Source organism: Tsukamurella ocularis (assembly GCF_024807615.1).
In the GTDB taxonomy this organism is placed as follows: Bacteria; Actinomycetota; Actinomycetes; order Mycobacteriales; family Mycobacteriaceae; genus Tsukamurella; species Tsukamurella ocularis.
This window is the reverse complement of sequence record NZ_JANUCJ010000002.1, coordinates 281143-393417: the sequence shown is the minus strand read 5'-3', so window position 1 is coordinate 393417 and position 112275 is coordinate 281143. Positions and strand designations below refer to the sequence as shown.

Here is a 112275-nt window from a genome sequence, read left to right as displayed (position 1 = left end):
GACCTGCCCACCCGTGCCGCGCGCTCCTTCGGCGATCGCGTCGCGCTCGTCGACGGTGGCTCGGCGGTGACCTACCGCGAGTTGGAGAGTCGCTCGAACGCCCTCGCCCGGGGCCTGCAGACGCGCGGGTACGGCCGCGGCGACGCGATCGCCCTGCAGCTGCAGAACCGGTGGGAGTTCGTGGTCTCCCTGTTCGCGTGCGCCAAGCTCGGCGTCGTGGCGATGCCACTGAACCTTCTGCTCGCCCCGGGCGACGTGGCGTACCAGCTCGGCGACAGCGGGGTTCGCGCCGTCATCACGGAGGACGTCTTCGCGCCGGCCCTCACCGCGGCGCTGGGTGCCGCCGACCACCGGGTCGAGGCCGTCTACATCGTGGCCAACGGCGGCGGTGTACTTCCCGCCGAGGTGGGCGGCGTCCCGTCGACCGCCTTCGCCGATCTGCCCGCCGCGGACGACTCCGTCGTGGAGACCATTGTCGAGGATCGCGACATCCTGCATTGCCTGTACACCTCGGGGACCACGGCCCGGCCGAAGGGCGTGGTCACCAGCCATGTCGCGGTGCACATCTCGGCGCTGTCCTCCGCGGTCGCGCTCGGCGTGCGGCCCGATGTGGAGCCGGCGGTGCAGCCGATCGCGTTGCCGCTCTTCCACGTCACGGCTCTCGACGCCCTGCTCATGCCGATGCTCGTCACCGGCGGCACCGCGGTTCTCCTGCGCGGTTTCGACCCGGCAGCGCTCGCGGGCGCCTTCGTCGATCACCGGGTCACCCACCTGACGCTGCTGCCGATGATGTGGGCGGCCCTGCTCACCCGCCCCGAGCTCACCGATGAGAACACCGCGTCGCTCCTCACGGGCCTGTACGCAATGGCGCCGATGCCGGCCGAGCTGCTGACGGCATTGCGGGCCCGGTTCCCCGGCGCCGCCATCATCCTCGGCTCCGGGCAGACGGAGACGACCCCGGCGTCCGAGGTGCAGTGGACCGGCCACCAGGGCGTCAAGGACGACTCCTGGGGCCCTGCCACCGTCTCCACCGACGTCGCGATCATGGGCGACGACGGTGCGCTGCTCCCGCCCGGCGAGGTCGGCGAGATCGTGTATCGCGCACCGCAGCTCATGGAGGGCTACTGGAACAACGCCGCCGCGAACACGGAGGCCTTCGCGCACGGCTGGTTCCACGGCGGCGACATCGGCTACCTGGACGACGAGGGCGTCGTCTACTTCACCGACCGCGCCAAGGACATCATCAAGTCGGGCGGCGAGAACGTCTCCTCGGTGGAGGTCGAGCGCGTTCTTCTCGGCCACGACGCCGTCGCCGAGGTCGCCGTCGTCGGCACCCCGCACGAGCGCTGGGGCGAGGCCGTCACCGCCTTCGTCGTGACGTCACCGTCGGGCGAGGCCGACGGTGACGCCCTGCTGGAGTACGCACGGCAGAACCTCGCGGGCTTCAAGGCGCCCAAGGAGATCGTCTTCGTCGACGCCCTGCCGAAGACGGCGACCGGGAAGATCCAGAAGAACCTCGTCCGGACCCTGCGCGAGACCCGGACCTAGACCGCCTAGGCCGCCGACGACAGGGCGGGCAGCAGTCCGCGTGCGTCGGTGAGGATCTGCTCGTAGTCGCGCACGTCGAACTCGTACGGAAGCTCCAGGCGGAACTCGGTGACCGGTCCGGATTCCGGGGAGAACGCGGGGTCGGCGGCGAGCCGCTCGGCGATCTCTGCGATCGGCCCCACGAGATCCTCGGCGAAAAGCGTGCGCTTGTCGCCGTGCGGCGTCAGCGTACGGTCGTAGCGCGACCGCGCGTACTCCCGGTAGCGCGCGACGGTGGCCCGGTCGGCGCTGTCCGTCGGCACGATCACCCGCCCGACGGCGACCCGCCTACCGGCCCCGCCGGCGGCACGGTAGGCGTCGATGAGGGTGGCCTGGACCGTGCCGAAGTCGTCGGACTCGATGCCCGCGGCCGAGACGATGTTGCCGGTCAGCAGGTGCAGGCCGGCCTCGCCGGTCCACCGGGACGAGCCGAGCGAGGTTCCGCCGTACCAGGAGCGGTCCGCCAGGCCGGGGGTGTGCGGCTGCAGCCGGGGCCGCTGCACGTTGCCAGGGGACTCGATCCGTGCGGTCTCGTCGCCGAGGTACGCGCCGCGCAGGTGCTCGACGGTGCGCGCCACCCGCGCGTGCCCGAACTCGAAGGTGCGCCAGTCGCCCTCGAAGACGACGTCAGCGAGCAGGTCCGCATGCGGCATCCCGGTGGAGAAGCCGGGCTGCAGCCTGCCCCGGGACAGGGCGTCCGCGAGCGACAGGTCCTCCGCCAGCCGGAACGGGTTCTCGTAGCCGATCGGGATCACCGCGGTGCCCAGCTCGATCGTCGACGTGCGCTGCGAGGCCGCCCCGAGGAAGACCGCCGCGGAGGAGATGCCGTGCTCGAGGTGGCGCTGGCGCACCCAGGCGCCGCGGTAGCCCAGGCGCTCGCCGAATTCGATGAGGCGCAGCGTGTCTTCGAGACCGGAGGCGGGATCGTCGTCGACGTAGTTGCCCGGCGTGAGGAAGGCCAGCGACTCGATCGCCATCGGTCAGAACCCCGCGGTCGGGTTGATCTCGGACTTCGGCAGTGCCGAGGTCGGGACCTTCCACTTCTCGAAGAGCCGCTGGTACTCGCCGCGCGCGATGAGCGTGTTGATCGCCTGCGAGATCGCGGGCGCGATGGGGGAGCCCTTGGCCGTCACGAAACCGACCACGGTGGTGGAGTACTCACCGAGGAACTTCGTGCCGGGCACCTTGTCCACCAGGTAGCGCAGCGAGAGCGTCGGCCCGAAGTAGGCGTCCACCTTGTTGTTCTGCAGGCTGAGGATCACGGCGCCCTGGTCGTCGAGGTACTGCACGGTGTACGCGGGCTTGCCCTTCGACGTGCACTGGTCGACGCCCTTCTCCAGGATCTGCTGGAAGGTGGTGCCCGAGCCCGTGACGATCTTCTTGCCGCACAGGTCCTCCAGCGTCTTCACACTCGTCAGACCGGAATTCGACGAGCCGACGAAGGACTGGCCGTCGTTGAGGTAGGTCGCGAAGTCGACGACCTCGAGGCGCGGTTTGGTGACGCCGAAGTTGCCCTGGCCCACCTGGTACCGGCCGTTCTGGACGCCCGGGATGATGGTGGAGAAGGTCCCGATCTCCTGCTTCCAGGTCACGCCGAGGGCCTTGGCCACGGCGTTGCGGAGGTCCACGTCCAGGCCCACCGGGTTGCCGTCGGGGACCTCCCCGGCGTGCGGCAGGTTATTGATGCCCGGCTGCCGGGTGAGCCCCAGCGTCAGCTCCTTCGTGCCGGCCGGCAGCAGCGCCTGGGCGGCGGGGTCCACCGCGACGGACGACACGACGTCCTGCGTCGGGATCGGGTAGCTCGAGCTCTGTGCCGCCGGATCGGACGAGCCGCCGCACGCCGAGAGCAGGGTGGCGGCGGCGATCAGGGGTAGGGCGAGCAGAGCGCGGCTGCGCATGGGGTCTCCTTGGACTCGGATCTAGCGGGGGATCAGCGCACGGCCGCGAGGAATTCGCGGGTGCGGGGGTGTTCGGCGTCGGCGAAGATCGCGTCGGGCCGGCCGGTCTCGACGATGCGGCCGTCGTCCATGAAGATCACGGTGTCGGCGACGTCGCGGGCGAAGCCGATCTCGTGCGTCACCACGACGAGGGTCAGGCCCGACTCCGCGAGGTCCCGGATCACGGCCAGCACCTCGCCGACCAGCTCCGGGTCCAGCGCCGAGGTGGGCTCGTCGAAGAGCACGACGTCGGGGCGCATGGCCAGGGTGCGGGCGATCGCGACGCGCTGCTGCTGACCGCCCGAGAGCTGCGACGGGTACGCCTTCTCGCGGCCCGCGAGCCCGACCCGAGCGAGGAGCTCGCGCCCGCGTTCGGCGGCCTCGGCGGGGGAGACGCCGGTGGCGAGCTGCCCTTCCGTGAGGTTCTCCAGGACGGTGAAGTGCGGGAACAGGTTGAACTGCTGGAAGACCATGCCGATGCGGCGGCGCTGGCGCGCCACGTCCCGGGGATGCAGCTCGCGGAGCACGGTGGCATCGCCGCGGCGGCCGGCCTCGCGGTAGCCGATCAGGTCGCCGTTCACCCGGACGTACCCGGCGTCGGGGCGTTCCAGATGGTTGATGCAGCGGAGCAGCGTCGACTTACCGGATCCGGAGGGGCCGAGGATGATGGCGACCTCGCCCTGCGCGACGTCCAGGTCGACGCCGCGCAGCACCTCGGTGCCGCCGAAGGACTTCCGGAGCCCGCGGACCTCGATCGCGCTCATGCCCGATCTCCCGTCGTTCGCACGGGGCGGGGGAGCCGCGGGCGCAGGCGCGCCGCATCGGCGAGGACCGCGCGGAACGGCCGGGCGTCCCGTCGACCCCGGTTGAAGCGGCGCTCGATGAAGTACTGGCCCACGGCCAGCACGGAGGTGATCACGATGTACCAGATGGTCGCCACCAGCAGCAGCGGCATCACCTTGAAGTTCTGGTTGTAGACCAGCTGCACCGAGTACAGCAGGTCCGTCACCGCGATGACGCTGACCAGCGACGTGGACTTGAGCAGCCCGATCAGCAGGTTGCCGGACGCGGGGATGATCGCCGGCATCGCCTGCGGGAGCACGATGCGGCGGAAGATGCGGCGCGGGCTCAGGCCGAGCGACCGGGCGGCCTCCGTCTGGCCCGGATCCACCGAGACGAGGCCGCCGCGCACGATCTCGGCGGCGAACGCGGCCACGTCGATGGTCAGCGCGATGAACGCCGCGACCAGCCCGCCGATCAGGTGGGTGGTGTTGAACGTGACGAACTCGGGCCCGAAGGGGATGCCCAGCGACAGTTGCGGGTACAGCGAGGCGAGCTGGAACCAGAAGAGCAGCAGCACCAGCGGCGGGACGGACCGCACGAGCCAGACGAAGACGAAGGACACCGTCTGGAGCACCGGGCCGCCCCACAGCCGCATCGCCGCCAGCCCGATCCCGAGCACGAATCCGGCGGCGAAGGTGATCGCGGTGAGCCACAGCGTGAGCCACAGGCCCTTGAGAACGGCCTCCTGGGTGAAGTAGTGGGCGACCGTGGGCCATTCGAAGCGCTCATTGGTGACGAGCGTGTTCAGCAGCATCGCGCCGAGGACGGCCACGACGGCGGCCGCGATCCATCGTCCGGGGCGGCGCCGCGGCACGAGACGCACCGGTGCCGCGGAGGTATCCGCCGGCGGGCCCTGTGCGGCCCGCGACGGGGAGAGAATCGTTGTCGCCATGATGTCCGACCGTAAGTCGTTGGCGCGCAGAGAAGAAGGTTTTCAATCGCCCTGACCGGATGCGGCGATCCCGGAATCGAACGCGTAGCGGACGGCGTGCGCACGGTCCCGGAGCTGCGCCTTCGCGAACAGATTGTTGATGTGCGTCTTCACTGTTGACTCGCTCACGAACAGCCGCGCGGCGATGTCGCGGTTCGCGAGGCCGTCGGAGATGAGTCGCAGCACCTCGGTCTCCCGGGGCGTCAAGTCGATGGGCGGGACCGCCGGGGTCGACGGTGCCCGCCCGGTTCCGGAGCCCCCGGTCGCCGACGCCAGCAGGCGCTGTTGCACCTGCGGGTCGAGCACCGACTGTCCCGCGGCGGCAGCGGTGATCGCGGCGGCGATCTCCGCCCGCCCCGCGTTCTTGGTGAGGTATCCGCGCGCGCCCGCCTGGAGCCCGCGCAGGATCGACTCCTCGTCGTCGAACGTGGTGAGCAGTACGACGGCGGTGTCCGGTGCGTCGGCGAGGACGCGTTCGGTGGCGCCGGCGCCGTCGAGGTTCGGCATCCGCAGGTCGGTGAGCAGCACGTCGGGGCGGTGCTCGCGGACCAGCGCGACCGCCTCGACCCCGTCGGCGGCGGCCCCGACCACCGCGATCCCGGGCATCAGGTCGAGCATCGCGGCGAGCGCCTCGCGCACCGCGGCTTGATCGTCGGCGACCACCACTCGGATGTCGTTCACTCACAGCTCCTTGATCGGATCGGACGGGCGGGGCAGGACCAGGCGGACCGCCCAGCCGCCGTCGCCGGTCGGGCCGGCGTGCAGCGTGCCGCCGGCCTCGGCTGCGCGTTCGCGCATGCCGATCAGCCCCATGCCGGAGCCGTGGACGGCGGTCGCGGTCCCGGATTCGTTGGTGACGGTGAGCTCGGCACCGTCGGGCCCGGGGGAGAGGCGGAGGACGACGGGCGCGCCCGCGGCGTACCGTCGGGCGTTCGTGATCGCCTCCTGGGCGACCCGCAGGACCGCCCGGGCCTGCACGTCCGTCAGTTCGACCGTCTGCGTCTCCACGGTTTCCTCGGGTCCGTCCGCGAGCGCGGCGAGCGTCGTCGGCAGGTCCAGGGTGTCCTCCCGTAGCGCGTGGACGGCGCCGCGGGCCTCGGTGACGCCGTCCGCGATCGCGCCGCGGGCGCGCAGGACGGCGGCGCGGGCGTCGTCGGGCCGGTTCGCTTCCAGGAGGGCGTCGGCGAGCTCGAGCTGCATCCCCGCGCCGGAGAGGGTGTGGGCGAGGACGTCGTGCAGCTCGCGGGCGATCCGGGCGCGTTCGGCGAGCGCGCTGGTGCGCGATTCGGATTCCGCGGTCAGCTTCGTCTGCTCCACGAGCTGTTCGAGCGCCCGGGTGCGTTCGCGGCGGCTGCGACCGGCGATGCCGGCCCACACCGTCGCGGTGACCGAGACGCCGATCCAGATCGCGTTGAAGTCGGTCGGGCCGGTGAGCGACGCGGTCGCGGTGACGCTGGCCCCGGCCAGCACGGCGAGCGGGACCGAGATGCGCGCCGGGAACGCGGCGCCCAGGTGGACCGTCGAGATGTAGAGCAGGACGCCGAGCGCGCCGTTCGGTTGGAGCGCGAACAGGACGCCGGCGGCGACCACCGTCGCGGCCTCGGTCGCGACCCGCGCGGGCAGCGGGACCCGGTCCTCCGGAAGGCACCGGACGACGACGCCGGCCGCGGCGATCAGGAACAGGATGGCGGTCCACGGGCTGTCGCGGTGGAAGTCGAGGGTCGCGCCGGCGACTACGACGCCGGCCACCGCGATGACGAGCGTGATCCTCGTCCGCAAGCCGTCCAGCACCTCGTCATGATGGCACGCGATCGTGCGCCGTGCTTCCGACCCGCCCGTCGTTCAGCGGACCGGGAGATTCGCGATGGCTAATATCACGTGCATGCGCGTGATCCTGACCCTGGCGGCGCTCGCGGTCGTCTCTGCGGGTACGTGTCGCCTTCCTCGCGTGGGATCACGAGTACTACGAGGTCGACGGTGTCGCGCAGGGCCCGTACCGGCCGTGGCAGGTGATCGCCTGCGGTGCCGTGATCGTCCTCGCGTGCACCGCGGCGTTCGCGTATCTGCGGCGCGTCTGGCTGCTGGCGGTGATCCCCGTGGTCGCGGTCGTCGCCTTCGCCGTGCCGTGGGCAGCGTGGGCGTCGCAGGACGACACCGGCCTGTGGATGGTCGGGCTGCTGTTCCTGCTGGTGGGCGGCACGATGGGGCTGACCGCCTGGCTCGCCGTGGGGTACGCCGTCGCGGAGACGGTGCGCGCGATGCGTCGGCGGCGTGCGAAACCACGGCCCCCGTCGGGTCCTGGGCCGGGGTGGTGACGATGCGCCCCGGCCTGCGCGCGGTCCTCGTCGTGGTCGGCCTCGTCGCGGTCGTGACGGTGCTCGCGATCGGCGTGGTGGTTCTGCCCGACGGAGCCCTGCCGGTCGCATGCATGATTGCGATTCTCGGGGCGGCGGCTGGCGCGCAGGTCCTGCTCGGTCGGGCGTGGGGCGTTGCCGTGCTTCCGGTGCTGACGGTCGCCGCCATGCTCGTACCGATGACGATCGACGCGTCGGGCGAGCCCGCGGCCCACATGTGGCCGGTGGCGGTGGTGGGGGCGATCGTCTTCCTGATCCCGGCACTGATCTGCTTCCTCGCGGCCGTCCACGGGGTCGCCGGGGTGGCGCTCCGGAAGCGCGCGCGACGGGCGGGGTGAGCCGCGTTCCGGTCGAGTGGGAAAATGGCCCGCATGTCTACGTCATCGATGTCCAGTGCCGCCGCCGACCTGACGGTGCACTCGATTATCGATGCCCGCGCGCGGCTCGCCGGGGTGGTGTCGGCGAGCCCGCTGCAGCATTGCGAGCGGCTCTCCGCGCTGACTGGCGCTAAGGTCTACCTCAAGCGCGAGGACCTGCAGGTGGTGCGCTCGTACAAGATCCGCGGCGCGTATAACCTGATGGCACAGCTCACTGACGCGGAGAAGGCGGCCGGCGTCGTTGCGGCCTCGGCTGGCAACCACGCGCAGGGCGTGGCCTTCTCGTGCCGCGCTATGGAGGTGCACGGCCGCATCTACGTGCCGACTACCACGCCGAAGCAGAAGCGCGACCGCATCCGCGCGCACGGCGGCCGGTACGTCGAGCTGATCGCCACCGGCGAGACCTACGACGCCGCGGCGGCCGCCGCCCAGGAGGACGTCGCGTCCACGGGCGCCACCTGGGTCCATGCCTTCGACGACCCCCGCACCACCTCGGGGCAGGGCACGATCGGCGTCGAGCTCGTCGAGCAGCTGGGCGGCGTCGTGCCGGACGTGACCGTGATGCCCGTCGGCGGCGCCGGCTGCTTCGCCGGCGTCACGCGGTACCTGCGCTCGCAGTCCGCGTCCGCCACGATCGTCGGCGCCGAGCCCGCCGGCGCGCCGTCGCTCGCTCGCGCGATCGAGGCCGGGGGACCGATCGACCTGCCGACCATCGACCCGTTCGTCGACGGTGCCGCCGTCAAGAAGATCGGCTCCATCGGCTACGACGTCGCCGTGTCCGAGGGCGCCGCGGTGTGGCCTGCGCACGAGGTGCGTGACGTCGCGGCCGGCGAGCTCGGCATCATCGAGGTGGACGAGGGAGCTATCTGCACCGCGATGCTGGACTTGTACCAGAACGAGGGCGTCATCGCGGAGCCGGCGGGCGCGTTGTCGGTGGCCGCGCTGGCGCAGCTGCGGTTCGAGCCCGGTGCGACGGTCGTGTGCCTGCTGTCCGGAGGCAACAACGACGTCTCGCGCTACAACGAGGTGATCGAGCGGTCGCTGGTGCACCAGGGCCTCAAGCACTACTTCCTGGTCGCCTTCCCGCAGGAGCCCGGCGCGCTGCGCCGCTTCCTCGACGAGGTGCTCGGTCCCGACGACGACGTCACGCTGTTCGAGTACGTCAAGCGCAACAACCGTGACACCGGCGAGGCGCTCGTGGGTGTGGAGCTGGGACGGGCGACGGATCTCGGTGCGTTGCTGGAGCGGATGGACGAGTCGCGCCTGCACTGTGAGCGGCTGGAGCCGGGTTCGCCCGCGTACCGCTACCTGACGTAACAGGCTCCAACCGGGTGAGCCTGAGTCTCACGCCCGGGGGGCACGGTGAGGATCTGTATCTGACCGGGATCACGTCCGGCGGTAGTCAATCGATGTTCTTCAAGGTCAACCGCTTCGGCGAGGACGCCTTCTTGAAGAAGCTGCAGCAGGCGATCGCGCAGCTTTGACGAGGGGGCCGGTCAGCCGACCGGGACCACCTGCTGCGCGCGGTGCGCGGCGACGCGCTGCTGGAGGAACCAGTTCTGGGCGTAGAGGGTGACGCCGATGAAGAGCATCGTCGTGACGCCGGCGAAGCCGCGGCCGGTGTGGTCGCCCATCGCGAGGGGCACCAGGACGTCAACGCCGACGTGCAGGCCGATCGCGACGATCCACAGGCCGATGGTGGCGGCGGTGCCCTGGCGCAGGTAGCGGCCGTCGGGGCCGGGGAAGACCTTCGTGGTGAGCGCCCGCGGATACGCCAGCGCGACGGCGATGATCAGGCCAAGGATCGCGGCGACGACGTGGCCCGCGCCGACCTCGCCGCCGCCCGAGACGTACTGCACCGTCTGATAGAGGCCGACGGCGGCCAGGACGAGCGCGATGCGGGCGGTCTTGTCCTTGAGCGGACGGGCCTGCAACTGGCGGTAGAAGATCCAGCCGATGGCGAGGACGGCGATGACGGCGGTGGTCGCTGTGTTCATGCCGAGAATCCTGCCGCGAACCGGGCCGCGGCGGATCGACCGACGGGTGGAGATCCGGGTGGAGACGTAGCCTCGACCCCATGCAGATCAGCGAGACCCTGACGCCCGCCGTCGTCGACTTCCTCTCCGCCGGAACGCGGACCGGCCACCTCGCCTACCTCGCCGGGGACGGCCGCCCGCTCACGACGCCGGTCTGGTTCGTGATCAACGACGGGTCACTCGTCTTCGCGACAGGGCGGGACACCCCGAAGGGGCGTCTGTTGGCGAAGGACCCGCGGGTCGCGGTGTCCGTCGACCTGCAGGAGCCGCCCTACGCGTTCGCGCAGGTGCAGGGCATCGCCGAGCTCGTCGACGACCCCGACTACCTACTGACGGTCTGCACGGCCTGCGGTGTCCGGTACATGGGTGCCGAGCGCGGCGCGGAGTTCGGTCGCCGCAACGCAGTCCCCGAGGAGATCGTCGTGCGCGTCCGCCCGACCCGCGTCCTGTTCAACGGCGACGTGACGGCGTAGGCCCCAGCCGAGTCTGAGCCGAGACTCTCAGCCGAGCTGGTCGACGGCGCCCTTGATCAGCTCGAGGCTGCGCTTGCGCTCCGCGAGGCCGGGGATCATGCCGGAGATCATCAGCTCCTGCGGCTGCGTGCGGGTGAGCAGCTCGCGGAGCTGGTCGCGGACCGTCTCCTGCGAGCCGACGATCCACGCCGACGTCGTCGGGGCGATCGCGTGCTCCTGCTCGGGCGTGAGTGGCTGCGCGGCGGCCTGGTCGTAGGTCAGCATCCGGCCGGGGTTTCCGGTGCGTACCCGGTACATCGACGCCTTCGCGGGACCGGCGATGCGCTGCGCCTCCTCGTCGGTGTCCGCGGCGACGACGGTGACCGTCAGCATCGCGTTGGGGGCGTCCAGGTCGCCGGGACGGAAGGTCTCGCGGTACTCGGCGAGCGCGGGCAGCGTGGCTTGTGGCGCGAAGTGCCGGGCGAACGCGAAGGGCAGGCCCAATAGGCCGGCGAGCTTGGCGCTGAACGTCGACGAGCCGAGCAGCCACATCTGCGGATTCGAGCCGACGCCCGGCGTCGCGGTGATCGCCACGTACGGGTGGTCGGCGGGGAAGTCGTCGCGCAGGAACGCCCGGAGATGAGCGAGCGCCTGGGGGAAGTCGTCGACGGACTCGCTGACCTTGCCGCCGCGCAGCGCATGGGCAGTGAGCTGGTCGGTGCCCGGCGCGCGGCCGATGCCGAGGTCGATGCGATCGGGGAACAGCGCGTCAAGCGTGCCGAACTGCTCGGCCACGACGAGCGGCTGGTGGTTCGGCAGCATGACGCCGCCGGAGCCCACGCGGATCTTCTCGGTGGCCGCCGCGATCTGGCCGATCAGCACCGCGGGGGCGGAGCTGGCGATACCCGGCATCGAGTGGTGCTCGGCGACCCAGACCCGCTCGTAGCCGAGGCGTTCGGCCTCCTGCGCGGTCGCGATGGTGTCGCGGAGAGCGTCGCCGAAGGACGCACCGTCGACGACGGGGGCGAGCTCGAGCAGGGACAGGCGAGGGCGGGGGAATGGTGCTTCGGTCACAGAAGAGACAACCGGGGGCGGCCCGGAAATCATCCCGGACCGCCCCGTCGACGTCGCGGCGGTTGCTACACGAGCTCGCGCAGCGCCTCGATCTGCTTCACCCGGCCGGCCGCGTCCTCCGCGATCGGCACGACGTTGAGGACGGTCGCGCCGGCCTCCTCGAACGCGGCGACCCGCTCCTTCACGTAGCCCTTCGGGCCGATGAGGGAGACGCTGCGGGCCAGCTCGTCCGGCACGGCCTCAACCGCGGCCGCCTTGTCTCCGGCCAGGTACAGCTCCTGGATCCGGTCGGCCTCAGCGCCGTAGCCGTAGTTGGTGGCCAGCGTCTGATAGAAGTTCTTGCCCTTGGCGCCCATGCCGCCGATGTACAGCGCGAGGTGCGGCTTGACGAAGCCGAGCAGGTGGTCGACGTTCTCGCCGATCGCCAGCGCGGGCCCGGCGTAGACGTCGAGCTCGCCGAGCGAGGGGTCGCGCTTGGCCTTGCCCTCGGCGACCGCGTCGCCCCACACGTCCTTGGCCTTCTCCGGCAGGAAGAAGATCGGCTGCCAGCCCTCGGCGACCTCGGCGGCCAGCGCCACGTTCTTCTGGCCGAGCGCGGCGAGCAGCACCGGGATGCGCTCGCGCACCGGGTGATTGATCAGCTTGAGCGGCTTGCCCAGCCCGGTGCCGCCGTCCTCCTGGGTGAGCGGCATCGTGTAGAACTTGCCGCGGTGCTCGAGCCGCTCGCGGCGCCACACCTTGCGGCAGATCTCGATGATCTCGCGGGTGCGGCCGATCGGCGCGTCGTACTTCACGCCGTGGAAGCCCTCGATCACCTGCGGGCCCGAGGCGCCCAGGCCGAGGATGAACCGGCCGTCGGAGACGTTGTCCAGGCCCGCGGCGGTCATCGCCGTCAGGGTGGGTGTGCGGGTGTAGATCTGCAGGATGCCGGACGCCAACTGCACGCGCTCCGTCTTCGCGGCGAGGTAGCCCAGCGCGCTGACCGCGTCGAACGAGTACGCCTCGGGGACGAAGACGATGTCCAGCCCCGCCCGCTCCAGGTCGAGGACCTCGTCGGCCGTGGCCTTGAACCCGTCCGTGTAGTTGATGCCCAATCCGATTCGCATAAGCGTTAGGCTCTCACAAAGCAACCGCTTAGCGACAGGGTGCCCGCGGATTGTGGTCAGGTGCCGCGGCGGAGTACGACGAAGGAGTGGCCGGGCACCGTCGTCGCGCCGTCTCCGACCGACGGTGCCTCCCACGACAGCACCGGGGCGCCGCCGAACGGCGCCGTGACGGGCGCCGAGGTGAAGTTCACGACGAGCGTCAGGTCGCCCCGGTGTACGGCGAACCAGGTGGCCTCGCCTGGATGATCGCAGGCGACCGCTCGCAGGTCGTCGCCGGCGAGCGCCGGGTCGCGGCGCAGCGCGATGAGATCGCGGTACATGCCCAACAGCCGCGCGTGGCCGGGCCGCGCGGGCTCCGACCAGTCGAGATGCGAGGCGGCGAAGGTCGCCGGATCCTGCGGATCGGGCACGTCGCCCGGCGGCCACCCGTGCTCGGCGAACTCGGCCTTGCGGCCCTCCGCGGTGGCGCGGGCCAGCTCCGGTTCGGGGTGGCTGGTGAAGAAGCGGAAGGGAGTCCGGGCGCCCCACTCCTCGCCCATGAACAGCATCGGCGTGAACGGGGAGAAGAGCACCAGCGCGGCCTTGACCGCCAGTTGGCCGTCGGTCAGGTACTCCGACGGCCGGTCGCCCCGCGCGCGGTTGCCCACTTGGTCGTGCGTGCAGGTGTAGGCCAGGAGCTGTGACGGGGCCACCCGCGCGGGGTCGATCTTCGCGCCGTGGATCCTGTCGCGGAATGAGCTGTAGGTGCCGGCGTGGAAGAAGCCCTCGGTGAGCACCGTCGCGAGGCAGTCCGGGCTGCCGAAGTCGGCGTAGTAGCCCTGCCGCTCGCCGGAGACGATGGTGTGGATCGCGTGGTGCACGTCGTCGTCCCACTGCGCGGCGAGACCGTAGCCGCCCAGCTCGGCGGGCGTGACCAGGCGCGGATCGTTGAGATCGGACTCCGCGACGAGGGCCAGCGGTCGGCCGAGCTCCGCGGACAGCTCCTCGGCGAGCGCTGCGGCGTCCTGCAGGAGGTGTCGATCCGATTCGTCGACGAGGGCGTGCACCGCATCGAGGCGGAGCCCGTCGGCGCCGAAGCGGCGCAGCCACCACGCGATGTCGTCGAGGATGAGGCGCCGGACCTCCGCGCTGCCCTCGCCCGAGAGGTTCATGGTGCGGCCCCAGGTGTTCGCGCCGTTGGTCTCGTACGGGCCGAAGCGCCCGAGGTAGTTGCCCGACGGGCCGAGGTGGTTGTGCACCACGTCGAGCAGCACGCCGAGGCCGAGATCGTGTGCGGCCGCGACGAACCGCTCCAGGCCCGACGGTCCGCCGTACGGCTCGTGCACCGCGAACCAACCGACACCGTCGTAGCCCCAGCCGTGCTGGCCGTTGAAGGCGTTGACCGGCATGACCTGCACGAAGCCGATGCCCAGCTCCCGCAGGTGCGGCAGCCGCTCGATGGCCGAGTCGAACGTGCCCTCGGGGGTGAAGGTGCCGATGTGCAGCTCGTAGACGATGGCGCCGCGCAGCTCGCGGCCCGCCCACCGCGGGCCCTCCACCTCTGGGATCAGCGCCGACGGCCCGTGCACCCCGCTGGGCTGGCGGGGCGACCGCGGGTCGGGGAGCACCGTCTCGTCGTCATCGAGGAGGAAGCCGTACCGCGCGCCGGGCGCGGCCGGCGCGGTGGCCCGCCACCAGTCGTCCGCGTCGCGGCGCATCGCGTGCACGGCACCGTCGAGCCAGAGCCTTACCCGCCGTGGGCGCGGCGCCCACACCTCGAAGGCGTGGTCGGTTGCTGCGGCGGGCGAGGTGGACATCGGTTGGCAACGATAGCGTCAGTGCAGGCCCTCCCACTCCGTGGTGCGGGCGCGGTGCAGTTCCAGCGCCGCGAGCGCCGACTCCGCGGTCTCGTGCCGGCCGCCCGTGATGCAGCCGATGGCGCGGTAGTCGTGCTGGTCGAGCGAGCGGAATCGCCACACCTCGTCCAGCGAGTGCGTGCAGACGTGCGTCGTGAGGGTGACCAGCGCCGGTGCGCCGAGGCAGGCGCTCGCGTCCTCCGCGAAGATCTCAGCGAACGTGCGCTCGCCGAGGCGGACGTAGAGCGTGTCGCTCATCGGCACCTCGCTGAGCACCGTGCGGTCACCGGCGAGGATCAGTCGATCGTGGATGTCGGCGGTGAGTTCCCAGGCCGAGGCCATGCCGGCGCAGCGGATCAGCAGGTGTGCGACCTCCTCCGCGTCCTGGAGCAGGCCCAGGATGGAGTTGCGGCCCTCCCGTTGGGCCCGCACCTCGATGGCGCCGCCGGGCACCATCTGCGCGGTGAGGCGCGACGTGCCGGCGACCGTCACCAGGCGCCCGGTGGGCAGCAGATCGGCGGAGAGGCCGTGCTCGCGCAGCGATTCCGCGACGCGCGCCAGCGAGGAGGCGCGGATGCGGTTTCCGCTGACACCGGCGCGCGCGGTGGCGGACTGGGCGAGTGCCGTGGAGACCGGCCGCGGGGTTTCGCTGTTCATGGCCCGAGTGTGCGCGGACCCACTGACAAGTTTTCTACTCGCGCACCAGGAGGGCGACAGGGTGTTCGAGGAAGAGCTCGGCGAGCGGCACCTGACCTGTGACGATCTGCCCCGTCAACCTGTCTGTCCACGCCGACGCGCCGAGGTCCACCCGCGTGTCGTGCCAGCCGCCGGAGCGCTCCAGGCCCAGCGAGCGCCGCGTCGCGAGCGCGGCGACGTCGGGCCCGCCGCCGTACGGGCCACGACGGAAGCCGAGCAGGTGATCCGCGGCCGGCCCGGCGGCGAGGACGGGGGAGTAGGAGCCCCCGACGAAGCTGCTCGGCCGCTCGCGCCGCAGCCGCAGTGCGGTGCGGACGAGCCGCTGCTTGGGGTGGGCGTCGTCGGCGGCGTCCCAGTCGACGGGGCGCCGGTTGTCCGGGTCGACGAGCGAGTCCTCCCACCGCTCCGTGCCCTGGTAGACGTCCGGTACACCCGGGCCGGCGAGCTGCAGCAGCTTCTGGGTAAGCGCGTCCGATCGGCCGTGCGGCGCGAGCGCGCCGACGAGGTCCGTCATCGCCGCGGCGACGGCACCGTCGAACAGCGCGTCGAGGAAGGCGTGCCCGGCCGTTTCGAAGGCGCCGTCGGGCGCGGTCCACGACGTGCCGATCCGCCCCTCCCGCATCGCCTTCTCGGCGTACGCGTGCAGGCGCGCCCGCAGCTCGTCGGTGATCGCGCCGTCCTCCGGCCAGACCCCGAACGCGGTCTGCAGCAGGAACAGGCCCGTCATCGGATCGGGCGGTGAGGGAAGCAGGGGCATCGACCGGTCGACGAACGCCGCCCAGTCGTCCGGGCACTGGCTCAGCCCGCCGATCCGGGCGCGCACGTCCTCACCGCGTTTGGTGTCGTGGGTCGAGAGCGTCGTCATCGCCGCGGGCCAGTCGGAGGCACGGCGGGCGAACGCGGGGTGGGGATCGCTCCGCCCGAGGTCCGACGGTGCGCCGCCCACCTCCTGGAGGGAGATCAGGCGCGCGGAGCGGTAGAACGCCGTGTCCTCGAGCGATTTCGCTGTCAGCGCGCCGGTGAGCTGGGCGAAACGGACCGCACTCTCCGCGCCGCGGTCGATCGCCGCGGCCACCGCCTCGATCGCCCGATGCTCGGCCGAGGTGTCGGGCCCCGCGGCGTCGATGAGGCGCCGTCGGACGGCCTCCGCCTGCGCGCTGAGCACCGGGTAGTCGTCGCGGTAGTAGGGGATCTCGTTCATCCAGAACAGGGCGGCGTCGGCGAGGTCATCGATCGGGACGGCCGTCCCGATCTCGACGCGAATCGCGCGCGCCAGCCGCAGGAACTCCGGCCGCAGGTCCTGGGCCGCCAGCTCGTCCCGCAGGCGCAGCGTCGCCCCGGAGTTCCGGCGGACGGCACCGTCGTTCCCGGTCCAGCGTTCGTGCAGCGCGCTCAGTCCCGGTTCCCCGGCGGGGTCGAGCAGCGCATGACCCAGCTCGCGGAGCGCGTCGTAGCCCGTGGTCCCCGCGACCGGGAGGATCGGGTCCAGGGGTTCGTCCGACTCCAGGATCTTCTCGATCACGATCCACGCGCCGGGGCCGGCGAGCTCGCGCAGCCTCCGCAGGTAGCGGACCGGATCGGCCAGCCCGTCGGGGTGGTCGACGCGCAGGCCGTCGGCGATGCCGTCCGCGAACCAGGAGCCGATCTCGGCGTGCGTCGCGGCGAAGACCGCGGGGTCCTCGACGCGGACCGCGGCCAGGTCGTCGACCGTGAAGAAGCGACGGTAGGAGCGAATCGGGGCGTCCCACGGGACCAGCCGATAGGGCTGCGCGTAGTGGACGCGCTCGGCGTCGCCGCCGCCGACCTCGCGGCCGATCGGGAAGACCCGATCGTGATAGCGCAGCACCGGCTCGGCGCCCGACCGGTCGACGGTGAGCGCCGCGGCGTCGGCCTCGGAGCCGAGGACGGGGAGGGCGAGCTTGCCGCCGGCACCGTTGCGCGGGTCCCAGTCGATGTCGAAGTAGTGCGCGAAAGGCGACTTCCGGCCGTTCTTCAGCACGTCCCACCACCACGGGTTCTGCTCCGGACGTCCGACGCCGAGGTGGTTGGGGACGATGTCGATCACCAGCCCGAGGCCGTCGACGTGGGCGGAGTCGGCGAGCCGCTCGAGGCCCTTGCGGCCGCCCAGCTCAGCGCGCACCGTCGTCGGATCGGTGACGTCGTAGCCGTGCGTGGAGCCGCGGACGGCCTCGAGCACGGGGGAGAGGTACAGGTGCGTCACGCCGAGATCGGCCAGGTACGGCACCCGACGGGCGGCGTCGTCGAAGGTGAACGACGGGCCCAGCTGGAGGCGGTAGGTCGCGCCGACGGGGCGCGGGTCGCCGGATGCCATGTCGCCGATCATGCCATCCGCCGCAGCCGCTGCCGGGCCGCAACACCCGCCCGGCGGATGACGACACCGCGCGGGCCACCGCTAACGTGGCCCGACATGACGCCCGACGAGATCCTCGCCCTGGACACCCGGACGCTGTGGCACCCCTACAGCGCCGTCGGCGGCGCGGGGGCGCGTGTGGTCGCCTCCGCGGAGGGCGTGCACCTCACCCTCGGCGACGGGACACGGGTCGTCGACGGGATGAGCTCCTGGTGGGCCGCGATCCACGGCTACCGCAACCCCGTCCTCGACGCGGCGGCGAAGGCGCAGATCGACACGATGTCGCACGTCATGTTCGGCGGCCTCACCCACGAGAACGCCGCCCGCCTCGGCGAGCTGCTGGTGCGGATCACGCCCGACGGCCTCGATCGCGTCTTCCTCGCCGACAGCGGCTCCGTCTCCATCGAGGTCGCGGTGAAGACGGCGCTCCAGTACTGGCGCGCCCGCGGAGTCCACGGCCGGAACCGCCTGCTCACCTGGCGCGGCGGCTACCACGGCGACACCTTCACCCCGATGAGCGTCTGCGACCCCGACGGCGGCATGCACTCGCTGTGGAGCGACGTCCTCGCCACACAGGTCTTCGCTCCCGCGCCGCCCGCCGAGTACGACGAGGCCTACGTCGCCGAGCTGGATCGGCTGGTGGCCGAGCACGCCCACGAGCTGGCCGCCGTCATCATCGAGCCCGTCGTGCAGGGCGCCGGCGGCATGCGCTTCCACCCGCCCGCCTACGTGGCCGCGCTGCGCGAGATCACCCGGCGGCACGACGTCCTGCTCATCTGCGACGAGATCGCCACCGGCTTCGGCCGCACCGGCACCCTCTTCGCCTGCGACGCCGCCGGGATCACCCCCGACATCCTCTGCGTCGGCAAGGCCCTGACCGGCGGCTACCTCACCCTCGCCGCGATGCTCTGCACCGACGAAGTGGCGCTCACCATCTCGAACTCGGACCAGGGCGCGCTCATGCACGGCCCCACCTTCATGGGGAATCCGCTGGCCTGCGCCATCGCCGTCGCCAGCACCGAACTGCTGCTCGCTCAGGACTGGGCGGCTCGCGTCGCCGAGATCGAACAGGGGCTGCGGGAGGGACTCGCGCCGCTGCGCGAGCTGCCCGGCGTCGTGGACGTCCGGGTGCTCGGCGCGATCGGCGTCGTGCAGCTGGATCGGCCCGTCGACATGGCCGCCGCGACCGCCGCGACCGTCGCCGCGGGCGTGTGGCTGCGCCCCTTCCGGGACCTCGTCTACACGATGCCGCCGTTCATCAGTTCGCCCGCCGACGTCGCGGCGATCTGCGGAGGAGTCTCGGCCGCCGTGCGCGCGGCGCTACAGTGAGGACATGAACGGTGTTCAAGTAGACGCTCTCGGGTGGCTCGACGGCTACGCCGCCGACCGCGCGGAGGCGGGCCTCCGGCGGTCGCTACGGGCCCGACGACCCGGCGAGCCCGGCCTCGATCTGGCGTCCAACGACTACCTCGGGCTCAGTCGCCACCCCCGCGTGCTCGCCGCCGCCGCCGATGCGCTCCGCGTCTGGGGCGCCGGCGCCACCGGATCGCGGCTGGTCACCGGCACGACGGAGCTGCACGAGCAGTTCGAGCGCAACCTGGCGGACTTCCTCGGCGCGGAGGCGGCGCTCTGCTTCTCCTCCGGCTACCTCGCCAACCTCGGCGTCGTCACCGCCCTCGCCGGACGGGGTGCCCTCGTCGTCTCCGACGGCGGCTCGCACGCCTCCCTCGTCGACGCCTGTCGGCTCTCCCGCGCGCGCGTCGTCGTCACTCCGCGGGGCGACGTGAACGCCGTTCGAGAAGCCCTCGCGGGTCGCGGCGAGGAGCGGGCGATCGTCCTCACCGACTCGGTCTACAGCGCCGACGGAATGCTGGCGCCCGTCGCTGAGCTGCACGCCGCGACCCGCGCGCACGGCGCGGTCCTCGTCGTCGACGAGGCCCACGGCCTGGGCGTCCGCGGCGACGGCGGCCGCGGCCTGGTCCACGAGCTCGGCCTCGCCGGCGCGCCCGACCTGGTCATCACCGCGACCATGTCCAAGGCCCTCGGCTCCCAGGGCGGCGTGGTCGTCGGCCCCGAGCGGGTGCGGGCACACCTGATCGACGCCGCGCGGCCCTTCATCTTCGATACCGGCCTCGCCCCGGCGGCCGTCGCCGCAGCGGGCGCCGCCCTCGCGGAGTTGCGCGCCGAGCCCGCGCGGGCCGGCCGGGTCCTGGACCGCGCCCGCGCCGTGGCAGTCGGTATCGGCGCGCCCGAGCCCACCTCGGCGGTGGTCTCGCTCGTCCTCGGTGAGCCCGAGCGCGCCGTCGCCGCTCGGGACGCCTGCGCGGCGCAGGGGGTGCACGTCGGCTGTTTCCGGCCGCCGTCAGTCCCCGAGGGCACCTCCCGCCTGCGGATCACCGTGCGTGCCGATCTCACGGACGCCGAGGTGGCGACCGCCGTCGCCGCGATCCGTCGGGCCGTCGCATGATCCTCTGCGTCACCGGCACGTCGACCGGCGTCGGCAAGACCGTCGCGACGGCGGCGCTGGCCGCCGCGCTCCTGCTGGGCGGGCCGGTCACCGTCGTCAAGCCCGCTCAGACCGGCTTCGCAGACGGGGCCGAGCGCGACGAGGACGGCCAACTCTCCGACGCCGCCGAGGTCGCGCGCCTCGCGCCGGGCGCGGTCACCGTCGAGCACCTGCGGTACCCCGAGCCCCTCGCGCCGCTGACCGCCGCCCGTCGGGCGGGGCTGCCTCCACTCGGGCGCGACGAGGCGGCGGCCGTCGTCCGGAAGGCCGAGGGGGCGGTCCTGATCGAGGGCGCGGGCGGCGTCCTCGTGCGCCTCGGGGAGGACGACTCGCGAACGCCGTTCACCCTCGTCGACCTCGCCTCCGACCTCGCGGCGCCGGTCGTCGTGGTCGCCGACCCCGCGCTCGGCACCCTCAATCACACCGAGCTGACCGTCCGCGCCCTGGAGGCGGGCGGCGTCGCGTGTGCCGGAATCGTGCTCTCCCGCTGGCCCGACGAGCCGGGGCTCGCCGAGCGCTGCAACCTCACCGACCTCCCGGAGCTCACGGGCGTGCCGATCGTCGGGCGGATCCCCGACGGTGCCGCCGCGCTCCCGCCGGAGCGGTTCACCGCAGCGGCGCCGTCGTGGTTCGACGCGGCCTGGCTCAGCGCGCGATCCAGGCACTGAGCAGGTCGATCCGCTGCCATCCGCCCTGCACGTCGAGCGGATAGCCGGCGGGCCCCGCGGTGCGGGCGATCCGCTCGCGCAGCTGGGCATCCGTCAGGCCGGGGTGCGCGGCGCGGAGCAACGTGACCGCCCCCGCGGGGACCTGGGCCGGCGCGTCGCCCCCGACGCGCGGCAGGCCCCAGGTCAGGTCGCGACGGTACGCGGCGGCCGCGGCCCCGGTCTCGACGTAGTTCTGCTGGCAGGCGACGACCTGCGCGATCGAGCCCCCGGCCCGCGCGCTCAACGCGGCCCGCAGCTCGGAACGCGCGGCGGCGACGACCCCCGCGAATCGCGGGTCCACCAGCGCGTCCGCCACCGCGGCCTGCGCCAGGATCCGGCCGCCGATCACGTCGAGCGGGTAGTGCACGCCGAGCACCACGCGGTGCCGGCCGTAGTCGGCGCCGCGCGCCAGCAGCTGCGGGCCGAGCTCGGGGAGCAGGGTGGCGATGACTAGTGCCTCGGCGTAGCCCCACGCGGTGTGCCCGGACGGGTACGAGCCGGATCCCCGCACCGATTCGTACAGGTCGGCGCGGCCGTCGCCGTACTTCGTGATCCGCTCCGGGGCGACCTCGAAGGGCCGTTGGTACTGGAAATGCTTCTTCGCGGCGGAGGTGTCGACGTAGGAGTTGATCAGCGCCTTCTTGCCGACGAGGAGCGCGGTGGTGTTCGGGAGCTCGCCCGCCTTCTCGGCGGCACGGAACGCCTGGGCCAGGCGGCTGCCGAGGGCGTTGAAGATCGAATCGTCGAGGATGTCGTAGTTGTCGCTCACCGCGTAGCGCTGCTCCGCGGCGGTGGCGGCCCGGTTCGTCGCTACGGCCGTATTGAGGTTCGCCGTGAGGACGCTCTTCGGCAGGCTCGAGAACGCGGCCAGCTGATCGATGTACGAGTTCGGCGCGGCCTGCGTGGTGCTCGCAGCGGCGATCGAGGGACCCGCCGTCGGAGCCGCCTTCGGTGTGAGGTCGCAACCCGCGGTCGGCGTGGCCACGGCCGGGCCGGCCGCCCATCCGAGCGGGGTGATCAGGGAGGTCGCGGCGACCGTCGCGACCAGGATCTTCTTCGAGCGCAGCTTCATGGAGACACTGTCCCGTCGATATCTAGAAAAGGGAAGGAAATGATTCCGGTCGAGTCGGTGAACGTTTCCCGCTTCGCCCCGCGGACCTTTGAACACCGTTCATGAATTGAACGCTGTACAGTGCTCGGTAGCCGCGGCACCGTAGGTGTCGCAGACCGCAGCCGACCGACCACAGCCGACGAGGGAGATCACATGACCGGGGTCCTGGCCGACATCATCGAGGTCGCGCGCGAGCAGGTGCTCGAGCGCGGCGAAGGGCTCAGCCAGGAGCAGGTGCTGGCCGTGCTGCAGCTGCCCGACGAGAAGCTCGACGACGTGCTGCAGCTCGCGCATGAGGTGCGCATGAAGTGGTGCGGCCCCGAGGTCGAGGTCGAGGGCATCATCAGCCTCAAGACCGGCGGCTGCCCGGAGGACTGCCACTTCTGCAGCCAGTCGGGCCTGTTCGAGTCGCCGGTGCGCTCGGCGTGGATCGACATCCCGTCGCTGGTCGAGGCCGCGAAGCAGACCGCCAAGACCGGCGCGACGGAGTTCTGCATCGTCGCGGCCGTCCGCGGCCCGGACAAGCGCCTGATGAGCCAGGTCGCCGCCGGCATCGCCGCGATCCGCAACGAGGTCGACATCCAGATCGCGTGCAGCCTCGGCATGCTCACGCAGGAGCAGGTCGGCGAGCTCAAGGCGATGGGCGTGCACCGCTACAACCACAACCTCGAGACCTCGAAGTCGCACTTCCCGAACGTTGTGACCACGCACTCCTGGGAGGAGCGCTGGGGCACGCTCCAGATGGTCCGCGAGGCCGGCATGGAGGTCTGCTGCGGCGGCATCCTGGGCATGGGCGAGACGCTGGAGCAGCGCGCCGAGTTCGCCGCGAACCTCGCCGAACTCGAGCCCGACGAGGTGCCGCTCAACTTCCTCAACCCGCGCCCGGGCACGCCCTTCGGCGACCTCGACGTCCTGGAGCCGAACGAGGCGCTGCGGGCCATCGCCGCATTCCGCCTGGCGCTGCCGCGCACCATCCTCCGCTTCGCCGGCGGCCGCGAGATCACGCTCGGCGACCTCGGTGCCGAGAAGGGCATCCTCGGTGGCATCAACGCCGTGATCGTGGGCAACTACCTCACCACGCTCGGCCGCCCGGCCGAGACGGACCTCGACCTGCTCGGCGAGCTCAAGATGCCGATCAAGGCCCTGAACGACACCCTGTGACCGTGATGGCCGACAAGGAGCCGGTGTACGACGTGTACACCGGTAAGCCGCTCGCCGAGGGGGCGCCCGTCTTCGCGGCGGCGCTCCTCGGGCTCGAGCCGCCGCGCTACTGCGCGTACTGCGCGCGCCGGATGATCGTCCAGGTCAGCCCGCACGGCTGGACCGCGCGCTGCTCCCGACACGGCGAGTTCGATTCGTCGAGCGCCGAACGCTGACGCGCGCTCACAGCTCGTCTCGCTAGGCTGCGTGCCGATGACTACTGCAGCCCCGCCCCGGATCGCGTCGGACGTCGTGGTGCCGGGCGTGATCGCCGCCGTGCTCGGGGCCGCCGCCGGGTTGGTGTGGGGCCTCACCGTGCCGGGCATCCGCGGCGTGCTCACCCGGTCCGGCGTCATCTGGCGCGAGGGCCAGCTCGACAACATCTTCCATGCGACGGTCTTGTTCGTCGCGGTGTCGGCGGTCGGCGGGCTGCTCACCGGGGCGCTGGTGTTCGTCGGGCGCCGGCGCACTCCCCGCGGCGTCGCGGTCGCGCTGATCGCTGCGGCGTTCGCGGTGCTGGTCGCGACGCCGCTCGGTCAGGCCGTCGTCGACGCGCGGTTCGCCGGGCCGGGGGAGCCGGGCCTGGACTTCACCGCCGCGCCCTCGATCCGGCTCGACGGTGCGAACGTCTTCGCGCTCGCCGATCACTCGGGCGGACGGCTCGGCGACCTCGCCTCGTGGGTCCTGCTTCTCGTGTGGCCCGCGTGCGCCGCGCTGTGGTGCACCGTGTCCGCCCTGGTCGGCCGGCTCCCGGTGGAGTCAGTCGCCGGTGTGCCCGCGGAGCAGGTCCGCGAAGTCGGCGACGGGGCCCAGGTCGAGGGTCTTGCCGGAGCGCCGGGGGGCGCCGAGGCCCGACGGTCCGCCGAAGCCGGCCACGGCACCGTCGGCCTGGACGAGCGCGCCGGCGAGTTCCGCCCCGGCCCGTGAGATCCGGGTCGCGAGCTCGGCGGAGCCGAAGTCCTCGGTCGCGGCGAAGACGCCGGTCGGGAGGATCTGCGCGCGCAGGTAGCTGAACAGCGGCCGCAGCGCGTGATCGAGGACCAGCGAGTGCCGGGACGTGCCGGCGGTGGCTGCGACGAGCACCGGGACGCCGGTCAGGGCGTCGGGGTCGAGGGCGTCGAAGAACATCTTGAACAGTCCGCTGTAGCTCGCGGTGAACACCGGCGAGACCGCGATCAGGCCGTCCGCGGCCGCGATCGCGTCCTTCGCCGCGCTGAGGGCGGGCGTCGGGACGCCGGTGGTCATGACCGTCGCGAGGTCGCGGGCGAGCTCGCGCACCTCGATCACGGTCACGTTGATGGCCTCGCCGCGGGCCGACACCGCGGCCCGGGTGGCGTCGGCGAGCTGATCCGCCAGCAGGCGGGTCGACGACGGCTCGGACACGCCGGCCGCGACGACGACGAGGGAGCGGGGCATCGTCAGGCCTCCTTCGCGGCGACGAGGTCCTGGGCCGGCACCACGAGGCGGTGCGGCGACTCGGGACCGGCGGCGACGAGCGAGGCGTGGGTCGGCGGGTCCGACGGGACGTGCGCCGGCCGGCGCAGTTCGAACTCCTTGCGGAGCACGGGGACGACCTGCGTGCCGAGGATCTCGACCTGCTCCAGGACCTGCTCCAGCGGAAGGCCCGCGTGATCGATCAGGAACAGCTGGCGCTGGTAGTCGCCGGCGAAGTCCGCGAAGCCGAGCGTCTTCTCGATCACCTGCTCGGGCGTGCCGACGGTGAGCGGGGTCATCTGCTCGAAGTCCTCCAGCGACGGGCCGTGGCCGTACACGGGGGCGTTGTCGAAGTAGGGCCGGAAGCGGCGCTTCGCCTCGGCCTCGGTCCCGGCCATGAAGACCTGGCCGCCGAGGCCGACGATCGCCTGGTCGGCGGAGCCGTGGCCGTAGTGCTCGTAGCGCTGCCGGTACAGGCGCACCATCTGCTCGGTGTGCTCCTTGTTCCAGAAGATGTTGTTGTGGAGGAAGCCGTCGCCGTAGAACGCGGCCTGTTCGGCGATCTCGGGCGAGCGGATCGAGCCGTGCCACACGAAGGGCGGCGTGCCGTCCAGCGGAGCCGGCGTCGAGGTGTAGCCCTGCAGGGGCGTGCGGAACTCGCCCTCCCAGTCCACGACGGACTCGCGCCACAGGCGGCGCAGCAGGTGGTAGTTCTCGATGGCCAGCGGGATGCCCTGGCGGATGTCCTTGCCGAACCACGGGTACACCGGACCGGTGTTGCCGCGGCCCAGGGTGAGGTCGACGCGGCCCTCGGCGAGGTGCTGGAGCATCGCGTAGTCCTCCGCGAGCTTCACCGGGTCGTTCGTGGTGATGAGCGTCGTCGCGGTGCTGAGCGTGAGGTGCTGCGTCTTGGCCGCGATCCAGCCCAGAAGCGTGGTGGGGGAACTGGGGACGAACGGCGGGTTGTGGTGCTCGCCCGTCGCGAAGACGTCGAGGCCGACCTCCTCGGCCTTGAGCGCGATCTTCGTCATCGCCTCGATGCGCTCGTGCTCGCTGACGGTGGTGCCGGTGGTCGGATCCGTGGTCACGTCGCCGACGCTGAAGATTCCGAACTGCATGTCCATCCTTCCCGATCGGGCCCTGGTCGGGCCCTTCGAGAACTGTAACGGACTGTGGTCCGATTATGTTCCGCGGGGTCAGGTCGTGGGGCCAGGGGTCGATCGCGCACCTCCGGCGACGGCGACCTGCTCAGCCCGGTGGGCGGAGGGTCGCGAACTCGTCGGTGATCCGCAGGTACGAGTCAGTGAAGCGGTAGAGCGCCGGCGGACGGCCGCGGGTGGCCTGTCCGGTCTCGCCGGTGGCCGTGATCACCGACCGTCGGGACAGGATCCGCAGCAGGTTGGTCGCGTCGACGGGGTAGCCCAGTACGGCGACATAGATGTCGCGCAGCTGGGAGACGGGGAAGGCTCGCGGCGCGAGCGCGAAGCCGATGTTCGAGTAGGAGAGCCGCGCCGCGAGCCGGGCGCGGGCGCGATGCACCATCGCGGCGTGGTCGAAGGCCATCGTCGGGAGCGCCTCGACGGGGTGCCACGTCGTGTCATCGGGCAGGCGCGGGTCGGTGCCCGAGCGGACGAGGCCGAGGAAGGCGGAGGCCAGCGTGCGATCGGCATGCGCGCTCGCCGGCACGCGGTGCGGGTCGGAGAACTCGGCGAATTGCTCGAGGTGTGCGACCTCGGTGAGGTCGACCTTCTCCGCGAGTAGCCGGCGCGCGCTGGTCGGGAGGTCCTCGCGGGCGTCGAGGAGACCGCCCGGCAGCGACCATGCGCCCTGGTCGGGGGCCAGGGCGCGCTGCCACAGCAGGACCTCGACGGTGCCCTCGCTCACACGAAACACGACGGAAAGGACTTCGTGTGCGACGTGGTGCGCGGGAGCGGTGCTAGCATCGGCCATATATCGATCATAGGTCGATAAATCATCGGATCGAGAAAGGGAGGCGAGATGACCACAGCCACGTCCGCCACCACCACGGAATTCAGCTCGCCGCTCTTCGAGCGGATCGTCGAGGGCGGTGCCATGTACACGGGCGTCGACGGCGATCGGGAATGGGCCGCCGAGGTCAAGCGTCTCGCGAAGCTCCGCGACGCCACGATCCTCGCCCACAACTACGAGCTTCCCGCGATCCAGGACGTCGCGGACTTCGTCGGCGACTCGCTCGCCCTGTCCCGGATCGCTGCCGACGTCTCCACGTCGACAATCGTCTTCTGCGGCGTCCACTTCATGGCCGAGACCGCCAAGATCCTCAGCCCAGAGAAGACGGTGCTCATCCCGGATCAGCGCGCCGGCTGCTCGTTGGCCGACTCGATCAAGGCTGTCGAGCTGCAGGAGTGGAAGGACGAGCACCCCGGTGCCGTCGTCGTCTCCTACGTGAACACGACCGCCGAGGTGAAGGCCCTCACCGACATCTGCTGCACGTCGTCGAACGCCGTCGAGGTGGTGCAGTCGATCCCCGAGGACACCGAGATCCTGTTCCTGCCCGACCAGTTCCTCGGTGCGCATGTCAAGCGCGTCACGGGCCGGCAGAACATGCACATCTGGGCGGGCGAGTGCCACGTGCATGCCGGCATCAACGGCGACGAGCTCGCCGCGCAGGCCAAGGCGCATCCGGACGCCGATCTGTACGTGCACCCGGAGTGCGGCTGCGCCACCTCCGCGCTGTACCTGGCGGGCGAGGGTGCGGTCCCGGACTACCGGGTGAAGATCCTCTCGACTGGCGGCATGCTCGACGCCGCCCGTGAGACCGGCGCCAAGGAGGTGCTCGTGGCCACGGAGGTGGGCATGCTGCACCAGCTGCGGATGGCTGCTCCCGGCGTCGAGTTCCGGGCCGTCAACGACCGTGCCTCCTGCAAGTACATGAAGATGATCACCCCGGCGGCCCTGCTGCGCTGCCTGGTCGAGGGCAAGGACGAGGTCTTCGTCGACGCCGCGATGGCCGAGGCCGGTCGTAAGGCCGTCACGCGCATGATCGGGATCGGGCAGCCCGGCGGCGGAGAATGAGCACCACCGCCGTCGCCGACCTGCTCGTCGTCGGCGCGGGCGTCGCCGGCCTGACCGCCGCGGTCGCCGCGGCGGATGCGGGTCTGACGGTCACGGTGCTGTTCAAGCCCTCGACCGGCGGCGCACCGTCGACGTCGACGGCCTACGCGCAGGGCGGGATCGCCGTGGTCGACCCGTCCGACCCCGAGGACTCGATCGAGCGGCACGTCGCCGACACGATCGGGGCCGGCGGCCCGCTCGTTGACGTGGTCGCGACCCGGTCGATCCTGGCCGACGGCCCTGCCGCCGTGGACCGGCTGATCAACTGGGGCGCCGAGTTCGACCGACGCCCCGATGGCCGGCTCAAGCGGACCCGCGAGGGCGGGCACACCGTCTCGCGGATCATCCACGCCGGCGGCGATGCGACCGGCGCCGAAGTGCAGCGCGCCCTGACTGCAGCCGCGAAGACCCGGCCGACCCTCACCGCGCGCCCTGCCCAGGCCTACGCGCTGCTCGCCGACGGTGACCGGATCGTCGGGGTACGCACGGCGGAGGGCGATGTCTTCGGCCGCACCGTCCTGCTCGCTACCGGCGGTGCCGGACACCTGTTCTCGAGCACCACCAACCCGCTCGGAGCGACCGGCGACGGCATCGCCCTGGCCGCGGCGGCGGGCGCCGATGTCCGCGAGCTCGAGTTCGTGCAGTTCCACCCGACGATGCTCTACACCCCGGGTGCCCGCGGCCGGCGGCCGTTGATCTCCGAGGCGGTCCGCGGCGAGGGGGCGCACCTCGTCGACGCGAACGGCGACGCCGTCATGGACGGCGTGCACCCGATGGGCGACCTCGCGCCCCGCGACGTGGTGGCGCGCGCGGTCACCGACGCGATGGAGCGCACTTCCGCGCCGTGCGTCTACCTAGACGCGACCATGATCCCCGATGTGGCGCACCGTTTCCCGACAGTGACCGAGGCCGTCCGCGCCGCGGGTCTCGACCCGCAGACCGACCTCATCCCGGTGGTCCCCGGTGCGCACTACCTGTGCGGCGGTGTGGTCACCGACCTCCACGGCGCGACGGGCGTTCCCGGCCTCTACGCCGCGGGCGAGGTGGCCCGCACCGGCCTGCACGGCGCCAACCGGCTGGCGTCCAACAGCCTGCTCGAGGCGCTCGTGATGGGGCTGCGGGTCGCGACCGCCGCGCTGTCGGCGCCCGCGCCGTCGGGCGGCCCCGTCCGCGAGGTCGCGCCGCCGCACTCCCGAGCGGAGCGGGAGGCCCTGCAGGACGCCATGACCCGATCCTGCGGCGTGCGGCGCACCGTCGACGGCCTGACCGACCTGACCGCGCTGCTGGCCGATCCCGGCTTCGTCGCCGACGCCCCCGCAGTATCGTCCCGGGACCGGGAGGACGCCGTGCTCACCGCGGTCGCCCGACGCATGGCGGGGCAGGCCCTCGCCCGGCAGGAATCCGTGACCGGGCCCGCGCGCGGGCACCGTGCTGCAGTACTGGAGGTACAGCCGTGACCGAGCTGACGTTGGAGCCCGACCGCGCCGAGGTGGTCCGCCTCATCCGGACCGCGCTCGACGAGGACCTCCGCTACGGCCCGGACGTGACCAGCGAGGCCACCGTGCCCGCCGGCGCCACCACTCTCGCCAAGGTGATCAGTCGCGAGCACGGGGTGCTGGCCGGCATCCCCGTCGCGGAGTGGGTGCTAGACGAGGTGGTCGGCCCCGGAAACTACCGCGTGCCGGCCAAGATCGCCGACGGCACCGTCATCGCGCCCGGCGACGTCGCCATGGCCATCGAGGGACCGACGCTCGCGCTCCTCACCGCCGAGCGCACCCTGCTCAACATCGTCACCCACCTCTCCGGCATCGCGACCGCGACGGCCGCCTGGGTCGCCGAGGTCGAGGGCACCGGCGCGAAGATCCGCGACAGCCGCAAGACGCTGCCCGGCCTGCGCGCGCTGCAGAAGTACGCCGTCCGCGCCGGCGGGGGAGTGAACCACCGGATGGGGCTCGGCGACGAGGCGCTGATCAAGGACAATCACGTGGTCGCCGCGGGCTCCGTGACGGCCGCGATCGAGGCCGTCCGGCGCCGCGCCCCCGGCGTCCCGCTCGAGGTGGAGGTGGACTCGCTCGACCAGCTCGAGGAGGCCTTCGCGCTCGGCGTCGATCTCGTGCTGCTCGACAACATGCCGCTGTGGATGACGCAGTCCGCGGTGCAGCGTCGCAAGAAGCTCGCGCCGCGCACCAAGCTGGAGTCCTCGGGCGGGCTGTCCCTCGACGTCGCCGCCGACTACGCCCGGACCGGTGTTGACTACCTCGCCGTCGGCGCGCTCACGCACTCCGTGCGGGCGCTCGACCTCGGCCTCGACCTCTGAGCCGACTGCTGAGAGCCGCGGTCGGCGTCCAGCGTCGCGCGAGCTCGCCGCCGGCGAGGACCGTCGCCGCGAGCACGACCATGACCGGGTACTGCATGACCAATTGGTCCGCGGCCCAGTAGAAGCCGAGCAGACCCGTCGCGACGAAGGCCGTCGCCCGCGGCACGAGGCCGATCAGCGCTGCGACACCCAGCGCGACTTCGGTGAGCGGCACCAGGATCCCGAAGACCGCGGCGAACCGGCCCATGACCTCGGTCGCGAACCAGGCGAACGAGCCGGGGACCCGAGGATTGCCGGTCGCGCTGCCGACCACCAGGAGGATGTCGCTCCGGCCGAATCCCGCGTGGTACTTCACGTACCCCTCGTGCAGCCATGCCGCGCCGAGGGCGATCCGGGCGGCGACCACGGCCACCGTCGCCGCCCGAATCGCGAACGGGGTCATCGCCCCAGCTGCGCAGCGCCGAAGACGGCGAGCGCCTTGTCGCAGTGCACGACCAGGTGGGTGTACTCGGCGGACGCGACGCCCGCGGGGATCGTGAACCGCTGTGCCGCCTTGTCGTAGGTGACCGCGCCCAGGCGGACGCCGCCCTTCACATCGGCCTCGGTGGTGCCCTTGGTCAGGTACACGTGCAGGTCGGGACCCTCGTCGGAGGAGAAGTCGGCGAGCTCGACCGCATCGCCCGTGATCGTCGCGGTGCCGGCGACGTTCTTGCCGTTCAGGCCGGCGAACATCCCCGTGGTGGCCGCGGTCGACGGCGCGGACATGGGCATCGACATGGGCATCGGAGCCGCGGTGCTCGTCACCGGCTCGGCGGACATGTCCTTCGAACCGCCGCACGCGGTGAGGGCCAGGCCCAGGACGACGGCGGCGACGGCCCCGGTGAGGTGGGAAGCGCGCATGATGGGACTCCTTCTCGTGCAGTGGCCGACGGCTCGGGCGCCGGCTCGTCATCGAGTCAATCGCCGGTCGCGGGCCGGGAGAACGAGAGTGTCAGCGCCGTAAGGGCGTCTTTCAGTTCCGTAAGGAACGGCGCGCTCGCGGCCGCCGCGCCTACGCTCGGATCATGCATGAGGGAGCACGGGTGATGGTCGTCGAGGACGACCCGGCGGTCCGCACCGTCGTCGCCGACCATCTGCGGCTCGCGGGTTGCCTCGTCGCGCAGCACCGCGACGGGGCACAGGCGTGGGAGGCCTTCCAGGCCGACCGGCCCGACCTGTTGGTACTGGACCGCATGCTGCCGGGGCTCAGCGGCGACGAATTGTGCCGGCGGATCCGTGAGGTCTCCGCGGTGCCGATCATCATGCTCACCGCGCTCGACGGCGTGGACAACCGCATCGACGGGCTGGAGAGCGGCGCGGACGACTACCTGGCGAAGCCCTTCTCCCTCCGCGAACTGCAGTTGCGTGTCAACGCCCAACTGCGCCGCAGCGCCCCGTCGGAGGCCGGCCTGCTGTTCGAGGCGGGGCCGTTCCGCATCGACGCCGCGCACCGCCGGGTGTGGGTCTCCGGCCGGGAGATCCCGCTGACCACGCGGGAGTACGAGCTGCTGCTCTACCTGGCGCGGAACCCGGATCGCGTGATCAGCCGCGACGAGATCCTGCGCGAGGTGTGGCGCTGGGGCTTCGGCGACCCGTCGACCGTGACGGTGCACGTGCGCCGTCTGCGCGAGAAGATCGAGGAGGATCCGCGCAATCCCGCGTACCTGCGCACCGAGTGGGGCGCCGGCTACCGGTTCGGGTGGGGCCGGTGATGCTCGACGGTGCCGCGCTCGCGCAGATCGCGGCGACCGCACTGGTGGTCACAGTCGTCGTCACGCTCGTCACGCTCGGCGCCCTCCGGCTGACCCGCCGCGCGGGCATCGGTCTGCGGGCGGCCGTCGCCATCGCGGGCGCTCTGGTCTCGGTGGTGGCGTCCACCCTCGCGATCGCGCTGCAGATGTACCTGTCGCGCCACGACCTCACGGTGCTGCTGTGGGTGATCGGGACATCCGCGGCGTTCAGTGTGATCGCGATGCCCTTCGTCGTGGGCCGCGCGATCGGGTCCTCGATCGCCGCGCTGCGCACCGCGACCCGCCGGGTGGGAGACGGTGACGTGATCGAACCCACCCGCACGGGGCTCGCCGAGCTCGACGCGATCTCCGCGGAGCTCGCCGACACCTCGCGGCGCCTGGAGGAGTCGCGGGCCCGCGTGGCCGAACTGGACGCCGCCCGCCGCCAGTTCTTCGCATGGATCTCGCACGACCTGCGGACGCCGCTCGCGGGCGTGCGTGCCCTCGCCGAGGCGCTCGACGAGGGCACCGCGCCCGATCGCGCGGCTTACCTCGCCGCGCTCCGCGGCAAGGTCGAGACGCTCAACGCGATGATCGCGGACCTCTTCGAGCTCTCGAAGCTGCAGACCGACTCCCTGCGGATCCATCCCGAGCCGGTGGTCCTGCTCGACCTGATCAGCGATGCCGTCGCGGACTGCCGGGCCGAGGCCGAGCGGCGCGGCATCACCATCGCGCAGGGCGGCATCGGCGGGCATCTCGTGCTCGTAGACCCGCGCGAGCTGACCCGCGTGATCGGGAACCTGCTCACCAACAGTCTTCGGCACGCGCCCGAGAACAGCGAGATCGTCGTCCGCGCCGACCCGCTCGAAGGGCGGCTCGTGCTCAGCGTCATCGACCAGGGCCCCGGCGTCGCCGCCGAGGACCTCGGCCGGATGTTCGACGTGGGCTGGCGCGCCGACGCCGCGCGCTCCGCCGAGGCCGACGGTGCGCCGTCGGGTGCAGGCCTGGGGCTCGCGATCGTCCGCGGCATCGTCGAGGCGCACGGCGGCACCGTCGTAGCGCGCAGCACCGACACAGGGTTCCGGCTGGACCTGACCCTGCCGCTCGCAGCACAGTGACGGTTGGACGGGGTCGGCATCGACCATGTTGTGAGGGTCACGCGGCGCGGGATACTTCGGAGAGCGCACAATAGAAACCATGATCGTCAACGCATATGGAGCAACGTCCGCAACCGAACCGCTCGAGCCGATGACCATCGAGCGCCGCGATCCCGGACCGCACGACGTGCAGATCGCCGTCCGGTTCGCGGGAATCTGCCACAGCGACATCCACACCGTCCGCAGCGAGTGGGGGCCCGCCCGGTACCCCGTGGTGCCCGGCCACGAGATCGCGGGTGAGGTCACGGCCGTCGGCTCCGAGGTCACGAAGTTCGCGGTGGGCGACCGGGTGGGCGTCGGCTGCTTCGTCGATTCGTGTCGCGAGTGCGCGGCGTGCCTGCGCGGCGAGGAGCAGTACTGCGAGCGCGGCATGGTCGGCACATACAACGCCAAGGGCCGCGACGGGCTGCCCACGCAGGGCGGCTATTCGACGGGGATCGTCGTCGACGAGAACTATGTGCTCCGGGTACCCGAGAGCATCGACTACGCCGCGGCCGCGCCGCTGCTGTGCGCCGGCATCACGTTGTTCAGCCCGCTGCGGCACTGGAACGTCGGGCCCGGCAGCAAGGTCGCGATCATCGGCCTCGGCGGCCTCGGCCACATGGGCGTGAAGCTCGCCGCGGCGATGGGCGCCGAGGTCACCGTGCTCAGCCAGTCCCTCAAGAAGATGGAGGACGGGCTGCGCCTCGGCGCGCAGCACTACTACGCGACCTCCGACCCCGACACCTTCAAGGTGCTGCGCAATCGCTTCGACGTCATCATCAACACCGTCTCCGCCAATCTCGACATGCACCCGTACTTCGGGATGCTGGCCGTCGACGGCACGCTCGTCGAGGTGGGCCTGCCGGAGCACCCCGTCCCGGTCAACGTCTTCGACCTGACCCGCAACCGGCGCTCCTTCGCCGGCTCGATGATCGGCGGGATCGCCCAGACCCAGGAGATGCTCGACTTCTGCGCCGAGCACGGCATCGGCTCCGAGATCGAGCTGATCTCCGCCGACCAGATCAACGAGGCCTACGAGCGCGTGATCGCCTCGGACGTCCGGTACCGCTTCGTGATCGATACCGCGACGATCGAGGCTCCCGCCGCCGGCTGAGTCAGAGCTGGTTGATCCGGATCAGATTGCCCGCCGGGTCGCGGAAGGCGCAGTCCCGCACGCCGTAGTCCTGGTCCATCGGCTCCTGCACCACGTCCGCCCCCGCGCCGGCGACGCGCTCGAACAGGCCGTCCAGGTCGTCGGTGGAGAGGGTGACCGCGGTGTAGGCGCCCTTGGCGATGAGGTCGAGGACCGTCTGCCGCTCATCGTCAGTGACGCCGGGGTCCATGGCCGGCGGGTGCAGCAGGATCGACGTCTGCGGCTGGCCGGCGGGTCCGACGGTGAGCCACCGCAGGTCCTGGTAGCCGACGTCCTTCCGCACCTCGAATCCGAGGAGGTCGCGGTAGAAGCCGAGGGCCGCCTCGGCGTCGGTGTGGGGCAGGTAGGCGAGCGAGATCGTGAGGTTCATGCCGACCACGTTATGGGGGAGGCTCGTGCCGTGCTTCTCGATTCCTGACCGGTCGCATCACCTGCCGCGCCAGGCACGCGGGAATGCCCTCCGCGGCGGCGCTGTGGTCGCGCTGGTAGACGCTCGGCGGCACGCCCACGAGCTCGGTGAACCGCGTACTGAACGTACCGAGGGACGAGCAGCCCACCGCGAAACAGGCGTCCGTCACCGAGACGTCACCGCGGCGCAGCAGCATCATCGCCCGCTCGATCCGGCGGGTCATGAGATAGGAGTACGGCGCCTCGCCGTAGACGCGTTTGAACTCGCGGCTCAGGTGGCCCGCGGACAGGTGGGCGCCGCGGGCCAGTTCCTCGACGTTCAGCGGCTGCGCGAACTCGCGGTCGATGCGGTCGCGGACCCGGCGCAGGACCGCGAGGTCGCGCGCCCGCTGTGCCGGGTCAGGACTCCGGGCGCCACTTCTTGGCATACTCATCCACGTACTCCTGCCCGGTGAGGGCCTGGATCTCTTGCATCAGCCGGTCGGTCACCGAACGCTCGAGCTTGTGCCGCTCGTCGGGATCCGACGGGATGTCGTACTCGATCGGCTCGATCGGCTTGGCGAACTTCACCTGCACCCGCTCGGCGTGCCAGCTGAACGGTCCGGGGGGCGAGACCTTGTCGGTGCCGATGACGCCGACGGGGATGATCGGCACATTCGCCTCGAAGGCTATCCGGACCAGGCCTGTGCGCCCGCGGTAGAGCCGGCCGTCGGGGGAGCGGGTGCCCTCGGGGTACATGCCGACGAGGCGGCCCTCGGCGAGGAGCTTCTTCGCGGTGTTCAGCGCGGCGGTCGCCGCGTCGCCGCCGGCGCGGTCGACGGGCACCTGACCGGTCTGCGTGTAGAAGAACTTCTGCAGCTTGCCCGAGACGCCGGGCGCGGTGAAGTAGTCGCTCTTGGCCAGGTAGGAGATGCGGCGCGGCACCACCAGCGGCACGAACAGCCAGTCCGCGATGGACATGTGGTTGCCCGCGATGAGCGCCGGACCGTCGACGGGGATGTTCTCCAGGCCCTCGACGGTGGGCCGGTTCACCAGCCGGATCGTCGGTCCCACCGACACGTGCTTGATCAGCCAATAGAGGAGGCCCTGGTCGCCGTGGTTGGTCTCAGCCATGGCGGACAACTTACCGGACCGTCAGGTCTCGCCGGGACGCTAAGGCGTAGGGCACGATGGACCTGTGACGGCCTCCACACCGGCAGCCGACTACACGGCGCCCCACTGGGATCGGTCCGCGCTGGTCCTCATCGACGTCCAGAACGATTTCGTCTCGGGGCCTTCGCCGATCCCGGGCACCGCGGAGCTGGTGCCGGCTATGGCGCGGCTCGCCGCCGCCTTCCGCGCCGCGGGGCGCCCCGTCGTGCACGTGGTCCGCCTGTATGTGCCGGGCGGGTCCGACGTCGATCCCGTACGACGGTCCGCGGTGGAGGCGGGGGGCCGGATCGTGGCGCCGGGCAGCGCGGGGTCCGAGGTCCCCGCGGCACTGTTGGGCGTCCCGCTCGACCATGAGCTTCTGCTGTCGGGGGCGGTGCAGAAGGTCGGCGACGCGGAGGTGGTCCTGTTCAAGCCGCGGTGGTCGGCGTTCCACCGGACCGGGCTCGACGGGTACCTGCGCGGCCTCGGTGTCGACACCGTGATCGTGGCTGGGTGCAACCTCCCCAACTGCCCGCGTGCGACGCTGTTCGACGCCTCCGAACGCGACTACCGCGCGGCGGTGGTCGCCGACGCGACCTCGCAGGCCACGGACCAGCGACTTGACGACCTCCGCCTGATCGGCGTGGAGGTGCTGACGACCGCGAGCGTGGTCGATGCCCTGGCCGGAAACCCGGTGGCGCCGGACCCATAGAATGGGGCCATGTCTGATCTGCAGCTGAGCCGTCTCGACCTGCGCGGTCGCCGCCCGTCGCTCGCCGAGCTGCGCGCGGCGCTCCCGCGCGGTGGCACCGACGTCGACGCGGTGGTGCCGCAGGTGCGGCCCATCGTGGACGCGGTCGCCGAGCGCGGCGCCGAGGCGGCCCTCGAGTTCGGCGCGAAGTTCGACGGTGTCCGCCCGGCCACCGTCCGAGTTCCCGCTGTGGCGCTGGAGCGTTCACTCGCAGAGCTCAATTCCGCGATCCGCGAGGCGCTGGAGACCGCGATCCGCCGGGTCCGCACTGTGCACGCCGACCAGAAGCGCGTCGACACCGTCACCGACGTCGTTCCCGGCGGCACCGTCACCGAGCGGTGGATCCCCGTCGACCGCGTCGGCCTCTACGTGCCCGGCGGCAACGCGGTGTACCCCTCGTCCGTCGTGATGAACGTGGTCCCCGCGCAGATCGCCGGCGTCGGCTCGCTGGTGGTGCTCTCGCCCGCGCAGAAGGATTTCGACGGGCTGCCGCACCCCACCATCCTCGCGGCGTGCGCGCTGCTCGGGGTCGACGAGGTGTGGGCCGTCGGAGGTGCGCAGGGCATCGCCCTCGCCGCGCACGGCGGGACGGATCTCGACGGTGCCGAGCTCGCCCCCGTCGACCTCATCACGGGCCCCGGCAACATCTACGTCACCGCCGCGAAGAGGCTGTGCCGCGGCCTGGTCGGCATCGACGCGGAGGCCGGGCCCACGGAGATCGCGATCCTCGCCGATCACACCGCCGACCCGGTGCACGTCGCGGCCGACCTCATCAGCCAGGCCGAGCACGACGTCATGGCAGCGTCGGTGCTGGTCACCATCTCGCCCGAGCTCGCGGACCGCGTCGACGAGGCGCTGACGGCCCAGCTGGAGGTCACCCGGCACCGCGAGCGCGTGGACACGGCGCTGCGCGGCCAGCAGTCCGGCACCGTCCTGGTGGACGGGATCGACGAGGGCCTCGCGGTGGTCAACGCCTACGCCGCGGAGCACCTGGAGATCCAGACCGCCGACGCCCGCGAGGTCGCGGCCCGGGTGCGCGCGGCCGGCGCGATCTTCGTCGGCCCGCACTCGCCCGTGAGCCTCGGCGACTACGCCGCCGGCAGCAACCACGTGCTCCCCACCGCGGGCTGCGCGCGGCACAGCTCGGGCCTGTCGGTGCAGACCTTCCTGCGCGGCGTGCACGTCGTCGAGTACGACGAGGCCGCGCTCAAGGACATCGCCGGCACCGTCATCACCCTGGCCAACTCCGAAGACCTCCCGGCGCACGGCGAGGCGGTGCGGCTGCGGTTCGAGTCGCTGAAGGGCGGCCGCGCGTGAACCCGCTGCCCGGCGAGGCCGTGAGCCTCGATCAGCTGCCCATCCGGGACACGTTGCGCGGCAAGGAGCCCTACGGTGCGCCGCAGCTGCCCGTGGCCGCCGCCATGAACACCAACGAGAACCCGCACCCGCCGAGCCCGGCGCTCGTCGCCGACATCGCCAAGGCCGTCGGCGAGGCGGCCGCCGCGATGAACCGGTACCCGGACCGCGACCTGGCCGCGCTGCGGAACCGGCTGGCGGAGTACGTGACCGAGCGCACGGGCACCGTCGTCGGGCCGCAGAACGTGTGGGCGGCCAACGGTTCCAACGAGATCCTGCAGCAGGTGCTGCAGGTGTTCGGCGGGCCCGGGCGCACCGCGATGGGCTTCGTGCCCAGCTACTCGATGCACCCGATCATCTCGGACGGCACCGATACGCACTGGATCCCGGGGAAGCGCACCGCGGACTTCGCGCTCGACGTGGACTACGCCGTTGGCGCGATCGACGAGCTGCGTCCCGACGTGCTGTTCCTCACGAACCCGAACAACCCGACGGGGCACCTCATCGCCGAGGACCACCTGATCCGGCTGATCGAGGCGGCGCCGGGCATCGTCATCGTCGACGAGGCGTACGGCGAGTTCAGCGCCGGGCCGTCGGCGGTGCGGCTCCTGGACCGGTTCGCCGAGAAGCTGATCGTGAGCCGGACCATGAGTAAGGCCTTCGCCTTCGCGGGCGGGCGCGTGGGCTACCTGGTGGCCGCGCCGGCGATCGTCGGGGCGATCCAGCTCGTGCGTCTGCCGTACCACCTCTCGGTATTCACGCAGGCCGCGGCGATCGCCGCGATCGACCATCGCGCGGAGACCCTGGCGTCCGTCGCCCACCTGTCGGCCGAGCGGGACCGGATCTCCGCGCGGCTGCGGGAGCTCGGCTACGACGTGATCGAGTCGCACGCCAACTTCATCCTGTACGGCGGCTTCGCCGACGAGGCGGCCGCCTGGCGCGCCTACCTCGACGGCGGGGTTCTCGTGCGCGACATGCACATCCCCGGGCACCTGCGCGTGTCGGTGGGGCTGGACCACGAGAACGACGCCTTCCTCGCGATCAGCGAGAAGCTGGCGCCCGAGAAGAAGTGAGTGACATGACCGACCGCATCGCCCGCATCGAGCGCACCACGAGGGAGTCCTCGATCGTGGTGGAGCTGAACCTCGACGGCACCGGCGTCACCGACATCGCCACCGGCGTCCCGTTCTTCGACCACATGCTCACCGCGTTCGGCCAGCACGGCAGCTTCGACCTCACGGTGCAGGCCACGGGCGACATCGAGATCGACGCCCACCACACGGTCGAGGACACGGCGATCGTGCTCGGCCAGGCCATCAACGAGGCGCTGGGCGACAAGAAGGGCATCCGCCGCTTCGGCGACAGCTTCATCCCGATGGACGAGACTCTCGCGCACGCCTCCGTCGACGTCTCCGGCCGCCCCTACGCCGTGCACACGGGCGAGCCGGAGTACCTGGTGCACTCCGTGATCGGCGGCTACCCGGGCGTCCCGTACTCGACGGTGATCAACCGGCACGTCTTCGAGTCCCTGGCGATGAACGCCCGGATCGCGCTGCACGTGCGCGTCCTGTACGGCCGCGACCCGCACCACATCACGGAAGCGGAGTTCAAGGCCGTCGCCCGGGCCCTGCGCGCCGCCGTCGAGCCGGACCCGCGGGTCACCGGCGTTCCGTCGACCAAGGGCACGCTCTAGCGGTCCCCACGCGCCGGGCTCCGCGGCAATGGCGTCCGGACCCGCCGCGGCGACCCCGTCCTCTCGGAGGGCGAGGACGCGAACAATTTTGTAGGATCAACAAACTTGTTCGCGGGAAGTCGGGAGTGCGAGTGTCCAAGGTTCGAGGCGTCAGCGCCGTCGCCGTCGTGATCGTCCTCCTGGCGGGCCTGCTGGCCTGCGGGTCGCCGGACCGGAAGGGGGAGGGCGCAGGGGAGCAGAAGCCCGTCTCCGTGTCGGTGGACGTCACCAATCTGCCGCAGCGCCTCATCGGGGTGAAGCAGTCCATCCCCGTCAGCGCGGGCGAGGTGACCCTGCTCTACCCGCAGTGGCTCCCGGGAAATCACTCACCGTCCGGTCCGATCGACAAGATCGCCGGCATCTCGTTCTCCGGTGGCGGGAAGAAGTTGGACTGGAAGCGTGATCCACTCAACGTCTACGCGCTGAAGGTGACGGTTCCCGACGGCGTCGACACCCTGGACGCGGCGTTCTCGTACCTCACGCCCACAGACAGTACCCAGGGCCGCGTCGTGATGACGCCGAACATGCTCAACCTGCAGTGGAACGCGGTCGTCCTGTACCCCGCTGGGAAGCCCGCAAGCGAGATCCCGTTCACCGCGAGCGTCACCTACCCGCCGGGATTCGAGGCCGGCACGGCGCTGGACGTCTCCGGCCGGCGCGGAGACACCGTCGACTATCGGACGGTCCCGCTCGACGTCCTCGTCGATTCGCCCGTCTACGCGGGCCGCTTCCACAAGGAGATCGACCTGGCCCCCGGCGCCGAGGTTCCGGTGCGGCTCCAGGTCTTCGCCGACGCACCGGAGCAACTCGAGGCCAAGCCCGAACACATCGAACAGCACCGGGCGCTCGTCACACAGGCGGTCAAGCTGTACGGATCGCAGCACTACGACCACTACGACTTCCTGCTCTCGCTCTCCGATCAGCTCAGCTCCAACGGGCTCGAACACCAGCGTTCCAGCGAGAACGGCGAGCCGACCGACTACTTCACCGGGTGGAACCCCGAGGTGGGCAGCGACGATCTGCTCGGCCACGAGTACACGCACTCGTGGAACGGCAAGTTCCGGCGGCCGGCCGACCTGTGGACGCCCGACTTCAACACCCCGATGCAGGACAGCCTGATGTGGGTGTACGAGGGGCAGACCCAGTACTGGGGGAACGTGCTCACCGGCCGGGCGGGCCTGCGGCCGGCGGAGGTCTCCCGCGACGCATTGGCCTCGGTGGTCGCCACGTACACCGACGGCCGCCCGGGCCTGAGCTGGCGGAGCCTGCAGGACACCACGAACGACCCGATCATCGCGCAGCGTCGCACCAAGCCGTACCGGTCCTGGCAGCTCAGCGAGGACTATTACCAGGGCGGTCAGCTCGTGTGGCTCGGCGTGGACGCGCGCATCCGTGAACTGACGGGCGACACCAAGTCGCTCGACGACTTCGCCCGCACCTTCTTCGGCGTCGATGCCGGAACGTGGAAGACGCAGAACACCTACGACTTCGACAATGTCGTCGCGGCGCTCAACGGCGTGGTCGCCGACGACTGGGCGAAGTACCTGCGCGATCGTCTCGACGGCAAGGAGGCGTTCGCCTCCAGCGTCGAGAAGGCGGGATGGAAGTTGGTGTACGACAACAACCCCGGCCCCTTCCTGGCGGCGCAGATGAAGGCTGCGGAGGGAGCGGCCAACTACACCTACTCGATCGGCCTCAACGTGTCCGCGACGGGCAAGGTCACCGACGTGCGGTGGGACGGACCCGCGTTCACTGCGAAGGTCGGGACGGGAATGACGGTGCTGTCGGTCAACGACGCCGCGTACTCCCAGGCGACGATGCAGACCGCGATCGAGGCCGCCAAGGCGAACCCCGCCCCGATCCGGCTGCAGGTGAGGGACTTCGACCAGACGCGGACCGTCGAGATCGACTACCACGGTGGCCTCCGGTACCCGCATCTGCAACGGATCGAGGGCACCCCGGACTACCTCAGCCGGATCCTGGAGAGTCGCCCGTAGCAGCCGGAGGTCATGCCTCGCCGCGGCGGAGCAGGCGACCGTGCGGGGTCTCGAAGTCGATCTTCTCGCCGCGGAGCCAGGTTCCGTTGACCACGCCGGCGAGGGCGCGGCCGTCGTACGGCGAGATCGCGTTCTTGTGGTGCAGGTGGTGCACGTCGACGACCTGCGCGGCCTCGGGCTCGAAGATCGCGAAGTCGGCGTCGAAGCCGAGCGCGATCCGGCCCTTGCGGCTCATGCCGGCCAGCTTCGCCGGGTTCGCCGACATCCACTCGAGGACCTGCTCGAGGGAGATCCCGCGCTTCTTGGCCTCGGTCCAGATGAGCTGTAGTCCCAGCTGCAATGAGGCGACGCCGCCCCAGGCCACACCGAAGTCGCCGTTCTCGACGTCCTTGAGGTCGATCGTCGAAGGGGAGTGGTCGGAGACGATGCAGTCGATGGTTCCGTCCAGCAGGCCCTGCCATAGGAGTTCCCGGTTCGACGCCTCGCGGATCGGTGGGCAGCACTTGAAGGCGGTGCCGCCGTTGGGGATCTCCTCGGCGAGCAGCGTCAGGTAGTGCGGGCAGGTCTCGACCGTGAGCTTGACCCGGTCGCGGCGGGCGGTCGCGATCATCGGCAGCGCGTCGGACGAGGAGAGGTGCAGGATGTGCGCCCGCGCTCCGGTCCAGCGGGCGCGCTCGATGACGTCGGCGATGGCGACGTTCTCCGCGCCGCGGGGGCGGGAGGCGAGGAACTTCGCGTACTTGTCGCCCTCGGGCTCGGGTGCGTGGTCGATGGCGCGCGAGTCCTCGGCGTGCACGATCATCAGCGAGTCGAACTTGGCCAGCTCGGCCATGTCCTCCTCCATCTCGTCAGCGGTGAGGTGGGGGAACTCGTCGACACCCGAATGCAGCAGGAAGCACTTGAAGCCGAAGACGCCGTCGTCGTGCAGGCTGCGCAGCTCGCCCTTGTTGCCCGGGACGGCGCCTCCCCAGAAGCCGACGTCGATGTGGGCCTTGGGGCCGGCTACCTCGCGCTTGATGCGCAGGGCTTCCCGGTCGACGGTGGGCGGGATGGAGTTGAGGGGCATGTCGACGAGCGTGGTGACGCCACCTGCGGCCGCGGCCTTGGTGGCGGATTCGAAGCCCTCCCACTCGGTGCGCCCGGGCTCGTTGACGTGTACGTGGGTGTCGACGAGGCCAGGGATCATCACCTGATCGTCGGTCAGCTCGACGACCTCGCGGCCGGTCAGGTCGTTGCCGAGCGGTTCGATGGCGACCACCCGGCCGTCGCGGATGCCGACCTCTCGCGCCACCGTTCCGGCGGTGGTGACGATGCGGCGGCCGCGGACCACCAGGTCGTACTCGGCGGTGTCGGTGCTCATGCAGGTCTCCTTCGCTAGAAATTCCGAGTGGCGGAATTTCGTCTCGATCCCAGGCCACACTAGGTGTGACCTGCGCCACTCGTCAAGATCGCTGTTTCCGTCGTGTGACGATCATATTCCGACATGCGGCATGACTCTTGACACGTGAGCTGGGATAGGTCTTACTTATCGCTACAAGTGGAACAAACCTTCCGCACAACGGAAAAGATTCGAGCGGTCAGCCAGCAAGAACGAAGGCCCAGCATGACAGAAGAACTCACCCCCCGCGTCGCGGCGGAGGCGAATCCGATCCGGCTCGGTGACACCGGTGTCGCCGGTGTTCCCGACGTGGACGCCCTGAACCGGCTCAGTGCCGGCCTCTACAACCAGGACCTCGCGCCCACCAAGAGAGCCGGCCGCACGTGGGGCGGCTACAACATCTTCACCCTGTGGGCGAACGACGTGCACAGCCTCGGCAACTACGCCTTCGCGATCGGCCTGTTCGCGCTCGGGCTCGGCGGCTGGCAGATCCTGCTGGCCCTCGGTCTGGGCGGAGTCTTCCTGTTCCTGTTGCTCAACCTCTCCGGCTTCATGGGGGAGAAGACTGGTGTGCCCTTCCCCGTCATGAGCCGCATCTCCTTCGGCATTCGAGGGGCGCAGATCCCGGCGCTGATCCGCGGTGTGGTCGCGATCGCCTGGTTCGGCATCCAGACCTACCTCGCCTCGGTGGTCCTCCGGATCATGATCGTCGCGGTCGCTCCCGGCGCGGCGACGCTCGACGAGGACCGCTTCCTCGGCCTCTCGACCCTCGGCTGGATCTCCTTCCTGGTCCTCTGGGCGGTCCAACTCGTGATCGTGAGCTACGGGATGGAGATGATCCGCAAGTACGAGGCCTTCGCGGGCCCGGTCATCCTCATCACGATGGCGGCACTGGCGATCTGGATGCTCAGCAACGCGGACTGGTCGATCGCCTGGACCACCCCGGAGTCCACGACGGGCGTCGACATGTGGCTCCAGATCGTCGGTGGAGCCAGCCTCTGGGTGGCCATCTACGGCACTTTCGTCCTCAATTTCTGCGACTTCACGCGGAACGCGACGTCGAAGAAGTCGATCGTGCGCGGCAACTTCTTCGGTATCCCGCTCAACATGCTGCTCTTCGGCGCGATCGTGATCACGCTGGCCGGTGCGCAGTTCAAGATCAACGGCCAGGTCATCGAGTCGCCGGCCGACATCGTCAAGACGGTGCCCAACACGCTCTTGCTCGTCCTCGCGTGCCTGGCGCTGCTCGTGCTCACCGTGGCGGTGAACCTGATGGCCAATTTCATGGCGCCGATCTACGCGCTGAACAACCTGTTCCCGAAGCACCTGAACTTCCGCAGCGCCGGTCTCATCTCCGGCGTGATCGGTCTGGTCATCCTGCCGTGGAACCTCTACAACTCGCCCGCGGTCATCACCTACTTCTTGGGTGGTCTCGGCGCGCTGCTGGGCCCGCTGTTCGGCATCGTCATGGCCGACTACTGGCTGATCCGCAAGTCCAAGGTCAATGTGCCCGACCTCTACTGCGACCTGCCCGACGCGCCGTACTTCTATCAGGGTGGGGTGAATCCGAGGGCCGTGATCGCGCTCGTTCCCACCGCAGGCGCGGCGCTGCTCATGGCCTTCGTGCCCGCCTTCCACGTGGTCTCGAACTACTCGTGGTTCATCGGCGCCGGCCTCGGCGCGCTCGTCTACCTCGTGGTGGCCGACCGCAAGGGCCCGTTCGTCGATGTCTCCGGCGAGCCGATCGCCGTCCCCAGCAAGCACTAGGAGTTCCGCGATGCGCATCCTCGTCGCCAACGTCAACACCACGGAGTCCATGACCGCCGCGATCGCTGAATCGGCGCGCTCCGCGGCCTCGCCCGGCACCGAGATCATCGGGATCACGCCGCGGTTCGGCGCGGACTCGTGCGAGGGGAACTTCGAGTCCTATCTCGCCGCGATCGCCGTCATGGATGCGATCACGCGCTACGAAGGGCCGTACGACGCGGTGATCCAGGCGGGCTACGGCGAGCACGGTCGCGAGGGTCTGCAGGAACTGCTCGAGGTGCCCGTCGTGGACATCACGGAGGCCGCCGCGTCGACCGCGATGTATCTGGGCCACAAGTACTCCGTCGTCACCACCCTCGACCGCACGGTCCCGCTCATCGAGGACCGGCTCAAGCTGGCCGGGCTCGACGTCCGCTGCGCCTCGGTGCGCGCCTCGGGGCTCGGCGTCCTCGAACTCGAGTCCGAGCCCGAGCGTGCCGTCGAGGCGATCGTCGCCCAGGCGCGCGAGGCCGTCGAGCGCGACCACGCCGAGGTGATCTGCCTCGGCTGCGGCGGCATGGCGGAGCTGGAGGAGAAGGTCTCCGCAGCGACGGGCGTCCCGATCGTCGACGGGGTCCGGTCCGCCGTGACCATCGCCGAGGGGCTCGTGCGCATGGGCCTGAAGACCTCCAAAGTGCGCACCTACGCTCCGCCGCGGCCCAAGGTCGTGACGGGCTGGCCGTTCCAGAACTGAAGCTCCTATCGGGTGGTCGTTCGAGAAGCAGGATGGCCACATCACATTCCGGCGAAGGGACGGCACATGACGACGACTGAGGCGCCGAAGAAGAAGCGCTGGTACAGATCCCTGTTCGTCCAGGTGTTGATCGGCATCGCCGCCGGAATCGCCACGGGCATTTTCTTCCCGGGTTTCTCGGACCACCTCGCTCCGCTGGGGCAGGGCTTCATCAAGCTCATCAAGATGCTGGTGTCGCCGCTGATCTTCCTCGTGGTGGTGACGGGCATCGCCAAGGTCGGCAGTATGGCGGCACTCGGCAAGATCGGTGCGAAGGCCCTGCTGTGGTTCACCGTGTGCACCACGTTCGCGCTCGCTCTCGGACTGGTGGTCGGCAATGTCGTCCGCCCAGGCGAGGGACTGAACATCGACCCGTCGACCCTCGACGCGAGCGCGCTCGACGAGAAGACCCATGGGGAGCACCTGCCGGGCGGCGTCGACTTCGTCATGAACATCATCCCGACTTCCGTGGTGGACGCCTTCGCGAAGAACAACCTGCTCCAGGTGCTGCTGTTCGCGGTGCTCTTCGGCGTGGCGCTCGCGGCGATCAGTGAGAAGGTGCAGCCCGTCCTGCTCGAGGTCATCGACCAGGCGATGCATGTGATCTTCCGGATCGTCAGCTACATCATGTATCTGGCGCCGATCGGTGCGTTCGGCGCGATGGCTTTCACCGTGGGCAACTACGGCGCCGACTCGCTCAAGTCCTTCGGCATGCTGGTGCTCGCGTGTTACGGGGCCGCCGCCGTCTTCATCCTCATCCTCGCGGTCGCGGTGCGCCTCATCACCGGTGTGAGTACATGGAAGTTCCTCAAGTACTGCCGCGAGGAGTTCATGCTCGCGCTGGGCACCGGCTCGTCCGAGGCCGTGATGCCGTCGATCATCAAAAAGCTGGACGCGGCGGGCTGCGACCGCTCAGTGGTCGGTCTGGTGATCCCTACCGGCTACTCGTTCAACCTGGACGGCGCGGCGATCTACCTGTCGCTGTCGATGATGTTCCTCGCGCAGGCTGTCGGCGTGGACCTCAGTGTGGGGCAGCAGATCACGATCATGGGCATCCTTATCCTCAGTTCCAAGGGGATGGCCGGCGTCCCGGGCTCCGCGTTCGTTGCGCTGTCCGCCACGGCCGCTGCGGTCGGTGCCTTCCCGGTGGCCGCGGTCGCTCTCCTTCTCGGTGCCGACCGCCTCATGGATTCGATGCGTGTGGCGACCAACCTGCTGGGCAACTGCCTTGCCACCTTCGTCATCGCGCGGTGGGAGGGCCTGCTCGACACGGAGAAGATGAAGGCGGTCATGGAGGGCACGCTCGTCGTCGACGATCCCGACGACGTGCGCGCGCACCCGGGCCACGGCGCGGCCGAGTTCCCGCCGCGTGCCGATGCCCCATCGCGGGCCGAGGCCGACGACGGGATGACCACCAGTGCCGAAGGAGCGAAGAATGTCTGACGCCACCGCACCGTCCGGTGCCGATGCCACGGTCGCGATCCTCGGTAGCTGGGGCTACTACGGGCTGCTCGACGATGCCCGCGCGTACCCCGTGGACACGCCCTATGGCGCGCCGTCGGACGACGTGGTGATCGGGACCGCGCACGGCCGCAGAGTCGCCTACCTGACCCGGTCCGGACGCGAGCGGAACATCCCGCCGCACAGGATCAATCACCGTGCCAACATCTGGGCATTGCACCACCTCGGCGTGCGGCACATCCTCGCCGCCACGCCCGCCGGAGCCTTCGACCCCGCGGTGGGCGTGGGCACCGTCGTGGTACCGGACCAGCTCGTCGACCGGACTGGGCGGACCGACGACACCTTCCACGACGACGAGGACGTCCGCGTCTCCTTCGCACAGCCCTTCTCCGAGCCGGCCCGCGCCGCCGCGATCGGCGCGCTGCGCGAGCAGCGCTGGGTCGTGGCCGATGGCGGTGTGGTCGTGGCCATCCGCGGCCCGCGGTTCTCGACCGCGGCCGAGTCCCGCTGGTACGCGGCGCAGGGCTGGGACGTCGTGTCGACAGCGCCCTACCCGGAAGCGGCGCTGGCCCGCGAGCTCGGTATAGGGTACGCGTGCGTCGCGCTGGTCACCGATCACGACGTCATCGCCGAGACCCCGTGGCCCGTCAGCCAGGAGCGGGTCCAGGAGGAGCTCGACGCGAACACCCTGCGGCTGCGCGAGGCGCTCGTGCGCGCCGCCGCGACGCTGCCCTGACGCGTCCCGCCCGCGACGAGAACGACGGTGCCCCTCCCGGATCCGGGAGGGGCACCGTCGTATCGGCTCGCTACAGGACGATCTGGCGGTTGACGTCCTTGTAGAGAAGGTAGCGGAAGTTCGACGGTCCGCCGGCGTAGCAGGCCTGGGGGCAGAAGGCGCGTAGCGACATGTAGTCGCCCTCCTGCACCTCGACCCAGTCGCCGTTGAGGCGGTAGACGGCCTTGCCCTCGAGGACGTACAGGCCGTGCTCCATGACGTGGGTCTCGGCGAACGGGATCGACGCGCCCGGCTCGAAGGTCACGATGTTGCAGTGCATGTCGTACGCGAGGTCCTGCGGATCGAGGATCCGCGTGGTGCGCCACTTGTTGTCGGTGCCCGGCATCGGCGAGGGCTCGATGTCGCGCTCGTTGCCGACGGCGACCTTCGGCGTGTAGCCCGCGAGCGGCTCGTAACGCTTGCGGACCCATTGGAAGACGGCGGCACCGTCGGACGTGTTGGCGACCGACCAGGGCGTGCCCGCGGGGATGTACGCGTAGCCGCCCTCGGTGAGGGTGTGCGCCTCGTCGGCGATCGTCACCTGCACAGTGCCCTGCGTGACGAGGAGGAAGCTCTGGACCTCGGGCTGCGGCTCCGGCGTGTCCGAGCCGCCGCCGGGGGAGACCTCGACGATGGACTGGGCGAAGGTCGTCGACCCGCCCGCGACGGGGCGGTTGAGCACCCATGCGCGGGTGTTGGTCCAGCCCGGGAAGACCGAGGTCACGATGTCGCGCATGACGCCCCGCGGGATCACGGTGTAGGCCTCGGTGACGATGGCGCGGTCCGTGAGCAGGTCCGTCTGCGGCGGGTGGCCGCCCTGCGGCGAGTAGTAGACGGGTGCGGACGAGCTCATCGGGTCTCCTCGGGCTGGGTGATGGTGGGGCGGTTCAGGGCGAGGTCGCGGACCGTCTCGACGGTGACCTCGGCGGAGGACGCGACCTCGGCGGCGGTGACCGCCCCGCAGGTCACTCCGCGATGGATGAAGGATGCGAGCGCGCGGGCCGTCGCCGGCTCGTCGAGGATCGCGGAGTCGATGCGGTGCACGTAGTTCCGCAGCCGGGTCGCGGCGGCGGGGAAGCCGTCGCGGTAGAAGGCGTAGGTCGCGAGGAACCGCGTGACGAGCTGGGCCGGGTGCAGGTCCCAGCCCTGGTAGATGCCGCGCTCGAGGTGGCGGCGCACGAGCCGCGCGTGCAGGCGCCAGGCGTCGGCCACGTGGGCGGGATCGCCGATCGGCAGGATGTTCGTGGAGCCGTCCGAAAGGTGCACGCCCGTTCCGGCGACGGCCAGCTGCATCACGTTCTTGGCGTGGTCCGCGGCGGGGTGCTCCATCGACTGGTACTGCGCGGCGATGCCGAGCGAGGCGGAATAGTCGTAGGTGCCGTAGTGCAGCGAGGTGACCCGCCGGTCGGCGGCGTGCAGCAAGGTGGCGACGGGCGCGGTGCCGTCGGCCCCGAGGATCACCTGGGGCGTCTCCACCTGCACCTCGAAACGCAGCCGGCGCTCGTCGAGGCCCAGTGCGGTCTCGAGGCCGCGACTCGCGTCGACCATCGCCTCGACCTGGCCGACCGTGGTCACCTTCGGCAGCGTGATGGTGAGCCCCTCGGGGAGCGGACCCGCCGCGACGAGACCGCTGACGAACAGGTCGAGGGTCCGCAGTCCGCGGGCCCGCGTGGGGGCCTCGAAGCACTTGAAGCGGATGCCGATGAACGGGGCCGTCGAGCCGTTCGCCACGGCCCTCGTCACCGCGTCGACGGCGCGGGCCACGTCGTGGTCCTCGGCCTCGTCGCCGCGGTCGCCGTAGCCGTCCTCGAAATCGAGGCGAACGTCCTCGATGGGCTCCTCGGTCAGCTTGCGCCGCACGAGATCCGGGAGTTCTTTATCGTCGAGGCCCACGATACGGGCGACCTCGTCCAATCCTCCCGCGGCGGCCGCCGCGGCCAGGGCCCGCTCGCCCCACTCCCCGGTCGTCTCGAGTGTGAAGCGGTCGGCCGGCAGGTACACGGTGTGCACGGGTTGCCGTCGGCCGTCGTCGCCGGGGTAGTCGTGGGCCAGGAGCGCGTCGGTGTCGGCCAGGCGGCGGTCGATCGCGGCCAGGGCGTCGTCGGAGAGCGAGCGGCTGAGCATGGGGCCTCCGTCTGAGCTATGGAAAAGAAATTCCGTATGGTGGAGTCTACGCCGGTCCCGAGGCCCGCACAAGGATATTCGAGACGTCGTACGCCTGCTGCGACCTAGGTGGCGACCTCATCCCCACCGATCCACACGCGCGCGACATCCGCGGGGGTGGCCAGGGAGAAGATCTTCGCGAGGGCGTTCTCCGCCGAGGCCGCGTGCCGCAGACACACGTCGAGCGGTTGCCCGCTGCTCGGACGCACCAGGATCGCGTCGAACTGGTTCCCCGTCGAAAGGTCGCCCACATCGTCGAGGCCCAGCGCGGTCGCGCCCGCCCGGGTGGCGAGGTACAGCAGGTGGGCCGCGGTGAGCGGCACCCCGTCGGACATCAGGAGCTGTTGCATGAAGTACGCCTGCAGTCCCTCCTTGAACAGGGAGAAGCCGCTTCCGGCACCCACGTCCGAGCCCAGGGCCACCTGCACGCCGTGCTCGAGGTGCCGCCGGAGCGGGAACGATCCGCTGCCGAGCGCCGAGTTGGACGTCGGGCAGTGCGCCACCGCCGCGCCCGCGCTCGCCAACAGCGCGAGCTCGGGATCGGTCGGGTGCGCGTTGTGCGCCAGCACCGACCGCTCGTGGATGAGCCCGTGCCGGTGGTAGGTGTCGAGGTAGTTCGGCGACCCGGGGAACTGCTCGATCACGGCCGCGATCTCGGCGGGGTTCTCGTTGATGTGGGAGGTGAACCACAGGCCCGGAACGTCCTGCATGAGCGCGGCACCGCTGGCGAGCATGGCAGGTGTCGTCGAGTAGGAGAACCGGGGCGTGACCGCGTACCGCAGTCGACGGTGCCCGTGCCAGCGCTCCGCGAGCTTGCGGCCCTCGTCGTACGTCCGTTCCGGGGTGCTGAGCAGTGGCTCGGGGAGATTGTGGTCGCTGGTGACCAGTCCCGCGGTCACGCGCACTCCGACCCGATCGGCCTCGGCGAAGAGGGCGTCCACGGCGTCGGCGAAGTGGGAGCCGAAGACGAGGGCGGTGGTGGTTCCTGCGGCGGTGAGGCCCGCCAGGAACTCGCCCGCGATGGTCCGGGCGTACTCAGGATCCTCGAGCTTGCACTCCTCGGGGAGCGCGCACTGGTCGAGCCAGTCCAGGAGCGGCATCCCGAGGCCTCCGATGGCGCGGACCTGGGGGTAGTGGACGTGGGTGTCCACGAAGCCGGGGAGGAGGACGCCGTCCCGGAGGTCGACGACCTCCGCAGCGGGGTAGCGGTCGGTGATCGTCCTGAATTCTCCGCGATCGACGATCTTCCCATCCCGGACCACGAGTCCGGCATCGTCGGCGCAGCGGAGAACGCCTCCGGCGAAGGGGCTTTCGGGAGCGTCGAGCACCTGAGCGCGGTAGATGATCATGAGGGGTCTCCTGGAACGGCTGAGGGGAACCGGACGAGCAGGTCGGCGGCGACGCTCACGGCGATGGTCGCCGGATGTTTGCCGCCCAGGGCGCTCAGCCCGATGGGGGATTGGATGGTGTGGATGGTCGCGGCGTCGTGTCCGGCCTCGGCGAGCATGGCGCGGAAGCGCGTCCACTTCGAGGCGGAGCCGATGAGGCCGACGCTGCCCAGGCCGGGCGTCCGAAGGACCTGGTCGCACAGGCTGAAGTCCTCGGCGTGATCGTGGGTCATGATCAGCACGTGGCAGCCCGTGGGGAGGTCTTCGAGGACCTCCTCGGGCAGCATCGAGTGCCGCAAGTGCACGGTCGCCTCGCCGGGCTCCAGGGCACCGGCGGCCTCGATCTGCTCGGGGCGCGAATCCGTCAGGTACAGCTCGACGTCGTGGCGGGACAGGATCCGCGCGAGTTCGAGGCCGACGTGGCCCACCCCGAAGATCGCGACCGCCGGTACCACCGGGAGCGGCTCGAACAGGAGAACCACCTCGCCTCCACAGCATTGGCGCCCGTGTTGATTGCGGGCCTTGTCGTTGAGGCGCAGCGTGAGCGTCTCGGGTATCGCGACTGCGTCCCGGAGCATCTCCCGGGCCCGGTCGATCGCCGTCAGTTCGAGATTGCCGCCGCCGATCGTGCCGAATTCGCCGTCGGCGGTGGCGATCATCTTGGCGCCTGCCTCGCGCGGAGCGTGCCCGCGGACCCCGATCTGGGTGATCAGGACCGCGGGGACGCGTTGCCGACGCAGGCGGGCGGCGTCGCCCAGCCAGGTCATGGCGGGCTCAGCCGAGAGGCGCGGGAGCCGGCGCCGCGGAGGCGGTTCCGGCCGCCGGGACGGGGGTCCGACGATGACCGTTCCGTTCCGGACCGGCGGAGCGCGCGGCCTCGACCGCCCAGTACACCGCCTCCGGCGTCGCGGGTGAGGCCAGCTCGACCGTGATCCCGGGCGGTCCGAAGGCGGCCGCCGCCTGGCGCAGCGCCTCGCGGACCGAGAAGGCAAGCATGAGCGGGGGCTCGCCGACGGCCTTCGAGCCGTAGACGGCGCCGTCCTCGTGCGCCTTGTCCAGCAGCGAGACCCGGAAGTCCGGCGGCATCTCGGAGAAGCTCGGCAGCTTGTACGTGCTCGCCGACTGTGTGAGCAGGCGGCCGCGGGAGGGGCGATCGCTCTCATCCCAGCGCAGATCCTCCAGCGTGAGCCAGCCGGCGCCCTGCACGAATCCGCCCTCGATCTGGCCGATGTCGATCATCGGCGAGAGGGAGTCGCCCACGTCGTGGACGATGTCCACGCGGCGCAGGCGGTACGCGCCGGTGAACCCGTCCACCTCCACCTCGCTCGCCGCCACGCCGTAAGCGAAGTATTTGAAGGGCATGCCCTGCATCGCCTTGGCGTCCCAGTGCAGCCCCTCCGTCCGGTAGTAGCCGGAGGCGGAGAGCTGCACCCGCTGGAAGTACGCCGCGTGCACGACCTCCTCCCAGCTGAGCTCCTGCGCGGAGGCGCCGAGCCCGCTGATCGTCCCCTCGCTGAACCGCACGTCGGAGGGGTTCGTGCCGATGAGCGACGCTGCCACGCCGGCGAGGCGGTCGCGGATCTGCTCGCACGCGTTCTTCACCGCGCCGCCGTTGAGGTCGGCGCCGGAGCTCGCGGCGGTGGCGGAGGTGTTGGGCACCTTGTCCGTCCGCGTCGGTGCCAGGCGGACGCGCGACAGGGGGACGCCGAGCGTGGTCGCGGCGACCTGCAGCATCTTGGTATGCAGGCCCTGCCCCATCTCGGTGCCGCCGTGGTTGATCAGGACGGAGCCGTCCTTGTACACCAGGACGAGGGCACCCGCCTGGTTGAAGGCGGTGAGGTTGAAGGAGATCCCGAATTTGACCGGCGTCAGGGCGAGGGCGCGCTTGACGTTCGGGTGGGTCGCGTTGAACGCGGCGATCTCCGCCTCGCGGACCTCCACGTCGCCGGTGGTGACGACCTGCTCCCACGCGGTCCGGACGCGGTCGGCGTGCCGCACGGGCTGGCCGTACGGCGTGGTCTGATCGTCCCCGTAGAAGTTGCGGCGCCGCAGCTCCCGCGCGGACAGGCCGAGGCGTGGGGCGCAGGTGCCGAGGATGTCCTCGATGACGAGCATGCCCTGCGGCCCGCCGAAGCCGCGGAACGCGGTCTGCGAGGTCTTGTGGCACTTCGTGATCCGTCCGTGCACCGCGATGTTGGGGATCCAGTAGGCGTTGTCGATGTGGCACAGCGCGCGGGCCAGCACCGGTTCGGAGAGGTCGAGGCTCCAGCCGCCGTCTGCCGTGAGGGTGGATTCGAGTGCGGTGATGAGGCCGGCGGCGTCGAAGCCGACCCGCCAGGTGGCGTGGAAGCCGTGCCGTTTGCCGGACATGGTCATGTCCTGGGTGCGGTCCAGCCGCAGCCGCACCGGCCGGCCCGTGAGTATGGCACCGAGCGCGGCGATGGCCGCGAAGCCGTGCGGCTGCATCTCCTTACCGCCGAACGCGCCGCCCATCCGCAGGCACTGAACGGTCACTGCGTTGCTGGGCAGCCCCAGCACGTGCGCCACGATGTCCTGCGTCTCCGACGGATGCTGGGTACTGGACTGGATGAAGATCTGGCCGCTCTCGTCAACCTGGGCCAGGGAGGCGTGCGTCTCCAGGTAGAAGTGCTCCTGGCCCGCGAACTCGAACTCGCCGGTGTACACGTGCACCGCGTCGGCGAAGCCGGCGTCGAGGTCGCCGCGGCGCACCGTCGGACGGGCGCCGTGGAAGCTCTCCGCCCCGATGGCGTCGCCCAGCGAGATGAGCGAGGGCAGCGGCTCGAGCTCGAGTCTCACCGCAGCGGCGCCCAGCCGGGCGGCCTCCAGGGTCTCGCCGAGCACCCAACAGACCGCGTGCCCGAAGAACATGACCTCGTCCTCGGGGAACAGCGGCTCGTCGTGTTTGACGCCGGCGTCGTTCACGCCGGGGACGTCGGCGGCGGTCAGGACGCGGACGACGCCCGGTACCCGCAGCGCGGGAGCGGTGTCGATCGAGAGGATCCGGGCGTGGGCGCAGTCGGCCTGCACGGGGTGCGCGTGCAGTGCGCCGGGCGTGCGGCCGACGAGATCGTCCGTGTAGAGGGCGGCGCCGCTCACGTGCAGGGCCGCGCTCTCGTGCGGGACGTCGAGCCCCACGACGGGGTTCGCGGGGCGCTCGGACAGGTGGCTCATGACAGCTCCTCTCGGGCTGTGGTCTCGGCGTAGAGCTTCTCGAGCGAGCGCCCCAGCATGGCCACCCGGTAGCGCCCGGAGGCCCGGTGGTCGTCCATCGGGGTGCCCTCGGCGCGCAGCACCTCGGCAGCGGCGCGCACGGTGTCCTCGGACCACGGGCACCCGACGAGCGCCTGCTCGGTAGCCGTCGCGCGGAGCGGCGTCGCCGCGACGCCGCCGAGTCCGATCGCGGCGCGGGTGACCGTGCCGTCGTCCACGCTCAGCGAGAAGGCGACCGCGACGCTGGAGATGTCGTCGAAGCGGCGCTTGGCGATCTTGTGGAACGCGGTGAGCGGGCTCAGCGGCAGGGGGATCCGGACCGCCTTGATGAGCTCGTCGGGGCGGCGCACCGTCGCGCGGTAGCCGGTGAAGTAGTCCGCGAGGGGCACCGTGCGCTCGCCGTCGCGCGAGGCGAGGACGAGGTGCGCCTCGAGGGCGAGGAGTGCGGGCGGTGTGTCGCCGATCGGCGAGCCCGTCCCGAGGTTGCCGCCCAGCGTCGCGGCGTTGCGGATGAGCCGGGACGCGAACTGCGGGAAGACCTGGGCCAACAGCGGGACGCGCCCGCCGAGGCGGCGTTCGATCTCGGACAGCGTCAACGCCGTTCCGATCGTGAGTTCGTCATCCGCCCAGCGCAACTCGCGGAGTTCGGGCAGACGGTCGATGGCGACGACGAGCGGCTCGCGACGTCCCTTGAGGTTGACGTCGACGCCGAGATCGGTGGAGCCGGCGACGAGGACGGGGGAGTCCCCGCCGGCGAGCAGGTCGAGGACTTCGTCGAGACCGGCCGGACGGACGAAGCGGCCCTGCGGACCGTCGACCACGGTCGGTGCCGCGGCGGGAGCGGGTGCAGCGCGCCGGGCCGCGAGCGGATCGTCGGCCGCGGGCTCCTCGGGTAGGCCGTAGGCGGCGTCCCGGATGGGCCGGTAGCCCGTGCAGCGGCACAGGTTTCCGGAGAGGGAGTGCAGGTCGAAGCCGTTGGGGCCGTGCTCCTCGTCGTGGGCGGGGCACGCGCCGTCGTCGGCCTCCGGTGCATCGGCTGCGGCCCGATCGGGGCGGTAGAACTCGGCGGCCATGCTGCAGATGAAGCCGGGCGTGCAGTAGCCGCATTGGGATCCGCCGCGGAGCGCCATGGCGGTCTGGACCGGGTGCAGGTCGTCCGGTCCGCCGAGCCCCTCGGAGGTGATCACCTCCTGGTCGGCGAGGGCAGCCGCCGGCGTGAGACACGCGTTGATCGCGGTCCAGCGTGTGCGGTCGCTCGGAGAGTCGGAGTCACCGGGGCGGGCGACGAGGATGGAGCAGGCGCCGCACTCACCCTCGGCGCAGCCCTCTTTCGCGCCGGTGAAGCCCTGGCCGCGAAGCCAATCGAGGGCACTCGTGTGCGCCGGGCCGGTGAACGGTCGGGATCGACCGTTCACGGTCACATGACATCCGGTCAGCGTTTCGGTCACCGCTGCATCCCTACTGAACCGCGGCATGCGGTTCCGACAGGCATGGTTTGCGAGGCTGAGCTGGACCGCTGGTTTTCCATGCGAACACGATCCAGTGCTTTTCATGATAGGTGACGAGGGTCACATCGGGAAGGGATCTTCGGAATATTCTTTCCGCATCACGGAGTGTAATGCGGAGGCCGTTCCGGCTCGACGCTGCGTCGTTGCAGGTCAGCCGCCGATCAACGCGGTGATCGGTCCTCGGACGAAGTAGAGGATGAATCCGATCGAGACCGCCCACAGTAGCCAGTGCGCCTTCTGTCCGCGACCGCTGAGGACGCTCAGGAGCGCCCAGGTGATGAAGCCCACGCCGATGCCGTTCGCGATCGAGTAGGTCAGCGGCATGGTGACGATGGTGAGGAAGGCGGGCAGCGCCACCGAGAAATGGGTGAAGTCGATCTCCCGGATCTGCGCCACCATCATCGATCCGACCACGACCAGGGCAGCCGCTCCCACCTCCATCGGGATCACGCCGATGAGCGGCGCGAAGAACATCGATCCCAGGAACAGGACGCCGGTCACGCACGCGGCCAGGCCGGTGCGCGCGCCCTCCGCGATGCCCGACGCCGAGTCGACGAAGACGGTGTTCGACGAGCCGGACGTCGCGCCGCCGGCGACCGCGCCCATGCCCTCGATGACGAAGGCGGAGCGGATGCGGGGGAAGGTTCCGTCGGGCTGCCCGACGCCGGCCTGGCGGGCGAGGCCGGTCATCGAGCCCATCGCGTCGAAGAAGTTGGTGAAGACCAGCGTGAACACCAGCATCGTGGCCGCCAGCACGCCGACCCGCTCGAACGCCCCGAACAGGTCGAACTGTCCGATCAGGCTGAAGTCGGGGAGCGCGACGATCTGGCTGGGCAGCTCGGGGGCGCTGAGGTTCCAGCCCTTCGGGTCCGGATGCGCCGGGTCGCCGACGGTGCCGAGCTTGGCGAAGTGCTGGATGATGATGGCGGCGAGGGTCGCGACGATCATGCCGATCAGAATGGCGCCCGGCACCCGGCGCGACACCAGCACCGCGATGAGCAGCAGGGCGAAGATGAAGACGGCGGTGGGGATCGCGTCGATCGAGCCGTCGTGGCCGAGCTGGACCGGCGGGCCGGCCGGGGTGCGCGTGACGAAACCCGAATTCACGAACCCGATGAAGGCGATGAACAGGCCGATGCCCACCGTGATCGCGGTCTTGAGCTCGGCCGGGACCGCGCGGAAGATCGCCGTCCGGATGCCGGTCGCACCCAGCACGACGATGATCACGCCGTTGATGATTACCAGGCCCATCGCCTCCGGCCAGGTGACGTCCTTGACGACCGCGACCGCGAGGAAGGAGTTCATGCCGAGGCCGGCGGCGAGTGCGAACGGCAGGCGCGCGACCAGGCCGAAGAGGATCGTGATGACGCCCGCCGTCAGTCCGGTCACGGCCGTGACCTGGACGAATCCGAGCTTGCCCTCGAGGGTGTCGGACGAGCTGCTCAGGATTAGGGGGTTCAGCACGACGATGTAGGCCATCGCCACGAAGGTCACGAGGCCGCCCCGGATCTCGCGGGGGATCGTCGAGCCGCGGCGGGTGATCTCGAAGAAGCGGTCCAGGAACGGTGCGCCGGCACGCGCCGTGCCGTCGATCCGTTCGGTCGGAGTCGGGGGGTCGACGTGTTCGTCGGCCCCGTTCTGCTCCTGCTGACTGGTCATGGTGGTCCTCTCGGTCCGAAACGCCGGGTGGGCCCGTCGCGTTCAGGTGCTCCGGGGAGCGGTGGCGAAGTGGGGCTGATCGAAGGCGACGCGTGGTGGCGATCGCGTGGGGCTCCGCAGATTGCGTTCCGCCCATCGGAAATGTGATTCCGATCACGTTGAGTGAAGCATGCGGTCAGGGGACTGTCAAGGAGAAGTTCTGCGCGGTTCTCGGCGACTTCCGCCGGGCGACAACGCTTGCCGGACGACCCGGGTGGATCGAGAGGGCTTCTTCGCGAGCCGAGGCGTCGAATGCCGTTCCGTATCGTGGCGGATGACTTTCGGTCGGCAGGCGTGGTTCACCTGCCTCGTCGGCCGTGGATCGAAATCAATACCGCAATACGGAACGCAGGATGGAATTGTGAGCGTACCGTCGGGATTGGAACAGCAAACGATCAGACGTTCAGGGAGGCGATCATGGCGGGGAAGTCCACCTCCGGTGTGCAGTCGGTGGAGCGCGCCTTCGAGTTGCTCGAGCTCATGGGGCGCGCCGGCGGCGAGTGCTCGCTGAGCGAGCTGTCGGCGGGCACGCCTCTCCCTCCGCCTACGATCCACCGCTTGCTCCGTACCCTCGTGGGCATCGGCTACGTCCGGCAGCTGCCCAATCGGCGCTATGCACTCGGGCCCCGGCTGATCCGCCTCGGCGAGGTCGCGAACCGCCAGCTCGGTGCCGTGGCGGTGCCCGTGCTCCAGGCACTGGTCGACGAGCTCGAGGAGACCGCGAGCCTCGCGGTCCTCGACGGCGACATGGTCATCTACACCGGGCAGGTTCCCTCGCAACACAGCATGCGCACCAACAACGAGGCCGGTCGCCGCGTCAACCTGCATAACAGTGGCGTCGGCAAGGCGGTGCTCGCCGAGCTCGACGACGCGCGCATCGTCAAACTCGTCGGCCAGGCGGGGATCCCCGCACCGACCGCCAACAGTGTCAGCACGTTGTCCGGCGTCTTCGCCGAGGTGGAAAAGATCCGCGCGCGCGGCTATTCGATCGACGACGAGGAGCAGGAGGTGGGGGTTCGCTGCTACGCCATGGCGGTGCCCGGCGCCCCGACCCCGATGGCTGTCGGCATCTCGGGCCCGGTCTCGCGGCTCAGCGCCGACTTCGTCGACCGCGCGATCCCCGCCCTGCAGCGGGCCACCGGCATCATCTCCGACGCCCTGATCGGCGCCCGCGAGATCTGACGATCAGTTCGACCATGCGATGACGATGAGACGTCGGGCCGTCGTGGCCACGTGGAAGTCGCGGAGCGCGGCGGCGTATTGGCGTGCGACGAACAGGCGCTCGGCACCGAAGAGCGATGCGGCGGCATCGGACTTTTCTTCCCGGTGAGCCGAACCGGAATGGATCGTGGCTGCACGCGGTTGTCACCGGCATGGCGAAAGTAGTTGTGGCGAAAGAGTTCGGAGGACCAGAGGTCCTGACAGTGATCGAGCGGGAGCTACCCGCCCCGGGGCCGGGCGAGGTGATCGTCGAGTTCAAGGCGATCGGCGTCAACCCCATCGACTACAAGCTCTACAGCGGAGCGTTCGGCGACGATCCGTCGACGCTGCCGCAGACCGTCGGGAGCGAGGGTGCCGGGGTGGTGACCGCGGTCGGGCCCGACGCCGTCGGACCGAGGGGTGCGATCTCCGTCGGCGACGAGGTCGTCGTCTACCGGGGTGACGGCGTCTACGCCTCCGCGGCGATCCAGTCGGCCCAGGCGGTGCTGCCGAAGCCCGCAGGCCTGCGCTGGGAGGATGCCGCCGGGCTGCTGCTCACGGGTGCCACAGCGTGGGAAGCTGTCGAGCGCATCGGTGTCGCTGCCGGCGACACCGTGCTGATCCATGGCGCAGCCGGCGGAGTCGGACTGCTGGCGGTGCAACTCGCGCGGCTCCGCGGCGCCACGGTGATCGGCACCGCACGGCCTGCTAACCACGGGTACCTCAGCGGCCTCGGCGCGATCCCCGTCGAGTACGGCGACGGACTGTCGGAGCGCGTACGCGCGTTGGCGCCGGACGGGGTGACTGCGGCTATCGACACCGTCGGCACCGACGAAGCGGCGGACGTGTCCCTCGACCTCGTCGCCGATCGGAAGCGCATCGTCACGATCGCGGGATTCGGCCGCGCCGCGCAGGACGGATTCCTCGCGATCGGTGGGCCCGACCCCGACAGTGCTCGGATTCGCGACGAGGCCCGCGGTCCGCTGTTGGACCTCGCGGGTGCGGGAGAGCTGGTGAACGCGGTCGCCAAGACCTTCCCCCTCTCTGATGCTGCACAAGCCCATACCGAGCTGAAGGCCGCGCACCCGATCGGGAAGTTCATCCTGATCCCGTAGGGCTACGGCGCCCCGGCCAGGTGCGCGAGAAGGCGAGCGGCCCACTGGGCCTCGTCGTGTCCGCCGGCGTAGACGGTGTGCTCGACGTCGTGGCCCGCGCAGCGGGCGGTGGTCACGAGGTCGGCCACTCCGGGAGTGAGCTTCTCCTCGTAGGCCCCGGACGCCAATCGGATCGAGAACGCGCCGGCCGGGCAGGCAGCGATCCGGTCATGGATCCAGTTCTGTCGCGCTGCGACGTCCACGGGGCGGCTCATGAGGCCGGGGCGCCACCAGACGGAGGGGGAGTACGCGAGGACCTCGTCGACGAGACCGGGGTACCGGGCCGCGAATGCGAGCGCGGCGAGGCCGCCAAGGCTCTGTCCGGCGATCGTCACTCGGCCCGCGTCGCCGATCCGCTGGTGGACAACTGGGTGGACTTCGTCCGCGATCGCTGCGAACAAGTCGTCGTGGGCGCCGAGGAAACGGAGGCGCGCGGCAGGATCGGCGGGGGAGTCGATGCCGAGCACGGCGCACCGTCGGCCCGAGGCGGCGAGGACGTCGGGCAGGCGGAACCGGTCGAACCACGCGTCGGCGTCGAACGTGATGAGCAGGTCCATCGTCCGCGCGCCAGACGGCACGGACAGCCGGTACCGCAGGGGCGCAGGGCTCAGTTCGATGCTGCGGTCGAGCGCCGTCGACATCGCGGCCGCCGGCGCGGTCCAGGCGTCGAGCCGGGGTGCGTCCGGCCCGGCGAGAACCGATCCGAACGGTGAGCCGGCCACTGCCGCAGCGTTGTGCGGGTCGATGCGTGCGCGGCGGATCAGCTCGCGCGGAGCTGGGATCTCCTCGGTCCCTGCGGCGCGCAACGGGAGCATGCGGTAGGTGGCCAGCACGTCGCGCGGCACCGCGAGCTCGACGAACCACAGGTCGCCCGCGGCCCGGCGCCGCATCATTCCTCGAGCGACGTGGCTTTTGTCGGTCAGTCGGTTCACCCAGACGTACGCGCCCCCGGCCGTGTCCCCCGGAACGGGGCGCCATGTGAACAGCGCCCGTACCCGCGTCGGGTCGTCGGGGTCGTCGGTGAGAAGTGGGCTGCCGAGCGACTGCAGCGCAACGGCGGTCGCCTCCGACAGCGCTCCCGTTCCGTGCACGACGATCTGTCGCACCTCGTCCGGCGTGGGAACGGAGCGGCTCCGTGCTCCCTCACTATTGCCCCTCAATGCCCCCACGACGCCAGCGTAATACTGCGATGCAGCGCCACTGCGGGGCCGATTAGGCTGGGGAGCATGAAGAAGGTGGCGATCCTGGACTACGGCTCCGGCAACATCCGGTCGGCGCATCGCGCGATGGAGCGCGCCGGGGCCGAGGTCACCGTGACTGCGGATGCGAAGACCGCCCTCGCCGCCGACGGCCTGCTCGTGCCGGGCGTCGGCGCTTACGAGGCCTGTATGGCGGGCCTCAAGGCCGTGCAGGGCGACCGGATCATCGGCGAGCGGCTCGCGGGCGGCCGGCCGGTGATGGGCATCTGCGTGGGCATGCAGGTCCTCTTCGAGAAGGGCATCGAGTTCGGCGTCGAGACCGAGGGCTGCGGGGAGTGGCCAGGCACCGTCGAACGGCTGCAGGCGGAGGTCGTGCCGCACATGGGGTGGAACACCGTCGAGGCCGCCGCCGGGTCGAAGCTGTTCGCCGGCACCGACGCCGACACCCGCTATTACTTCGTGCACTCCTACGCCGCCCAGACGTGGGAGCTGGACATCGCCGACCACATCCGCGCCCCGAAGGTCACCTGGGCCGACCACGGCGGCCGGTTCGTCGCCGCCGTCGAGAACGGGCCGCTCTGGGCCACGCAGTTCCACCCGGAGAAGAGCGGCGATGCGGGCGCGGTGCTGCTGAAGAACTGGGTGGACACGCTGTGAGCGGCCGACGGGGCCTCTCGCTCGGGCGGCTCGCGCTGTTCTCCCTCGGTGCGGCTGTGGCGGTGCTCGGCCTGTCCGTGCTGCTGCTCAACGTGCTGCGCCCCAGCCCTGCGGTCGGGCTGCTCATCGTCGCCGTCGGGCTGGTGGGGGCGGTCGCCGCGATGGGGATCGTCTCGAACCGCATCGTCGGGCGCGCCGTCGAGGACCAGCAGGACCGGGAGCCCGGAAAGTCGGATGACACGACGCACTAGGCTGGTCGCGTGAGTCTGGTACTTCTTCCCGCAGTCGACGTCGCCGAGGGCCGGGCCGTGCGCCTGGTGCAGGGGGAGGCCGGCAGCGAGACGGCCTACGGTTCGCCGCGCGACGCCGCCCTCGCCTGGCAGAACGACGGGGCGGAGTGGGTCCACCTCGTCGACCTCGACGCCGCCTTCGGCAAGGGCAGCAATCGCGAGCTCCTCGCCGGCGTGATCGGCGAGCTGGACGTCAAGGTCGAGCTGTCGGGAGGCATCCGCGACGACGATTCCCTCGTGGCCGCACTCGCGACCGGCTGCGCCCGCGTGAACCTCGGCACCGCGGCCATCGAGAACCCGGAGTGGTGCGCCAGCGCGATCGCCCGCCACGGCGACAAGATCGCCGTCGGCCTCGACGTCAAACAGCTCGAGGGCCAGTGGCGGCTGCGCGGACGCGGCTGGGTCACCGACGGCGGCGACCTGTGGGAGGTGCTCGAGCGGCTGAACAACGACGGCTGCAGCCGCTACGTGGTCACCGACGTCTCGAAGGACGGCACCCTCACCGGACCTAACCTCGACCTCCTCGCCGCGGTCGCCGCGGCCACCGACGCGCCCGTCGTCGCCTCCGGCGGTATCTCGGCGCTCGAGGACCTGACGGCGATCGCCACCCTGGTCGACCAGGGCGTGGACTCCGCGATCATCGGCAAGGCGCTCTACGCCGGACGGTTCACCCTTCCCGAGGCGCTCGCCGCGGTGTCGCGCTAGTGGCCGCCCTGCCCGCCGGTTTCACGGCCGATCCCGACCGGCTCCTCGCCCTCGCGGGCGAGGCGCTCGACGCCGTCGCGCCCCGCTTCGTGGAGGGCGTCGGCGCGCCCGCGTCGGTCGCGAAGGGCCCGGCGGACTTCGCCACCGACCTCGACCTCGAGCTCGAGCGGCGCGTCACCGCGGCCGTCGCCGAGGCCACCGGCATCCCGGTGCACGGCGAGGAGTTCGGCGGCCCCGCGGTGGACGAGGGCACCGTCTGGGTCCTCGACCCCATCGACGGCACCTTCAACTACTCCGCCGGGTACCCGGCCACGGGGACGCTCCTCGGCCTACTGCACGACGGGAAGCCCGTGGCCGGGCTGGCCTGGTTCCCGCTCGTCGGCGACGCCTTCGCCGGCCACGTCGCGGGCCCTGTCCGGAACCGCGGAGAGGCGCTGGCGCCGCTCGGCCGTGCCGGCCTTGACGACGCCATGATCGCCGTCGGAAGCTTCAGCCGCGGCAGCAACGGGCACTTCCCCGGCGACTACCGCTACGCCATCCTCGGCGAGGTCTCGCGCCGGGTCGCCCGCGTGCGCCAGTTCGGGTCGACGGGCGTGGATCTCGCCTACACCGCCTCGGGCGCGCTGGGCGGTGCTGTCGTCTTCGGCCACCACGCCTGGGACAACGCCGCGGGTGCGGCGCTGGTCATCGCGGCCGGCGGCCGCGTCACCGACCTCGCGGGCGAGGACTGGCACGTCGGCTCCGACTCGGTGCTCGCCGGCGCACCCGGCGTCTACGACGAGCTGCTGTCGATCGTCCGGTCCGTGGGCGCACCGTCGGACTACCGCGGCGAACCCGGACACTCCGGAACCCTGAGCTACTAGAGACCTTCGAAGGAGGCCGAGCCGATGACGGTGGCCGTGCGCGTGATCCCGTGCCTGGACGTCGACGACGGGCGCGTCGTCAAGGGCGTCAACTTCCAGAACCTGCGCGACGCGGGCGATCCCGTCGAGCTGGCCGCGGCGTACGACGCGCAGGGCGCCGACGAGCTGACCTTCCTCGACGTCACCGCGTCGAGCTCGGGTCGCGGCACCATGCTGGAGGTGGTGCGCCGCACCGCTGAGCAGGTCTTCATCCCGCTCACCGTCGGCGGCGGCGTCCGCTCCGTCGAGGACGTCGACACGCTGCTGCGCGCCGGCGCCGACAAGGTCTCCGTGAACACCGCCGCGATCGTCCGGCCCGAGCTGTTGCGCGAGCTCTCCAACCGCTTCGGCAGCCAGTGCATCGTGCTCTCCGTCGACGCCCGTACCGTCCCCGACGGCGACGCGCCGACACCGTCGGGCTGGGAGGTCACGACGCACGGCGGCCGCAAGGGCACCGGCATCGACGCCATCGAATGGGCCCGCCGCGGTGAGGAACTGGGCGTGGGGGAGATCCTCCTCAACTCCATGGACGCCGACGGCACCAAGGCCGGTTTCGACCTCCGGATGATCGCCGCGGCCCGCGCGACGGTGCACATCCCGGTCATCGCCTCGGGCGGCGCGGGCGTCGTCGAACACTTCGCGCCCGCTGTGGAGGCGGGCGCCGACGCGGTGCTCGCCGCCAGCGTTTTCCACTTCGGGGACATGACGATCGGCCAGGTCAAGGAAGAGATGGCCGGTCACGGACTGGTGGTGCGACGGTGACGGGACTCGACGAGGGCATCGCGGCCAGGCTCAAGCGCAACGCCGACGGCCTCGTGGCCGCGATCGCCCAGGAGGAGGGCTCCGGCGACGTCCTCATGATGGCCTGGATGAACGATGAGGCCCTCGCGAGCACGCTCGCGACCCGTAAGGGCACGTACTACTCGCGCTCGCGGCAGGAGCTGTGGGTGAAGGGCGAGACCTCGGGGCACGTGCAGGAGGTGCTCGACGTGCGTCTCGACTGCGATGGCGATACCGTCCTGCTGACTGTCCGGCAGACCGGGCCCGCGTGCCACACGGGCACGCACACCTGCTTCGACGGCGACCTGCTGCTCGGCCGGGACTGATCGCGGCCGGGTTCCATCGGGAGGGTGATGGGCGTTACCTAGATCCCCTTGGGTAAATCCGGTATTCATGTTGTCTATGACTACCGCGACCCTTCTTCGCCGTTTCGCCGTGACCTCCGCGGCGGTGTCCGTCCTTGCCGCCGGCGTCGTGGCACCCGCTTCCGCCGCGCCCGAGCGTCTCAGCGCGGCGGCGCTGTCGTTCCCGACGTCGGCACTACCGGGGTGGATCATCAGTCCCGCCGCCGCACCCGGTGGGGTGGGGATCGCGAGGGCTCCGTTCGCGACGCCGGGAACTTGGGCGTCGCAGATCAGTATCGGCGACTTCGGCCGCGCCGGCCTCGACGTCAGGGCGCTCGCCAAGGCACTCGCCGGTGAGATCGCCAAGGACGGTGGCTACCAGGGGCACAACCCCAGGATCGAGGGCCTGCAGGTCACCGACACCAGGGTCTCCGGGGTCGTCGCTGCGCGGGCCACCGCGAACATCGTGCTCCAGAACGCTCCCACCCGCGGAGAGCGGCTGCGGATCACTGTCGTCGACACCAACCCGGAGACCTACTTCGTCTCGCAGGTGCCGTTCGAGGCGGCCGACCGCCAGGCGCAGGCGACAGCCGCCGAGTCCCGCCTGGTCGTCACCCGCTGACTCACGGTTTCGTGGCTAGCCGCTGAGCGTGCGGAGGAAGGCGAGCGTCTCCTCAACGTGCGCCACCGCCCGCAACTCGCCTACCACGATGTGCAGGATGGTCCCGTCGGAGTCGATGAGGAAGGTCTGTCGGCGCACCGGCGCGACCGCGAACTTGCCGCGTTTGACGTCGTACTCGGCGGCGGCCGCACCATCAGCGTCGGTGAGGAGTGGGAAGCCCGGTTCCATGACGTCAGCGAAGGCTTGAGTCCGCACCAGCGGATCCATGCTGATCCCGATCCTGGCCGTGCCGCGACGGTCGAACTCGTCGCCCGCGTCGCGGAACCGTCCGACCTCGGCCACGCACACCGGTAGGCCCGCAGTGAGGTAAAAGAAAACCGCCGCGCGTCCGTCGCCGCGGAGCTCGGAGAGGGTGCGGAGGGTGCCGGTGCGGTCGGGAAGTGCGAACTCGGGCGCCTGCTGGCCGATGCGCATGGCCACGAACCTACCGGCGCTGGGATACTGGCAGGCGATGAGTACCGCACAGCAGACGAACCTGCAGCCCGACGGCGCGACCACCAGCCTGGACGAGTTCCGCGCGCTCGCGGACCGGCACCGCGTGGTGCCAGTGATCCGGACTGTGCTCGCCGATGCCGAAACACCGCTGTCGGCGTACCGCAAGCTGGCCGGTGGGCGGCCGGGCACCTTCTTGCTGGAGTCCGCCGCCGCGGGCCAGTCGTGGAGTCGGTGGTCGTTCGTCGGTGCGCCCGCGCCCGCCGCGCTCACCGTCGTCGACGGTGCCGCCACTTGGATCGGGAAGGCGCCGGCCGGCGCACCGTCGGGCGGCGACCCGATCGAGGCCCTCGGCGAGGTGCTGCGGCTGCTGAGCTCCGAGCGGATCGAGGGATTGCCGCCGCTCAACGGCGGCATGGTCGGATACCTCGCCTACGACGCGGTGCGGCGCCTGGAGCGGCTGCCGGACACCACCGTCGACGACCTGCAGCTGCCGGAGATGGTGTGGCTGCTCGCGACGGACCTCGCTGCGATCGACCACCACGGGGGCACGATCACCCTCATCGCCAACGCCGTGAACTGGGACGGCTCCGCCGACCGCGTCGATGAGGCCCACGCAGACGCCGTCCGCCGGCTCGACGCGATGGAGGCTGCGCTGGCCGCGCCCCTCGCCTCGTCGGTGGCGTCCTTCACCCGTCCCGAGCCGGAGTACACCGCGCAGCGGACCGTCGAAGAGTACAGCGCGATCGTCGAGAAGCTGGTGGGCGAGATTGAGGCCGGCGAGGCCTTCCAGGTGGTGCCGAGCCAGCGCTTCTCGGTGCCCAGTGACGCCGACCCGATCGACGTCTACCGGGTGCTCCGCGCCTCGAACCCGAGCCCCTACATGTATCTCGTGCAGGTGCCCGCGCCGGACGGCTCGGTCGCCTTCTCCATTGTCGGCTCCAGCCCCGAGGCGCTGGTCACCGTCGCCGACGGGACCGCCACCACGCACCCGATCGCCGGCACCCGCTGGCGCGGCGCGTCCCCGGAGGAGGACGTGCTGCTGGAGAAGGACCTGCAGGCCGACGAGAAGGAGAACAGCGAGCACCTGATGCTCGTCGACCTGGGCCGCAACGATCTCGGCCGGGTGTGCACGCCGGGCACCGTCCGGGTCACGGACTACCGCCGCATCGAGCGCTACAGCCACGTGATGCACCTGGTCTCGACAGTCTCCGGCGATCTCGCCCCCGGCAAGCAGGCGCTCGACGCGGTGGCCGCGTGCTTCCCCGCCGGCACGCTCACCGGGGCCCCTAAGGTGCGTGCGATGGAGCTCATCGACGAGGCTGAGATCACCCGTCGTGGGCTCTACGGCGGCATCGTCGGCTACCTCGACTTCGCCGGCGACGCCGATACCGCGATCGCCATCCGCACCGCCGTGCTCAAGGATGGCACCGCCTATGTCCAGGCCGGCGGCGGCGTCGTCGCCGACTCGGTCGGGGAGTACGAGTTCAACGAGTCGCGCAACAAGGCGTTGGCCGCGCTGAAGGCCGTGGCCGCGGCGAACACCCTGCGTGGCGTGGCGGGGGAGGCACGATGAACGGCAAGCGGAACCTCGCGATCGCCGCGGTCCTCCTCGCCGCGGCGGCGGGCGCGGTGTGGGGCTCGGGACGGATGTCGTGGATGGGCGTGACCATCGCCGACGGGCTCTCGCCCGAGCGGACGATGGAGGTCGCGGGGAACACCTGGGCGCCCGCGCTCTCGACACTGTGGTTGGTCTTCCTCGCGGCGATCGCCGCGGCGCTCGCGCTGAAGAACTGGGCCCGCGGCGTCGTCGCCGTCATCGTCGCGGTCGCCGCGATCGGCGCCGCGTATCCGGCGGTCACGGTGCTGACGCAGGAACCCGACATCGGCTACCTCGAGAAGATCCTGCGCGACGCCCCGGGAGGCGGCGGCGCCGGCACCGCAGTCATGGGCAACAAGGACTACATCTCCCAGGTCGACCCGACGACGGCGGGGCCGTCGGTCGCGATCCTCGGCGCCCTCCTCGCGGTGGGCGCCGCGGTGCTGCTCATGCGTGGACTGCGGGGCGGAGGCATGGGATCGACGTACGTCTCGCCCGCCGCGCGCCGCGCGGAACTGGAGCAGCGCGTCTTCGATGAGACCGCCGCCGAGCAGACCTCCGAGCGTGACCTGTGGGACGCGCTGGACGGTGGGGACGACCCCACGGAGGTGGGCGGCGCCCGCCCCGGCCCGGGCGAGGGGGCCGGACCCGAGCGCCCCCGGGCCGAGGGCTAATGTTGGAGCACGCTCGACGACCCACGAAAGGCCTCCAGCCGTGACTTCACCCACTGCTCTCGACTCCATCATCGAGGGTGTGCGCGCGGACCTGGCGGCCCGTGAGGCCATCGTCGATCTGGCCACGGTCAAGGCCGCCGCCAAGGCGGCGCCGCCCGCCGTCGATGCGACCGCCGCGCTCCGCGCACCCGGAATCGCCGTGATCGCCGAGGTGAAGCGCGCCAGTCCGTCGAAGGGTGACCTCGCAGGCATCGCCGACCCCGCCGAGCTGGCAGCCGAGTACGAGGCCGGCGGCGCGCGGGCGATCAGTGTGCTCACGGAGGAGCGGCGCTTCAAGGGCTCTCTGGCGGATCTCGACGCGGTCCGTTCACAGGTGCGGATCCCGGTACTGCGCAAGGATTTCATCGTCACGCCGTACCAGATCCACGAGGCCCGCGCGCACGGCGCCGACATCGTGCTGTTGATCGTCGCGGCGCTGGAGCAGCCCGTCCTCGTCTCGCTGCTCGACCGCATCGAGTCGCTCGGCATGACCGCACTGGTCGAGGTGCATGCGGAGGACGAGGCGGATCGCGCGCTCGAGGCCGGCGCGACCGTCATCGGCGTGAACGCCCGCAACCTCAAGACTCTCGAGGTGGACCGCGATTCGTTCGCGCGGATCGCCCCCGGTCTGCCCTCCTCGGTGATCAAGATCGCCGAGTCGGGCGTGCGCGACAGCCGCGACCTGCTCACCTACGCCGGTCAGGGCGCGGACGGGGTGCTCGTCGGCGAGGGCCTGGTCACGGCCGGCGATCCGCGGACGGCGGTCGCCGACCTCGTGACCGCGGGCTCGCACCCCAGCTGCCCGCGCCCTGCGCGCTAGTCCCGCGCGCCTCGGCGCTCCGATTCACGCAGCGCGATCTGGATCGCACCGCGTACGGGATCGACGGTAAGCACCCGCAGGTCGGAGATGCCGCGCATCCCCAGGTGATGCCGCACCCGGCGCTGCAGGGCAGGTTGATGCACGGCCAGACCGCCCGCGAGCACGACGGGGCCCGCCGAGCCGATCCGTTCGGCGACCGAGATGGCGATGTGCGTGAGTGCGATCGCGGCCTGATCGACGATGTCGGTGCTCACCGGATCGCCCGACTGGGCGAGCTCGAAGACCACCCGGGCCCGGCCGGCCCAATACCGCCGTTCCTGCTGCGCGTAGAAGTGGTCCAGCAACTCGTCCGGGTCCTGCAGGCCGCAGTCGGCGGCCAGCTGCTGGCCGAGGTGATCGGCGGGCTCCTCGCGGTCCAGGCGGATCAGGGTGCGGCGCACCGCCTCCTTCGCGACCCAGTAGCCGCTGCCCTCGTCGCCAAGCAGGTAACCCCAGCCGCCCGCGCGGGCGTGCTTGTCGCCCGCCCTGCCCCACGCGACGGCGCCGGTGCCGGAGATGACCGCGACCCCGTCGCGCACGCCCGCCGCGGCGAGGATCAGCTGGCTGTCGTGCACCACCCGGATCCGGGCGCCCGGGATGCGCTCGGCGAGGAGCGCGGTGAGGGTGGCGGCGCCGGCCGGGGTCTCCACTCCGGCGGCGCCCGCGCACACCGCGCCCACGTCGTGCACGCCGAGCCGGCCGAGCGCGATGTCGAGCTGGCGACCGGCCTCGTCGCGGCCCACGGACGAGATGTTCGCGCTGCCGGCGAGCGCCTCCGCGACCACCACGCCGTTCTCGGCGCGGACGGCCTGCGTCTTGGAGCCTCCGATGTCGAGGCCGATCACCGCGGTGCTCACTGGGACACGGCCCCCGTCTTGTCGGCGTCGGTGGGCCAGGTGCCGTTGTTCTGCCAGTAGTGCTGGATGTCCTCGAGCTTGTGGCCCTTGGTCTCCGGCGCGAACTTGAGCACGAACAGGAAGGCGACCACGGTCAGGGCGCCGAAGACCGCGAAGGTGCCCGTGCCGCCGAGCAGCCGGCTGTTGAGCATCGTCAGCGTGACCTGCGCGACGATGGCGTTCGCCACGAGGTCCGAGGTCAGCATCGCCGACGAGCCGTAGGCGCGGAGCCGGGCGGGGAAGGCTTCACCGGCGTACACCCAGACCAGGGAGCCGAAGCCGAACGAGAACCCGATCACGACCAGCACCAGGCCGGCGAAGCCGACGACGCCGGCGGTCTCGTGGTTCGTGAAGTCGCCGTCGGCCATCTGGTACGCGAGGATCATCACGGCGAAGGCGAGGATCATGGTGCCGATGCCGCCGAGCAGAATGGGGCGGCGGCCGAACTTGTCGACGGTGAAGATCGAGACGACCACGGCCAGCAGGCCGAAGAGCTGCACGAAGGCGGGCAGCATGTACTTGCCGAAGTTCCCGTCGTAGCCCATCGACGCGAAGATGTCCGGGCTGTAGTAGATGATCGCGTTGATGCCGGTGATCTGGATGAAGAAGCCGAGGACGACGACGAAGAAGGTGGCGCGCAGGTAGGGCTGGCGGAAGAGCTGGCTGAGCTTGCCGCCCGCCTCGTCGGAGAGCTGGGTGCGCATCTCGTCGAGTTCGGCCTCGATGCCGGCGGCGGTGGAATCGGGCTCGACGGAGATGAGCGCGGCGCGGGCCTCGTCCTCCCGGCCGCGGGTCATGTACCAGCGGGCGGTATCGGGCAGGCGGACGAGCAGGAGGGTGACGATGATCGCGGGCACCGCGGCGACCCCGAGCATCCACTTCCAGGAGGTGGTACCGAGGCCTGCGAGGAGATATCCGAGCACGTAGCCCAGGATGATGCCCACGATCGTCGCGAACTGGTAGGCCACGAGCATTGCGCCGCGGCGCTTCGCGGGCGCGGATTCCGCAACGAAGACGGGGACCACCACCACGGAGACGCCGACGGTGAGGCCGAGCATGAACCTCGCGATCAGAAGGAGCGGCACCGTCGGGGCGAGGGCGCCGAACAGGGCGAAGACGGCGTAGCCGGAGGCGACGGCGATCATCGCCTTCTTCCGGCCGACTTTGTTGGCGAACCAACCGCCGACGATCGCGCCGAGGATCTCGCCCACGACGACGACCGTTGCCAGCGCCTGGGTCATCCCGTCCCCGAGGCCGAAGTCCTGCCGGATGAAGTCCTTCGCCGCGGCGATGTTCGACGTGTCGTAGCCGTAGATCACGCCGAGGCTCGCGGCGGCGACGCCGACGAGGACCGCGCTCGATCTCGCAGCCTGCGTACTGCTCATGTCATCTCCTTGAAGTCGACTCCAAGTGGTCTATACCAGTTGAAGTAGGCCAAGAGTGGCATAGACCACTTCAACCGTCAAGAGGTAAGGTGGGACACATGTCGTTCCCTCGTTCGTCGCACTCCGAGCCGCCGCGCTACTTCCGCGCCAAACTCGAGCTGCAACGCCGCATCGGCGACCTCGGGCACGGGGACACCCTGCCCGCGGAGCGTCGGCTCGCCGAACAGCTCGGCGTCTCGCGCACGACCCTGCGCAAGGCTCTGGCAGAGCTGTCCGCGGAGGGGGTGCTCCGTCGCGAGCATGGCAGCGGCACGTACGTTGCGCCGCCGAAGATCGTCCGGGTCCGACAGCTCACCTCGCTGAGCGAGGACTTCGGCGTCGACGGCAAGCAGGTGAGCTCGCGTCTGCTCTCGTGCGACCACATCACCGCGGACGCGGAGACGCAGGCGGCGCTGGAACTCCCGCGCGGCGCGCGCGTGTACCGCGTGACCCGGCTGCGGATCGTCGACGACGAGCCGCTGGCCATCGAGATGGCCCACCTGCGCGGTCCGCTGCGCGGTCTCGCCACGCGTCTGGCGGAGCAGGCGTCGCTGTACCGCGTGCTCCGCGAGCAGTACGGGCGGCCGATCACAGCGGTCGAGGACACGGTCGAGACGGCGCTGGCCTCGCCGTCCGAGGCGGAACTGCTCGGGGTCACCGCGGGTCACCCGCTGCTCATGGTGCACCGCCTGGGCCGGGACGCCGAGGGACTCGCCCTCGAGTGGACCCGCAGCATCTACCGCGGAGACCGATTCAAGTTCGTTGCGCGTGCGACGAGCCCGGCCGCGACGCAGGACGTCGCGGCCGGGCCGGCGGAACTCTGACGACGCCGCAGCGTCACTTGTCGGTGATCGGCAACCCCGGCGGGTTGATTTCCGACGCGGGCACGGCCTCGGCCTCGAGTCCCCACCGCTGCAGCACCTTGGCGTAATCACCGCTGCGGATCGTTGACTCCAGGGCCGCCTGCACGGCGCGGATGATGCCGCTGTCCTTCTTCGTCGTCGCGCCGATGAGCCCCTGCAGTGTCGAGCCGGCGCCGGACACCCGGCCGATGATCTTCGTCGCGTTCGGGGTGCCCTTGGTCTGCGCGACGTGGAAGGCCGAAATGGGGTTCGGGCCGAAGTAGGCGTCGATCTGGCCCGACGCGAGCGCGGCGTAGGTACCGGTGTTGTCCTGGTAGTTCTTGATCGAGATGCCCGGCTTGCCCGCGGCGCGCAGATCCGCGTCGTAGCGCTGCAGGATCCGCTCCTGGTTCGTACCGGACCCGACGGCCACGGTCTTCCCGGAGAAGGAATCCCCGCCCGCGAAGGTGAACGTGGAGGACTCCTGGACCTCGACGGCGAGGTCGTCCTTGCGGTACGTGGCGAAGTCGTACTTCTGCTTACGCGCCTCCGTGACGGTGATGTTCGAGACGCCCAGGTCGAACTGGCCGCTGTCGATGCCCAGGAACAGGCCCTCCCACGAGGTGTTGGACTCCTCGAGCTTGAGGCCGAGGGCGCCGGCGATGAGGTACGCGATGTCCGACTCGTCACCGATGAAGACGCGCTCGTCGTCGGTCGCGGGGAAGTAGAACGGCGCATTGCCGGCGCCTGAGCCGTGCGCGACTCGGAGCACGCCTCGATCGCGGACCGCCTGGGGGAGTAGGGCCGCCGCGGCCTCGTCCTTCGCCGGCACGATCCGGTTCTGTTTGCTGGTCAGGTTGAGCTGCTGCCCTGCTGCGCCGGTCACGCTCGCGGTCGTCGACTCGGTGGTCTGCCCGCCGCACCCCGCCAGCACCGAGCCCGCGAGAGCGAGGGCCGCGACGAGGGCGGGTAGACGACGTCGAGCGGAACGGGTGGTCATGCGGTCTCCTTGGTGGTCCAGTGGGCGAGGAAGGTGCGGGTGCGATCGGTGGCAGGGCGGTCGAGCACGGCGGTCGGCGTCCCGACGGCGACGACGCGACCCCGGTCGAGGAAGACGATCCGATCCGAGATGCGGCGGGCGAGGGCCAGTTCGTGGGTCACGACGACGAGGGTCCGGCCCTCGGCAGCGAGCTCGGCGATGACGGCGTTCACCTCGCCGACCAGCTCGGGGTCGAGCGCGGAGGTCGGCTCGTCGAACAGGATCAGATCCGGGTCCAGGGCGAGGGTGCGCGCGATCGCGACGCGTTGCTGCTGGCCGCCGGAGAGCTGACCGGGGTAGTGGCCGGCGTGCGCGCCGAGCCCGACCCGGTCGAGCAGATCGCGGGTCCGGGCATCGGCCTCGGTCCGGCTGCGGCCCAGCGTCAGGCGCTGCGGTCGCGCGACGTTCTCCGCGGCGGTGAGGTGCGGGAACAGGTTGAACTGCTGGAAGACGAAGCCGATGCGGGCGCGCTGACGGCGCAGCTCGCGCTCGGGCAGCGCGACGAGGTGATCGCCGCGCCGCCGGACGCCGATCAGGTCACCGTCGACCCGGACGACCCCGGAGCTCGGCTCCTCGAGATGGTTGAGCAGCCGGAGCAGCGTCGACTTGCCGGACCCGGACGGTCCGATGATCGAGACGACCTCGCCCGGCGCGACGGTGAGGTCCACGCCGCGGAGCACCTCGTCGTGGCCGAAGCGTTTCGACAGGCCGACGGCCTCCAGGCGCGGACGCCGAGCGGTGACGGTCATGTGGACTTCTCCTTCTTCGCGGGTTTCGTGGCCCCGTAGCCGCGCGCGAGGCGCTTCTCGAGGTAGTGCTGGCCGATCGACAGGACGGTGGTGAGCACGGCGTACCAGGCGACGGCGACGAGCAGCAGCGGAATGATCCGGCCGTTGCGGCCGTACACCACCTGAACCTGGTAGAACAGGTCTGGCAGCGCCAGGATGAAGACCGCTGTCGTGCCCTTGAGCAGGCCGATCACCTCGTTCGCGGCGGGCGGCACGATGGTGCGCAGCGCCTGCGGCAGCGTGATCCGCAGCAGGTGTGCGGCCGGAGGGATCCCGAGCGCGCGGGCCGCGTCGTGCTGGCCCTCCGAGACACTGAGGATCCCGGCCCGCACGATCTCCGAGCCGTACGCGGCCTGATTCAGGACGATGCCGATCACCGCTGCGGTGTACGGCGACAGCAGGTCCTTCGTCGGGGAGTCGACGAAGGTCGGCCCGAAGGGGATGCCGAGGCCGAGCGTTGGGTACAACGCCCCGAGATAGCCCCAGAACAGGATCTGCACGATGAGGGGGATCGACCGGAACAGCCAGATGAAACCGAAGCTGAAGGCTGCGAGCACCCGATTGCCGGACAGCCGGGCCAGGGCGAGCGCGCCACCGAGGAGGAAGCCCAGGACCGCACCGATCACGGTGAGCTGGATCGTGAACCAGAGCGCCTCGAGGATCGTCGGACTGAACAGGTAGGCGCCGAAGGTGGGCCAGTCGAAGCGGGGGTTGGTGACGGCCGAGACCGCGAGCTGCGCGAACAGGACGGCGGCGACCGCGACCGCGATCCAGCGGCCCCATTGCACGCGGTGCCGAACGGGCAGTCCGGCGAGCTCGGCGAGCTCGGGATCGGTGGCGGCCGGCTGCGGCCGGGTGAGGGCGAGGGTCATGACTCTCCGGTCGGTCGGGCGGGCGGCTGGACGAGGAGCAGTGGGATCGACGCGCGGAGCCGGAACCCGAGCCCCTCGTACACCGCTCGGGCGCCGGTGTTCTCGGCGGACGTGTGCAGGAACGGGACGTCGCCGCGGGCACGGATGTGGTGCCCGACGGCGCGGACGAGGCGGGTCGCAAGTCCCCTGCCGCGGTGGGCGGGGTCTGTACACACCGCGCTGATCTCGGTCCATCCGGGCGGGCGCAGGCGTTCCCCGGCGAGCGCGATCAGCCGACCGGAGTCGTCCCGCAGGCCCAGGTAGAGCCCCAGTTCGACGGTGCGCCGCTCGAACGGCCCCGGGCGGGTCCGGGCGACCAGGTCGAGGATCTCGTCGACGTTCCGGGGGCCGAGCACCTCGGCCTCGTCGTCGGGCGTCGTCTCGAGGGCGGCACCGTCGTACTGGACGAGCGGGATCTCGTCGACGATCCGCCACCCCTCCGGGAGCGGCCCCCGCACGCCCCGGAGCGACAGCGGGGTGCCCGGGACCGCGAGGCGGGCGAGCGCCGCGTAGTCCGCGGCCGCAGGCTGGGGTGGGTGGCCGACGAAGCGCGCGACATCGGGCCGGTACCGGACGACGGCCCCGTCGCCGAGGCGGAATCGGGCGTGCGCGCCTTGGAGGGAGGCCCGGACGGGGTCGTCGAGGACATGGCCGAGCGTGGTGGTCATGCCCGGAAACACTCGTCGCGGAGACGGTTTCGCGGAACGTTTGGCGTCGCTGTGATTCCTCTTTGACGGAGTAGGGATAATTGTTCCTGTGAGCCTTCCTGAAGCCAGTACCGGACTGTCCGAACGATCGGCCTTCGAGCCCGACGGGACCGGTCATTGGGGCGCATGGGGCGGCCGGCATGTGCCGGAGGCGCTGATGGCGGTGATCGAGGAGGTCACGGCCGAGTTCGAGAAGGTGCGGTCCGACCGCACCTTCCTCGACGAGCTGGATCGCCTGCAGCGCCACTACACCGGACGGCCGTCGCCGCTGTACCCGTGTGTGCGCCTGAACGAGCACGCGGGCGGCGCGAAGGTGTACCTCAAGCGCGAGGACCTCAACCACACCGGCAGCCACAAGATCAACAACGTGCTCGGCCAGGTGCTGCTCGCCAAGCGGATGGGCAAGCCGCGCGTCATCGCCGAGACGGGTGCCGGCCAGCACGGCGTCGCCACCGCGACCGCCTGCGCGCTGCTCGGCATCGAGTGCGTGATCTACATGGGCAAGGTCGATACGGACCGGCAGGCGCTCAACGTCGCCCGGATGCGTCTGCTCGGCGCCGAGGTGATCGCCGTCGCCTCGGGCTCGGCGTCGCTCAAGGACGCTATCAACGAGGCCCTGCGCGACTGGGTCAGCAATGCCGACACGACCTACTACTGCTTCGGCACCGCCGCTGGGCCGCATCCCTTCCCGCTGATGGTGCGCGATCTGCAGCGCATCGTCGGCATGGAGGCGCGTGAGCAGATCCTCGAGGCCGAGGGGCGACTGCCCGATGCGGTCGTCGCCTGCGTGGGCGGCGGCTCCAACGCGATCGGGATCTTCCACCCCTTCATCGCCGACGAGGGCGTCCGTCTCGTCGGGTGCGAGGCCGCGGGCGACGGCGTGGAGACCGGCCGGCACGCCGCGACCTTCACCGGCGGCAGCCCCGGCGCCTTCCAGGGCGCCTACTCCTACCTCTTGCAGGATGAGGACGGGCAGACGATCGAGTCGCACTCGATCTCGGCAGGGCTCGACTACCCCGGGGTCGGACCCGAGCACGCGCTGCTCAAGGAGTCGGGCCGCGCCGAGTACGTGCCGATCACCGACACGCAAGCGATGGACGCGTTCGCGCTGCTCTGCCGCACCGAGGGCATCATCCCCGCGATCGAATCGGCTCATGCGGTGGCGGGTGCGCTCGAGCTGGGCCGCGAGCTGGGGCCGGACGCCGTGATCGTGGTGAACCTGTCCGGCCGCGGCGACAAGGACGTCGACACCGCCGGGAAGTGGTTCGGGCTGCTCGACGATCACGGGGACGTGGTCGGGCAAAAGGTCGTCGGCGAGGATCTGAACACCGAGCTGCGGGACGCACAGGCGCGCGCGGCGACGAGCACGGGGGAGAGCAAGTGAGCGCACTGGCACCGGTCTTCGAACAGTGCCGCGCGGAGAACCGCGCCGCGCTGGTGACCTACCTACCCTGCGGGTACCCGTCCAAGCAGGGCGGCATCGACACGGTCGTCGCGATGGCCGAGTCGGGTGCCGACATCGTCGAACTGGGCGTGGCCTACAGCGATCCGGTGATGGACGGCCCCGTCATCCAGCGCGCCGCCGACGACGCCCTGCGTGGCGGCATCCGGGTGCGTGACATCTTCACCTACGCAGAGGCCGTCGCCGCCGCAGGCGCCGCGCCCGTCGTGATGGCGTACTGGAACCCTGTCCTCAAGTACGGTGTCGAAGCTTTCGCGCGCGATCTCGCCGCGGCCGGCGGCAAGGGCCTGATCACGCCGAACCTCATTCCCGAGGAGGCCGACGAGTGGGTCGCCGCGGCCGACCGGTACGGCCTCGACAAGATCTTCCTGGCCGCACCGTCGTCGACGCCGGAGCGGCTCGCGATGACGGCCACGGCCTCGTCGGGCTTCCTCTACGCGGCCTCGACGATGGGCGTCACGGGCGCGCGGGACGTGGTTGACAACGTCGCGCCCGAGCTGGTCGCGCGCATCCGCGAGGTCTCCGACATCCCGATCGGCGTCGGTCTGGGGGTTCGCTCGCGCGCCCAGGCTGCGGAGATCGCGACCTACGCCGACGCTGTGATCGTCGGTTCGGCGCTGGTCAGCGCCGCGGGAGAGTCCTTGGACGTGGTCCGCTCCCTGACCGCCGAGCTTGCCGCAGGCGTCCGCGGTATCTGAACCGGTCGGCGCCGCGGCGCCGATGCCGATCTGGACATGGGTTGGTCGAACCGTGCGGGTTAGTCTTCGCCAGTGTTCGCTCGGGCGGTGAAGGTGACCTGGCGCGCCTTGGTCGAGGACGGCCAGTGGCGTGACGCTGGTCGGCGCGAGTACGACCTGATCCTCGGCGGAATCCGCGCGCACGGGGGCATGCTTGCGATGCGGGTCGTCGTCGGGGCGCTGGGAATCATCGCCAGCACGGTGGGCGTGATCCTCATGCTGCACCCGGACGGACCCAAGACGCTCCTCGGCCGCACGCTCCTGCTCGGCGGCTCCGCGGGAGGATTCGTCCTCGGCGGATGGTGGATCTCGACCGAACGGCCGAGCGCACGCCAAGCTCTCGTCTTTCTGGCGGCGGCGGACGTGTCCATCGTGGTAGCGGTCGCAGGGTTCGCTCGGGCGGATACCCGCATCGTGCTCGCCGGGGCGCTCGCGATGCTCGGGACGTTCGCGGGGTTTTTTCTGGGCTGGCGGATCCTCCTCGTGCATTGTCTCTTCGCTGCGTTCGCGACGATCGGATTCACGATCGCCGCGGTGCTCCAAGGAAGCGCCCTCCTCGACGTGCTCCCGGCCTACCTGGTGATCACACTGCTCGTGGGCCTGATGCCGGCGTCTATCCAACTGCTCATCGAGCCAGGTCGGCGGTCGGTGTTCCTCGCAGTGGAGCAGCGCGATCGCGATCCGCTCACGGGGCTGTACAACCGCAGGGGTTTCGCGCGGGCGGCGCGGGCGATGATCCGTGACCGGACGGGCGCGACGTTCGTCGTCGCCACCATCGATCTCGACGACCTCAAAGGGCTCAACGATGCGAGCGGTCACGCCGCCGGCGATAGGATACTGGTCGGCACCGCCGATGCCCTGCGTGCCGGTCCCGGACGGTTCGGCACCGTCGGGCGCGCGGGCGGCGACGAGTTCCTGTTCTGCGCCGCGCCGTCGAGTTCCTCCGAGGTGCGCATGTGTCTCGTTGAGCTCCACCGGTTCGCAGCGGATGTTCCACATCGCCTCTGCGTCGGCATCAGCGTGGCCAACTTGTCGGACTCACAGGAGTTCGCCCGCGCGATGACCGACGCCGACGGCGCACTCTACGGGGCCAAGCGCAGTGCGTCCGACGCCGTCGTGATTCACGACCGGAGGGTTGACTGAGGGCCGGCCCGCACGCGGCGTGAGCCCCATCACCGCAACGATCGGCGAATAAGGATCCAGGGCGCGGAGCGGTAGGCTGGACCGTTGTGATCACCGCGACCGACCTTGAAGTGCGCGCCGGCGTCCGCACCCTGCTGACCGCGCCGGGCGACCAGTTGCGCGTGCAGGCGGGCGACCGGATCGGCCTCGTCGGCCGCAACGGTGCCGGCAAGACCACCACGATGCGCATCTTGGCCGGCGAGGGCGAGCCCTATGCGGGGAAGATCATCTCGAGCGGCGACGTCGGCTACCTCCCGCAGGATCCCCGCGAGGGCGACCTGAACGTGCTCGCGAAAGACCGTGTTCTCTCGGCCCGCGGCCTCGATCAGATCGTCGCCCAGATGGCCAAGCAGCAGGTGCGCATGGGCGAGCTGGTGGGCGACGAGCTGGACACCGCGGTCCGCAAGTACGGCAACCTCGAGGAGCGCTTCTCCTCCCTCGGTGGCTACGCCGCGGAGTCCGAGGCCGCCCGGATCTGCAACAGCCTGGCGCTCCCCGAGCGGGTGCTGGAACAGCCGCTGCGGACCCTCTCCGGCGGTCAGCGTCGCCGCGTCGAGCTGGCCCGCATCCTGTTCGCGGCGTCGGACGGCTCCGGCGGCAAGTCCGACACCACGCTGCTTCTCGACGAGCCGACCAACCACCTCGACGCCGACTCCATCGGCTGGCTGCGCACCTTCCTGCAGAACCACGACGGTGGGCTTATCGTGATCAGCCACGACGTGGACCTGCTCTCGGATGTCGTGAACCGCGTGTGGTTCCTCGACGCGGTCCGCGGCGAGGCCGACGTCTACAACATGGGGTGGAAGAAGTACATCGACGCCCGCGCCACCGACGAGCAGCGCCGGCGGCGCGAGCGTGCCAACGCCGAGAAGAAGGCGGGCGCGCTGCGCGTCCAGGCCGCGAAGATGGGAGCCAAGGCCACCAAGGCCGTCGCCGCCCAGAACATGCTCCGCCGCGCCGAGCGGATGATGAGCGAGCTCGACGACGTGCGGGTCGAGGACAAGACCGCGCGGATCAAGTTCCCCGCTCCGGCGCCGTGCAGCAAGACCCCGCTCATGGTCAAGAACCTCACCAAGACCTACGGCTCGCTGGAGATCTTCACCGGTGTCGACTTCGCCATCGACAAGGGTTCGCGCGTCGTCGTCCTCGGGCTCAACGGCGCGGGTAAGACGACCCTGCTCAAGCTGCTCGCGGGCGTCGAGACGCCCGATACGGGCGGCCTCGAGCCCGGCCGCGGCCTGAAGATCGGGTACTTCGCGCAGGAGCACGACACCCTCGACGACGAGGCGTCCGTCTGGGACAACATCCGGCACGCCTCCCCGGACGCGGGGGAGCAGGACCTGCGGAGCCTGCTGGGCGCGTTCATGTTCACGGGCCCGCAGCTCGAGCAGCCCGCCGGCACGCTGTCCGGCGGTGAGAAGACCCGCCTCGCCCTCGCTGGGCTGGTCTCCTCTGCCGCGAACGTGCTGCTGCTCGACGAGCCGACCAACAACCTCGACCCCGTGAGCCGCGAGCAGGTGCTCGAGGCGCTGCGCTCCTACGAGGGTGCCGTCGTCCTGGTGACGCACGACCCGGGCGCCGCCGAGGCGCTCAATCCGGAGCGCGTGATCCTGCTGCCCGACGGCACCGAGGACCACTGGAACGCCGAGTACCAGGAGCTCATCGAGCTCGCCTGATCACCCGCGCTCCGCGTAGACGAGATCATTGTTCTCGTAGCCCATCGGCGGGCCGATGAACTTCCCGCCGCAGGTGACGAGGATCAGCGTCTCCGGGCCGTCGAGGCGGTTGAGGTCGTCCGTCGGGAGAACGCCCTTGTGCACGGACGCGGTCCGGGTCACCCGGTAGCCGACCTGCACGCCGTCCTTGCCGGTGAGCGTGACCGAGTCGCCCCGCGCGAGTCCGGAGAAGCGCTTGGCGTAGCCAGCGCCCTGCCGGGCGTCGTCGACGTGCCCGGTGACGACGACCGAGCCGGCACCCGAACCGGGGAGCGCGGAGTCCACCCACCAGCCGAGCCGGTTCACGTCCGTCGGCGGGTACAGGGCTCCCTGGGAGTCGGTCGCGACGGCGACTATCGGGGCCTGCGCCCCGTCGACGCTGACGGCGACCGGTGTAGTCGGCTCTGCCGCCGTGGCGCTCACCGGGGGCCGCAGGTCGCTCTGCGCGCTCGGGTTGGACGACGGTGCCGCTGCCGTCCCCTCGACGGTGCTCCCGCAGCCGGCGAGCGAGAGCACCACCGCAGCGGCGACCACGAGCGACGACGTGCGGCGCGGCATCAGAGCGTTCGTCCGGACGGGATCGACGCGATCGGGACGCGGACGCCGGGGTTGCGGACCACCGGGCCGGCCCCGATCTTCGAGTTCGTCACGCGGACCTCGAAACGAGGCGTTAGGCGCACCTCGAACGAGACGGCGGCGGCGTCGCGGACGTAGCCCGCCGGCGCGGCGGTCTCGATGGCCCGGTAGCAGCCCGACGGCAGGGCGAAGGCGGCGACGCCGTTCTCGCCCGTCGTCACCGCCTGGACGGCCTCGTCGGAGCCGCAGCGGGTGATCACGAAGGACGCACCCGCGAGTGGGGCGCCGGTGATGCGGTCGGTCTTGACGAGCGTGCCCTCGGTCTCGACCTCGCCGGGCGGGATCGCGACGCCGCACCGGAACCGGAAGGCGAGGCGGTTCACGCCGTTGCCCTCCACTCGGGAGTACGCGTTCGGGCCGAGCAGGACGCACGAGGACGGCCACGCGGTGGGCACCACGCTGACGCAGTCGCGCGGGAAGGCGCCCCCGCCGTTGCCCGCGCTGTCCGTGCGCGCGCCGCCCAGCGGCCGCCAGGAGCCGCATTCAGCGACGGCGTACTCCGATGCGACGCCCCGGCCATCCTGGTCGCGGGCGGCGAGCGTGAAGCGGACGTTCCGGTTCGGCGGCGTGGTCGACGTCGGCGGGACGATCCCGCCGCGTTCCAGGCTGAAGAGGAAGTCGACGCGTCCCGAGGTCGACGTCTTCGTCTGTACCGACGGGGAGACGAGGTGCCAGTTGGTCGGCACGTTCGCCATGGTGGCGCGGACGCAGGGGCCGGTCACCGTCGTCGCGCCGCCGTGCGAGAGCGTCGCCGCCGGGCCGCCGGAGCAGCCCTGGACCCGGACCGTCGCGCCGGGGACGCCGATGCCCTGCGTCTTCGCGTCGATGATCTGGACCGCGCCCACGGTGAGCCGGCCGGGCGGGCCCTGCGGCGGCGTCGTGGTGATCGGCGCGGGTGTGGTGGGGAGCGTGGTGGGCGGTGTCGTGGTGGTCGCCGGTGTGCTCGGCTTCGGTGCCGGGGTTGTGGACGTCGGGGTCGGTGTGGGCGCCGGCGGTGTGGTCGTCGTGGTGGTCGGCGCCTGTGTCGTCACTGGCGCCGGCGCCGGCGCCGGTGTGGTCGGCTCGGCTCCCGCGACCGTGGGCACCAGGCCCAGCATCGGGACGAGCACCACCGGCAGCGCCAGCGCGCCTCGGATCCGGTTCCTCCGGGTCGTGTTCCGCATCGCGTCCTCCTCGTTGTGATTCCCCCTGCGGCGATGTCCGCCGACATGAGGGAATCGCGACGCGCCGCGGATTTCGTTAGCCGTGTTATGAGATTGTTATGGCCCGTTCCACCGCGGAGAGCACGGCGGCCGCCCCGTCCTCCTCCGTGATCGTGCTGGTCAGAGCCCCGGCGGCGGTGCGGTACGCAGCGTCGTCCGCGGCGACACGTATCGCGTCGGCGAGAGCGGAAACCGTGACCTTCGTCCGTGGGATCGGGGCGATCCCCGCGCCGAGGGCGTGAATCCGTGCGCCCAGAAGAATTGGTCCGCGCCGGGCGAGGGGAGCGGCACCGCCGGAACGCCGGCCCGGAGGGCGGACGCAGTCGTGCCCGCGCCGCACGAGTGCACGACGGCGGCGAGACGCGGGAACAGCCACGAGTACGGGGCGGCGCCGATGTTCAGGACGTCCGCGCGATCCGGGGCGCGCAATCCGGCCCCACCCGCCTGGACGATGCCGCGGACGCCGGCGCGGGAGAGCGCCTCGTCAAAGACCGCCGAGAGTCGATCGCGCTCGGCTGCGGGGACCATGAGCGAGCCGAGGCCGATGAGGACGGGCGGCGGACCGTCGGCGAGAAAGGACTCAAGCTCGCTCGACGGTGCCCAGCCCTCCGGCTCGGGGGACCACCAGTAGCCGGTCACGTCGATGCCGGGGCGCCAGTCGGCCGGCCGCGGCAACACCGCGGGGGACCAGCCGCAGAGGATGGGTTGCTGCGCCGCCGCGCGGTCGTGCCGGAGCCGGCGGGCTGAGCGTTTCGGGAGACCGAGGTCACGGCGCAAGTCGGCGATAACGCCGCCGTACAGCGTGTCGACGGTGCGCTCTGCGGCCCGGCCCGCCGCGAGGTTGAGTGCGCCGCCCATCGACCGGGCGCCGATGAGGCTCGGCGGGAACGCGCGGGTGGCGGAGATCGGCTGTAGCCGCAGCGGGATTCCCGGGATGCCCCCTGCCTCCGCGAGCGCTTGGCCCGCGGGTTCGGCGAACGGCGTCATCAGCACGACGTCGGCGGGGACGTCGTCGACGGCGGCCAGCAGGTTCCGGCTGAGTTGCCGGATCCCTGCGGGCTTGACCAGCGCCATCGCGTCCCTCAGGGAGGGCTCGGCGGACGGTTCGCCGAGGTCGATGTCGATCGCACGGGCGTCGAGGCCGAGCGCGGCCGTCTCGGCGGCGAGGTCGGTGTTGGTGGTGATGGTGACGCTGTGGCCCGCGCCCTGCAGGCGCAAGCCGAGCCCGGCGAGCGGCATGGTGTCGCCGCGGGAGCCGTAGGTGGCGATCAGGACGTGGGCCATGGTGTGCCTCGATTCGGTGGGGTCAGGGCGCGCACGCGCGGAGGAAGGCGTCGACGAGGTCGTCGGCGTAGCCGTCCACGTCGAAGTCGGGGTCGACGACCGCGGCGAACATGGCGTTCCCGATCGCGCCGCGGACGGCGGAGGCGATGGATGCGGGGTTGACCGGGCGGAACTCGCCGGCCTCGACGCCGTCGCGGAGGATCACGTCCAGCTCGACGCGGGCGCGGGCCGCGTCGTATTCGGGGGCGACCGGCAGGTCCCACAGTCGGACGCCGCCCTTGCCGCGGAAGCCGTTGCCGATCTCGGTGATCGCGACCTGGTGCGCGGGGTGGGTCCGCAGGTAGCCGAGGTGCGCGCGGATGTGCGCCTCGAGCCTGCCCGCGGCGCTCGGCGCGGCGTCAACGGCGGGGACCATGACCTCGAACAGGGTGCGGTAGCACTCGGAGACGACAGCGGCGATCAACGAGTCCTTGTCGCCGAAGTGGTAGAGCACCACGCTCATCGCGACGCCGGCGCGGTCGGCGATCTTCCGCACGGAGGCCTGCGCGTAGCCGAGCTCGGCGATGGCCTCGATGGCGCACGCCGTGATCTGGGCGCGCCGGGCGTGCTCGGTGAAGGTATCCGTAGATCGCATGATCTAACTATAGATCAAGCGATCTATGTGCGTGTCAGAGCAGCCGGTCTGCCGGGGTGCTGGGGCCGGAAGGCTCCACGTAGTACTCGGTGCCGACCAGCGGCGCGAGGACCCATGCGGGCAGGCGCAGCACCATCCGGAGGATCCGTGCGACGGTCCCCGACTTCGCGATCTCCGACCGGTGGGCGGCGAGCGCGCGCTGCTTGGCAGCGACGTGTCGGCGCACGTCGACGCGGTGCGTGATCTGCGCCCCCGGCGTGAACCAGGTGCGCGCCTGCTCGAGGTGTCCGGGTTGCAGGAACCGGAGACGCACCGCGATCGCCAGGATGCGCAGGATCGACTCGCGCGGCGCTGTCGCCTCGGCGAGCCGAACGCCGGTGAGTTCCGCTGCGCGGCGCGCGATGTGGTGCACGGCGAGGTGGTCGCGGTGCCGGTAGCCGCCGGCCTCGTCGGAGCCGAGCAGCAGGTCGGCGGAGACCTCGCGCAGGATCACCGCGAGCCGCTCGGCCGGCTCGTCCACGCCCGCACGGACGAGCCGCACCCGGCCGGGTGGGTCGGGGTACAGCTCCCCGCCGTGGCCGCTGTCCGCGTAGCCCAGCCAACGCACCTCGTGGACGCCCAGTTCCGCGGCCGCTGCGGACAACTCGTCGAGCCGTCGTCGGGGCTCGGGCTCGTCGTCGCCGTGCATCATCCCGTCGGTGGCGACGACGATCACCACCCGGTGCCCCTCCGCCGCGAAGCGGGCCAGCGTGCCGCCCGCGAGCAGCGTCTCGTCGTCCGGGTGGGCGTTGAGCGCGACGACCGAGGCCATGCGCTCTGTATAACAGTTCCTTGCCCAGCCCGCCGCAGCAGCCGCGGACGGGCCGATCAGCGGGCCGGGGCGAGCTCGCCGAAGGTGGCGTACCGGGCGTCCGAGCGGGCACCGTCGGGCGTGACCTGCTTGTCCACGAGGATCACCTGCCCGATGAAGGGCTCGACGATGCCGACCATCCGGATCGGGGCCGCGATCAGGAGCTGGAAGCCGAACTGCTCGAACGCTCGGAGCGACTGTGCGGAGAAGCGCTCGTCGGACTTGCTGAACGCCTCGTCTAGCATGAGCGGGGCGAACGCGGGTTCGTTCGAGCCGTCGATCCCGTGGCTGCCCAGGGCGAAGCTGAGCGCCGCCGCGAGGCAGAACGCGACCAGCTTCTCCTGCTCGCCGCCGGAGTTGGTGGCGGTGTTGCGGTAGGTGACCACCGCGGGTGCGTCCGGCTCGGCGCCGACCGCGTTCTCCTTGCCGTAGAAGGAGTAGCCGGTGCGCACGTCGAGGACGTTCTCCGTCCAGCGGCGCGACTCGGGGTCGTCGCCGGTGAGGCGCAGCACAAGCCCGCGGATCCGCTTGAACTGTGCGGCCATCGCCGCCGGCTCGGCGCGCTTCGCGGCAGGTGCGTCGCGCACCATCTCGTCGACCAACGTCGCGAACTCCGTGGCCTCCGGCGTGGGCCGGGCGGCGTAGGCGATCTGCAGGTAGGTGCCCTCGTTGAACTCCACCCGGCGCAGGCCAGCGTTGACGTCGGCGATGCCGCGAGTGATGGCCCGGTGCGTGTCGTCGACTTCCTTGAACAGGTTCGACACCGAGTGGCTGACGTCGGTCGTGATGAGCCGACGGAACTTCTCGGTGGCGGCGGCGAGGCCGTGCGCGACGAGGTTCTCGTGCACCGCGACGAGGTCAGGCGCCGAAGAGACATCGGAGGTGAGTTCTGTCGAGGCGTCGGGCCACTCGCGGAGGAACTGCTCGGCGGTGCGGACGATCCGCGCCTCGGCGGCATCCCGATCGGCCGTCGCCGCGGCCTGCTGGCGCTCCAGCTCGGCGCGGAGGTCGGCGCGGACCTCGCCGAAGGAGTCGAGGGTGAGCCGCCGGGGTTTCGCCTCGTCGGCGGTGAGCAGGTGCCACAGGGCGGTCGCGAGGAAGTCCTCGTCTTCACTCGTCAGCTTCGGGGCGCTCTCGGCGTCGATCTTCTCGAATTCGGCCAGCAGGTCGTCGAACTCGGTGCCGGCGCGGTTCATCGTCTCGGTGAGGGCGCCGATGCGGGTCTGCGCTTCGGCCAGTTCGCCGTAGGCGTTGTCGGCCTGCAGCTCCAGCTCCCCGAGATCGGCGTTGCCGGAGCGGGCGTCGGAGATCCGGTCGGCCAGTTCCTCGGCCTCGGCCTTCGCCGCCCAGTGGTCGAGCTCAGCCCAGGACGTGTAGCCCAGCACGCCGGCGGCGCTGTCGGTGACGGCCTTGTGCTCGGCGAGGTCGTCGCGCAGCGTCGCGGACGCCTCGGCGGCCTTGGCGTGCACAGCGGCCAATTCGTCGCGGCGGCGCTGCAGTGCCTCGCGCTTACTGCCGGTGTTGGTGCCCAGCACCCACTGCGAGCGGTCCGCGACGGCGCGACGGTCGTCCTTGCGGAACCGGCCGCCCGCGCCCTTGACCAAGCCCTCGGCGGTGACGGCCTGCTCGTGCTTCTCCAGCTCGGCGGGGGAGTCCACGCAGGTGTGTCGCGCGGCGCGCGCCACCGCGCCGGCCAGCCACCGTCCGGCCTCGGTCGAGGTGTCGACCGTCAGCTTGGCGGCCAGGGACCCGGGCTCCGGGCGGGTGGGGTCGGCACCGTCGACCACCTGGTACGTGAGCACGCCCTGCACGCGGTTGGCGTTCACGTAGTCGGCGACCGCGCGCTGGTGCTCGGCGGGGACCAACAGCGTCGTGGCCAGCGGACGCAGCACGCGCTCGGCGGCGCCGGCCCACGTCGCCTGCTCCGCGGGCGTGACGTCGATGAGCTCCGCCGCGTACGGAAGCTCCTCCGCGGGAACGCCGGTGGCGCGGGCGATCACGTCGCGCTGGTCCAGCAGCGCGGGCGGCAGCAGCGAGGCGCGGCGGTCCAGCACGGACAGCTCGTCGTCCACGGATTCGACGGCCCGGCGCGCGTCCGACTCGTCGGTGTACGCGGAGTGCACGCGCCCCGCGAGGGCCTCGGCGGCCTCGGTCGCGCGGTCGCGGATGCCGGGGACCTGCTCGCGCAGCGCGGCGAACTCCTCCGCCGACTCGGGCGCGCGCTCGCCGAGCTTCTCCACCGCGGCGGCGAAGCGCTCGTAGGCGCGCTGGCGGGCCTGGGTCTGCAGCTCGCGCGACTGGAGCTCCGCCTCGAGCACCCCGACCTCGCCCTGCTCCTGCCGGAGCCGGTGCAGCAGGTCGTTGTAGCGGATCTTGCGCTCCTCGGCGCGGTCCTCCCAGCGGGCGATCTGCGCGTCGGTGCCGGCCCGCTCGCCCTCGATCCGGTCCATCTGCTCCTGCAGCAGTCGCAGCTTGTGCCCGCGCAGGTAGGACCGCACGGGTGCGCCGAGCAGGTCGGCCGCGCGCGTCGTCCCGACGGTGGCGGAGCGGTACTTCTCGTACGCCTCCGGCATCGGCCGCAGGACCTTCTCCTGCGCCTCGGCGCGCGCGGCGGCCCGGTAGGCCTCGTCGAGCTGGGTGAAGTTCTCGACGAGGCGTTCGGCGCGCGCGTAGGTCTGCGGCCGGTCGAGCATGTAGGTCCGGATGAAGGCGTCGAGGTCGCCGACGTTCTTCATGGCCTTGGCCTTGCCCAGCAGCGCCAGCGCGGCGCTGGAAGTGCCGATGCCGACACGGCGGCGCAGCGCGTCCTGGTAGGCGGCCTGCGTGTCGAAGGATTCGACGCCGCTGTGCCGAGAGCGCCAGCCGCGGGTGTCGAAGCCGGCGGTGGCCCATTCCTGCAGGTCCAGCAGATCGAAGCCGCCCGAATGCAACTGGTACCAGGACTTGAGCGAGGCGCCGTCGGTGCCGCTGCCGGGGAACCACTTCACGGCGACGGCCGTGGTCACGTTGCCCGCGCCGTTGTCGTAGGTCGCGGCGACCGCCGACCAGGTGGCCGAGTCGCCGCGCAGGTACTGGACCTTGGACTGCTGGTGCTCGTCGTCGTTGACCGACCACGCACCGCGCACGTAGTCCGCCATCGAGCGGGCGGCGCGCTTGGCGCCCTTCGCCGTCATGTCCGCGGAGGCGTTGAAGGACTGGTCGTAGGTGGGCAGCAGCACCACCGAATGCGCGTCCATCAGCGAGCTCTTGCCCGAGCCTGACGGGCCGGTGAGGATCACGCCCCGCTCGTCGATCGGGAAGTCCTTGTAGCCGTCGAAGGTGCCCCAGTTGACCACCTGCAGGCGGGTGAGGCGGTACTGGCCGAGATGCTTGCGGGTCACTGCTGCTCCTGCGTCTCGTTCTCGGGCTCGGTGTCGTTCTCCGGCTCGACGGTGCCGTCCTCGCCGTCGTCGACGGGGGCCGCCGCCTCGCCCAGGTCCTGATCGGTACTGGCGAGGTCGCGGTACGCGGCGGTGTACAGGTCCACCTGCTCGGGGGTGAGCAGCGAGGCGATCACCGAGTGCACGGCGTACCGGTCGCTGGTGCCGACGCGGCGGATCAGGCGGCGGGTCTCGAGCTGGTTGATCGCGGCGTCGGCCTTCTTGACGAAGCCGGCCTCGTCGGTGTCGCGCGCGGGGCGGAACGTCAACAGATGGTCGATCATCTCCTGCCGCTCCACGACCGCCGTCTCGTCCGGGCTGGACAGGTGCTTGAGGCGCAGGAACAGCGCCAGCACCGACGCGGCGAGCGAGAGGCTCTGCGCGCGCAGCAGATTCCGCTGGCGCGGGTCGTTCTCGCTGACCTGCCGGGTGAAGGCGTGCTTGGTCTCGCGGTTGATCTCGAGCAGCAGGTTCAGCTCGGAGAGCCGGCTGCGCAGCAGCGTCTCCTCGGCCTCGATCACGGCCCAGTTCTTCGACCGCGACGAGACGTGCGGCGCCGCGATCAGCTCCTGCAGCGCGTAACAGACCGAGTTCGGCAGCGCGGAGGTGTCGCCGTCGAAGCGGGGCGCGGTGTCGGCGCCGCGCAGCGACGTGATCGCCTCGTCGTCGGCGATGCTGAAGTCGGCGAGGTCGATCTCGGGGAGCACGTCGTCCGCGATGTCCAGTGCGGCGTCGAGCGATTCGTCGGTCATGTCACTCCTGCTCGAACAGCGTGGTGGGCTCGGGCGCGGCCGAGGCGGGGGTCAGGGGCGGGAGCGCGGCGGCGAAGGCGACGTGCGGCACCGTCATCTCGCGGGGCCCGCGCTGGGTGTGCGCGACGACGGTGACCAGGCGGTCCTCGTCGACGGTGCCGTACCGCGCGCCGAGCGACCAGACGCCGACGACGTCGCCGGCTCGGGGAGCGTCGATCGCGGCGAGAACCTCGAGGAGGGTCGCACCGTCGGACGTGCTGACGGCTTGGTTGACGGCGGAGGCGAGCGCGTCCCAGTCGATCGCCTCGCGGCCGACGAGGCGCGCGGGGTCGATGGTGAACTCGCCGGAGGTCTCGCGCACCTCGGGCGGCAGGGTGACGACGCCGTCGTGGAAGCGCAGGGCGCCGACGGAGCTGGTGTCGACGGCCGACATGGGGACGGCGAGGCCGGTGTCGCGGCCGGCGGAGACGATGTCGAAGGCGTCGACGGCCGCGCGCTGCGCCTCGGTGATGCGGGCGCGCAGCGACTGGTACTGCAGGAAGTCGCCGTCCTTGACGAAGGTGTTGATGCGGCGATAGACCTGGCCGCGGATCTCGTCGACCCGCTGGACCTGCATCCACATGCGATCGAGGAAGCCGGTGAGGGAGTCTCTGAGGTCGTCCGGCAGCTCCACCTCATGCACGACGGAGGCGACGGACGTCTCGAGCTGGCGGCGCAGGCGGTGGTCGGAGAGCAGCGTGTAGAAGGCGTCGAAGGCCTTGCCCTCGGGTGTGTTCGCGAGCTCGTCGTGGCCGTCGAAGAGGCGCTGCAGGGTCTTGGCGTAGGCCTCGGCCTCGCTGGAGTCGGAGGCGTCGAGGCCGTGGGTGAGGAGGGCGCGCGTGTGTTCGCGGAGCTTCTCGCCGTAGCCCAGGATATCTGCGGGCATGCGCTCGGCGAGGGAGCTGACGATCTTGAGGTCGTCGACCACCTTGTCGCGGTCGTACTCGGGGATGAGGCCCTGGCGCAGGGCCTCGCGTCGCTGGGTGAGCTCGGCGATCTGCTGGTCCAGGGCGCGGAGGTGGTCGTCGGGATCGGCGCTGACGGTGACCGCCACCGCCGACAGTCGGGCCGTGACCAGCTCGAGCGCGGTCTCGGTGGCGACGTTGCGGTCCAGCGAGACGGCCTGCACCTGGCCGAGGGCCGTCGTCGCGCCGCGGGTGAGCTGGATGACCTCGCGGTCGTCCTCATCGAGGGTTCTCGATACGAAGCCGTGCTTGACCCACTGGTCCAGGACGTCGGGCCCGGCGGGGACCGGCCGCGCGCGCTCGGTGAAGTGGCTCTGGAGGGACTGCAGGTCGACGGTCAGCGCGTCGCCCAGCTCCTCCGCGTCGGCGGGGCCCGTGCCCAGCCTCGCCGCCATGAGGGCCAGGTAGGCGACGGCGTTGGGGGAGCGGAGTAGGCGGAGCGCGACGTCGTTGTCGGCGTTATCCGTGAACGCGGCGTACAGCTGCGCGGCCGACTGCGCCATCGTGTACCTCCCCTTGCGTATGCGACGGTCCAGTGTATCGGGGAGCCCTTCACGTCGCGGACAGGTCGGGTTCACCGTGGCGGCCTAGCGTGCGGTTCATGAACCTGCGGCGTCTGTCGATCATCGCTCTGTTCTTCGCGTTGCTGGTGGGAGCGGCTCCTGCCGGAGCGGCGCCGCGGACCGTCGACCTGCAGGCGCACCGGGGCGGGCTCGGCCTGCAGACCGAGTCCACGCTGGAGGGCTTCTCCGCGGCGATGCGGCTCGGCGTCACGACGCTGGAACTGGACACGCAGGTGACGAAGGACCGGAAGGTCGTGATCACCCACGACCGGAAGGTGGACTCGAAGAAGTGTGCCGACACCGCGCCGGCGACGCCCGGGGACCCGCAGTACCCGTACGTTGGCAAGTACGTCCGCGACCTGACCTACGCCCAGGTCCGCACTATGAACTGCGGATACGAGAAGGTCACCGCCTCGCAGCGCGTGGTGGCGGGAGCCCGCATCCCCGAGCTGCGCGAGCTCTTCGACCTCGTCCGCGCGCGTCGCTCGCCCGTGCGGATGAACATCGAGACCAAGGTGGAGGCGGGCACACCGTCGGAGACGGCGCCGCGCGGCGAGTTCGTGCGCGCGGTGGCGGGGGAGATCACGCGCTCCGGCCTCGCCCGGCAGGTCACGATCCAGAGCTTCGACTGGACCGCTCTACGGGAGATCGGGCCGCTACTCCCGGGCGTCGGGCTGATCGCGCTGACCAACGGCGAGCAGTTCCTGCAGACGGGGAAGCCGGGTGCGTCTCCGTGGCTGGGGCTGGACGTGGACGGCTACGGCGGCGACTGGGTGCGGGCGGCGAAGGCAACCATCCCCGGACTCACCGCGATCTCGCCGGTGCAGGGCGACCCGCAGGACGGCGGCGTCGGCGACGCGGAGTTCGTGCGCTTCACGACGGCTCCGCTGATCCGGCGCGCGCACGACCTGGGCCTGAAGGTCATCCCGTGGACGGTCAACGATCCCGCGACGATGCGGACGCTGCTGCGGGACGGCGCGGACGGGCTGATCACCGACTATCCGGACCGCGCCCGCGCGGTGTTCCGTGAGCTCGGGATCGCCCTGCCCGCCTCGTCGTAGAGGCGGACCACCAGTTTCGGTGCGTGTCGGCGACGACGCGCCGCTCGCCGACCGCAGGAATCCACCGAGGCTCTTGTGCGCTCTCAGCGTGCCCCGGGCGTGGCTTCGGGCACGAATCAACATTCACGTGTGCAACACACGACTCAGTAGTGTAGTTTTCCACCGATAGACTCATTTGTCACGGAGGGCTACATGCGTGTCTCTGGTTTCTTCCGCTCGATCGTTTCGCTGACGGCCGCCGTTGCGGTCGCCGCCACCCTGGCGACGGGGACGGCGGGGGCGGCACCGTCGACCTCGACGTCGTCGACGTCCCTCACCAACCAGGCGATCGACCGCCAGGCCGCGGGCGATACCGCGGGCGCGCAGGCCGCCATCAATCAGATGCCGATCGACCAGGCGCAGAAGGTCGTGGCGCTGATGACGAACGTCAACAAGGCGCTGACCTTCCCGCTCACCGACCAGGTGCCCGGCGGCGTCGCCCCCGGCTCCGCCATCGTCATCCTCGGCTTCGGCCTGGAGGACAACGGCGCGATGCGGCCGATCCTCGTCGAGCGCCTGACCAAGGGCCTCGCGGTCGCACAGGCCTACCCGGCCTTCCCGATCGTCGTGACCGGCGGCGCGCCCAAGGCGGGCAAGACCGAGGCCGCGGCGATGAAGGAGTGGCTGCTGGCGCAGGGCGTCTCCGGCACCCGCATCTACACCGAGGACAAGGCCGGTTCGACCCAGGGGAACGCCATCAACACGGCGGTCCTCATGCGCCAGAACGGCTTCGGCAACGGCGCGGTGCTCGTCACCTCCGCCGACCACACCCGACGCTCGGTCGCCGACTTCCTCGTCGCCGGCGTCACCTTGCAGGCCGTCGTCGCCTCGGACGCCAAGATCCAGTCCGGACCGATGTCCGCGAGCGGCGTGGCGGGCGTCTACCGGGACGCCCGGGGCGTCGCCAACCTGTAGTCCGACGGTGCCGTGGGCGGGTTCGTCACCCGCTCACTGTCATCGGAGCACCCTGTGCGTACTGCGATCGCAATCCGATGTGCGGGGAACGCTGGAACTTGTCGGCCCGGTGTGCCACCGTTATCGCCATGACCGCGTACCACGCCCCGCTGGGCGCACCCGTGTGGATCGACCTCATGAGCTCCGATGCCGATAGGGCGGCGGACTTCTACGGTGCCGTTTTCGGATGGGAGGCGGATCCGCCCAGCCCGGAGTTCGGTGGCTACCGCAACTTCCGGAACAACGGCCACCTCGTTGCCGGCCTCATGGGCGCGACTGACGGCGGCGAAGGCCCAGGCGACATGTGGTCGACGTACCTGCGCGCCGATGACGCGGAGGCGACCCTCGCGGCGGCCACCGAGGCCGGCGCGTCGATCATCGTCCCCGTCGCTGACGTCGGCGATCTCGGACGGTTCGGCTTCTTCGTCGACCCGGTGGGTGCGGCGATCGGCGTGTGGCAGCCCGGCACTCATCCCGGATTCGTCGAACGCGGGATCCCCGGCGCCCCGTACTGGTTCGACTGCATGAGCCGTAGTTACGACGCCTCGCTCGCCTTCTACCGCACTGTCTTCGGGTGGACTCTGCAGGAGATCGGCAGCGGAGGCAAAGAGGGCTCCTTCGGGCCGGACCGCTACAGCCAGGTGCTCGTCGGCCCCGAGGGCGGGAAGGACGGCGTCGCGGGGATCATGGACGCGGCGCCACTGTTCGAGTCGGGCGTCTTCGGGGAGGGCATGCCGTCGTTCTGGCAGGTGTATCTGACCGTCGAGGACACCGCTGCCGCCGAGCAGCGCATCGTCGCCGCGGGCGGCGAGATCCTCCGCACCGCGGAGGTGACTCCCTGGGGAACCATGGGCTCGGCCAAGGATCCGGGCGGTGCGGTCTTCCTCTACGCGACGCCGCCCGAAGGGCGCTGAGCCGCAACCGAGGATCACGTTTGGGCGTCGGCAACCGGATCGCAAGGCCGACGGGGCTACGCTCCCCGCATGACCTACAACCAGGGCGGATACCAGCAGGGCGGTCCCCATCCCCAGGGCGGCGGCCAGGTGCCGCCGCACCAGGGCCGGCCCCCGCAGCAGCCCGCGCAGCCGTGGGGCACCCCGCAGCCGTCGCTGGGGCATCCGCAGTACGGGCAGCCGGCATCGGCCTCTACCTGACCCTGCTCGCGGGCATTGCGATGCTGGGGCTGGGCATCGCGACGCTCGTCCCGGCCCTGACGAAGCGCTAGGGACGCCGCACGCTCTCCTCGACCAGGTCGAGCACCGCCTCGAGGCCCGCCGTCGGGCGGCCGGAGGCGAGGTGGGTGACCAGCCCGTCGAGTACGAGGTCGAGGTAGCTGAGGATCACGTCGGTCGGCAGGTCGTCGCGCAGCCGGCCGCGCTGCTTCTGCCGCTCCAGGCGACGCAGCGTGGCCTCGGTGAGTTCGGCGCTGCGCTCGGTCCACTCCGCGCGGAAGTCGCCGTCGTTCTTGAGCCGCCGGGCGATCTCCAGCCGGGTCCCCAGCCAGTCGAAGCGTTCCGGATGGCTGAGCATGTCGCGCATGACCTGCACGAGGCCCTCTTCCGCGGCGATGTCGGCCATCCGCTGGGCGTCCTCGCGGGCCAGCGCCAGAAACAGCGCGTCCTTGTCGCGGAAGTGGTGGAAGATCGCGCCGCGCGAGAGGTCGGTCGCGGCCTCGAGCCGGCGGACGGTGGCTCCGTCGTAGCCGTACTCGGCGAAGCAGGTCCGCGCGCCGTCGAGGATCTGGCGGCGCCGCGCGGCGAGGTGATCATCGCTCACCTTGGGCATGTGGGTGCTCCTGATCGAACGGGGACGGTTGTTCGTTGTCCACTACGCGGACGGCGGGCCCGGCCGCTGGGGCCGGACCCGCCGTCACTGGTCGAGACCGAAGCGATCAGCTGTTGACCATGTTCCGCAGCACGTACTGCAGGATGCCGCCGTTGCGGTAGTAGTCGGCCTCACCGGGGGTGTCGATGCGGACGTCCGCGTCGAACTCCACCTTCGTGCCGTCGGTCTTCGTCGCGGTCACGTGCACCGTCTTCGGCGTGACGCCGTTGTTCAGCTCCGTGATGCCCGCGATGTCGAAGGTCTCCGTGCCGTCGAGGCCCAGGGTCTTCCAGGACTCGCCCTTGGGGAACTGCAGCGGGACGACGCCCATGCCGATCAGGTTCGACCGGTGGATGCGCTCGAAGGACTCGACGATGACGGCCTTGACGCCCAGGAGGCTGGTGCCCTTGGCCGCCCAGTCGCGCGAGCTGCCGGAGCCGTACTCCTTGCCGCCCAGGACGACCAGCGGGACGCCGGCCGCCTGGTAGTTCTGGCAGGCGTCGTAGATGAACGACTGCGGGCCGCCCTCCTGCGTGAAGTCGCGGGTGTAGCCGCCCTGCGTGCCCTCGAGCCCGATGGTGTCGAGCACGCGGTTCTGCAGGCGGATGTTCGCGAACGTGCCGCGGATCATCACCTCGTGGTTACCGCGCCGCGAACCCAGCGAGTTGTAGTCCTTGCGGGCCACGCCGTGGGAGTCGAGGTACTGCGCGGCCGGGGTGCCGGGCTTGATCGGGCCGGCCGGGCTGATGTGGTCGGTGGTCACCGAATCGCCCAGCAGCGCCATGACGCGTGCGCCCGAGATGTCGGAGACGGGCGCCGGCTCCATCGTCATGCCGTCGAAGTACGGGGCCTTGCGGACGTACGTCGAGTTCTCGTCCCACTGGAAGGTGTCGCCCTCGGGGGTGTCGAGGTTCTGCCAGCGGTGATCGCCCGCGAAGACCGTCGAGTAGGACTTGCGGAACATGTCCTGGTTGATGGCGTTCTTGATCGTGTCGTCGATCTCCTGCGCCGACGGCCAGATGTCCTTGAGGAAGACGTCGTTGCCGTCGTGGTCCTTGCCCAGCGAATCGGTCTCGAAGTCGAAGTCCATCGTGCCCGCCAGGCCGTAGGCGATGACCAGCGGCGGCGAGGCCAGGTAGTTCATCTTCACGTCGGGGGAGATGCGGCCCTCGAAGTTGCGGTTGCCGGAGAGCACCGCGACCACGGTCAGGTCCTCGTCGTTGACGGCCTTGCTGATCTCGTCGGGCAGCGGGCCGGTGTTGCCGATGCACGTGGTGCAGCCGTAGCCGCCCAGGTAGTAGCCGAGCTTCTCGAGGTACGGCCACAGGCCGGCCTTCTCGTAGTAGTCGGTGACGACCTGCGAGCCGGGGGCCATGTTGGTCTTGACCCAGGGCTTGGTGGTCAGGCCCTTCTCGACGGCGTTGCGCGCGAGGAGCGCCGCGCCGAGCATGACCGACGGGTTCGAGGTGTTGGTGCAGGAGGTGATGCCCGCGACCGCGACGGCACCGTGGTCGAGGATGAACTCGCCGCGCTCGCCCTTGACGCGCACCGGCTTGCTCGGGCGGCCCTCGGCGCCGTTGGCGGCGGACTGGACGTTCACGGCACCGTCGTCGGCGAAGGACAGTGCGGCCGGATCGGAGGCGGGGAAGGACTCCTCGACGGCTTCGTCCAACTGCGTGTGCGCGGCCGGGTGCTGCTCCTCCACGTAGTTGTGGATGTCCTTGCGGAAGGCCGTCTTCGACTCCGACAGCAGGATGCGGTCCTGCGGGCGCTTCGGGCCGGCGATCGACGGCACGACGGTTCCGAGGTCCAGCTCGAGGTACTCGGAGTACGCGGGCTCGTGATCGGCGTCGTGCCACATGCCCTGCTCCTTGGCGTACGCCTCGACGAGCGCGAGCTGCTCGTCGGTGCGGCCGGTGAGGCGCAGGTAGTTGATGGTCTCGCCGTCGATCGGGAAGATCGCGGCCGTGGAGCCGAACTCGGGGCTCATGTTGCCCAGGGTCGCGCGGTTGGCGAGCGGCACCTCGGCGACGCCCTTGCCGTAGAACTCGACGAACTTGCCGACGACGCCGTGCTGACGCAGCATGTCGGTCACCGTGAGCACCACGTCGGTCGCGGTCACGCCCGGCTTGATCTCACCGGTGAGCTTGAAGCCCACGACGCGGGGGATGAGCATGGAGACCGGCTGGCCCAGCATGGCCGCCTCGGCCTCGATGCCGCCGACGCCCCAGCCCAGGACGCCCAGGCCGTTCTCCATGGTGGTGTGCGAGTCCGTGCCGACGCAGGTGTCGGGGTACGCCTGGCCGTTGCGGGTCATCACGACAGGCGCCAGGTACTCGATGTTGACCTGGTGCACGATGCCCATGCCCGGGGGGACGACCTTGAAGTCGTCGAACGCACCCTGGCCCCAGCGCAGGAACTGGTAGCGCTCGCCGTTGCGCTCGTACTCGAGATCGACGTTGCGCTCGAGGGCGTCGGCGGTGCCGAAGACGTCGAGGATGACCGAGTGGTCGATGACCATGTCGGCGGGGGAGAGCGGGTTGACCTTATTGGGGTCGCCGCCCAGGGCCGTGACGGCCTCGCGCATGGTGGCGAGGTCCACGATGCAGGGCACACCGGTGAAGTCCTGCATGATCACGCGCGCCGGCGTGAACTGGATCTCGACACTCGGCTCGGCCGAGGGGTCCCAGTTCGCCAGGGCGTTGATGTGATCGGTGGTGATGTTCGCGCCATCCTCGGTCCGCAGCAGGCTCTCTGCGAGGACCTTCAAGGCGTAGGGCAGCTTCTCGGTGCCGGGCACGGCGCTGAGGCGGAAGATCTCGTATGACTGATCGCCCACCTCGAGCGTGCCGCGCGACGAGAAGGAATCGATGCTCTTACTCACGTCAGCTCCACTCAACGTTTTGTGGTGTGCACCGACGGGCTGTGTCGGTGCCTGAAGTCGATAATACAGTACGCTTGTCCTGTGAGAGTCCGCAGGGCTGAAACTCGCCGGACGCAGCTCATTGTGCCTCGTTCCGGGCGCGCCCACGGGCGTGTCGTACTGTGAGGCCCATGGGGCCGCTGCCGATTCTCACCGAAGTGCCGACCGACGTGGATCTGTCCGCGCTGCAGGCGGACCTCGCGAAGGACGGCGTCGCCGTTCTCAACCCCGCGCACTCCGATTCGGTGCCCCAGCTGGTGCAGGTCGTCAAGCACGCGCGCGCCAACGGCATCGAGAACTTCCAGGTGGTCGTCCTCGCGCACGACTACAACCCGGACACCTCGCTGCGCGACCTCGGCACGGAGCTCGGACGGCAGATGAACGCCGACGCCGATCACCCTTTGACGGTGCTGGTGATGTCGCCCAGCCAGGTCGCAGGCTACTCGACGCAGCTCTCGCGCTTCCAGATCGAGAAGGGGCAGGACGGCTACACGGGGCGGCTCGCGCTCAACAACCCGCCGAAGGCCGCCGAGGACTTCGCGACCGTCGCGAACGACGCGACCTTCCCGTGGACGGGCTTCACCGTCGGGCTGGTGCTGGTCGTCGCAGCGCTCGCGGGCTGGGCGCGGGTAGTGACGCGGCGCCGCAGCCGGGCAGTGGACGCCGCTCGTCGTGCCAGGGCCACATCGGTGACCGCACCGGTCGGCGCGGAGACCTCCGACGCGACGGTACCCGCGACCGAAGAAAATGGCGGTTCGGCTGTTCGATCGAACGAATAGCGCACATTCATTCGAAATTCCAGCTGTGTAATTAGCGGCGCCGGTCCAGTTGGAATGCAATTCAGTAGATAATTATCTGCGCAGGTCAACCTCGATATTTTCCGACTCACAGCTGTGTAATTTGTGAATCCTGTTTTCTATTGTTGCGAAAGTGCCGTACGGTACGTCTGAAGCCAATGTTGTGCGTGTTGCCCATGCGCACTCATCGGGTCTGAACGAGTCTTGAGTTGAGGGAGACACCTTGAGGCGTACGGCACACCCCGCCACGAACTTCGCTGCGCGGTCGTTGCTCGCGGCAGTCGCCACCGGCTCGCTGGTGGCCGGCTCTGTCGCGGGTGCGGGATCGGTCTTCGCCGAGCCCAACGGCCCCGACGCGAACCCCGCCAACGTCGTCGCCGCGCTCGTCGACCGCATCGCACAGACCGACCAGCGCATCGCGGATCTGCGCGGCGACGTCGCCGCTAAGCGGCAGTCCGTCAACCGCGCCGTCGTCGACCTGCAGTCGGCCCGCGACGCCGCGACCGCCGCGACCGGCGCGATCACGGTCTCCGAGACCGCGGTCGCGGACTCCGATGCCAAGATCAAGACCGCGCAGGACTCCTTCGACAAGGTGGTTCGCGCCGCGTACGCGCAGGGCAACAGTGCCGGCGCGCTCGTCAACACCCTCGGCGGCAACGACCCTGGCGAGGCTGTCGACCGCGCGACCACGCTGCGGATCGTCGCCGATAAGCAGAAGACCGCCCTCGGCGACCTCCGGGCCGCCAAGACCCGCGCCGAGGCTTCCCGCACCGCCGCCCGCGCGGCCAAGGTCCAGGCCGACGCCGCCACCGCCGCCGCGGCCGAGCGCAAGACGACCGCTGAGGAATCCATCACGCAGACCGTCGCCGCGCTCACCACCCAGCAGCGGGAGCAGACCACGCTCAGCACCCAGCGCGAGCTGGCGCAGCGCGCGCTCGAGCAGGCCAAGCGCGCCGAGGACCGTGCGGCGCAGCAGAAGATCTATGCGCAGTACGTCGTCGACGAGCAGCAGACCCAGCAGATCGCCGCCCCGGCGGCGCCCGCCGCTCCCGCTGCGCAGGCGGCCGCTCCCGCGGCCCCAGCCGCGCAGGCCGGCACCGTCGACACCGCGGATCCGCTGGCGGCGGCCCGGTCCTTCGCCCAGGGCATCGTCGGCCAGGCGTCGTCGCTGTTCAGCAACCCGTTCGGCGCCATCACCGGCCAGTCCAGCGCGGCCCAGCAGCCCACAGCCCCGGCCTCGCAGGCTGTGCCGGGCGTCGGAAGCATGAGCGGCGCGCAGATGATCGAGACCGTGATTCAGCGCGGCATGTCGGTCATCGGTGTGCAGTATGCCTGGGGCGGCGGCAACGCCTGGGGCGCGACGAAGGGCGTCCGAGACGGAGGCGTCGCCGACAGCTACGGCGACTTCAACCGGATCGGCTTCGACTGCTCGGGCCTGATGGCGTACATGTACGCCGCGGTCGGGATCGCGCTCCCCAAGTACTCGGGCTACCAGTACACGACCGGCAACAAGGTGCCGATCAGCCAGCTCAAGCGCGGCGACATGGTCTTCCGCGGCCCCGGCGGCACGCAGCATGTGGCGATGTACCTCGGCAACAACCAGATCCTCGAGTCGCCCCAGTCGGGCGGCGCGGTGCGGATCGCCCCCTTCGACGCCTCGACGTTCCTGTCGCAGGGCGTCCGTGTGATCAACAGCTGACCGCGCGCGATTCAGTACGCTCGTGGGAACGGGCCCGCTGCGGCCCGGGATCGGACGGGCCCGCACGGGCCGGGGGAACGACGACGAAGGGGACTTTTGCGTGACGCACTCACAGGGGCAGGACATCGCGTCGAGCGATGAGGTCAAGCTGCTGGAGCGGGCGGTCTACGAGGTCAAGCGCGTGATCGTGGGCCAGGATCAGCTCGTCGAGCGGATCCTGGTGGGCATGCTCGCCAAGGGCCACGTACTCCTCGAGGGCGTCCCCGGCGTCGCCAAGACACTCGCGGTCGAGACCTTCGCCACCGTCGTGGGCGGCTCCTTCTCCCGCATCCAGTTCACGCCCGACCTGGTGCCCTCCGACCTCGTCGGTACCCGCATCTACCGGCAGGGCAAGGAGCAGTTCGATACCGAGATCGGCCCGGTCTCCGCGAACTTCCTGCTCGCCGACGAGATCAACCGTGCTCCGGCGAAGGTGCAGTCCGCGCTGCTCGAGGTCATGGCCGAGCGCAAGGTCTCCATCGGCGGCCAGACGTACGCGATGCCCGACCCCTTCCTCGTGCTCGCGACCCAGAACCCCATTGAGAACGAGGGCGTCTACCCGCTGCCCGAGGCCCAGCGCGACCGCTTCCTGTTCAAGGTCGTCGTCGGCTACCCCTCCATCGAGGAGGAGCGGGAGATCGTCTACCGCATGGGCACCGTCCCGCCCGTGCCCTCGCAGGTGCTCGACCCCGGCACCGTGCAGCGCCTGCAGCGTGCCGCGAGCGAGGTCTTCGTCCACCACGCCCTCGTCGATTACGTCGTCCGCGTCATCGCCGCGACCCGCACCCCGCGCGAGTTCGGTCTCGACGACGTGGCCTCGTGGATCACCTACGGCGCGTCGCCCCGCGCCACCCTCGGCATCGTCGCCGCCGCCCGGGCGCTCGCGCTGCTCCGCGGCCGCGACTACGTCGTCCCGCAGGACGTCGTCGAGATCATCCCGGACGTGCTGCGCCACCGCCTCGTGATGAGCTACGACGCCCTCGCCGACGAGGTGACCGCCGACCAGGCGATCAACCGCGTGCTGCAGACCGTCGCGCTGCCGCAGGTCGTCGGGCAGCCGGTCCCGCAGCCGGCCGCGCCCCCGGCGCCCGCCCCGCAGCAGTACGCCCCCGCGCAGCAGCCGCAGGGCTGACGATGCCGGCCACACCCCCCGGCACGCCTGCGCGCAACCCGAGCGGCCCCGGACCCGGGCGCAGCCCGCTCCCGAGCGTCGCCGCCGGCGAGGTCGACGAGACCCGCATGCAGGCGTCCCTGAAGATGCTCGAACTGCTGGTGCGCCGGCGGCTCGACGGCGTCCTCAAGGGCGATCACCAGGGCCTACTCCCCGGACCGGGCTCCGAGCCGGGGGAGTCGCGGCCCTACACGCCCGGCGACGACGTCCGCCTCATGGACTGGTCGGTCACCGCCCGCACGACGCACCCGCACGTGCGGCAGATGATCGCCGACCGCGAGCTGCAGACCTGGATCGTGGTGGACCTGTCCGCGTCGATGGACTTCGGCTCCACGGGCGGCACGAAGCGCGACCTCGCCGTCGCCGCGTCCGCCGCCGTCGTGCACCTGGTGAGCAGCGCCGCGAACCGCGTCGGCTGCCTCGTCACCAACGGCGCGCAGCTCGTGCGCGTGCAGCCCAAGTCCGGCCGCGCGCAGCGGCAGAAGGTGCTGGGGGCTATCGCCACCGCGCCCCGCGCCGTCGAGGGCACCCGCGGCGACCTGCGTGTCGCGCTCGACGCCCTGCGCCGGCCGGAACAGCCCCGCGGTCTCGTCGTGGTGATCAGCGATTTCCTCGGCGACGTGGACTACGTCCGCGAGCTCCGTGGCATCGCAGCGCGGCACGAGGTGCTCGCGGTCGAGGTCCTCGATCCCCGCGACGTCGAGCTCCCCGTGGTCGGCGAGATCGCGCTCCGCGACGCCGAGTCCGGCGCCGTGCGCGAACTGACCGTGACCCCCGAGCTGCAGCAGCGGTTCGCCGCGGCAGCACAGGAGCATCGCAAACAGGTGGCGCGCACCCTGCGCGGAGTCGGCGCGCCCGTCCTCGAACTGCGCACCGACCGCGACTGGCTCGCCGACATCGTGCGGTTCGTCGCCGCGCGTCGACGTGGATTGGCTGGTGCTTCCTGACATGGGCGGATTGACCTCGCTCGCCACCCCGATCTGGCTGCTCGGAATCCTCGTCGTGCTTGCCATCCTGGCGGGCTACGTCTACAACGAGCTACGGCGCAGCAAGCGCGCCCTGAAGTTCGCGAACATGTCGGTGCTCGACTCCGTGGCGCCGCCCGGGCCCAACCGGTGGCGGCACGTCCCCATTGCACTGCTCAGCATCGGGATGATCCTGCTCATGGTCGCGCTGTCCGGGCCGCAGGCCATGCGCAAGGTACCGCGGAGCAAGGCCACGGTCGTGCTCGTCATCGACACTTCGCTGTCGATGCAGGCCACCGACGTCAGCCCTAACCGACTGGACGCGGCCAAGGAGGCGGCGAAGAAATTCGTCGGCGAGCTCCCGCAGGGCATGAACCTCGGCATCGTCTCGTACGCCGGCACGGCGCAGCTGCTGGTCTCGCCGACCCCGGACCGGTCGCTCGCGACCAACGCGATCGACCACCTCGAACTCGCCCAGCGCACCGCCACCGGCGAGGGCATCTATGCCGCCATCCAGTCGATCACCAACATCCGGGACGTGCTCGGCGGCAAGGACAACGCGCCGCCCGCCCGGATCATTCTCGAGTCCGATGGCAAGCAGACGGTGCCCACCGACCTCGACGACCCGCGCGGCGGCTTCACCGCCGCCCGCAAGGCGAAGGAAGCGGGGATCCCCATCTCCACCATCTCCTTCGGCACGCCGAACGGCACGGTGAACATCGAAGGCCAGAACATCCCCGTCCCCGTCGACGACGAGTCGCTCAAGCAGATCGCCGACCTCTCCGGCGGCCAGTTCTTCTCCGCCTCGTCGTTGAACGACCTCAACGAGGCGTACGGCACCCTGCGGGACGAGATCGGTTGGGAGATGCAGAAAGGCGACAACTCGCGGATCTGGGTGCTCTGGGCCACCGGCCTGCTGGTGCTCGGCGCCGCCGGAGCGGTCGCCTTCAACCGGCGCCTCCCGTGATCGGTACCGGAGGCGTCGATCGTTGACGACGATGCGCGCCCAGCGCTGCCGACCGACGACTCGCGTGCCCGGAGATTTCCCGGGTCGCGAGCGCGATTGATACGTTGTCACCCATGTCGACTTCTGAATTCACGCCCCGGTCCGTCCTCGTCACGGGCGGCAACCGCGGTATCGGTCTCGCGATCGCGCAGCGCCTCGCCGCCGACGGGCACAAGGTCGCGGTGACGCACCGCGGCTCCGGCGCCCCCGAGGGCCTGTTCGGTGTGCAGTGCGACGTTACCGACACCGAGTCGGTCGACGCCGCCTTCAAGACGGTCGCCGAGCACCAGGGCCCCGTCGAGGTGGTCGTCTCCAATGCCGGCATCACCGACGACACGCTGGTCATGCGCATGAGCGTCGAGAGCTTCGAGAAGGTCATCAACGCCAACCTCACCGGCGCCTTCCGCGTCACCAAGGCCGCGACCCGCGACATGCTCAAGAACCGCTGGGGGCGGTTCATCTACCTCGGCTCCGTCGTCGGCCTCGCCGGCACCGGTGGCCAGGCCAACTACGCCTCGTCGAAGGCCGGTGTGGTCGGCCTCGCCCGCTCCGTCACCCGTGAGATGGGCTCCCGCAACATCACGGCCAACGTGATCGCGCCGGGCCTCATCGACACCGATATGACTCGCGAACTCCCGTCCGACATGACCGAGCCGCTGATCAAGCAGGGCATTCCCGCGAAGCGGATCGGCCAGCCGGAGGAGGTCGCCGCGGTGGTCTCGTTCCTCGCCTCGGACGACTCCTCCTATGTCACCGGCAACGTCATCAACGTCGACGGCGGCCTGGGCATGGGCCACTAGGCCCCAGACAACAGGCCACTAGGCGCCCCGCGCACCAGCCACATCACGAACACACTGAAGGAGGCACGTCCGTGACCGGACTGCTCGAAGGCAAGACCATCCTCATCACCGGCATCATCACCGATGCCTCCATCGCCTTCTCGGCCGCCAAGGTGGCCCAGGAGCAGGGCGCCAAGGTGATCATCACCGGCATCCCGGACCGGCTCCGCCTGATCGACCGCATCGCCAAGCGCCTCCCGCAGGAGGTGCCGCCGGCGATCCCGCTCGACATCACCGACGAGGAGTACCTGGGCACGCTGGCCGACAAGGTCCGCGAGCTCGCGCCCGAGGGCATCGACGGCGTGCTGCACTCCATCGCCTTCGCGCCCCGCACCCTGATGGGTCCGGACGCCGTGCCCTTCCTCGAGGGCCCCGGCCCCGACGTGGCGAAGTCCTTCGAGATCTCCGCGTGGAGCTATGCCTCGCTGGCACGCGCTGTGCTGCCCGTCATGAACGAGGGCGGCTCCATCGTGGGCATGGACTTCGATCCCCGCACCGCGATGCCCGACTACAACTGGATGGGCGTGCAGAAGGCCGCCCTGGAGTCGGTCAACCGCTACGTCGCGCGCGAGGTCGGCTACGCCAAGAAGATCCGCTCGAACCTGGTGGCCGCCGGTCCGATCAAGACCCTGGCCGCCAAGGCAATCTCGGGCACCGCGACGGACGACGCCAAGAAGCTCAACATGCTCAACCAGTACTGGGACGGCGCCTCGCCCATCGGCTGGAACGTCGACGACCCGGAGGTCGTGGGCAAGAGCATCTGCGCGCTGCTCTCCGACTGGCTGCCCGGCACGACCGGCTCCATCGTCTACGTCGACGGCGGCGCCAGCCACAACACCTGGTTCCCCGAGGAAATGATCAACGCGCAGTCGTGACCCACGATGCGCTGCTCGTGCTCTCCTTCGGTGGGCCCGAGCACCCCGACCACGTACGACCGTTTCTCGAGAACGTCGTGCGTGGTCGCGGCGTACCGCCCGAGCGCCTGGACGCCGTCGAACAGCACTACCTGCGGTTCGGCGGCGTCTCGCCGATCAATGAGCAGAACCGTGCGCTGATCGCGGCCATCGAGGCGGAGTTCGACCGGCGGGGCCGGGAGCTGCCGGTGTACTTCGGCAACCGGAACTGGCACCCGATGGTCGAGGACTCCGTGCAGACCATGAAGGACGACGGCGTGCGCGACGCGCTCGTCTTCGCCACCTCCGCGTGGGGCGGCTTCTCCGGGTGCCGCCAGTACGACGAGGACATCGCCCGCGCCCTCGCGGCCGTGGGTCCCGGCGCGCCGCGGCTGACCAAGCTGCCGCAGTTCCACGATCACGAGCTGTTCCTGGACTGCTTCGCCGACGCGGCGCAGGCCGCCCTGGCGACGGTGCCCTTCGGCTCGCGCCTGGTGTTCACGGCACACTCGATCCCGGAGGCGGCGGACGTGAACGCGGGCCCGCCCGGGGTGTCCAATTTGTACTCCCGGCAGGTCCGGGATGCGGCCGCGAACGTCGCCGCCCGGCTGGGGACGGATCACGACGTGGTCTGGCAGTCCCGGTCCGGCCCGCCGCAGGTGCCGTGGCTTGAGCCCGACATCTGCGACCACATCCAGGCCCTGTGGGACGACCGGGTGCCCGGCGTGGCGGTCGTGCCCATCGGGTTCATCTCCGACCATCTCGAGGTGATCTGGGACCTCGACACCGAGGCGCGCGATCTCGCGGCAGAGTTGGGCATGCCCTTCGCCCGCGCCGCCACGCCGATCCACGACCCGCGGTTCGCCGCGATGGTCGCCGACCTGGTCGACGACGCGGATGCGGGCCGGTCCAGCGGGCTCGGCGTCAGTGTCGACGGCGCCGCCTGCGTCGAGGGCTGCTGCCCGGCGGTCCGGCGTCCGGTTCGCACCTGAAATCCGCGCTCAGCTGATCCGCGGCGCAGTATTTCGAGCGTCCCTCATCTGAACGCCGGTTTCAGAATGCTCCGCGCAGTTCGTCGCGGCACACCGCATTGACGGCGGCCACCCGCGCGGCGCGGACGGTGCGCCACAGGTCGCGGTAGGCGGCGTCGCCGCCTTGCGCGGAGGCGAGGGTGAGCCCGGCGTACGGGTTCTCCGCACCCGCGACCAGCAGGATCGCCTCCACCATCCCGGCGCTGTCGAGCACGCGGTGGGCCCGCTCGGTGGCGCCCACTGGCAGCCGGTGCGCGCCCAGGTAGCGGGTCAACTCCATGACCACGCCGCGCGGATCCGACGCGGCGTCAGGCGCGGGCGGCAGGCTGGCCAGGGCCGACGGCGCTTCCCGGACGGCGTCCCGCAGGGCGTGCTCGGCCGCGCCGAGGGAAATTGGATCCGGATCGACGAGCGCAGGCTCGTGCAGGAACGCCTGCCAGCGCATCACGTCGCCGGCCTCAGGGGTCGGCACCAGCGCGATCGTGGACGTCGCGCCGTCGAAGAGCGCCACCTCGCCGCGGGCCATCGCAGCCTCCTCCAGGTCGCTACCCGCGTGCAGGCCCCGCGCATCACCCGGAGCGGGGAGCAGCAGCCGGACGGTGTGCGGCTCCAGCGCGCGGATCTCCGCGAGCAGGTCGGGGAGGTCGCCGTCGACCACCGACTGCACCGGCGCCCACTCCCCGAGCGCCTCCAGCAGTTCGTCTGTGCCGGCCGAGCCCGCCAGCCACGCCGCCGACCACATTGCGAAGCCCTGGGCGGGCCCCGCGGTGGCGCGGCGGGCGAGGGTGACGACGGGGGAGCTCATGGGCATCCACTCTAGTCGTGCCGCGCGGCCGCGGAGCTCGCGAGAACCCGCCGAGATTTCTGAAACATGTTCTAGCGAGGTCCGCGCGGATCTACCCTGACCTGCATGACCGAATCGGACACCTTCGCCGAGCAGGCCCGCCCGGCCTCCTCGCAGCGCACCCCGGACGAGGTGCGCGCCCAGTTGCAGCAGTGGTTCGCCGCGCGCGAGCTGGGCGCGGAGGTGTTCGACCTGCACCTGCCCGAGGGCAACGGCATGTCGAGCGAGACCCTGCTCGCGACCGTCCGCTTCGGCGACGACGAGCAGCGGCTCGTCATCCGCGTCGCGCCACGGCCGGAGTCCGACCCGGTGTTCCCGACCTACGACCTGCCCGCCCAGTTCGCGGTGATGCGCCACGTCGCGGCGTACGGGGTCGCGGCGCCGTCGTGCCTCTGGGTGGAGGAGGACCCGGCGGTGATCGGCGCCCCGTTCCTCGTCATGGATCGTGTCGACGGCGACGTCCCGCCCGACGTCATGCCCTACACCTTCGGCGCCTGGCGGCCCGACTCAACCGACGCGGATCTGTGCGAACTGTCCGACGCCTCTGTCGACGTGATCGCCATGATCCACTCCGTGCCCGTCCCCGTCGACGGCCTGATCCCCATGCCCGAACCGGGGGAGACCGCGCTCGAGGCGCACCTGCGCCGGCTCCGCGCGTTCTACGACTGGGCGGCGCAGAAGCACGGCGGCGCGCCCCTCCTGGATCGTGCGCTCGCCTGGGCTGAGGACAACCTCCCGCCGCACGCCGACCAGGTGCTCAACTGGGGCGACGCCCGCATCGGCAATCTCATGTACGCCGGCCCGGCCGGCAACACGCCTGTCGCGGTCCTCGACTGGGAGATGGCGACGGTCGGACCCTGCGAGCTGGACCTCGGCTGGTTCGTCTATCTGCACCGCTTCTTCCAGGATCTGGCCGAGCTCGCCGGGCTGCCCGGTCTCCCCGGCTTCCTGCGCCGGCAGCACGTCGAGAGACGGTACGCCGACCGCACTGGCCATCTGCCCCGCGACATGGACTTCTACACCGCCTACGCGGCGATCGTCCACGGCGTGATCATGTACCGGATCCAGACCCGCGCCATCGATTTCGGCGCGGCGGCGCCGCCGGAGAACCCCGACGACATGATCCTGCACCGTGCCAGCATCGAGAAGATGCTCGCCGGCACGTACTGGGAGTCCGTCGTATGACGCTGTCGCCCTTCGACGACTATCCGATCCATCAGGTCGCGGAGGTGATCCGGCACCCCGCGACGTCGGACCGCAACTTCTACGACCGCTACTACTTCAACGCCCACAACGGCACCGGCGACGAGCCCTTCCTCGTGCTGGGTCTCGGCGTCTACCCGAACCTGGGCGTCGTCGACTGTTTCGCCGTCGCCCGGCACGGCGACGACCAGATCGTCTTCCGCGCCTCCAAGGCACTCGGTGCCGATCGCGCCGACACCACCGTCGGGCCGATGCGCGTCGAGGTGCTCGACGGGCTGCAGCGCCTGCGCGTCGCCCTCGAGTCGGGCCCGGACTACGACGTCTCCTTCGACCTCACGTTCACCGGCACCGGCCCCGCGCACCTCGAGCCGCGGCACTTCCACCGTCAGCTCGAGCGCGTCACCTTCGACACCCAGCGGTTCGTCCAGGTCGGGACGTGGGCGGGCGCCCTCACCGTGGACGGGGTGACGTTCGACGCGAGCACCTGGCGCGGCAACCGCGACCGCTCCTGGGGCGTGCGCCCCGTCGGCGAGGCTGAGCCGCCCGGGCGCCGGGTCACCGAGGCCGGCAACTTCTTCTGGATCTACTCGGTCTTCACCACAGCCGACGCAGCGATCTGCGTCGTGCTGCAGGAGGACGTCCGGGGCCGCCCCGTCGTCGAGGACGCCACCTGGATCCCGCACGACGGCTCCGAACCGCGCTGGCTCGGCCACGTCGCGCACGACATCGACTTCGTGCCGGGCACCCGCCAGGCCCGCGCGGCCCGGCTCGTCTTCACGGGGTCCGACGGTGCCGCCACCACCGTCGACGTGCGCATCACCACTGCCAACCACTTCGGCTTCGGCACGGGCTACGGCCTCGATCAGGACTGGCGGCACGGCATGTGGCAGGGCGAGGAGAAGGTCGAGGGGCGGCGCTTCCGCGTGTCCGAACTCGACGTGAACCTCACCATGCTGGTCCCCGTCGAGTACCTCGCGACGTGCACCGTCCGGCACCCGAACGGGCGCACGGAGGAGGGCGAGGGCCTGTTCGAGTTCGGCGCGATCGGGCCGCACACGCGCTACGGCTTCCAGCACTACGTGGATCCCGCGCCGTAGAATCATCCGCCGTGGGACACGGCTATGGCGACATCTACGCGGGGCACGCGAGCAAGAAGGCGCGGGTGGTCCCCGAGGTTCCCGCCGACCGCGACCTCGTGGTCGAGGACGCGGCGACCGGCTTCTGCGGCGCCGTCGTCGGCTTCGACAAGAGTTACGATGGCGACCTCGTCAAGCTCGAGGACGGCCGCGGCGCCGTCCGCGTCTTCGCGATGCGCACGGCCGCCTTCCTCATCGACGGGAAGCCCGTCACCCTGGTGAAGCCGCGGGCGAAGGCACCGTCGGGCCCGCAGCGGAGCGCGTCGGGCTCGACTCGAGTGGAGGGCGTCAAGGCCCGTGTCGCGCTGCCCAGTCGGATCTGGGTCGAGGGCATCCACGACGCTGCGCTCGTCGAACGCGTCTGGGGACACGATCTGCGGGTCGAGGGCGTCGTCGTCGAGCAGCTCGAGGGCCTCGACCACCTGGGAGCCCGGCTCGCCGAGTTCCAGCCCGGGCCCGGCCGCAAGGTGGGCGTGCTCGCCGACCACCTCGTCGAGGGCTCGAAGGAGTCCCGGATGACGCAGTCTCTCGGCAAGTACGTCATGGTCACCGGCCACCCGTTCATTGACATCTGGGCGGCGGTGAGGCCCGCATCGGTCGGCATCGCGGCCTGGCCCGACGTGCCGCGCGGCGAGGACTGGAAGACCGGCACCTGCGAACGCCTCGGCTGGGGCACGCCGCAGGACGGCTGGCGCCGCGTGCAGGGCGCGGTCACCTCCTTCCGCGATCTCGACGCCTCGCTCATCGGTGCCGTCGAACGGCTCGTGGACTTCGTCACCGATCCCGCTTCCTGACCGCGGCAGTCCCCGCCCGGGGATAGAATCCGCAGGTGGCATCGACCCCGACGACGAAACCCGACACCCGGCAGCAGATCTTGCGCGCGGCTCTCGACTGGGTCGACGAGGCCGGCCTGACGCGGATCTCCATGGGCGCGCTGGCCAAGCGCGCTCGCCTGGCGCGGGCGACGCTCTACCAGCACTTCACCGGCAAGGACGCGCTGGTGGAGGCCCTCGTCGCGAGCGAGCTGGACAAGTTCTACCGGCGGATCCACGACTTCGCGGACGGGATCACCGACAACGACGAACGACTCGCGTCCGGATTCGGCTACGCGTACGCCTATCTGCGGGAGCACCGCGCGCTGCAGCATGTGCTGGCCTCGAACCCGGCGTTGCTGCTGCCGTACATCACAGGGGATTCGCCGCAGATCCAGCAGGGGCGGCGGTTCTTCCTGGGGGAGATCCGGCGCGGCGAGTACCGCGACGGCGCCGACGTGCATGCCTTTGCCGACTACTTCGTCCGGCAACTGCACTCGCTGCTGCTGACTCCGCTGCCTGCCGTCGAGGGCGTCATCGACGGTGCAGACCACAGGGGACCGAGCTCGGCGAACGTCGAAGCGGGCCGGCGGTACGCCCAGGCCTTCGTGCTTCCGGTGCGGGCGACGATCGCGCCCTGACACGCCCTGGACCTGCTGAGATAGACAGTTTATTGCGGACTGTCCGGTAGTGGTGTTACGTTCGCCACATGACCGATACGACTCTGCCCGAACGTACCCGCGATGCGGTTGCCGACCGGCTCCTCGGCGGCTCCGTCAAGCGCTCCTATGCGCCCGTCGTCGACATCGACTGGGACGCCCCGATCGACCCCGACAAGTTCTTCCTGCCGCCACACATGTGCACCCTGTACGGCACGGACATCTGGAACGGCATGACCCGCGAGCAGCAGATCGCCCTCTCCCGCCAGGAGATGGTCAATCTGCTGTCGATGGGAATCTGGTTCGAGAACCTCCTCAACCGCCTCCTGCTCCGTGACCTCCTGTCCAAGGACCCCACCTCGCGCGACGCCTTCTATTCGCTCACCGAGATGGGTGACGAGTGCCGCCATATGGTGATGTTCGGCAAGGTCATCGACCGTGTCGGGGAACGGCCCTTCCGACTGCGCGGCTGGCAGCTCGGCGTCGTGAAGTACGCCTTGGCTCCCATCATCCGTGGCCAGGCCGTGTGGATTGCCGCGCTCGTCGGTGAGGAGATCTTCGATGCCCAGCAGCGGCAGATCAAGGATGATCCAGAGCTGCAGCCCATCGTCGCGCGGCTCATGCAGATCCACGTGACAGAGGAGGCGCGGCACATCGGCTACGCCCGCGACGGCGCGCGCCGAGGTGTGGCCGACCGGAGCCGGTTGCAGACGCTGCTCGTCGGCAACCTTCATGCCGCTGCGGCGTTCGGATTCCGCATGCTGTTCGCCAATCCGCGCATGTACGCCCGCGTGGGCCTCGACCCGAAGGCGGCCTACCGCGCGGCGATCACCAACCCGCACCACATCAAGGCCAAGCAGGACGGTTTCCGCGACCTCGGCCGCTTCCTGGATTCCGTCGGCCTCATGGGCCCGCTCGCGCGGTGGTCGTGGAAGAAGGCGGGGTTCCTCGCGTGACGTCGGAGGAGCCGCCGCGGATCGTCGTCATCGGGACGCGTGTTCCCGGAGTCGACGGTGCCGTCGTGGCACCGTCGGACGTGGCGGGCCTGCGCTTCCGGCCCGACCGCGACGCCTGGACGCTGACGACCGCGGCCGGCGCGGTCGACTACGACCTCGTGGTGCTCGCGGGGACGACGGCCGCGATCGAGGTCCCGGCGGTGGACCCGCGCGTCGCGCCGCCCCGTACGGTCGGGCCCGCCGACGCTGAGCGCGCCTACCTGGGCATGCTCGTTAACGGAGTGCCGAACCTGGTGCTCACCGACGGCTCCCGGCT

Annotated in this window: 109 protein-coding genes (2 of these 109 cut by a window edge); 61 read left to right on the top strand and 48 right to left on the bottom strand. The window is 70.8% G+C overall.

Going from position 1 to position 112275, the window contains the following annotated elements:
- Positions 1–1548 carry the 3' portion of a class I adenylate-forming enzyme family protein gene (locus HNP44_RS07955; RefSeq protein WP_259143232.1) on the top strand. The gene continues 78 nt to the left of window position 1, outside the view, so 1548 of the gene's 1626 nt are visible here — the last part of the coding sequence; its start codon lies beyond the left edge, outside the window; the stop codon is at positions 1546–1548.
- A gap of 5 nt (positions 1549–1553) precedes the next feature.
- Here HNP44_RS07955 and HNP44_RS07950 read toward each other — a convergent pair whose 3' ends face one another.
- Genes HNP44_RS07950 through HNP44_RS07925 form a run of 6 tightly spaced genes read right to left on the bottom strand, consistent with a single transcriptional unit; the run spans position 1554 to position 7089 of the window.
- Positions 1554–2564: an LLM class flavin-dependent oxidoreductase gene (locus HNP44_RS07950; protein WP_259143233.1), complete on the bottom strand. Its 1011-nt coding sequence runs from the start codon at positions 2562–2564 to the stop codon at positions 1554–1556.
- 3 nt (positions 2565–2567) lie between these two features.
- Positions 2568–3485 carry an ABC transporter substrate-binding protein gene (locus tag HNP44_RS07945; RefSeq protein WP_259143234.1) on the bottom strand — a complete coding sequence of 306 codons (918 nt, stop codon included), beginning with the start codon at positions 3483–3485 and terminating at the stop codon, positions 2568–2570.
- A 32-nt stretch (positions 3486–3517) separates the two neighbouring features.
- Entirely contained in the window at positions 3518–4288 is a 771-nt protein-coding gene (locus HNP44_RS07940) for an amino acid ABC transporter ATP-binding protein (protein ID WP_259143235.1), read from the bottom strand.
- Positions 4285–5259, bottom strand: coding sequence for an amino acid ABC transporter permease (locus HNP44_RS07935; protein WP_259143236.1), 975 nt, complete (start codon positions 5257–5259; stop codon positions 4285–4287). The genes HNP44_RS07940 and HNP44_RS07935 overlap by 4 nt, the downstream gene beginning before the upstream one ends.
- Before the next feature lie 42 nt (positions 5260–5301).
- On the bottom strand, positions 5302–5979 hold the full coding sequence (locus HNP44_RS07930) for a response regulator transcription factor (RefSeq protein ID WP_259143237.1): 678 nt from the start codon (positions 5977–5979) through the stop codon (positions 5302–5304).
- Positions 5980–7089, bottom strand: coding sequence for a sensor histidine kinase (locus HNP44_RS07925; RefSeq protein WP_259143238.1), 1110 nt, complete (start codon positions 7087–7089; stop codon positions 5980–5982).
- Positions 7090–7325: 236 nt separating this feature from the next.
- On the opposite strand from HNP44_RS07925, the gene HNP44_RS07920 reads away from it, so the two are divergent.
- The 4 genes from HNP44_RS07920 to HNP44_RS07905 are packed head-to-tail and all read left to right on the top strand — an operon-like array spanning position 7326 to position 9513.
- Positions 7326–7613, top strand: a complete 288-nt coding sequence (locus HNP44_RS07920) for a hypothetical protein (RefSeq protein ID WP_259143239.1) — start codon at positions 7326–7328, stop codon at positions 7611–7613.
- Positions 7610–7990, top strand: coding sequence for a hypothetical protein (locus tag HNP44_RS07915; protein ID WP_259143242.1), 381 nt, complete (start codon positions 7610–7612; stop codon positions 7988–7990). The genes HNP44_RS07920 and HNP44_RS07915 overlap by 4 nt, the downstream gene beginning before the upstream one ends.
- Positions 7991–8023: 33 nt before the next feature.
- On the top strand, positions 8024–9346 hold the full coding sequence (ilvA, locus tag HNP44_RS07910; RefSeq protein ID WP_259143243.1) for a threonine ammonia-lyase IlvA: 1323 nt from the start codon (positions 8024–8026) through the stop codon (positions 9344–9346).
- Positions 9347–9360: 14 nt separating this feature from the next.
- Positions 9361–9513 carry a DUF6054 family protein gene (locus tag HNP44_RS07905; protein ID WP_259143244.1) on the top strand — a complete coding sequence of 51 codons (153 nt, stop codon included), beginning with the start codon at positions 9361–9363 and terminating at the stop codon, positions 9511–9513.
- 12 nt (positions 9514–9525) lie between these two features.
- Here the strand turns inward: HNP44_RS07905 and HNP44_RS07900 are convergent, their stop codons facing one another.
- Positions 9526–10026: a hypothetical protein gene (locus tag HNP44_RS07900; protein ID WP_259143245.1), complete on the bottom strand. Its 501-nt coding sequence runs from the start codon at positions 10024–10026 to the stop codon at positions 9526–9528.
- A gap of 80 nt (positions 10027–10106) precedes the next feature.
- Here HNP44_RS07900 and HNP44_RS07895 point away from each other — a divergent pair, with 80 nt between their 5' ends.
- Positions 10107–10538, top strand: coding sequence for a PPOX class F420-dependent oxidoreductase (locus tag HNP44_RS07895; RefSeq protein ID WP_259143246.1), 432 nt, complete (start codon positions 10107–10109; stop codon positions 10536–10538).
- Positions 10539–10565: 27 nt separating this feature from the next.
- Here HNP44_RS07895 and HNP44_RS07890 read toward each other — a convergent pair whose 3' ends face one another.
- From HNP44_RS07890 to treY, 5 genes are all read right to left on the bottom strand, one after another.
- Entirely contained in the window at positions 10566–11591 is a 1026-nt protein-coding gene (locus HNP44_RS07890) for an LLM class flavin-dependent oxidoreductase (RefSeq protein ID WP_259143249.1), read from the bottom strand.
- A gap of 65 nt (positions 11592–11656) precedes the next feature.
- Positions 11657–12697, bottom strand: coding sequence for an LLM class F420-dependent oxidoreductase (locus tag HNP44_RS07885; protein WP_259143250.1), 1041 nt, complete (start codon positions 12695–12697; stop codon positions 11657–11659).
- Positions 12698–12753: 56 nt separating this feature from the next.
- A complete protein-coding gene (gene treZ, locus HNP44_RS07880; RefSeq protein ID WP_259143252.1) occupies positions 12754–14493 on the bottom strand; it encodes a malto-oligosyltrehalose trehalohydrolase in 1740 nt (579 codons plus the stop codon).
- An 18-nt stretch (positions 14494–14511) separates the two neighbouring features.
- Positions 14512–15189 carry a hypothetical protein gene (locus tag HNP44_RS07875; RefSeq protein ID WP_224645040.1) on the bottom strand — a complete coding sequence of 226 codons (678 nt, stop codon included), beginning with the start codon at positions 15187–15189 and terminating at the stop codon, positions 14512–14514.
- Positions 15190–15223: 34 nt separating this feature from the next.
- On the bottom strand, positions 15224–17560 hold the full coding sequence (gene treY, locus HNP44_RS07870) for a malto-oligosyltrehalose synthase (protein ID WP_259143253.1): 2337 nt from the start codon (positions 17558–17560) through the stop codon (positions 15224–15226).
- 96 nt (positions 17561–17656) lie between these two features.
- On the opposite strand from treY, the gene HNP44_RS07865 reads away from it, so the two are divergent.
- The 3 genes from HNP44_RS07865 to bioD are packed head-to-tail and all read left to right on the top strand — an operon-like array spanning position 17657 to position 20773.
- Positions 17657–18928: an adenosylmethionine--8-amino-7-oxononanoate transaminase gene (locus HNP44_RS07865; protein ID WP_259143255.1), complete on the top strand. Its 1272-nt coding sequence runs from the start codon at positions 17657–17659 to the stop codon at positions 18926–18928.
- A 4-nt stretch (positions 18929–18932) separates the two neighbouring features.
- Positions 18933–20066, top strand: coding sequence for an 8-amino-7-oxononanoate synthase (locus HNP44_RS07860; RefSeq protein WP_259143257.1), 1134 nt, complete (start codon positions 18933–18935; stop codon positions 20064–20066).
- Entirely contained in the window at positions 20063–20773 is a 711-nt protein-coding gene (gene bioD / locus HNP44_RS07855) for a dethiobiotin synthase (RefSeq protein WP_259143258.1), read from the top strand. Before HNP44_RS07860 ends, bioD begins: the two co-directional genes overlap by 4 nt.
- Here the strand turns inward: bioD and HNP44_RS07850 are convergent.
- The gene (locus tag HNP44_RS07850) at positions 20751–21884 is read right to left on the bottom strand and encodes an acid phosphatase (protein ID WP_259143260.1); all 1134 of its coding nucleotides are present in this window, start codon (positions 21882–21884) and stop codon (positions 20751–20753) included. The genes bioD and HNP44_RS07850 overlap by 23 nt on opposite strands.
- Before the next feature lie 192 nt (positions 21885–22076).
- On the opposite strand from HNP44_RS07850, the gene bioB reads away from it, so the two are divergent.
- Positions 22077–23084, top strand: coding sequence for a biotin synthase BioB (gene bioB / locus HNP44_RS07845; protein WP_259143262.1), 1008 nt, complete (start codon positions 22077–22079; stop codon positions 23082–23084).
- Positions 23085–23089: 5 nt separating this feature from the next.
- Complete coding sequence (gene bsaP / locus HNP44_RS07840) at positions 23090–23299, top strand: biotin synthase auxiliary protein BsaP (protein WP_259143787.1); 210 nt, start codon at positions 23090–23092, stop codon at positions 23297–23299.
- Between the two features lie 583 nt (positions 23300–23882).
- Here bsaP and HNP44_RS07835 read toward each other — a convergent pair.
- The 3 genes from HNP44_RS07835 to HNP44_RS07825 all read right to left on the bottom strand — a co-directional run bounded on the left by HNP44_RS07835 (position 23883) and on the right by HNP44_RS07825 (position 26507).
- Positions 23883–24539 carry an FMN reductase gene (locus HNP44_RS07835; RefSeq protein WP_259143264.1) on the bottom strand — a complete coding sequence of 219 codons (657 nt, stop codon included), beginning with the start codon at positions 24537–24539 and terminating at the stop codon, positions 23883–23885.
- Positions 24540–24541: 2 nt separating this feature from the next.
- Positions 24542–25675 carry an LLM class flavin-dependent oxidoreductase gene (locus HNP44_RS07830; protein WP_259143265.1) on the bottom strand — a complete coding sequence of 378 codons (1134 nt, stop codon included), beginning with the start codon at positions 25673–25675 and terminating at the stop codon, positions 24542–24544.
- Positions 25676–25805: 130 nt separating this feature from the next.
- A complete protein-coding gene (locus HNP44_RS07825; RefSeq protein ID WP_259143267.1) occupies positions 25806–26507 on the bottom strand; it encodes an NUDIX hydrolase in 702 nt (233 codons plus the stop codon).
- A gap of 123 nt (positions 26508–26630) precedes the next feature.
- Between HNP44_RS07825 and nadA the strand changes: the two genes are divergently transcribed.
- The 3 genes from nadA to nadC are packed head-to-tail and all read left to right on the top strand — an operon-like array spanning position 26631 to position 29967.
- Complete coding sequence (nadA, locus tag HNP44_RS07820) at positions 26631–27611, top strand: quinolinate synthase NadA (protein ID WP_374758773.1); 981 nt, start codon at positions 26631–26633, stop codon at positions 27609–27611.
- Entirely contained in the window at positions 27608–29107 is a 1500-nt protein-coding gene (gene nadB / locus HNP44_RS07815; protein ID WP_259143272.1) for an L-aspartate oxidase, read from the top strand. Before nadA ends, nadB begins: the two co-directional genes overlap by 4 nt.
- Positions 29104–29967 (top strand): carboxylating nicotinate-nucleotide diphosphorylase, encoded by an 864-nt coding sequence (gene nadC / locus HNP44_RS07810; RefSeq protein WP_259143274.1) that lies wholly within the window; start codon positions 29104–29106, stop codon positions 29965–29967. Before nadB ends, nadC begins: the two co-directional genes overlap by 4 nt.
- Here nadC and HNP44_RS07805 read toward each other — a convergent pair.
- Entirely contained in the window at positions 29924–30409 is a 486-nt protein-coding gene (locus tag HNP44_RS07805; RefSeq protein WP_259143275.1) for a hypothetical protein, read from the bottom strand. The genes nadC and HNP44_RS07805 overlap by 44 nt on opposite strands.
- Positions 30406–30867 (bottom strand): DM13 domain-containing protein, encoded by a 462-nt coding sequence (locus HNP44_RS07800; RefSeq protein ID WP_259143276.1) that lies wholly within the window; start codon positions 30865–30867, stop codon positions 30406–30408. Before HNP44_RS07800 ends, HNP44_RS07805 begins: the two co-directional genes overlap by 4 nt.
- Before the next feature lie 164 nt (positions 30868–31031).
- On the opposite strand from HNP44_RS07800, the gene HNP44_RS07795 reads away from it, so the two are divergent.
- The 3 genes from HNP44_RS07795 (at position 31032) to HNP44_RS07785 (ending at position 33989) form a co-directional block, all read left to right on the top strand.
- On the top strand, positions 31032–31718 hold the full coding sequence (locus tag HNP44_RS07795; RefSeq protein ID WP_259143278.1) for a response regulator transcription factor: 687 nt from the start codon (positions 31032–31034) through the stop codon (positions 31716–31718).
- Positions 31718–32854 carry a sensor histidine kinase gene (locus tag HNP44_RS07790; RefSeq protein WP_259143788.1) on the top strand — a complete coding sequence of 379 codons (1137 nt, stop codon included), beginning with the start codon at positions 31718–31720 and terminating at the stop codon, positions 32852–32854. The genes HNP44_RS07795 and HNP44_RS07790 overlap by 1 nt, the downstream gene beginning before the upstream one ends.
- Positions 32855–32933: 79 nt before the next feature.
- Positions 32934–33989, top strand: coding sequence for an NAD(P)-dependent alcohol dehydrogenase (locus HNP44_RS07785; RefSeq protein WP_259143279.1), 1056 nt, complete (start codon positions 32934–32936; stop codon positions 33987–33989).
- A gap of 1 nt (position 33990) precedes the next feature.
- Here the strand turns inward: HNP44_RS07785 and HNP44_RS07780 are convergent, their stop codons facing one another.
- The 3 genes from HNP44_RS07780 to HNP44_RS07770 are packed head-to-tail and all read right to left on the bottom strand — an operon-like array spanning position 33991 to position 35549.
- Positions 33991–34398, bottom strand: coding sequence for a VOC family protein (locus tag HNP44_RS07780; RefSeq protein WP_259143281.1), 408 nt, complete (start codon positions 34396–34398; stop codon positions 33991–33993).
- Between the two features lie 10 nt (positions 34399–34408).
- A complete protein-coding gene (locus HNP44_RS07775; RefSeq protein ID WP_259143283.1) occupies positions 34409–34864 on the bottom strand; it encodes a helix-turn-helix transcriptional regulator in 456 nt (151 codons plus the stop codon).
- A complete protein-coding gene (locus tag HNP44_RS07770; RefSeq protein WP_259143289.1) occupies positions 34836–35549 on the bottom strand; it encodes a lysophospholipid acyltransferase family protein in 714 nt (237 codons plus the stop codon). The genes HNP44_RS07775 and HNP44_RS07770 overlap by 29 nt, the downstream gene beginning before the upstream one ends.
- Positions 35550–35613: 64 nt before the next feature.
- Between HNP44_RS07770 and HNP44_RS07765 the strand changes: the two genes are divergently transcribed.
- The 5 genes from HNP44_RS07765 (at position 35614) to HNP44_RS07745 (ending at position 41403) form a co-directional block, all read left to right on the top strand.
- The gene (locus HNP44_RS07765; protein WP_259143291.1) at positions 35614–36279 is read left to right on the top strand and encodes a cysteine hydrolase family protein; all 666 of its coding nucleotides are present in this window, start codon (positions 35614–35616) and stop codon (positions 36277–36279) included.
- Between the two features lie 9 nt (positions 36280–36288).
- Positions 36289–37635: a histidinol dehydrogenase gene (gene hisD, locus HNP44_RS07760; RefSeq protein ID WP_259143295.1), complete on the top strand. Its 1347-nt coding sequence runs from the start codon at positions 36289–36291 to the stop codon at positions 37633–37635.
- Positions 37632–38747: a histidinol-phosphate transaminase gene (locus tag HNP44_RS07755; RefSeq protein WP_259143296.1), complete on the top strand. Its 1116-nt coding sequence runs from the start codon at positions 37632–37634 to the stop codon at positions 38745–38747. Before hisD ends, HNP44_RS07755 begins: the two co-directional genes overlap by 4 nt.
- 5 nt (positions 38748–38752) lie before the next feature.
- Positions 38753–39367, top strand: a complete 615-nt coding sequence (hisB, locus tag HNP44_RS07750; protein ID WP_259143297.1) for an imidazoleglycerol-phosphate dehydratase HisB — start codon at positions 38753–38755, stop codon at positions 39365–39367.
- A 131-nt stretch (positions 39368–39498) separates the two neighbouring features.
- Positions 39499–41403: a M61 family metallopeptidase gene (locus tag HNP44_RS07745; protein ID WP_259143298.1), complete on the top strand. Its 1905-nt coding sequence runs from the start codon at positions 39499–39501 to the stop codon at positions 41401–41403.
- Between the two features lie 10 nt (positions 41404–41413).
- Here the strand turns inward: HNP44_RS07745 and allB are convergent, their stop codons facing one another.
- Positions 41414–42763 (bottom strand): allantoinase AllB, encoded by a 1350-nt coding sequence (gene allB / locus HNP44_RS07740; protein WP_259143299.1) that lies wholly within the window; start codon positions 42761–42763, stop codon positions 41414–41416.
- Between the two features lie 243 nt (positions 42764–43006).
- Between allB and HNP44_RS07735 the strand changes: the two genes are divergently transcribed.
- The 4 genes from HNP44_RS07735 (at position 43007) to HNP44_RS07720 (ending at position 47517) form a co-directional block, all read left to right on the top strand.
- The gene (locus HNP44_RS07735) at positions 43007–44548 is read left to right on the top strand and encodes an NCS1 family nucleobase:cation symporter-1 (protein ID WP_259256860.1); all 1542 of its coding nucleotides are present in this window, start codon (positions 43007–43009) and stop codon (positions 44546–44548) included.
- A 10-nt stretch (positions 44549–44558) separates the two neighbouring features.
- Positions 44559–45281, top strand: coding sequence for an aspartate/glutamate racemase family protein (locus tag HNP44_RS07730; RefSeq protein ID WP_259143302.1), 723 nt, complete (start codon positions 44559–44561; stop codon positions 45279–45281).
- A 66-nt stretch (positions 45282–45347) separates the two neighbouring features.
- Positions 45348–46763 (top strand): C4-dicarboxylate transporter DctA, encoded by a 1416-nt coding sequence (gene dctA / locus HNP44_RS07725; RefSeq protein WP_259143303.1) that lies wholly within the window; start codon positions 45348–45350, stop codon positions 46761–46763.
- On the top strand, positions 46756–47517 hold the full coding sequence (locus tag HNP44_RS07720; RefSeq protein WP_259143304.1) for an MTAP family purine nucleoside phosphorylase: 762 nt from the start codon (positions 46756–46758) through the stop codon (positions 47515–47517). Before dctA ends, HNP44_RS07720 begins: the two co-directional genes overlap by 8 nt.
- A gap of 70 nt (positions 47518–47587) precedes the next feature.
- On the opposite strand, the gene HNP44_RS07715 is transcribed toward HNP44_RS07720, so the two are convergent.
- The 7 genes from HNP44_RS07715 to HNP44_RS07685 form a co-directional block, all read right to left on the bottom strand.
- Positions 47588–48409 carry a bifunctional allantoicase/(S)-ureidoglycine aminohydrolase gene (locus HNP44_RS07715; RefSeq protein ID WP_259143305.1) on the bottom strand — a complete coding sequence of 274 codons (822 nt, stop codon included), beginning with the start codon at positions 48407–48409 and terminating at the stop codon, positions 47588–47590.
- Complete coding sequence (locus HNP44_RS07710) at positions 48406–49680, bottom strand: HpcH/HpaI aldolase/citrate lyase family protein (RefSeq protein WP_259143307.1); 1275 nt, start codon at positions 49678–49680, stop codon at positions 48406–48408. The genes HNP44_RS07715 and HNP44_RS07710 overlap by 4 nt, the downstream gene beginning before the upstream one ends.
- A 104-nt stretch (positions 49681–49784) precedes the next feature.
- Positions 49785–51068: a guanine deaminase gene (guaD, locus tag HNP44_RS07705; protein ID WP_259143308.1), complete on the bottom strand. Its 1284-nt coding sequence runs from the start codon at positions 51066–51068 to the stop codon at positions 49785–49787.
- On the bottom strand, positions 51065–51874 hold the full coding sequence (gene xdhC / locus HNP44_RS07700) for a xanthine dehydrogenase accessory protein XdhC (RefSeq protein ID WP_259143314.1): 810 nt from the start codon (positions 51872–51874) through the stop codon (positions 51065–51067). The genes guaD and xdhC overlap by 4 nt, the downstream gene beginning before the upstream one ends.
- A 7-nt stretch (positions 51875–51881) precedes the next feature.
- Positions 51882–54299: a xanthine dehydrogenase molybdopterin binding subunit gene (xdhB, locus tag HNP44_RS07695; RefSeq protein WP_259143315.1), complete on the bottom strand. Its 2418-nt coding sequence runs from the start codon at positions 54297–54299 to the stop codon at positions 51882–51884.
- Complete coding sequence (locus HNP44_RS07690; RefSeq protein WP_259143318.1) at positions 54296–55753, bottom strand: xanthine dehydrogenase small subunit; 1458 nt, start codon at positions 55751–55753, stop codon at positions 54296–54298. The genes xdhB and HNP44_RS07690 overlap by 4 nt, the downstream gene beginning before the upstream one ends.
- 243 nt (positions 55754–55996) lie before the next feature.
- Positions 55997–57505 carry an NCS2 family permease gene (locus HNP44_RS07685; RefSeq protein ID WP_259143319.1) on the bottom strand — a complete coding sequence of 503 codons (1509 nt, stop codon included), beginning with the start codon at positions 57503–57505 and terminating at the stop codon, positions 55997–55999.
- Between the two features lie 456 nt (positions 57506–57961).
- On the opposite strand from HNP44_RS07685, the gene HNP44_RS07680 reads away from it, so the two are divergent.
- On the top strand, positions 57962–58726 hold the full coding sequence (locus tag HNP44_RS07680; RefSeq protein WP_224645080.1) for an IclR family transcriptional regulator: 765 nt from the start codon (positions 57962–57964) through the stop codon (positions 58724–58726).
- A 191-nt stretch (positions 58727–58917) separates the two neighbouring features.
- Positions 58918–59859 carry an NADP-dependent oxidoreductase gene (locus HNP44_RS07675; protein ID WP_259143320.1) on the top strand — a complete coding sequence of 314 codons (942 nt, stop codon included), beginning with the start codon at positions 58918–58920 and terminating at the stop codon, positions 59857–59859.
- A gap of 2 nt (positions 59860–59861) precedes the next feature.
- Here the strand turns inward: HNP44_RS07675 and HNP44_RS07670 are convergent, their stop codons facing one another.
- Complete coding sequence (locus HNP44_RS07670; RefSeq protein ID WP_259143325.1) at positions 59862–61067, bottom strand: alpha/beta hydrolase-fold protein; 1206 nt, start codon at positions 61065–61067, stop codon at positions 59862–59864.
- 57 nt (positions 61068–61124) lie between these two features.
- On the opposite strand from HNP44_RS07670, the gene hisH reads away from it, so the two are divergent.
- The 7 genes from hisH (at position 61125) to HNP44_RS07635 (ending at position 65397) form a co-directional block, all read left to right on the top strand.
- Positions 61125–61754, top strand: coding sequence for an imidazole glycerol phosphate synthase subunit HisH (gene hisH, locus HNP44_RS07665; RefSeq protein ID WP_259143330.1), 630 nt, complete (start codon positions 61125–61127; stop codon positions 61752–61754).
- Entirely contained in the window at positions 61751–62005 is a 255-nt protein-coding gene (locus HNP44_RS07660; protein WP_259143331.1) for a hypothetical protein, read from the top strand. The genes hisH and HNP44_RS07660 overlap by 4 nt, the downstream gene beginning before the upstream one ends.
- 9 nt (positions 62006–62014) lie before the next feature.
- Positions 62015–62749 carry a bifunctional 1-(5-phosphoribosyl)-5-((5-phosphoribosylamino)methylideneamino)imidazole-4-carboxamide isomerase/phosphoribosylanthranilate isomerase PriA gene (priA, locus tag HNP44_RS07655; protein WP_259143332.1) on the top strand — a complete coding sequence of 245 codons (735 nt, stop codon included), beginning with the start codon at positions 62015–62017 and terminating at the stop codon, positions 62747–62749.
- Positions 62749–63612, top strand: a complete 864-nt coding sequence (locus HNP44_RS07650) for an inositol monophosphatase family protein (RefSeq protein WP_259143333.1) — start codon at positions 62749–62751, stop codon at positions 63610–63612. The genes priA and HNP44_RS07650 overlap by 1 nt, the downstream gene beginning before the upstream one ends.
- 24 nt (positions 63613–63636) lie before the next feature.
- Positions 63637–64413: an imidazole glycerol phosphate synthase subunit HisF gene (gene hisF / locus HNP44_RS07645; RefSeq protein ID WP_259143334.1), complete on the top strand. Its 777-nt coding sequence runs from the start codon at positions 63637–63639 to the stop codon at positions 64411–64413.
- Positions 64410–64757 carry a phosphoribosyl-AMP cyclohydrolase gene (gene hisI / locus HNP44_RS07640; RefSeq protein WP_259143336.1) on the top strand — a complete coding sequence of 116 codons (348 nt, stop codon included), beginning with the start codon at positions 64410–64412 and terminating at the stop codon, positions 64755–64757. The genes hisF and hisI overlap by 4 nt, the downstream gene beginning before the upstream one ends.
- A 76-nt stretch (positions 64758–64833) precedes the next feature.
- Entirely contained in the window at positions 64834–65397 is a 564-nt protein-coding gene (locus HNP44_RS07635; protein ID WP_259143337.1) for a hypothetical protein, read from the top strand.
- Positions 65398–65412: 15 nt separating this feature from the next.
- Here HNP44_RS07635 and HNP44_RS07630 read toward each other — a convergent pair whose 3' ends face one another.
- Positions 65413–65871, bottom strand: a complete 459-nt coding sequence (locus HNP44_RS07630) for a peroxiredoxin (protein ID WP_259143338.1) — start codon at positions 65869–65871, stop codon at positions 65413–65415.
- 37 nt (positions 65872–65908) lie between these two features.
- On the opposite strand from HNP44_RS07630, the gene HNP44_RS07625 reads away from it, so the two are divergent.
- Genes HNP44_RS07625 through trpC form a run of 3 tightly spaced genes read left to right on the top strand, consistent with a single transcriptional unit; the run spans position 65909 to position 69022 of the window.
- The gene (locus HNP44_RS07625; RefSeq protein WP_259143340.1) at positions 65909–67465 is read left to right on the top strand and encodes an anthranilate synthase component I; all 1557 of its coding nucleotides are present in this window, start codon (positions 65909–65911) and stop codon (positions 67463–67465) included.
- Positions 67462–68163 carry a TIGR02234 family membrane protein gene (locus HNP44_RS07620; RefSeq protein WP_259143341.1) on the top strand — a complete coding sequence of 234 codons (702 nt, stop codon included), beginning with the start codon at positions 67462–67464 and terminating at the stop codon, positions 68161–68163. The genes HNP44_RS07625 and HNP44_RS07620 overlap by 4 nt, the downstream gene beginning before the upstream one ends.
- A 40-nt stretch (positions 68164–68203) precedes the next feature.
- Positions 68204–69022, top strand: coding sequence for an indole-3-glycerol phosphate synthase TrpC (trpC, locus tag HNP44_RS07615; protein ID WP_259143342.1), 819 nt, complete (start codon positions 68204–68206; stop codon positions 69020–69022).
- Here the strand turns inward: trpC and HNP44_RS07610 are convergent.
- A complete protein-coding gene (locus HNP44_RS07610) occupies positions 69019–69918 on the bottom strand; it encodes an N-acetylglucosamine kinase (protein WP_259143343.1) in 900 nt (299 codons plus the stop codon). The genes trpC and HNP44_RS07610 overlap by 4 nt on opposite strands.
- The gene (locus tag HNP44_RS07605) at positions 69915–71342 is read right to left on the bottom strand and encodes a sugar porter family MFS transporter (protein WP_259143344.1); all 1428 of its coding nucleotides are present in this window, start codon (positions 71340–71342) and stop codon (positions 69915–69917) included. The genes HNP44_RS07610 and HNP44_RS07605 overlap by 4 nt, the downstream gene beginning before the upstream one ends.
- 98 nt (positions 71343–71440) lie before the next feature.
- Here HNP44_RS07605 and HNP44_RS07600 point away from each other — a divergent pair, with 98 nt between their 5' ends.
- The gene (locus HNP44_RS07600; protein WP_259143345.1) at positions 71441–72205 is read left to right on the top strand and encodes a GntR family transcriptional regulator; all 765 of its coding nucleotides are present in this window, start codon (positions 71441–71443) and stop codon (positions 72203–72205) included.
- A gap of 13 nt (positions 72206–72218) precedes the next feature.
- Here HNP44_RS07600 and HNP44_RS07595 read toward each other — a convergent pair whose 3' ends face one another.
- Genes HNP44_RS07595 through HNP44_RS07580 form a run of 4 tightly spaced genes read right to left on the bottom strand, consistent with a single transcriptional unit; the run spans position 72219 to position 75629 of the window.
- Positions 72219–73223, bottom strand: coding sequence for a transporter substrate-binding domain-containing protein (locus HNP44_RS07595; RefSeq protein WP_259143346.1), 1005 nt, complete (start codon positions 73221–73223; stop codon positions 72219–72221).
- Positions 73220–74011 (bottom strand): amino acid ABC transporter ATP-binding protein, encoded by a 792-nt coding sequence (locus tag HNP44_RS07590; RefSeq protein WP_259143347.1) that lies wholly within the window; start codon positions 74009–74011, stop codon positions 73220–73222. The genes HNP44_RS07595 and HNP44_RS07590 overlap by 4 nt, the downstream gene beginning before the upstream one ends.
- The gene (locus HNP44_RS07585; protein ID WP_224645100.1) at positions 74008–74922 is read right to left on the bottom strand and encodes an amino acid ABC transporter permease; all 915 of its coding nucleotides are present in this window, start codon (positions 74920–74922) and stop codon (positions 74008–74010) included. Before HNP44_RS07585 ends, HNP44_RS07590 begins: the two co-directional genes overlap by 4 nt.
- Positions 74919–75629, bottom strand: a complete 711-nt coding sequence (locus HNP44_RS07580) for a GNAT family N-acetyltransferase (RefSeq protein WP_259143348.1) — start codon at positions 75627–75629, stop codon at positions 74919–74921. The genes HNP44_RS07585 and HNP44_RS07580 overlap by 4 nt, the downstream gene beginning before the upstream one ends.
- Before the next feature lie 88 nt (positions 75630–75717).
- Between HNP44_RS07580 and trpB the strand changes: the two genes are divergently transcribed.
- The 4 genes from trpB (at position 75718) to HNP44_RS07560 (ending at position 80725) form a co-directional block, all read left to right on the top strand.
- Positions 75718–77052: a tryptophan synthase subunit beta gene (gene trpB / locus HNP44_RS07575; protein WP_374758756.1), complete on the top strand. Its 1335-nt coding sequence runs from the start codon at positions 75718–75720 to the stop codon at positions 77050–77052.
- Entirely contained in the window at positions 77049–77828 is a 780-nt protein-coding gene (trpA, locus tag HNP44_RS07570) for a tryptophan synthase subunit alpha (RefSeq protein WP_259143350.1), read from the top strand. Before trpB ends, trpA begins: the two co-directional genes overlap by 4 nt.
- A gap of 72 nt (positions 77829–77900) precedes the next feature.
- The gene (locus HNP44_RS07565) at positions 77901–79010 is read left to right on the top strand and encodes a GGDEF domain-containing protein (protein ID WP_259143352.1); all 1110 of its coding nucleotides are present in this window, start codon (positions 77901–77903) and stop codon (positions 79008–79010) included.
- An 86-nt stretch (positions 79011–79096) separates the two neighbouring features.
- Complete coding sequence (locus HNP44_RS07560) at positions 79097–80725, top strand: ABC-F family ATP-binding cassette domain-containing protein (protein WP_259143356.1); 1629 nt, start codon at positions 79097–79099, stop codon at positions 80723–80725.
- On the opposite strand, the gene HNP44_RS07555 is transcribed toward HNP44_RS07560, so the two are convergent.
- The 8 genes from HNP44_RS07555 to HNP44_RS07520 all read right to left on the bottom strand — a co-directional run bounded on the left by HNP44_RS07555 (position 80726) and on the right by HNP44_RS07520 (position 91048).
- Positions 80726–81322 (bottom strand): class F sortase, encoded by a 597-nt coding sequence (locus HNP44_RS07555; RefSeq protein ID WP_259143358.1) that lies wholly within the window; start codon positions 81320–81322, stop codon positions 80726–80728.
- On the bottom strand, positions 81322–82563 hold the full coding sequence (locus tag HNP44_RS07550; protein WP_259143360.1) for a prealbumin-like fold domain-containing protein: 1242 nt from the start codon (positions 82561–82563) through the stop codon (positions 81322–81324). Before HNP44_RS07550 ends, HNP44_RS07555 begins: the two co-directional genes overlap by 1 nt.
- 159 nt (positions 82564–82722) lie before the next feature.
- Entirely contained in the window at positions 82723–83886 is a 1164-nt protein-coding gene (locus tag HNP44_RS07545) for a glycosyltransferase (protein WP_259143361.1), read from the bottom strand.
- Between the two features lie 22 nt (positions 83887–83908).
- Positions 83909–84520, bottom strand: coding sequence for a TetR/AcrR family transcriptional regulator (locus HNP44_RS07540; RefSeq protein ID WP_259143363.1), 612 nt, complete (start codon positions 84518–84520; stop codon positions 83909–83911).
- Positions 84521–84554: 34 nt separating this feature from the next.
- A complete protein-coding gene (locus tag HNP44_RS07535) occupies positions 84555–85331 on the bottom strand; it encodes a PIG-L deacetylase family protein (protein ID WP_259143365.1) in 777 nt (258 codons plus the stop codon).
- 56 nt (positions 85332–85387) lie between these two features.
- Positions 85388–88750 carry an ATP-binding protein gene (locus tag HNP44_RS07530; protein WP_259143368.1) on the bottom strand — a complete coding sequence of 1121 codons (3363 nt, stop codon included), beginning with the start codon at positions 88748–88750 and terminating at the stop codon, positions 85388–85390.
- A complete protein-coding gene (locus HNP44_RS07525) occupies positions 88747–89541 on the bottom strand; it encodes a DUF4194 domain-containing protein (RefSeq protein ID WP_259143369.1) in 795 nt (264 codons plus the stop codon). The genes HNP44_RS07530 and HNP44_RS07525 overlap by 4 nt, the downstream gene beginning before the upstream one ends.
- Before the next feature lies 1 nt (position 89542).
- Complete coding sequence (locus HNP44_RS07520; RefSeq protein WP_259143371.1) at positions 89543–91048, bottom strand: DUF3375 domain-containing protein; 1506 nt, start codon at positions 91046–91048, stop codon at positions 89543–89545.
- 98 nt (positions 91049–91146) lie between these two features.
- Here HNP44_RS07520 and HNP44_RS07515 point away from each other — a divergent pair, with 98 nt between their 5' ends.
- The 4 genes from HNP44_RS07515 (at position 91147) to HNP44_RS07500 (ending at position 94316) form a co-directional block, all read left to right on the top strand.
- On the top strand, positions 91147–92169 hold the full coding sequence (locus tag HNP44_RS07515; RefSeq protein ID WP_259143372.1) for a glycerophosphodiester phosphodiesterase family protein: 1023 nt from the start codon (positions 91147–91149) through the stop codon (positions 92167–92169).
- A 192-nt stretch (positions 92170–92361) separates the two neighbouring features.
- Positions 92362–93123 (top strand): YdcF family protein, encoded by a 762-nt coding sequence (locus tag HNP44_RS07510; RefSeq protein WP_259143373.1) that lies wholly within the window; start codon positions 92362–92364, stop codon positions 93121–93123.
- A 128-nt stretch (positions 93124–93251) separates the two neighbouring features.
- The gene (locus HNP44_RS07505) at positions 93252–94076 is read left to right on the top strand and encodes a VOC family protein (RefSeq protein ID WP_259143374.1); all 825 of its coding nucleotides are present in this window, start codon (positions 93252–93254) and stop codon (positions 94074–94076) included.
- 69 nt (positions 94077–94145) lie between these two features.
- Complete coding sequence (locus tag HNP44_RS07500; protein WP_259143377.1) at positions 94146–94316, top strand: hypothetical protein; 171 nt, start codon at positions 94146–94148, stop codon at positions 94314–94316.
- A 67-nt stretch (positions 94317–94383) separates the two neighbouring features.
- On the opposite strand, the gene HNP44_RS07495 is transcribed toward HNP44_RS07500, so the two are convergent.
- Complete coding sequence (locus HNP44_RS07495) at positions 94384–94947, bottom strand: TetR/AcrR family transcriptional regulator (RefSeq protein WP_259143378.1); 564 nt, start codon at positions 94945–94947, stop codon at positions 94384–94386.
- A 106-nt stretch (positions 94948–95053) separates the two neighbouring features.
- Positions 95054–97870, bottom strand: a complete 2817-nt coding sequence (acnA, locus tag HNP44_RS07490; protein WP_259256859.1) for an aconitate hydratase AcnA — start codon at positions 97868–97870, stop codon at positions 95054–95056.
- 170 nt (positions 97871–98040) lie between these two features.
- Here acnA and HNP44_RS07485 point away from each other — a divergent pair, with 170 nt between their 5' ends.
- The 8 genes from HNP44_RS07485 (at position 98041) to HNP44_RS07450 (ending at position 106310) form a co-directional block, all read left to right on the top strand.
- Positions 98041–98688: an Rv1476 family membrane protein gene (locus tag HNP44_RS07485; protein ID WP_259143380.1), complete on the top strand. Its 648-nt coding sequence runs from the start codon at positions 98041–98043 to the stop codon at positions 98686–98688.
- Positions 98689–98929: 241 nt separating this feature from the next.
- Positions 98930–100405, top strand: coding sequence for a C40 family peptidase (locus HNP44_RS07480; RefSeq protein WP_259143381.1), 1476 nt, complete (start codon positions 98930–98932; stop codon positions 100403–100405).
- 22 nt (positions 100406–100427) lie between these two features.
- The gene (locus HNP44_RS07475; RefSeq protein WP_259143382.1) at positions 100428–101576 is read left to right on the top strand and encodes an AAA family ATPase; all 1149 of its coding nucleotides are present in this window, start codon (positions 100428–100430) and stop codon (positions 101574–101576) included.
- Positions 101577–101683: 107 nt separating this feature from the next.
- Positions 101684–102562 (top strand): DUF58 domain-containing protein, encoded by an 879-nt coding sequence (locus HNP44_RS07470; RefSeq protein WP_259143790.1) that lies wholly within the window; start codon positions 101684–101686, stop codon positions 102560–102562.
- A 1-nt stretch (position 102563) separates the two neighbouring features.
- On the top strand, positions 102564–103547 hold the full coding sequence (locus tag HNP44_RS07465; protein WP_259143791.1) for a VWA domain-containing protein: 984 nt from the start codon (positions 102564–102566) through the stop codon (positions 103545–103547).
- 113 nt (positions 103548–103660) lie between these two features.
- Complete coding sequence (gene fabG1 / locus HNP44_RS07460) at positions 103661–104386, top strand: 3-oxoacyl-ACP reductase FabG1 (RefSeq protein ID WP_224645127.1); 726 nt, start codon at positions 103661–103663, stop codon at positions 104384–104386.
- Between the two features lie 71 nt (positions 104387–104457).
- Entirely contained in the window at positions 104458–105300 is an 843-nt protein-coding gene (gene inhA, locus HNP44_RS07455; protein WP_168544074.1) for an NADH-dependent enoyl-ACP reductase InhA, read from the top strand.
- The gene (locus HNP44_RS07450; RefSeq protein ID WP_259143383.1) at positions 105297–106310 is read left to right on the top strand and encodes a ferrochelatase; all 1014 of its coding nucleotides are present in this window, start codon (positions 105297–105299) and stop codon (positions 106308–106310) included. The genes inhA and HNP44_RS07450 overlap by 4 nt, the downstream gene beginning before the upstream one ends.
- Positions 106311–106371: 61 nt before the next feature.
- Here HNP44_RS07450 and HNP44_RS07445 read toward each other — a convergent pair whose 3' ends face one another.
- On the bottom strand, positions 106372–107154 hold the full coding sequence (locus HNP44_RS07445; protein ID WP_259143384.1) for a hypothetical protein: 783 nt from the start codon (positions 107152–107154) through the stop codon (positions 106372–106374).
- Positions 107155–107259: 105 nt separating this feature from the next.
- Between HNP44_RS07445 and HNP44_RS07440 the strand changes: the two genes are divergently transcribed.
- The 6 genes from HNP44_RS07440 to HNP44_RS07415 all read left to right on the top strand — a co-directional run.
- Positions 107260–108378, top strand: coding sequence for a phosphotransferase family protein (locus HNP44_RS07440; protein ID WP_259143385.1), 1119 nt, complete (start codon positions 107260–107262; stop codon positions 108376–108378).
- Complete coding sequence (locus HNP44_RS07435) at positions 108375–109493, top strand: hypothetical protein (RefSeq protein WP_259143387.1); 1119 nt, start codon at positions 108375–108377, stop codon at positions 109491–109493. Before HNP44_RS07440 ends, HNP44_RS07435 begins: the two co-directional genes overlap by 4 nt.
- Positions 109494–109504: 11 nt before the next feature.
- On the top strand, positions 109505–110326 hold the full coding sequence (locus tag HNP44_RS07430) for a DUF3097 domain-containing protein (RefSeq protein WP_259143388.1): 822 nt from the start codon (positions 109505–109507) through the stop codon (positions 110324–110326).
- Positions 110327–110361: 35 nt separating this feature from the next.
- Positions 110362–110985 carry a TetR/AcrR family transcriptional regulator gene (locus tag HNP44_RS07425; RefSeq protein ID WP_259143390.1) on the top strand — a complete coding sequence of 208 codons (624 nt, stop codon included), beginning with the start codon at positions 110362–110364 and terminating at the stop codon, positions 110983–110985.
- A gap of 68 nt (positions 110986–111053) precedes the next feature.
- Entirely contained in the window at positions 111054–111959 is a 906-nt protein-coding gene (locus HNP44_RS07420) for an AurF N-oxygenase family protein (protein ID WP_259143392.1), read from the top strand.
- Positions 111956–112275 carry the 5' portion of a DUF4873 domain-containing protein gene (locus HNP44_RS07415; protein WP_259143393.1) on the top strand. Its footprint extends 445 nt past the window's final position, so only the first 320 of its 765 coding nucleotides appear in the window; it begins with the start codon at positions 111956–111958; its stop codon lies off the right edge, out of view. Before HNP44_RS07420 ends, HNP44_RS07415 begins: the two co-directional genes overlap by 4 nt.

Coding starts and splice junctions, on each gene's coding strand:
- HNP44_RS07950 (WP_259143233.1), bottom strand. CDS start 2,564: ATGGCGATCGAGTCGCTGGCCTTCCTCACGCCGGGCAACTACGTCGAC.
- HNP44_RS07945 (WP_259143234.1), bottom strand. CDS start 3,485: ATGCGCAGCCGCGCTCTGCTCGCCCTACCCCTGATCGCCGCCGCCACC.
- HNP44_RS07940 (WP_259143235.1), bottom strand. CDS start 4,288: ATGAGCGCGATCGAGGTCCGCGGGCTCCGGAAGTCCTTCGGCGGCACC.
- HNP44_RS07935 (WP_259143236.1), bottom strand. CDS start 5,259: ATGGCGACAACGATTCTCTCCCCGTCGCGGGCCGCACAGGGCCCGCCG.
- ilvA (WP_259143243.1), top strand. CDS start 8,024: ATGTCTACGTCATCGATGTCCAGTGCCGCCGCCGACCTGACGGTGCAC.
- HNP44_RS07900 (WP_259143245.1), bottom strand. CDS start 10,026: ATGAACACAGCGACCACCGCCGTCATCGCCGTCCTCGCCATCGGCTGG.
- HNP44_RS07895 (WP_259143246.1), top strand. CDS start 10,107: ATGCAGATCAGCGAGACCCTGACGCCCGCCGTCGTCGACTTCCTCTCC.
- HNP44_RS07885 (WP_259143250.1), bottom strand. CDS start 12,697: ATGCGAATCGGATTGGGCATCAACTACACGGACGGGTTCAAGGCCACG.
- treZ (WP_259143252.1), bottom strand. CDS start 14,493: ATGTCCACCTCGCCCGCCGCAGCAACCGACCACGCCTTCGAGGTGTGG.
- HNP44_RS07875 (WP_224645040.1), bottom strand. CDS start 15,189: ATGAACAGCGAAACCCCGCGGCCGGTCTCCACGGCACTCGCCCAGTCC.
- treY (WP_259143253.1), bottom strand. CDS start 17,560: ATGGCATCCGGCGACCCGCGCCCCGTCGGCGCGACCTACCGCCTCCAG.
- HNP44_RS07865 (WP_259143255.1), top strand. CDS start 17,657: ATGACGCCCGACGAGATCCTCGCCCTGGACACCCGGACGCTGTGGCAC.
- HNP44_RS07860 (WP_259143257.1), top strand. CDS start 18,933: ATGAACGGTGTTCAAGTAGACGCTCTCGGGTGGCTCGACGGCTACGCC.
- bioD (WP_259143258.1), top strand. CDS start 20,063: ATGATCCTCTGCGTCACCGGCACGTCGACCGGCGTCGGCAAGACCGTC.
- HNP44_RS07850 (WP_259143260.1), bottom strand. CDS start 21,884: ATGAAGCTGCGCTCGAAGAAGATCCTGGTCGCGACGGTCGCCGCGACC.
- bioB (WP_259143262.1), top strand. CDS start 22,077: ATGACCGGGGTCCTGGCCGACATCATCGAGGTCGCGCGCGAGCAGGTG.
- bsaP (WP_259143787.1), top strand. CDS start 23,090: ATGGCCGACAAGGAGCCGGTGTACGACGTGTACACCGGTAAGCCGCTC.
- HNP44_RS07835 (WP_259143264.1), bottom strand. CDS start 24,539: ATGCCCCGCTCCCTCGTCGTCGTCGCGGCCGGCGTGTCCGAGCCGTCG.
- HNP44_RS07830 (WP_259143265.1), bottom strand. CDS start 25,675: ATGCAGTTCGGAATCTTCAGCGTCGGCGACGTGACCACGGATCCGACC.
- HNP44_RS07825 (WP_259143267.1), bottom strand. CDS start 26,507: ATGGCCGATGCTAGCACCGCTCCCGCGCACCACGTCGCACACGAAGTC.
- nadA (WP_374758773.1), top strand. CDS start 26,631: ATGTACACGGGCGTCGACGGCGATCGGGAATGGGCCGCCGAGGTCAAG.
- nadB (WP_259143272.1), top strand. CDS start 27,608: ATGAGCACCACCGCCGTCGCCGACCTGCTCGTCGTCGGCGCGGGCGTC.
- HNP44_RS07805 (WP_259143275.1), bottom strand. CDS start 30,409: ATGACCCCGTTCGCGATTCGGGCGGCGACGGTGGCCGTGGTCGCCGCC.
- HNP44_RS07800 (WP_259143276.1), bottom strand. CDS start 30,867: ATGCGCGCTTCCCACCTCACCGGGGCCGTCGCCGCCGTCGTCCTGGGC.
- HNP44_RS07795 (WP_259143278.1), top strand. CDS start 31,032: ATGCATGAGGGAGCACGGGTGATGGTCGTCGAGGACGACCCGGCGGTC.
- HNP44_RS07790 (WP_259143788.1), top strand. CDS start 31,718: ATGCTCGACGGTGCCGCGCTCGCGCAGATCGCGGCGACCGCACTGGTG.
- HNP44_RS07785 (WP_259143279.1), top strand. CDS start 32,934: ATGATCGTCAACGCATATGGAGCAACGTCCGCAACCGAACCGCTCGAG.
- HNP44_RS07780 (WP_259143281.1), bottom strand. CDS start 34,398: ATGAACCTCACGATCTCGCTCGCCTACCTGCCCCACACCGACGCCGAG.
- HNP44_RS07775 (WP_259143283.1), bottom strand. CDS start 34,864: ATGCCAAGAAGTGGCGCCCGGAGTCCTGACCCGGCACAGCGGGCGCGC.
- HNP44_RS07770 (WP_259143289.1), bottom strand. CDS start 35,549: ATGGCTGAGACCAACCACGGCGACCAGGGCCTCCTCTATTGGCTGATC.
- hisD (WP_259143295.1), top strand. CDS start 36,289: ATGTCTGATCTGCAGCTGAGCCGTCTCGACCTGCGCGGTCGCCGCCCG.
- hisB (WP_259143297.1), top strand. CDS start 38,753: ATGACCGACCGCATCGCCCGCATCGAGCGCACCACGAGGGAGTCCTCG.
- allB (WP_259143299.1), bottom strand. CDS start 42,763: ATGAGCACCGACACCGCCGAGTACGACCTGGTGGTCCGCGGCCGCCGC.
- HNP44_RS07735 (WP_259256860.1), top strand. CDS start 43,007: ATGACAGAAGAACTCACCCCCCGCGTCGCGGCGGAGGCGAATCCGATC.
- HNP44_RS07730 (WP_259143302.1), top strand. CDS start 44,559: ATGCGCATCCTCGTCGCCAACGTCAACACCACGGAGTCCATGACCGCC.
- dctA (WP_259143303.1), top strand. CDS start 45,348: ATGACGACGACTGAGGCGCCGAAGAAGAAGCGCTGGTACAGATCCCTG.
- HNP44_RS07720 (WP_259143304.1), top strand. CDS start 46,756: ATGTCTGACGCCACCGCACCGTCCGGTGCCGATGCCACGGTCGCGATC.
- HNP44_RS07715 (WP_259143305.1), bottom strand. CDS start 48,409: ATGAGCTCGTCCGCACCCGTCTACTACTCGCCGCAGGGCGGCCACCCG.
- HNP44_RS07710 (WP_259143307.1), bottom strand. CDS start 49,680: ATGCTCAGCCGCTCGCTCTCCGACGACGCCCTGGCCGCGATCGACCGC.
- guaD (WP_259143308.1), bottom strand. CDS start 51,068: ATGATCATCTACCGCGCTCAGGTGCTCGACGCTCCCGAAAGCCCCTTC.
- xdhC (WP_259143314.1), bottom strand. CDS start 51,874: ATGACCTGGCTGGGCGACGCCGCCCGCCTGCGTCGGCAACGCGTCCCC.
- xdhB (WP_259143315.1), bottom strand. CDS start 54,299: ATGAGCCACCTGTCCGAGCGCCCCGCGAACCCCGTCGTGGGGCTCGAC.
- HNP44_RS07685 (WP_259143319.1), bottom strand. CDS start 57,505: ATGACCAGTCAGCAGGAGCAGAACGGGGCCGACGAACACGTCGACCCC.
- HNP44_RS07680 (WP_224645080.1), top strand. CDS start 57,962: ATGGCGGGGAAGTCCACCTCCGGTGTGCAGTCGGTGGAGCGCGCCTTC.
- HNP44_RS07675 (WP_259143320.1), top strand. CDS start 58,918: ATGGCGAAAGTAGTTGTGGCGAAAGAGTTCGGAGGACCAGAGGTCCTG.
- hisH (WP_259143330.1), top strand. CDS start 61,125: ATGAAGAAGGTGGCGATCCTGGACTACGGCTCCGGCAACATCCGGTCG.
- hisF (WP_259143334.1), top strand. CDS start 63,637: ATGACGGTGGCCGTGCGCGTGATCCCGTGCCTGGACGTCGACGACGGG.
- HNP44_RS07635 (WP_259143337.1), top strand. CDS start 64,834: ATGACTACCGCGACCCTTCTTCGCCGTTTCGCCGTGACCTCCGCGGCG.
- HNP44_RS07630 (WP_259143338.1), bottom strand. CDS start 65,871: ATGCGCATCGGCCAGCAGGCGCCCGAGTTCGCACTTCCCGACCGCACC.
- HNP44_RS07625 (WP_259143340.1), top strand. CDS start 65,909: ATGAGTACCGCACAGCAGACGAACCTGCAGCCCGACGGCGCGACCACC.
- HNP44_RS07620 (WP_259143341.1), top strand. CDS start 67,462: ATGAACGGCAAGCGGAACCTCGCGATCGCCGCGGTCCTCCTCGCCGCG.
- HNP44_RS07605 (WP_259143344.1), bottom strand. CDS start 71,342: ATGAGCAGTACGCAGGCTGCGAGATCGAGCGCGGTCCTCGTCGGCGTC.
- HNP44_RS07600 (WP_259143345.1), top strand. CDS start 71,441: ATGTCGTTCCCTCGTTCGTCGCACTCCGAGCCGCCGCGCTACTTCCGC.
- HNP44_RS07595 (WP_259143346.1), bottom strand. CDS start 73,223: ATGACCACCCGTTCCGCTCGACGTCGTCTACCCGCCCTCGTCGCGGCC.
- HNP44_RS07590 (WP_259143347.1), bottom strand. CDS start 74,011: ATGACCGTCACCGCTCGGCGTCCGCGCCTGGAGGCCGTCGGCCTGTCG.
- HNP44_RS07585 (WP_224645100.1), bottom strand. CDS start 74,922: ATGACCCTCGCCCTCACCCGGCCGCAGCCGGCCGCCACCGATCCCGAG.
- HNP44_RS07580 (WP_259143348.1), bottom strand. CDS start 75,629: ATGACCACCACGCTCGGCCATGTCCTCGACGACCCCGTCCGGGCCTCC.
- HNP44_RS07555 (WP_259143358.1), bottom strand. CDS start 81,322: ATGCCGCGCCGCACGTCGTCGCTCGTGGTCGCCGCTGCGGTGGTGCTC.
- HNP44_RS07550 (WP_259143360.1), bottom strand. CDS start 82,563: ATGCGGAACACGACCCGGAGGAACCGGATCCGAGGCGCGCTGGCGCTG.
- HNP44_RS07545 (WP_259143361.1), bottom strand. CDS start 83,886: ATGGCCCACGTCCTGATCGCCACCTACGGCTCCCGCGGCGACACCATG.
- HNP44_RS07540 (WP_259143363.1), bottom strand. CDS start 84,520: ATGCGATCTACGGATACCTTCACCGAGCACGCCCGGCGCGCCCAGATC.
- HNP44_RS07535 (WP_259143365.1), bottom strand. CDS start 85,331: ATGGCCTCGGTCGTCGCGCTCAACGCCCACCCGGACGACGAGACGCTG.
- HNP44_RS07525 (WP_259143369.1), bottom strand. CDS start 89,541: ATGACCGACGAATCGCTCGACGCCGCACTGGACATCGCGGACGACGTG.
- HNP44_RS07520 (WP_259143371.1), bottom strand. CDS start 91,048: ATGGCGCAGTCGGCCGCGCAGCTGTACGCCGCGTTCACGGATAACGCC.
- HNP44_RS07515 (WP_259143372.1), top strand. CDS start 91,147: ATGAACCTGCGGCGTCTGTCGATCATCGCTCTGTTCTTCGCGTTGCTG.
- HNP44_RS07510 (WP_259143373.1), top strand. CDS start 92,362: ATGCGTGTCTCTGGTTTCTTCCGCTCGATCGTTTCGCTGACGGCCGCC.
- HNP44_RS07505 (WP_259143374.1), top strand. CDS start 93,252: ATGACCGCGTACCACGCCCCGCTGGGCGCACCCGTGTGGATCGACCTC.
- HNP44_RS07500 (WP_259143377.1), top strand. CDS start 94,146: ATGACCTACAACCAGGGCGGATACCAGCAGGGCGGTCCCCATCCCCAG.
- HNP44_RS07495 (WP_259143378.1), bottom strand. CDS start 94,947: ATGCCCAAGGTGAGCGATGATCACCTCGCCGCGCGGCGCCGCCAGATC.
- HNP44_RS07485 (WP_259143380.1), top strand. CDS start 98,041: ATGGGGCCGCTGCCGATTCTCACCGAAGTGCCGACCGACGTGGATCTG.
- HNP44_RS07470 (WP_259143790.1), top strand. CDS start 101,684: ATGCAGGCGTCCCTGAAGATGCTCGAACTGCTGGTGCGCCGGCGGCTC.
- HNP44_RS07465 (WP_259143791.1), top strand. CDS start 102,564: ATGGGCGGATTGACCTCGCTCGCCACCCCGATCTGGCTGCTCGGAATC.
- fabG1 (WP_224645127.1), top strand. CDS start 103,661: ATGTCGACTTCTGAATTCACGCCCCGGTCCGTCCTCGTCACGGGCGGC.
- HNP44_RS07445 (WP_259143384.1), bottom strand. CDS start 107,154: ATGAGCTCCCCCGTCGTCACCCTCGCCCGCCGCGCCACCGCGGGGCCC.
- HNP44_RS07440 (WP_259143385.1), top strand. CDS start 107,260: ATGACCGAATCGGACACCTTCGCCGAGCAGGCCCGCCCGGCCTCCTCG.
- HNP44_RS07435 (WP_259143387.1), top strand. CDS start 108,375: ATGACGCTGTCGCCCTTCGACGACTATCCGATCCATCAGGTCGCGGAG.
- HNP44_RS07420 (WP_259143392.1), top strand. CDS start 111,054: ATGACCGATACGACTCTGCCCGAACGTACCCGCGATGCGGTTGCCGAC.